Origin of the sequence: Natrinema gari JCM 14663 (assembly GCF_000337175.1) — an archaeon.
GTDB lineage: Archaea > Halobacteriota > Halobacteria > Halobacteriales > Natrialbaceae > Natrinema > Natrinema gari.
Genome location: NZ_AOIJ01000038.1, coordinates 1 through 110686, shown reverse-complemented (window position 1 = coordinate 110686; position 110686 = coordinate 1). Strand labels below are relative to the sequence as shown.

At 65.9% G+C, this 110686-nt stretch carries 117 protein-coding genes, 2 tRNA genes and 2 pseudogenes (1 of these 121 cut by a window edge); 67 read left to right on the top strand and 54 right to left on the bottom strand.

Features of this window, described 5'->3' with window-relative positions; translation table 11 throughout:
• From C486_RS05095 to C486_RS05080, 4 genes are all read right to left on the bottom strand, one after another.
• On the bottom strand, window positions 1–150 hold the 5' portion of the coding sequence (locus C486_RS05095; RefSeq protein ID WP_008453756.1) for a hypothetical protein. It extends 84 nt beyond the left edge of the window; 150 of the gene's 234 nt are visible here — the first part of the coding sequence; it begins with the start codon at window positions 148–150; the stop codon falls past the left edge of the window.
• A gap of 114 nt (window positions 151–264) precedes the next feature.
• Entirely contained in the window at window positions 265–1782 is a 1518-nt protein-coding gene (locus C486_RS05090) for a stage II sporulation protein M (protein ID WP_008453754.1), read from the bottom strand.
• Between the two features lie 146 nt (window positions 1783–1928).
• Window positions 1929–2276 (bottom strand): nuclear transport factor 2 family protein, encoded by a 348-nt coding sequence (locus tag C486_RS05085; RefSeq protein WP_008453752.1) that lies wholly within the window; start codon window positions 2274–2276, stop codon window positions 1929–1931.
• Window positions 2277–2320: 44 nt separating this feature from the next.
• Window positions 2321–3226, bottom strand: a complete 906-nt coding sequence (locus C486_RS05080) for a redoxin domain-containing protein (RefSeq protein WP_241432464.1) — start codon at window positions 3224–3226, stop codon at window positions 2321–2323.
• Between the two features lie 158 nt (window positions 3227–3384).
• On the opposite strand from C486_RS05080, the gene C486_RS05075 reads away from it, so the two are divergent.
• Window positions 3385–3894 (top strand): DUF367 family protein, encoded by a 510-nt coding sequence (locus C486_RS05075; protein ID WP_008453748.1) that lies wholly within the window; start codon window positions 3385–3387, stop codon window positions 3892–3894.
• Window positions 3895–3990: 96 nt separating this feature from the next.
• On the top strand, window positions 3991–4140 hold the full coding sequence (locus C486_RS05070) for a 50S ribosomal protein L40e (RefSeq protein WP_006185565.1): 150 nt from the start codon (window positions 3991–3993) through the stop codon (window positions 4138–4140).
• Between the two features lie 83 nt (window positions 4141–4223).
• On the opposite strand, the gene C486_RS05065 is transcribed toward C486_RS05070, so the two are convergent.
• Window positions 4224–5024 (bottom strand): bacteriorhodopsin, encoded by an 801-nt coding sequence (locus tag C486_RS05065; protein WP_083865997.1) that lies wholly within the window; start codon window positions 5022–5024, stop codon window positions 4224–4226.
• Between the two features lie 279 nt (window positions 5025–5303).
• Window positions 5304–6020, bottom strand: coding sequence for an MBL fold metallo-hydrolase (locus C486_RS05060; RefSeq protein ID WP_008453744.1), 717 nt, complete (start codon window positions 6018–6020; stop codon window positions 5304–5306).
• Window positions 6021–6227: 207 nt separating this feature from the next.
• Between C486_RS05060 and C486_RS05055 the strand changes: the two genes are divergently transcribed.
• The 5 genes from C486_RS05055 (at window position 6228) to C486_RS05035 (ending at window position 9061) form a co-directional block, all read left to right on the top strand.
• On the top strand, window positions 6228–6404 hold the full coding sequence (locus tag C486_RS05055) for a DUF5786 family protein (protein WP_006185562.1): 177 nt from the start codon (window positions 6228–6230) through the stop codon (window positions 6402–6404).
• A 3-nt stretch (window positions 6405–6407) separates the two neighbouring features.
• The gene (locus C486_RS05050) at window positions 6408–6980 is read left to right on the top strand and encodes an endonuclease dU (RefSeq protein ID WP_008453740.1); all 573 of its coding nucleotides are present in this window, start codon (window positions 6408–6410) and stop codon (window positions 6978–6980) included.
• Between the two features lie 148 nt (window positions 6981–7128).
• Complete coding sequence (locus C486_RS05045; protein WP_008453738.1) at window positions 7129–7725, top strand: uracil-DNA glycosylase; 597 nt, start codon at window positions 7129–7131, stop codon at window positions 7723–7725.
• A 103-nt stretch (window positions 7726–7828) separates the two neighbouring features.
• Window positions 7829–8491, top strand: a complete 663-nt coding sequence (gene hisH / locus C486_RS05040; RefSeq protein WP_008453736.1) for an imidazole glycerol phosphate synthase subunit HisH — start codon at window positions 7829–7831, stop codon at window positions 8489–8491.
• Between the two features lie 105 nt (window positions 8492–8596).
• Window positions 8597–9061: a hypothetical protein gene (locus tag C486_RS05035; protein WP_008453735.1), complete on the top strand. Its 465-nt coding sequence runs from the start codon at window positions 8597–8599 to the stop codon at window positions 9059–9061.
• A gap of 81 nt (window positions 9062–9142) precedes the next feature.
• Here C486_RS05035 and C486_RS05030 read toward each other — a convergent pair whose 3' ends face one another.
• The gene (locus tag C486_RS05030; RefSeq protein WP_008453733.1) at window positions 9143–9499 is read right to left on the bottom strand and encodes a hypothetical protein; all 357 of its coding nucleotides are present in this window, start codon (window positions 9497–9499) and stop codon (window positions 9143–9145) included.
• Window positions 9500–9616: 117 nt separating this feature from the next.
• Here C486_RS05030 and C486_RS05025 point away from each other — a divergent pair, with 117 nt between their 5' ends.
• Complete coding sequence (locus tag C486_RS05025; protein ID WP_008453730.1) at window positions 9617–10732, top strand: tRNA (guanine(26)-N(2))-dimethyltransferase; 1116 nt, start codon at window positions 9617–9619, stop codon at window positions 10730–10732.
• Between the two features lie 254 nt (window positions 10733–10986).
• Entirely contained in the window at window positions 10987–12300 is a 1314-nt protein-coding gene (locus tag C486_RS05020) for a YihY/virulence factor BrkB family protein (protein ID WP_008453729.1), read from the top strand.
• Window positions 12301–12507: 207 nt separating this feature from the next.
• Here C486_RS05020 and dcd read toward each other — a convergent pair whose 3' ends face one another.
• Window positions 12508–13110 (bottom strand): dCTP deaminase, encoded by a 603-nt coding sequence (dcd, locus tag C486_RS05015; protein ID WP_008453727.1) that lies wholly within the window; start codon window positions 13108–13110, stop codon window positions 12508–12510.
• Window positions 13111–13329: 219 nt separating this feature from the next.
• Here dcd and C486_RS05010 point away from each other — a divergent pair, with 219 nt between their 5' ends.
• Together C486_RS05010 and pth2 are read left to right on the top strand one after the other, a co-directional pair.
• Window positions 13330–14145, top strand: a complete 816-nt coding sequence (locus tag C486_RS05010; protein WP_008453725.1) for a hypothetical protein — start codon at window positions 13330–13332, stop codon at window positions 14143–14145.
• 59 nt (window positions 14146–14204) lie between these two features.
• Window positions 14205–14543: a peptidyl-tRNA hydrolase Pth2 gene (gene pth2 / locus C486_RS05005; protein WP_008453723.1), complete on the top strand. Its 339-nt coding sequence runs from the start codon at window positions 14205–14207 to the stop codon at window positions 14541–14543.
• 72 nt (window positions 14544–14615) lie between these two features.
• Here pth2 and C486_RS05000 read toward each other — a convergent pair whose 3' ends face one another.
• A complete protein-coding gene (locus tag C486_RS05000; protein ID WP_008453721.1) occupies window positions 14616–15596 on the bottom strand; it encodes a DMT family transporter in 981 nt (326 codons plus the stop codon).
• A gap of 237 nt (window positions 15597–15833) precedes the next feature.
• Between C486_RS05000 and C486_RS04995 the strand changes: the two genes are divergently transcribed.
• The gene (locus tag C486_RS04995; protein WP_008453719.1) at window positions 15834–16628 is read left to right on the top strand and encodes a helix-turn-helix transcriptional regulator; all 795 of its coding nucleotides are present in this window, start codon (window positions 15834–15836) and stop codon (window positions 16626–16628) included.
• A 30-nt stretch (window positions 16629–16658) separates the two neighbouring features.
• Here the strand turns inward: C486_RS04995 and C486_RS04990 are convergent, their stop codons facing one another.
• On the bottom strand, window positions 16659–18332 hold the full coding sequence (locus C486_RS04990; RefSeq protein ID WP_008453716.1) for a spermidine synthase: 1674 nt from the start codon (window positions 18330–18332) through the stop codon (window positions 16659–16661).
• A 235-nt stretch (window positions 18333–18567) separates the two neighbouring features.
• Here C486_RS04990 and C486_RS04985 point away from each other — a divergent pair, with 235 nt between their 5' ends.
• Window positions 18568–20526, top strand: coding sequence for a hypothetical protein (locus tag C486_RS04985; protein ID WP_008453714.1), 1959 nt, complete (start codon window positions 18568–18570; stop codon window positions 20524–20526).
• Between the two features lie 226 nt (window positions 20527–20752).
• On the opposite strand, the gene C486_RS04980 is transcribed toward C486_RS04985, so the two are convergent.
• The 3 genes from C486_RS04980 to C486_RS04970 all read right to left on the bottom strand — a co-directional run bounded on the left by C486_RS04980 (window position 20753) and on the right by C486_RS04970 (window position 23397).
• Complete coding sequence (locus C486_RS04980) at window positions 20753–21952, bottom strand: redox-regulated ATPase YchF (RefSeq protein ID WP_008453712.1); 1200 nt, start codon at window positions 21950–21952, stop codon at window positions 20753–20755.
• Between the two features lie 162 nt (window positions 21953–22114).
• On the bottom strand, window positions 22115–23101 hold the full coding sequence (locus C486_RS04975) for an ArsA family ATPase (protein ID WP_008453710.1): 987 nt from the start codon (window positions 23099–23101) through the stop codon (window positions 22115–22117).
• Window positions 23101–23397: a hypothetical protein gene (locus C486_RS04970; protein WP_008453708.1), complete on the bottom strand. Its 297-nt coding sequence runs from the start codon at window positions 23395–23397 to the stop codon at window positions 23101–23103. Before C486_RS04970 ends, C486_RS04975 begins: the two co-directional genes overlap by 1 nt.
• Window positions 23398–23470: 73 nt before the next feature.
• On the opposite strand from C486_RS04970, the gene C486_RS04965 reads away from it, so the two are divergent.
• Window positions 23471–24718: a CobW family GTP-binding protein gene (locus tag C486_RS04965; RefSeq protein ID WP_008453706.1), complete on the top strand. Its 1248-nt coding sequence runs from the start codon at window positions 23471–23473 to the stop codon at window positions 24716–24718.
• Between the two features lie 43 nt (window positions 24719–24761).
• Here C486_RS04965 and C486_RS22170 read toward each other — a convergent pair whose 3' ends face one another.
• On the bottom strand, window positions 24762–24929 hold the full coding sequence (locus tag C486_RS22170; protein WP_008453704.1) for a hypothetical protein: 168 nt from the start codon (window positions 24927–24929) through the stop codon (window positions 24762–24764).
• A gap of 288 nt (window positions 24930–25217) precedes the next feature.
• Between C486_RS22170 and C486_RS04960 the strand changes: the two genes are divergently transcribed.
• Window positions 25218–25454: a hypothetical protein gene (locus tag C486_RS04960; protein WP_008453701.1), complete on the top strand. Its 237-nt coding sequence runs from the start codon at window positions 25218–25220 to the stop codon at window positions 25452–25454.
• A 33-nt stretch (window positions 25455–25487) separates the two neighbouring features.
• Here C486_RS04960 and C486_RS04955 read toward each other — a convergent pair whose 3' ends face one another.
• Window positions 25488–25685 (bottom strand): hypothetical protein, encoded by a 198-nt coding sequence (locus tag C486_RS04955; protein WP_008453699.1) that lies wholly within the window; start codon window positions 25683–25685, stop codon window positions 25488–25490.
• Window positions 25686–25937: 252 nt separating this feature from the next.
• On the opposite strand from C486_RS04955, the gene C486_RS04950 reads away from it, so the two are divergent.
• The gene (locus C486_RS04950; protein ID WP_008453697.1) at window positions 25938–26546 is read left to right on the top strand and encodes a hypothetical protein; all 609 of its coding nucleotides are present in this window, start codon (window positions 25938–25940) and stop codon (window positions 26544–26546) included.
• A 67-nt stretch (window positions 26547–26613) separates the two neighbouring features.
• Here the strand turns inward: C486_RS04950 and C486_RS04945 are convergent, their stop codons facing one another.
• On the bottom strand, window positions 26614–28452 hold the full coding sequence (locus C486_RS04945) for a carbon starvation CstA family protein (protein ID WP_008453695.1): 1839 nt from the start codon (window positions 28450–28452) through the stop codon (window positions 26614–26616).
• A gap of 258 nt (window positions 28453–28710) precedes the next feature.
• Window positions 28711–29775 carry a pyridoxal-phosphate-dependent aminotransferase family protein gene (locus tag C486_RS04940; RefSeq protein WP_008453693.1) on the bottom strand — a complete coding sequence of 355 codons (1065 nt, stop codon included), beginning with the start codon at window positions 29773–29775 and terminating at the stop codon, window positions 28711–28713.
• Between the two features lie 294 nt (window positions 29776–30069).
• On the opposite strand from C486_RS04940, the gene C486_RS04935 reads away from it, so the two are divergent.
• The 4 genes from C486_RS04935 (at window position 30070) to C486_RS04920 (ending at window position 34807) form a co-directional block, all read left to right on the top strand.
• Entirely contained in the window at window positions 30070–31344 is a 1275-nt protein-coding gene (locus C486_RS04935) for a Single-stranded DNA binding protein (protein ID WP_008453691.1), read from the top strand.
• Complete coding sequence (locus tag C486_RS04930) at window positions 31341–33050, top strand: hypothetical protein (protein ID WP_008453689.1); 1710 nt, start codon at window positions 31341–31343, stop codon at window positions 33048–33050. Before C486_RS04935 ends, C486_RS04930 begins: the two co-directional genes overlap by 4 nt.
• 10 nt (window positions 33051–33060) lie before the next feature.
• Window positions 33061–33900 carry a metallophosphoesterase gene (locus C486_RS04925; RefSeq protein WP_008453686.1) on the top strand — a complete coding sequence of 280 codons (840 nt, stop codon included), beginning with the start codon at window positions 33061–33063 and terminating at the stop codon, window positions 33898–33900.
• 79 nt (window positions 33901–33979) lie between these two features.
• Window positions 33980–34807: a hypothetical protein gene (locus C486_RS04920; RefSeq protein WP_008453684.1), complete on the top strand. Its 828-nt coding sequence runs from the start codon at window positions 33980–33982 to the stop codon at window positions 34805–34807.
• Window positions 34808–34835: 28 nt separating this feature from the next.
• On the opposite strand, the gene C486_RS04915 is transcribed toward C486_RS04920, so the two are convergent.
• Window positions 34836–35138, bottom strand: coding sequence for a hypothetical protein (locus tag C486_RS04915; RefSeq protein ID WP_008453682.1), 303 nt, complete (start codon window positions 35136–35138; stop codon window positions 34836–34838).
• 166 nt (window positions 35139–35304) lie between these two features.
• Between C486_RS04915 and C486_RS04910 the strand changes: the two genes are divergently transcribed.
• On the top strand, window positions 35305–35535 hold the full coding sequence (locus tag C486_RS04910; protein WP_008453680.1) for a hypothetical protein: 231 nt from the start codon (window positions 35305–35307) through the stop codon (window positions 35533–35535).
• Here the strand turns inward: C486_RS04910 and C486_RS04905 are convergent.
• Window positions 35532–37109 (bottom strand): glutamine synthetase family protein, encoded by a 1578-nt coding sequence (locus tag C486_RS04905; protein WP_008453678.1) that lies wholly within the window; start codon window positions 37107–37109, stop codon window positions 35532–35534. The two genes, C486_RS04910 and C486_RS04905, sit on opposite strands and share 4 nt — an antisense overlap.
• 231 nt (window positions 37110–37340) lie before the next feature.
• Window positions 37341–37694 carry a hypothetical protein gene (locus C486_RS04900; RefSeq protein ID WP_008453677.1) on the bottom strand — a complete coding sequence of 118 codons (354 nt, stop codon included), beginning with the start codon at window positions 37692–37694 and terminating at the stop codon, window positions 37341–37343.
• 223 nt (window positions 37695–37917) lie between these two features.
• Between C486_RS04900 and C486_RS04895 the strand changes: the two genes are divergently transcribed.
• Window positions 37918–38268, top strand: coding sequence for a thioredoxin family protein (locus C486_RS04895; RefSeq protein WP_008453675.1), 351 nt, complete (start codon window positions 37918–37920; stop codon window positions 38266–38268).
• A gap of 279 nt (window positions 38269–38547) precedes the next feature.
• Here C486_RS04895 and C486_RS04890 read toward each other — a convergent pair whose 3' ends face one another.
• From C486_RS04890 to C486_RS04875, 4 genes are all read right to left on the bottom strand, one after another.
• Window positions 38548–38958 (bottom strand): hypothetical protein, encoded by a 411-nt coding sequence (locus C486_RS04890; RefSeq protein WP_008453673.1) that lies wholly within the window; start codon window positions 38956–38958, stop codon window positions 38548–38550.
• A 79-nt stretch (window positions 38959–39037) separates the two neighbouring features.
• On the bottom strand, window positions 39038–39472 hold the full coding sequence (locus C486_RS04885; RefSeq protein WP_008453672.1) for a hypothetical protein: 435 nt from the start codon (window positions 39470–39472) through the stop codon (window positions 39038–39040).
• 257 nt (window positions 39473–39729) lie between these two features.
• A complete protein-coding gene (locus C486_RS04880) occupies window positions 39730–39954 on the bottom strand; it encodes a hypothetical protein (protein ID WP_008453670.1) in 225 nt (74 codons plus the stop codon).
• A gap of 407 nt (window positions 39955–40361) precedes the next feature.
• On the bottom strand, window positions 40362–41315 hold the full coding sequence (locus C486_RS04875; protein ID WP_008453668.1) for a PGF-CTERM sorting domain-containing protein: 954 nt from the start codon (window positions 41313–41315) through the stop codon (window positions 40362–40364).
• 428 nt (window positions 41316–41743) lie between these two features.
• Between C486_RS04875 and C486_RS04870 the strand changes: the two genes are divergently transcribed.
• Complete coding sequence (locus C486_RS04870) at window positions 41744–42355, top strand: translation initiation factor IF-2 subunit beta (RefSeq protein ID WP_008453666.1); 612 nt, start codon at window positions 41744–41746, stop codon at window positions 42353–42355.
• Between the two features lie 60 nt (window positions 42356–42415).
• Here C486_RS04870 and C486_RS04865 read toward each other — a convergent pair whose 3' ends face one another.
• Window positions 42416–42850: a helix-turn-helix transcriptional regulator gene (locus C486_RS04865; RefSeq protein WP_008453664.1), complete on the bottom strand. Its 435-nt coding sequence runs from the start codon at window positions 42848–42850 to the stop codon at window positions 42416–42418.
• 189 nt (window positions 42851–43039) lie between these two features.
• Between C486_RS04865 and C486_RS04860 the strand changes: the two genes are divergently transcribed.
• The 11 genes from C486_RS04860 (at window position 43040) to C486_RS04805 (ending at window position 51483) form a co-directional block, all read left to right on the top strand.
• Window positions 43040–43687 carry an HAD family hydrolase gene (locus C486_RS04860; protein WP_049910162.1) on the top strand — a complete coding sequence of 216 codons (648 nt, stop codon included), beginning with the start codon at window positions 43040–43042 and terminating at the stop codon, window positions 43685–43687.
• 39 nt (window positions 43688–43726) lie between these two features.
• Window positions 43727–44728: an adenosylcobinamide-phosphate synthase CbiB gene (cbiB, locus tag C486_RS04855; RefSeq protein WP_008453661.1), complete on the top strand. Its 1002-nt coding sequence runs from the start codon at window positions 43727–43729 to the stop codon at window positions 44726–44728.
• Window positions 44725–45483 (top strand): adenosylcobinamide-GDP ribazoletransferase, encoded by a 759-nt coding sequence (gene cobS / locus C486_RS04850; RefSeq protein WP_008453659.1) that lies wholly within the window; start codon window positions 44725–44727, stop codon window positions 45481–45483. The genes cbiB and cobS overlap by 4 nt, the downstream gene beginning before the upstream one ends.
• Window positions 45483–46070, top strand: a complete 588-nt coding sequence (locus tag C486_RS04845) for a GTP--adenosylcobinamide-phosphateguanylyl transferase (RefSeq protein ID WP_008453657.1) — start codon at window positions 45483–45485, stop codon at window positions 46068–46070. The genes cobS and C486_RS04845 overlap by 1 nt, the downstream gene beginning before the upstream one ends.
• Before the next feature lies 1 nt (window position 46071).
• A complete protein-coding gene (gene cobT / locus C486_RS04840) occupies window positions 46072–47106 on the top strand; it encodes a nicotinate mononucleotide-dependent phosphoribosyltransferase CobT (RefSeq protein ID WP_008453655.1) in 1035 nt (344 codons plus the stop codon).
• Window positions 47096–48154: an aminotransferase class I/II-fold pyridoxal phosphate-dependent enzyme gene (locus C486_RS04835; protein WP_008453653.1), complete on the top strand. Its 1059-nt coding sequence runs from the start codon at window positions 47096–47098 to the stop codon at window positions 48152–48154. The genes cobT and C486_RS04835 overlap by 11 nt, the downstream gene beginning before the upstream one ends.
• Window positions 48151–48939, top strand: coding sequence for an adenosylcobinamide amidohydrolase (locus C486_RS04830; protein WP_008453651.1), 789 nt, complete (start codon window positions 48151–48153; stop codon window positions 48937–48939). Before C486_RS04835 ends, C486_RS04830 begins: the two co-directional genes overlap by 4 nt.
• A gap of 26 nt (window positions 48940–48965) precedes the next feature.
• Window positions 48966–49403 (top strand): hypothetical protein, encoded by a 438-nt coding sequence (locus C486_RS04825; protein ID WP_008453649.1) that lies wholly within the window; start codon window positions 48966–48968, stop codon window positions 49401–49403.
• Between the two features lie 256 nt (window positions 49404–49659).
• Window positions 49660–50421: a fumarylacetoacetate hydrolase family protein gene (locus tag C486_RS04815; protein WP_008453646.1), complete on the top strand. Its 762-nt coding sequence runs from the start codon at window positions 49660–49662 to the stop codon at window positions 50419–50421.
• Window positions 50422–50554: 133 nt separating this feature from the next.
• Entirely contained in the window at window positions 50555–51067 is a 513-nt protein-coding gene (locus tag C486_RS04810; RefSeq protein ID WP_008453644.1) for a YkgJ family cysteine cluster protein, read from the top strand.
• 131 nt (window positions 51068–51198) lie between these two features.
• The gene (locus tag C486_RS04805) at window positions 51199–51483 is read left to right on the top strand and encodes a translation initiation factor eIF-1A (RefSeq protein WP_081603348.1); all 285 of its coding nucleotides are present in this window, start codon (window positions 51199–51201) and stop codon (window positions 51481–51483) included.
• A gap of 126 nt (window positions 51484–51609) precedes the next feature.
• Here C486_RS04805 and C486_RS21580 read toward each other — a convergent pair whose 3' ends face one another.
• Together C486_RS21580 and C486_RS04795 are read right to left on the bottom strand one after the other, a co-directional pair.
• On the bottom strand, window positions 51610–51783 hold the full coding sequence (locus C486_RS21580) for a hypothetical protein (protein ID WP_169316572.1): 174 nt from the start codon (window positions 51781–51783) through the stop codon (window positions 51610–51612).
• Between the two features lie 277 nt (window positions 51784–52060).
• Window positions 52061–52759, bottom strand: a complete 699-nt coding sequence (locus tag C486_RS04795; RefSeq protein ID WP_008453636.1) for an SDR family NAD(P)-dependent oxidoreductase — start codon at window positions 52757–52759, stop codon at window positions 52061–52063.
• Window positions 52760–52919: 160 nt separating this feature from the next.
• Here C486_RS04795 and C486_RS04790 point away from each other — a divergent pair, with 160 nt between their 5' ends.
• The 4 genes from C486_RS04790 (at window position 52920) to C486_RS21575 (ending at window position 56644) form a co-directional block, all read left to right on the top strand.
• The gene (locus C486_RS04790; protein WP_008453634.1) at window positions 52920–54410 is read left to right on the top strand and encodes a phytoene desaturase family protein; all 1491 of its coding nucleotides are present in this window, start codon (window positions 52920–52922) and stop codon (window positions 54408–54410) included.
• A 108-nt stretch (window positions 54411–54518) separates the two neighbouring features.
• Entirely contained in the window at window positions 54519–55391 is an 873-nt protein-coding gene (locus C486_RS04785; RefSeq protein ID WP_049910174.1) for a prenyltransferase, read from the top strand.
• Window positions 55384–56400 (top strand): bisanhydrobacterioruberin hydratase, encoded by a 1017-nt coding sequence (gene cruF, locus C486_RS04780; protein ID WP_008453629.1) that lies wholly within the window; start codon window positions 55384–55386, stop codon window positions 56398–56400. Before C486_RS04785 ends, cruF begins: the two co-directional genes overlap by 8 nt.
• Before the next feature lie 82 nt (window positions 56401–56482).
• The gene (locus C486_RS21575; protein WP_008453627.1) at window positions 56483–56644 is read left to right on the top strand and encodes a hypothetical protein; all 162 of its coding nucleotides are present in this window, start codon (window positions 56483–56485) and stop codon (window positions 56642–56644) included.
• Window positions 56645–56676: 32 nt separating this feature from the next.
• Here C486_RS21575 and C486_RS21570 read toward each other — a convergent pair whose 3' ends face one another.
• From C486_RS21570 to C486_RS04770, 3 genes are all read right to left on the bottom strand, one after another.
• On the bottom strand, window positions 56677–56829 hold the full coding sequence (locus C486_RS21570) for a hypothetical protein (protein ID WP_008453625.1): 153 nt from the start codon (window positions 56827–56829) through the stop codon (window positions 56677–56679).
• Between the two features lie 69 nt (window positions 56830–56898).
• Window positions 56899–57852 carry a phytoene/squalene synthase family protein gene (locus C486_RS04775; protein WP_008453622.1) on the bottom strand — a complete coding sequence of 318 codons (954 nt, stop codon included), beginning with the start codon at window positions 57850–57852 and terminating at the stop codon, window positions 56899–56901.
• Between the two features lie 118 nt (window positions 57853–57970).
• Window positions 57971–59566 carry a bacterio-opsin activator domain-containing protein gene (locus C486_RS04770; protein WP_008453620.1) on the bottom strand — a complete coding sequence of 532 codons (1596 nt, stop codon included), beginning with the start codon at window positions 59564–59566 and terminating at the stop codon, window positions 57971–57973.
• A gap of 214 nt (window positions 59567–59780) precedes the next feature.
• Here C486_RS04770 and C486_RS21565 point away from each other — a divergent pair, with 214 nt between their 5' ends.
• From C486_RS21565 to C486_RS20020, 8 genes and pseudogenes are all read left to right on the top strand, one after another.
• Window positions 59781–59939: a hypothetical protein gene (locus tag C486_RS21565; RefSeq protein ID WP_008453618.1), complete on the top strand. Its 159-nt coding sequence runs from the start codon at window positions 59781–59783 to the stop codon at window positions 59937–59939.
• Window positions 59940–60045: 106 nt separating this feature from the next.
• A complete protein-coding gene (gene msrB, locus C486_RS04765) occupies window positions 60046–60444 on the top strand; it encodes a peptide-methionine (R)-S-oxide reductase MsrB (protein WP_008453616.1) in 399 nt (132 codons plus the stop codon).
• 98 nt (window positions 60445–60542) lie between these two features.
• Window positions 60543–60749 carry a DUF2196 domain-containing protein gene (locus C486_RS04760; protein WP_008453614.1) on the top strand — a complete coding sequence of 69 codons (207 nt, stop codon included), beginning with the start codon at window positions 60543–60545 and terminating at the stop codon, window positions 60747–60749.
• A 218-nt stretch (window positions 60750–60967) separates the two neighbouring features.
• Window positions 60968–61141 (top strand): DUF7556 family protein, encoded by a 174-nt coding sequence (locus tag C486_RS21560; RefSeq protein WP_008453613.1) that lies wholly within the window; start codon window positions 60968–60970, stop codon window positions 61139–61141.
• A 160-nt stretch (window positions 61142–61301) separates the two neighbouring features.
• Complete coding sequence (locus tag C486_RS04755) at window positions 61302–64298, top strand: bacterio-opsin activator domain-containing protein (RefSeq protein ID WP_008453611.1); 2997 nt, start codon at window positions 61302–61304, stop codon at window positions 64296–64298.
• A gap of 112 nt (window positions 64299–64410) precedes the next feature.
• Window positions 64411–64557, top strand: coding sequence for a rubrerythrin-like domain-containing protein (locus C486_RS20825; RefSeq protein ID WP_008453609.1), 147 nt, complete (start codon window positions 64411–64413; stop codon window positions 64555–64557).
• 2 nt (window positions 64558–64559) lie between these two features.
• A pseudogene (gdhB, locus tag C486_RS04750) lies at window positions 64560–65636 on the top strand (glutamate dehydrogenase GdhB); the annotation flags it as partial.
• Window positions 65637–65646: 10 nt separating this feature from the next.
• A pseudogene (locus C486_RS20020) lies at window positions 65647–66030 on the top strand (Glu/Leu/Phe/Val dehydrogenase); the annotation flags it as partial.
• Between the two features lie 36 nt (window positions 66031–66066).
• On the opposite strand, the gene C486_RS04745 reads toward C486_RS20020, so the two are convergent.
• The 3 genes from C486_RS04745 to C486_RS04735 form a co-directional block, all read right to left on the bottom strand.
• Entirely contained in the window at window positions 66067–66696 is a 630-nt protein-coding gene (locus tag C486_RS04745; RefSeq protein WP_008453607.1) for a phosphoribosyltransferase, read from the bottom strand.
• Window positions 66697–66835: 139 nt separating this feature from the next.
• Window positions 66836–67498: a class I SAM-dependent methyltransferase gene (locus C486_RS04740; RefSeq protein WP_008453605.1), complete on the bottom strand. Its 663-nt coding sequence runs from the start codon at window positions 67496–67498 to the stop codon at window positions 66836–66838.
• A gap of 110 nt (window positions 67499–67608) precedes the next feature.
• Window positions 67609–68604: a phosphate uptake regulator PhoU gene (locus C486_RS04735; protein ID WP_008453603.1), complete on the bottom strand. Its 996-nt coding sequence runs from the start codon at window positions 68602–68604 to the stop codon at window positions 67609–67611.
• 520 nt (window positions 68605–69124) lie between these two features.
• On the opposite strand from C486_RS04735, the gene C486_RS04730 reads away from it, so the two are divergent.
• From C486_RS04730 to phoU (C486_RS04675), 12 genes are all read left to right on the top strand, one after another.
• Entirely contained in the window at window positions 69125–70216 is a 1092-nt protein-coding gene (locus tag C486_RS04730) for a PstS family phosphate ABC transporter substrate-binding protein (protein ID WP_008453601.1), read from the top strand.
• 30 nt (window positions 70217–70246) lie between these two features.
• Window positions 70247–71323 (top strand): phosphate ABC transporter permease subunit PstC, encoded by a 1077-nt coding sequence (gene pstC, locus C486_RS04725; RefSeq protein ID WP_008453599.1) that lies wholly within the window; start codon window positions 70247–70249, stop codon window positions 71321–71323.
• Window positions 71320–72873 carry a phosphate ABC transporter permease PstA gene (gene pstA, locus C486_RS04720; RefSeq protein WP_008453597.1) on the top strand — a complete coding sequence of 518 codons (1554 nt, stop codon included), beginning with the start codon at window positions 71320–71322 and terminating at the stop codon, window positions 72871–72873. The genes pstC (C486_RS04725) and pstA (C486_RS04720) overlap by 4 nt, the downstream gene beginning before the upstream one ends.
• Window positions 72870–73802 (top strand): phosphate ABC transporter ATP-binding protein PstB, encoded by a 933-nt coding sequence (gene pstB, locus C486_RS04715; protein ID WP_008453595.1) that lies wholly within the window; start codon window positions 72870–72872, stop codon window positions 73800–73802. The genes pstA (C486_RS04720) and pstB (C486_RS04715) overlap by 4 nt, the downstream gene beginning before the upstream one ends.
• Window positions 73802–74521 carry a phosphate signaling complex protein PhoU gene (gene phoU / locus C486_RS04710; protein ID WP_008453594.1) on the top strand — a complete coding sequence of 240 codons (720 nt, stop codon included), beginning with the start codon at window positions 73802–73804 and terminating at the stop codon, window positions 74519–74521. Before pstB (C486_RS04715) ends, phoU (C486_RS04710) begins: the two co-directional genes overlap by 1 nt.
• 82 nt (window positions 74522–74603) lie before the next feature.
• On the top strand, window positions 74604–75626 hold the full coding sequence (locus C486_RS04705; RefSeq protein WP_008453593.1) for a PstS family phosphate ABC transporter substrate-binding protein: 1023 nt from the start codon (window positions 74604–74606) through the stop codon (window positions 75624–75626).
• 435 nt (window positions 75627–76061) lie between these two features.
• Window positions 76062–77036, top strand: coding sequence for a PstS family phosphate ABC transporter substrate-binding protein (locus tag C486_RS04700; RefSeq protein ID WP_014863757.1), 975 nt, complete (start codon window positions 76062–76064; stop codon window positions 77034–77036).
• A complete protein-coding gene (gene pstC, locus C486_RS04695; protein ID WP_008453590.1) occupies window positions 77033–77962 on the top strand; it encodes a phosphate ABC transporter permease subunit PstC in 930 nt (309 codons plus the stop codon). Before C486_RS04700 ends, pstC (C486_RS04695) begins: the two co-directional genes overlap by 4 nt.
• Window positions 77962–78849, top strand: a complete 888-nt coding sequence (gene pstA, locus C486_RS04690; RefSeq protein WP_008453589.1) for a phosphate ABC transporter permease PstA — start codon at window positions 77962–77964, stop codon at window positions 78847–78849. Before pstC (C486_RS04695) ends, pstA (C486_RS04690) begins: the two co-directional genes overlap by 1 nt.
• 2 nt (window positions 78850–78851) lie before the next feature.
• A complete protein-coding gene (gene pstB / locus C486_RS04685) occupies window positions 78852–79721 on the top strand; it encodes a phosphate ABC transporter ATP-binding protein PstB (RefSeq protein ID WP_049888181.1) in 870 nt (289 codons plus the stop codon).
• 162 nt (window positions 79722–79883) lie between these two features.
• Complete coding sequence (locus C486_RS04680; protein WP_049910173.1) at window positions 79884–80375, top strand: metal-dependent hydrolase; 492 nt, start codon at window positions 79884–79886, stop codon at window positions 80373–80375.
• A gap of 129 nt (window positions 80376–80504) precedes the next feature.
• The gene (gene phoU / locus C486_RS04675; protein WP_008453586.1) at window positions 80505–81176 is read left to right on the top strand and encodes a phosphate signaling complex protein PhoU; all 672 of its coding nucleotides are present in this window, start codon (window positions 80505–80507) and stop codon (window positions 81174–81176) included.
• 39 nt (window positions 81177–81215) lie between these two features.
• On the opposite strand, the gene C486_RS04670 is transcribed toward phoU (C486_RS04675), so the two are convergent.
• From C486_RS04670 to C486_RS04645, 6 genes are all read right to left on the bottom strand, one after another.
• Window positions 81216–81797, bottom strand: coding sequence for a plastocyanin/azurin family copper-binding protein (locus C486_RS04670; RefSeq protein WP_008453585.1), 582 nt, complete (start codon window positions 81795–81797; stop codon window positions 81216–81218).
• A 174-nt stretch (window positions 81798–81971) separates the two neighbouring features.
• Complete coding sequence (locus C486_RS04665; protein WP_008453584.1) at window positions 81972–82373, bottom strand: hypothetical protein; 402 nt, start codon at window positions 82371–82373, stop codon at window positions 81972–81974.
• Between the two features lies 1 nt (window position 82374).
• The gene (locus C486_RS04660) at window positions 82375–84048 is read right to left on the bottom strand and encodes an FAD-dependent monooxygenase (protein ID WP_008453583.1); all 1674 of its coding nucleotides are present in this window, start codon (window positions 84046–84048) and stop codon (window positions 82375–82377) included.
• On the bottom strand, window positions 84041–85630 hold the full coding sequence (locus C486_RS04655) for an electron transfer flavoprotein subunit alpha/FixB family protein (protein ID WP_008453582.1): 1590 nt from the start codon (window positions 85628–85630) through the stop codon (window positions 84041–84043). Before C486_RS04655 ends, C486_RS04660 begins: the two co-directional genes overlap by 8 nt.
• 1 nt (window position 85631) lies before the next feature.
• A complete protein-coding gene (locus C486_RS04650) occupies window positions 85632–86498 on the bottom strand; it encodes an electron transfer flavoprotein subunit beta/FixA family protein (RefSeq protein ID WP_008453581.1) in 867 nt (288 codons plus the stop codon).
• 259 nt (window positions 86499–86757) lie between these two features.
• The gene (locus C486_RS04645; protein WP_008453579.1) at window positions 86758–87615 is read right to left on the bottom strand and encodes a polymer-forming cytoskeletal protein; all 858 of its coding nucleotides are present in this window, start codon (window positions 87613–87615) and stop codon (window positions 86758–86760) included.
• Window positions 87616–87763: 148 nt separating this feature from the next.
• Between C486_RS04645 and C486_RS04640 the strand changes: the two genes are divergently transcribed.
• Window positions 87764–87961: a DUF5800 family protein gene (locus C486_RS04640; protein ID WP_008453578.1), complete on the top strand. Its 198-nt coding sequence runs from the start codon at window positions 87764–87766 to the stop codon at window positions 87959–87961.
• A gap of 50 nt (window positions 87962–88011) precedes the next feature.
• Here the strand turns inward: C486_RS04640 and C486_RS04635 are convergent, their stop codons facing one another.
• Together C486_RS04635 and C486_RS04630 are read right to left on the bottom strand one after the other, a co-directional pair.
• The gene (locus tag C486_RS04635) at window positions 88012–88575 is read right to left on the bottom strand and encodes a DUF420 domain-containing protein (protein ID WP_008453577.1); all 564 of its coding nucleotides are present in this window, start codon (window positions 88573–88575) and stop codon (window positions 88012–88014) included.
• 520 nt (window positions 88576–89095) lie between these two features.
• Window positions 89096–89180, bottom strand: a tRNA-Leu gene (locus C486_RS04630).
• A 237-nt stretch (window positions 89181–89417) separates the two neighbouring features.
• Here C486_RS04630 and C486_RS04625 point away from each other — a divergent pair.
• Window positions 89418–90110: a VTT domain-containing protein gene (locus C486_RS04625; protein ID WP_008453576.1), complete on the top strand. Its 693-nt coding sequence runs from the start codon at window positions 89418–89420 to the stop codon at window positions 90108–90110.
• Window positions 90111–90165: 55 nt separating this feature from the next.
• On the opposite strand, the gene C486_RS21555 is transcribed toward C486_RS04625, so the two are convergent.
• Window positions 90166–90342: an HVO_2523 family zinc finger protein gene (locus C486_RS21555; RefSeq protein WP_006186220.1), complete on the bottom strand. Its 177-nt coding sequence runs from the start codon at window positions 90340–90342 to the stop codon at window positions 90166–90168.
• Window positions 90343–90456: 114 nt separating this feature from the next.
• Window positions 90457–93579, bottom strand: coding sequence for an adenosylcobalamin-dependent ribonucleoside-diphosphate reductase (locus C486_RS04620; RefSeq protein WP_008453574.1), 3123 nt, complete (start codon window positions 93577–93579; stop codon window positions 90457–90459).
• A 415-nt stretch (window positions 93580–93994) separates the two neighbouring features.
• On the opposite strand from C486_RS04620, the gene C486_RS04615 reads away from it, so the two are divergent.
• Window positions 93995–94180: a hypothetical protein gene (locus C486_RS04615; RefSeq protein WP_008453573.1), complete on the top strand. Its 186-nt coding sequence runs from the start codon at window positions 93995–93997 to the stop codon at window positions 94178–94180.
• A gap of 103 nt (window positions 94181–94283) precedes the next feature.
• Here C486_RS04615 and trpG read toward each other — a convergent pair whose 3' ends face one another.
• Genes trpG through trpD form a run of 4 tightly spaced genes read right to left on the bottom strand, consistent with a single transcriptional unit; the run spans window position 94284 to window position 98282 of the window.
• Window positions 94284–94931: an anthranilate synthase component II gene (gene trpG, locus C486_RS04610; RefSeq protein WP_008453571.1), complete on the bottom strand. Its 648-nt coding sequence runs from the start codon at window positions 94929–94931 to the stop codon at window positions 94284–94286.
• Complete coding sequence (gene trpE / locus C486_RS04605) at window positions 94928–96592, bottom strand: anthranilate synthase component I (protein ID WP_049910172.1); 1665 nt, start codon at window positions 96590–96592, stop codon at window positions 94928–94930. Before trpE ends, trpG begins: the two co-directional genes overlap by 4 nt.
• A 26-nt stretch (window positions 96593–96618) precedes the next feature.
• On the bottom strand, window positions 96619–97269 hold the full coding sequence (locus C486_RS04600) for a phosphoribosylanthranilate isomerase (RefSeq protein WP_008453566.1): 651 nt from the start codon (window positions 97267–97269) through the stop codon (window positions 96619–96621).
• Window positions 97266–98282 (bottom strand): anthranilate phosphoribosyltransferase, encoded by a 1017-nt coding sequence (gene trpD / locus C486_RS04595; protein ID WP_008453565.1) that lies wholly within the window; start codon window positions 98280–98282, stop codon window positions 97266–97268. The genes C486_RS04600 and trpD overlap by 4 nt, the downstream gene beginning before the upstream one ends.
• Window positions 98283–98470: 188 nt before the next feature.
• Here trpD and C486_RS04590 point away from each other — a divergent pair.
• Window positions 98471–98545, top strand: a tRNA-Val gene (locus C486_RS04590).
• A 149-nt stretch (window positions 98546–98694) separates the two neighbouring features.
• On the opposite strand, the gene C486_RS04585 is transcribed toward C486_RS04590, so the two are convergent.
• The 5 genes from C486_RS04585 to C486_RS04565 all read right to left on the bottom strand — a co-directional run bounded on the left by C486_RS04585 (window position 98695) and on the right by C486_RS04565 (window position 102016).
• A complete protein-coding gene (locus tag C486_RS04585) occupies window positions 98695–98904 on the bottom strand; it encodes a hypothetical protein (protein WP_008453563.1) in 210 nt (69 codons plus the stop codon).
• A gap of 114 nt (window positions 98905–99018) precedes the next feature.
• On the bottom strand, window positions 99019–99708 hold the full coding sequence (locus C486_RS04580) for a hypothetical protein (RefSeq protein WP_008453561.1): 690 nt from the start codon (window positions 99706–99708) through the stop codon (window positions 99019–99021).
• Between the two features lie 236 nt (window positions 99709–99944).
• On the bottom strand, window positions 99945–100727 hold the full coding sequence (locus tag C486_RS04575) for a YihY/virulence factor BrkB family protein (protein WP_008453559.1): 783 nt from the start codon (window positions 100725–100727) through the stop codon (window positions 99945–99947).
• Between the two features lie 119 nt (window positions 100728–100846).
• Complete coding sequence (locus C486_RS04570; RefSeq protein WP_008453556.1) at window positions 100847–101590, bottom strand: CAP domain-containing protein; 744 nt, start codon at window positions 101588–101590, stop codon at window positions 100847–100849.
• A gap of 114 nt (window positions 101591–101704) precedes the next feature.
• Complete coding sequence (locus C486_RS04565) at window positions 101705–102016, bottom strand: lycopene cyclase domain-containing protein (protein ID WP_008453553.1); 312 nt, start codon at window positions 102014–102016, stop codon at window positions 101705–101707.
• Between the two features lie 105 nt (window positions 102017–102121).
• On the opposite strand from C486_RS04565, the gene C486_RS04560 reads away from it, so the two are divergent.
• Window positions 102122–103279 (top strand): CBS domain-containing protein, encoded by a 1158-nt coding sequence (locus C486_RS04560; RefSeq protein ID WP_008453551.1) that lies wholly within the window; start codon window positions 102122–102124, stop codon window positions 103277–103279.
• Window positions 103280–103480: 201 nt separating this feature from the next.
• On the opposite strand, the gene radB is transcribed toward C486_RS04560, so the two are convergent.
• Window positions 103481–104212: a DNA repair and recombination protein RadB gene (radB, locus tag C486_RS04555; RefSeq protein ID WP_008453550.1), complete on the bottom strand. Its 732-nt coding sequence runs from the start codon at window positions 104210–104212 to the stop codon at window positions 103481–103483.
• A gap of 96 nt (window positions 104213–104308) precedes the next feature.
• Between radB and C486_RS04550 the strand changes: the two genes are divergently transcribed.
• Entirely contained in the window at window positions 104309–105076 is a 768-nt protein-coding gene (locus C486_RS04550; RefSeq protein WP_049910170.1) for a hypothetical protein, read from the top strand.
• 148 nt (window positions 105077–105224) lie between these two features.
• On the opposite strand, the gene C486_RS04545 is transcribed toward C486_RS04550, so the two are convergent.
• Complete coding sequence (locus C486_RS04545; RefSeq protein ID WP_008453546.1) at window positions 105225–106742, bottom strand: hypothetical protein; 1518 nt, start codon at window positions 106740–106742, stop codon at window positions 105225–105227.
• Between the two features lie 737 nt (window positions 106743–107479).
• Between C486_RS04545 and C486_RS04540 the strand changes: the two genes are divergently transcribed.
• From C486_RS04540 to C486_RS04530, 3 genes are all read left to right on the top strand, one after another.
• The gene (locus C486_RS04540; RefSeq protein ID WP_008453545.1) at window positions 107480–107869 is read left to right on the top strand and encodes a hypothetical protein; all 390 of its coding nucleotides are present in this window, start codon (window positions 107480–107482) and stop codon (window positions 107867–107869) included.
• A 561-nt stretch (window positions 107870–108430) separates the two neighbouring features.
• The gene (locus tag C486_RS04535; RefSeq protein WP_008453542.1) at window positions 108431–109192 is read left to right on the top strand and encodes a hypothetical protein; all 762 of its coding nucleotides are present in this window, start codon (window positions 108431–108433) and stop codon (window positions 109190–109192) included.
• Between the two features lie 426 nt (window positions 109193–109618).
• Entirely contained in the window at window positions 109619–109807 is a 189-nt protein-coding gene (locus C486_RS04530; protein WP_008453540.1) for a hypothetical protein, read from the top strand.
• Window positions 109808–110686 lie beyond the last annotated feature (879 nt).

Below are 110686 nucleotides of genomic sequence, written 5' to 3'. Positions count from 1 at the left end.
GACGCGTCTGGAAAGCCCGACCGTCAGCAACAGTTCCGTGCCGCCGCTCAAGAGGAACGCGACGCCGAGCGCTGGCACCACGAGTGCGACCGTGAGGAGGAGTCGGCCGAGCAACGCGGTGCCGAGCCGCTCGAGAAGCGCTCGAAACACGGACGTGTGTCAGGCCGCCACGATCATAGTAGTGTCCCTCTCGTCCGTGTCGGCTCCGGGCCGTGGGCGATCCATCGAGATGGAACGGCCACAGCGCACCGCGTTGGAATCGGCTCAGAGGAACAGCCGATAGTAGTACGGGCTCACGAACCCCTCGATGACAGCCGCGATCGCCAGCAAAACGGCGACGCCGACGAGGACCCAGAACGCGCGCTCGAGCGCGTCCGCGAGGGCCGGGATCCCGACGTGACCCCGCCACGTCCGCCAGGCGGTGACGCCGACGGAAACCCCGAGCGCGCTGGCGATCAGGATCGCCGGAATCTCGATGACGCCGTGAGGGACGACGAATGCGGCGAGTTCAAGCGGCGCGACCTCGAGCCGGGCGGTGAACCCCAGGGCGACGCCGTTGAACAGCACCGAGACGATCGCCGGGACCGCAAGGGCGATGCCGGCGTAGGCCGTCGTGAGCGCGACCAGCCAGTTGTTGCCGAACAGTTCGATCGCCATCGCTGGCGGGAGCCACCCCTCGAGCCGGGCCGCGATCGACGTCTCGAACCCGCCGGCGACGGAGCCGGCGGTCGCCCAGCCGATCCAGAACCCGAGGACGCCGAGGGCGACGACGAGCGCATGGGTCCCGGGCGTCGTCCGAACGAACGTCGTCAGTTCGGCCCAGCCGCGGCGGAGTCCGGCTCGAAGCTGGCTGCGAAGCGAGCGTGCCGGTGGCTCCGGTGGCCGCAGTCGCTCCCGGTAGTCGCCGTAGACGGCCGTTTTCAACAGGTCTAGCGCCGGAAAGAGGAGCAACACGGAGAGCAGTGACTCGAGCGCGACGATGTCGACCAGCGAGAGCAGGCCGGCGATCGTCGCCAGGCCGACGACCGCCAGGAACGCCACGACGTAGTAGAAGATCGCCGCAACCGGCCGCGCCCGGACGAAGCCGCCGGCATGTCGGACCGCGTCGAAGACGCCCGCATCGTCGACGACGATCGCGACCGGGGCGAACGCGAACAGCGCCCGGACGGCGACGAGGAGGACGATCGCCACCAGACCCGCGAACAGCGCGACCAAAGCGGGGCCCACCTCCGATCCGGTCGCGAGCAACACCGCCCCGGCCAACAGCGCGGCCCCGATGCCGACGGCGACGAGCACGACGACCCAGCAGACCGCCTCGAGCACGAAGAGCCCGAGGAACCGCAGCCAGTATCGCCGGGCTCCCGCGAACCCGGCCACGAGCCCGCGGTCGCTTCGCAACCGTCCGTAACAGGCCGCGAGCTGTCCCGCAGCGACGGCGGCCGACAGCAGTGCGAACAGCACGATGCTTACGACGACCGTCATCGCAGCGAGGGCGAGAAGCGGCGGCGTCAGTATCTGGTCGAACAGCGGCTCGAGGCCGCTGGCCCACGCGTCGAACGCCTCGGGATCGGTCGGCGGTGGGTCCAGATCGGCCACTGCCGTCCGAACCGTGTCCAATCGACCGGTCGTCGCGAGATAGAGGATGGCGATCGCGATCGCGGCGAACGGAACGACGCGCACGATCCCGGTGATCGCGATCCCGAGGACGTACATCGGCAGGAGATCACTCGGGCGGCGACGGAAGACTGCGACGACGGCAGCGACGAAATCGGAAAGCGCCATACGGACCGTTGGGTCCCATATCAGTTAAATGAACGCTTCGTGTTCCCGGCCGAACTCGAGACTGACGCGGCTGGCGGGACTGGGTACCGACGACGCGGCGGGCACACCCCCGCTCGCGGACCGGCCGACCAACCGTTTGGCCTGCGTTACCGCGAATAGGTCTCGAGGTGGTCGATTTGCCCGTCCTTGATGTGGAAGAAGTCCGCGAATTCGAAGAGAACGGTGCCTTCCTCGACCACGCGGCCGCGGACGGCGACGCGATCGCCATCGACAACGATCGACTCGAGAGCGTGGTCCGTGTCCGGGTTCGGCCGCTGGTCGCGCATGAATGCGACGAACGCCTCGCGGTCCTCGAACGTCCGATCGGGACGGCGCTGGACGAACGCGGGCGAGAGCAGCTGTTCGAGGACGGCGTAGTCGTGGCTGTCGAGCGCGTCGTAGTACCGGCGGACGAGGTCGTGGCGGTCGGCGGTCGCGTTCGGGTCCGTGTCCATATCGGGCATTTCGTCGCCACAGATAAAAGCGTCCGACTCCCGGCTCAGGGGTCCGCCGTCCCGTCGGCATCGATTTCGGACAGGTCGTCGGGTGCAGGCGGTTCCACCCGGTCGACGGCGGCAGCGTGGGCGCGCTCGGCGTCGGTCCGGTAGTCGTCACCCGCGGCCTCGTCACCCTGTCCGTAGTGGTCCGCCGCCGTCGCGTACCACTTCGCCGCGTTGCGTCGGTCCGTCGCCTGTTCGTTCGCGCGTTCCGCGGCCCGACGCACCGCATCGTCGTCGGCGTACCGTCTGGCGGCGTCGAAGGCCTCGAGCGCGTCGGTGAGCGGGCCGACCGCATCGTCGAACGCGGCGGCCGCGGTCACCCAGTCCTCGGTCGCGAACGCCTCGCGTCCCCGTTCGTAGTCGTCGAGACCGTCCCGATAGTGCGTGGTCGCGATCCGGTAGCGTTCGACGGCCGCGTCGTCGTCCGAGACGGTCTCGATCGCCTCGCGGATCGCCTCGAGATCCGGCTGTTGGAGCGGGTCCGCGTCCGACCAGACGTACCGGATCGTTCGATCCCCGTCGAGGACGAACACGGACCGCCTGGCGAGGTCCGGATGGCCGCCGAACAGTTCGTCCTCGAGGACGCCGTAGGTCGCGGCGATCGAGCCGTCGCTGTCGGAGACGAGCGGAAAGCCGAGATCGTGCTGGGCCGCGAACGCTCGGTGGCTGAAGGCGGTGTCGGTCGAGACGCCGACGATCGAAACGTCGTTCTGGAGGCCGAACAGATCGAGGTCGCGAAGCGAACAGAGTTCCTCGGTACAGCTCGGGCTGAAGTCCGCCGGGTAGAAGAGCAACAAGACGACGCCGCTGTCGCCGATCAACTCCTCGAACGTGACCTCTCGAACCTCCCCGTCGATGGCCGCGGGACCGTCGAACGTCGGTGCGGTCTCCCCCGTCTCGAGCATGCTACTGGTTCGGAACACGAGCGGCATAGGTGCACCGATCGAACGAGAGCCGCTGTACAGCCGGGAGCCGTCGGCCACGGGCCACGATCCGATTCCGCTCCCGTCGGGAGCGGGCCGGTTCCACGACCCTTTTGGTTCGATGCCGCCTAGCTCCCCGCGTGGAGTGTCACGTCTACTACGAGGGCGACGACGACCCCAAGAAATGCACCGCGCGTCGCCTCGAGAAGTTCGACAAGGCGACCCTGTATCGATCGATGGGGCAGGTACCCTACGGGGTCGTCCTCAATCCCCACGCCGAGCAGGCGCTCTCGCCGGCCGATCTCGAGGCGGGACTGGGGACGCTGGTCGCCCTCGATTGCTCGTGGGAATCCGCCGAGGAGGCGTCGTTTCAAATGCGCGGGGTCCACCGGGCGCTCCCCTTTCTCGTCGCCGCGAACCCCATCAACTACGGCCGCCCGTTCCGGCTGACTACCGTCGAGGCGCTCGCGGGTGCCTGTTGTATCTTCGACGAGCGGGAGCGAGCCGCGGACTTGCTCGAGCCGTTCCGCTGGGGCGAGACCTTCCTGACGCTCAACGAGGAACCGCTGCGACGGTACAGCGAGTGTGCTGACTCGACCGATGTCGTGGCGGTCCAAGAGGAGTATCTGGCCGACGAGGACGCGGCGTAGCGCGGACGGCGGCGTCTCCGCGACCGACCGGCATCGGGACGTCCCGCGGGTCAGGCGGATCACAGCGATTAAATGCACCACGAGCAAAGGGCGAGTATGGCCAGTTTCGACGCAGCTGAGAAACGGATGCTCGAGAAGATGATCTGTATGCGCTGTAACGCTCGCAACTCCAAGCGAGCCACGCGCTGTCGCAAGTGCGGTTACAAGAAGCTTCGCCCTAAGGCGAAGGAAGCGCGCGCCGCGTAATCGGCCGATTCGGCCGGCTCGTTTTCGAGATCGTGTTTCCGTAGTGGCATCCAGGGTCTCGTTGATCGGGTCCGCGAGTGGGTTCAGTCCTCGAGAGGATCCCCGGCACCGACCGCGGCCGGATCGGTGGCCGACGCGACCGTGCGTTCGTTGTTAGCAACCCAGCGCAACAGCAGGGCCGCAAAGAGGTACTTCGCGCCGATGTCGAGAAGCGAGTAGCCCCACGAGGTGAGTCCGACCGAGTCGACGAGAACGAAGCCTTCGACGCCGAGCGCCCACACGATCGGATAGCCGAGCCAAAGGACCACCGTCAGCGCCCGCAGGGTACCGAATATCTCACTCGTGCCGGCAGCCTCGGCGTCCGTCGGCCACTTCGCGAGCAAGGCATAGAGGACGACGACGAAGAACGCGGTACTGACGAGGAAGAACGCCCACCGGAACGCGTACGACGAGGTGGTCAGTGCCGCCGCGAGACCGGTGACACACATCCCGATGTCGGCGGCGATGACGACGAACAGGTCAGCAGTATCGACCTCCGCCAGCCACCCGAGCGCCAACAGGATCAGCGGTGTCGACAGCGTCCACGTGAGATACCGTCCCCACTGGCTGAGCACGTCCTCGCCGGCCAGCGCGTGGCCAGGGGGCATCTCTATCGGACCAACCGTCAGTCCGGAGACCAGGCCCAGGTAACTCGATAGCGACACCAACGGGATCATGAGCGTCGCGCCGACGATCAGCCGCGCCCGATTCGCTCGGACGTTCCGAGCCAGGTACAGAAACAACAGGATCGAGAGTCCCGCCAGTGCGATGTTCACCCACAGCGACGAATGCAACAGCGTGTCGGTCCGGATCTGGGTCGCCACCTCGCTCCGTGTCGTCTGCATCGGACCCAGCGTCCGTGTCACGATCGCGGTCGGTCCGTCGACTCTCATACGTCCCACACACCGGCTGCTCGTGGTAAGTTCGTGACCACATAGTGGTAGATTATGATCGGCTTTTCGCGGTCCCTGCACCCGTTCGGCGTTCGCGGCCGGCGAACACCGACCCGTGCCCGCGACACCGGGTTCGCCCCCGCGCCCTACTCCGGTCTCGAGAGCAGCGGTCCGTCGCGACGGCTCTCGCGATCGATCCGACGACGGGAGAAACGTCGGCTTTCGACCCGGTTACTGGTCGGGGTACTTCGGCTCCCGTTTCTCCGCCCGCTCGAGCGCGGTTTGTACCACGTCACGCACGTCGCCGTGGAAGATGTCGCCGTGACCCGGATACATGTGCTCGACGCCGGCAGGCCGGGCTCGGTCGGCCCCCGACGCCGCGCTCGCATTCGCTTCTTGCGGGCGGTGCCCGTTCGAACGGCTCGAGGGGCCGCGTTCCTCGTGACTCCCGCCGTCGGGCATGCGCTCGAGCAGGTCCCGAATGCTCTCGATGAGTCGCTCGCGGGACTGGCCGGCCCTGTCGGTGCGACCGAAGCTGCCGTAGTCGAAGGCCCCGTCGTCGTGGACGACGACATCGCCGGAGAACAGCGCCGAGTCGGAGACGAACGAGACGTGGTCGTCGGCGTGACCCGGGGTGTAGACGGCCTCGAAGTCCGCGTCGCCGATCCGAACCGTGTCGCCGTCGTCGATCGCGTGGGTGCGAGCCGGGTGGTCGTCGTAGGCGTACACGTCCGGATCGAACGCGTCACGGACGGTCTCGAGGTGGGCGACGTGGTCGGCGTGTTGATGGGTCACGACCACGGCCTCGAGTTCGTCGGTGTGGGTGCGAATCTCGTCGACGATGCCGTCCATCGCCCCGGCGTCGACGAGCGTCGTCCGGTCGCCGACAACGAGAAAGGCATTGCAGGTGAACGTCTCCGCAGCCTCGGTGACGTGGTGGACTTCCATACGGGGACCGTAGAGAGCCGTCGGCAAAAACGGTCCCCTCGGCCGCGGGACGGCGACCTCGTCCCACGCATTATATGGCGGATATTTTATACGGGATCGGCGTCCCCACCGTTCCAGCGGCGCTCCCGAACGCGTTGGCTGGTTGGGGAACAGTAATAAACTGGTAACCGCGGAATTTTTCAATCGGAACACCGTAGGGAATACTGTATGGGATTCGGGAGCTACGACGAATCCGAGCAACAGGAAGTCGACGCTGATTTTGACGACGATGATGCGGTCAAGTCGGGAGAGAACAGCCACGACGGAACCATCGAATTCGAAAACGGTGCGTCGAGCGACGAATTGCTCGACCGTCTCAAGGAGATCAAAGACGAGAGCGACTGACGGATGAAAGCCGGGGTACGGGCGCTGGGCATCGCCGAATCGTACCGCGGCGATCACGATCGACCGCGGAGTACGCTCGCCGGTGCCGTCGTCCGTGCCGATCGGGTCTGTGACGGACTCGCGTACGGCACCTGTCGCGTCGGCGGCACCGACGGAACCGACACCGTCATCGGCCTCATCGACGACCTCGACCGTCCTGACGTCCGGTACGTCCTGCTCGGTGCGATCGCCCCCGCGTGGTACAACGTCCTCTCGCTTTCGCGCATTCGGGAGGCCGTCGACCGGCCGGTCATCGCCGTCACCTTCGAGGCCAGCGACGGCCTCGAGGCCGGCCTCCGAGACGCCTTTTCGGGACCCGAACTCGAGGACCGTCTCGGGACCTACCGAGCGCTGCCGGATCGGCGTGAACTGTCGGTCGACGGCGAGACCGTCTACGTCAGACACGTCGGCCTCGAAGCCGCCGACGCCGACGATGTCGTCCAGGCGTTTACGCCCGCCGGCGGCCGTCCCGAGCCGCTTCGGATCGCGCGGATGGCTGCTCGAGCGGCCGATTCGTACGTTCGAACGGTCGAATGAAACGCTCCGGTCGGTCGACCGAGAGCGGCGTGCGGTCGCCGCTCGGTCACCCACAGTCCGCCGAGCGGGGCCGAAAATGACAGTCGGTCGCTTCCGATCGGCGGTTGCGTCCCGAAAGACGTAGGAGGCGACCGCTTGAGCCATCTGTATGGGCACAATGGAGGACTGCTGTGTCACGGAGTGTACGCGCTGTCCGGCGCTCGTCGACTCGCGCAGCCGGATCGTCAACGGCGTCGGCCCCGAGGACGCCGATCTCTTGTTCGTCGGTGAAGGGCCCGGAGCCAACGAGGACGAGCACGGCGAGCCGTTCGTCGGTCGCAGCGGGTCCGTTCTCGACGACGCCCTCAGGACCGCCGGGCTCGACCGAAGCGATGTCCGTATTACCAACTGCGTTCGCTGTCGGCCCCCGGAGAACCGCGATCCGACAACCGACGAACTCGCGAACTGTCGGGGCTACCTCGAGCGGGAACTCGCCACGGTCGATCCGGACGTGATCGTCACGCTGGGGAAGGTGCCCAGCGAGCACCTGCTCGAGCGATCGGTCGCGGTAACCAAGGAGGCGGGCGATCTCGAGGAAGTCCGGATCGATGGCGCGCCGCGGCGACTCCTGATCTCCGTGCATCCGGCGGCGACGCTGTACGACCGGAGTCAGGCGGAAACCTTCGAGAACGCCTTGCAGCGCGCGGCCGAACTCGCGGGCGTTGCGGACAGCGAGGGCGGCCAGTCGCGCCTCGACGGCTTCTGATCGCGCCTCGCGAAACGAGGTGTGCGGATAGGGCGGGTATGGATCGGGTACTCTCAGTTGCCCGAAAGACAATTCACTTCAACGCGCCCCGTCGAGTACGCGTATGAGCACCGCTTCGTCTCCACAGGCGCAGTCCCTCGCCTCCGTCGTCGTCGTCGACTACGGCCTCGGGAACCTCCGCAGCGTCACGCGCGGTCTCGAGCGGGCGGGTGCCGACGTCGAGATCACCGACGACCCGGACGCATTCGCCACGGCGGATGGCGTTGTTCTCCCGGGCGTCGGCGCGTTCCGCGAGGGTGTCGAGAACGCCGACCCGCTCCGCGAGGACCTCCTCGAGGTGGCCGAGAGCGGGACCCCCCTGTTCGGGATCTGTCTCGGCATGCAGATGCTGCTTACGACCAGCGAAGAGGGCGACACGGACGGCGAGTCGGCCGTCCAGGGACTGGATCTGATCCCCGGAACGAACGTCCGGTTCGCCGAGGGACAGAAGGTCCCGCACATGGGCTGGAACGAGCTTCACGTCCAGCGCGAACACCCGCTTGTGGAGGGTGTAGACGGCAACTACGCCTACTTCGTCCACTCCTACTACGCGGCTCCGGACGACGAGCACGCGACGGTTGCGACGACGGACTACGGGCGTGAGTTCCCGTCGATCGTCGCGAACGAGGCCGGCACCGTCTTCGGGACGCAGTTCCACCCCGAGAAAAGCGGTGAGACGGGACTGCAGATCCTGCGGAACTTCGTCGAGATCTGCGCCGAATCGTAACGCGACGACGGTGACGACAGTCGGTCACCGGGACTCTCCCTCGTTCGTCCGCTCTGCGTTCCGTCGACCGGACCGTTTATTACGACTATCCTACACGTCTCGAATATGGTGTGGTCGGAACGACGGTGTAGTATCGGGTTCGGCGGGCTGCTCTTCGTCGTGTGTGGCTGGACGAGCTGGACCAGCTATCAGTCCACGGTCGACGCTCCTCCGACCATCACTCTCGTCGCCAGCGGGTGGATCGCGCTCGGAGCAACCGCCTTCATGATCGCGGGCCGCCGCGATCGGATCACCGTCGGCGACCGTCGACTCGAGTGGTGGCAGATCCAGGGCCTCGGATTTGCCTGTCTCGGGGCATCCGTACTGACTCCAGCGGCGACCGGAGTACACACATGGCTAAACCCGATCACCTGTGTTCTGCTAGCCGGTGCGTTCGGGGTATACGGTGCATTCCGGCTTCGATCCGAGCCGTCGGCGGACGATCCCGTCGAACTATCAGTGCGGCGGCTGTTGCGGGTTCTTATACAGTCGGTGATCACTGTCCTCGCCGTGCGTGCAGTGCCGTTCTGAGCCGGGGCCGATTCGGACCGTGGTTCCGTGGACGACTCCCGACGTTTCGAACGGAATCCGGACCGAACCGATCGCTGGACACTACAGCAGTTCGCGCACGTCGGAGTACCACATGTCGTGGTAATCGACGTGCCCGACCCGGCGAGCGATCGCGACGGCCAGCGAGTGCCAGCAGCGCTCGGTCGGATCGTCGGCATCCAGGTTGTACTCGCTGTCCTTGCAGGTACAGCCGCCGTCCTCGACGATGTACTCGTCATCGTAGCCGACGACGATCGTAAAATCACGATAGGACTTCACGCGGTTTTCGCCCACCGCTTCGATGGCCCGAACCCCGCGGTCACCGTGGATATCCGTGATCCGGCCGACGATCTCGGGCGTGAGTTCGCCGGCTTCCTCGAGAGTTGCTTGCCATCGCTCGACGGGGTTGGCCTTCGACACACCTGACACTGTGCATCGGACTGTAAAATCGGTTCGGTTGTCCATCGACTCTCCGCGCCGAGTCGGTCGGCCGCTCGAGACCACACCGTTTTTCGCCCGCTACCGACGAGACGAGGTATGCGCGTCACAGAGGGCGGGGTCGAACTCGAGGTCCCCGGCGAACAGACGGAGGGCATCGAGGAAGCGGTCTTCTACAACCCGCGACAGGAACTGAACCGGGATCTAACGATCGCGACGCTGCGGGCCTACCGCGAGCGTGAAGAGCGGGCCACGTCGTATCTGGACGCGATGACCGCAAGCGGCGTCCGCGGGGTCCGAGCCGCCGCCGACGGCTGGGACGTCACCTGCTGTGACGTCGACGAGGAGGCGGTCGATCTCGCGCGGGCGAACCTCGAACGAAACGACTGCGAGGGGCGGGTCGAACACCGCAACGTCACCGCCCTCATGCACGAGGAGCCGTTCGACGTGATCGATCTCGACCCCTACGGGACGCCGATGCCGTTCGCCGACGCCGCGTTCGCGAACTGTCGGGACCTGGTCTGTGTCACCGCGACCGACACCGCACCGATGTGTGGCGCACATTTCAACAGCGGCGTGCGCTCCTACTCCGCGGTACCCCGCAATACCGACTACCACGCCGAGATGGGCGTGCGGACCCTCATTTCGGCGCTGGCCCGCAGCGCGGCCCGGTTCGACGTCGGGATCGAGCCGCTCCTCACCCACGCGACCAGCCACTACGTGCGGACCTACCTCGAGCTGACCCACAAGCCCACGGCGGCCGACGCCGCGATCGACGAGTTAGGCCACCTCTATCACTGTGAAGACTGTCTCTACCGCGAGGCCGATCCCGGACTGATCGCCGACCCGCTCGAGACCTGCCCGCACTGCGGCGGGAATCGGATGCTCACCGCCGGTCCCGTCTGGCTCGGCCACGTACAGGACCCGACGTTCATCGGCACGGTTCGGGACGAAATCCCGTACACGTTCGATACCGCGCCAAAAGCTCGAGAGCTCTGTGACACGCTCGCGGCGGAGCTCGACGAACCGACGCACTACGACCAGCACAAACTCTGTCGGAACTGGGGGCTGCCCGCCAACGCGATGGACGAGTTCCTGGCCGACCTTCGCGATGCGGGCTACGCGGCGTCTCGAGCCCACTACGGGGGGACGACGTTCAAGACGGACGCGAGCGTCGGCGAAATCCGCGCGGCGACCGAAAACAACCTCGACTGATCGCGGTCAGTCTCCGTCGGCGGACGGGTGCCCGCCCCGCGGTCCGGCCAGCCAGATCTCGCTGTTTCGCTGTCGTTGTCGGATCGGTCTCCCACCAGCCCATCGTGGTTCCCGGTCGCGATGGCCGGCGGTTCACTGATCGAAAGGGACGATTACGGGCGGTCGCTCGGATCGAGTCGGAGACGCCGCGGCGAGCGCCACAGCGTAAGCCTCAGTTGTGGGCCTGTCCGACGGGACTACATATAGCGGCCCGCGTGGAAGCACTGCGCGTGCTCGACCCCAAACGGGGCGTGGCGGTAGCGGGAGCGGCGTTGCGGCTCGCTCGCAGCGAACAACTGACGCTGCTCGCGGCGGGCGTCGCGTTCTACGGGTTCATCTCGCTCGTGCCGCTCATGCTGCTTGCACTCGGCATCGCCGCATCGATCGGCGGCGAAGCGCTCGCGGCCCGGCTCACGGCGGCGGCCAGCGACGTGCTCACGCCGGCGGCTCAGGAACTGCTCGCGGAGACGCTCGTCGACGACACCGGTCGGCAGGGGGCGACCGTCGTCGGCGTTCTCGGGCTCCTGTGGGGCTCGAGTCGAGTCCTTCGCGGGCTCGATCGAGCCTTCTCGCGGGTGTACGGCACTGTGGGCGAAAAGTCGCTGCTCGACACTGTCTGGGACGCGACGATCGTGTTTATCGGTATCGCGCTGGGGCTCGTGGTCGTCGGGCTTCTCGAAGTCGCGATCCAGTTCCTGCCCGGATACGGCCTCTCGGTCGTCGGACAGCTGTTCGTCGTGCTCGGCCTGATCGCGACGTTTCTGCCGCTGTACGTCGTCTTTCCGGGTGCAAACGTCGGGCTCCGCGAGGCCGCCCCCGGAACGATCGTCGCCGCCATCGGCTGGTACACACTGAGCCGTAGTTTCTGGCTGTATACGGAGCTCGTGACCGGGTATGCGGTCTACGGCGCGCTCGGGGCCGTCTTTCTCGTCCTCATCTGGCTGTACGTCGGCGCGATCATCCTCGTTTTCGGTGCCGTCCTCAATGCAGTCCTCGTCACCCGTGAAGTGGATCGGCAGCTACAAAGTCCCGGACACCGACAGATTTCGACAGAAGCGATGACCGACGACGCTACGGGGGCCGACGAGGGAGCCACGGAGGACCGCGCGAGCGACCGTGCGACCGCGAGGAGCGCCAGCGCCCGGACGCGCGATCGCGCGGGCGACGCCGCGGCCCTCCGCGAGGAGATCGAGCGACTGCGCGACCGCGTGGACGCCTTCGAAGACGATGTCGAGGACCGAACCGTTCGAAGAGAGTCGCTCGAGGGCGACCTCAAACGCTACGTGCGCCGGCGGGTCCGCCGTGGCCACGCCCGTGACTGGGGGCCGTATCTCGTCTTGCTGTACGGGACGGCGATGTCGATCGCCGCGTTCTACTTCCTGAACGGCGGCTGGGCCATCCTCGCGCTGCTGGTCGTCTGGACGTCGACGCTCGGCGTCTACGTCCTGATGGTCCTGTTCGGGTTCGGCCTCTCCCTGCTGGGGATTCCCGGCCGGCTCCGAAACCTGGTCGGAGAGCGACGCTCCTGAGCCGACTCGGCCTCGATCGACCGGCGGCTCGCCCGGCCGCTTGGGTTCGGCAGCCGAACTCCGACCTCGAGCCGGACCCGATCCGAACGGTCCCGGTGAATCTCCTTATTGGTGTGCGGGGGCGGTCCGTTGGACGAACCGTCGACCCCGCTCCGTGTACGTCGCCAGGCGATGGTGGGTGCAGTTGTGGCGGCCGTCGGCACGTCGTCAGTCCTCGCGCTCGAGTTGGTCGCCGCCGAACTCGTCGTCGCTCTCGATGCGGGAGGCCTGCGGCCCGCTCTGGTCCTGATACTTCGACCCGCGCTCGCTGCCGTAGGGCCGTTCGGCCGCGGTCTTGAGTTCGGTGAAAGTGAGCTGCGAGATGCGCATGCCGGGCGTGAGCGCGACCGGCGCGGAGCCGAGGTTCGACAGCTCGAGGGTGATCTGGCCCCGGTAGCCGGGATCGCAGAGGCCGGCGGTGGCGTGGACGACGACGGCGAGCCGACCCAACGAGGAGCGACCCTCGACGTGGGCGATCAGGTCCGCCGGGATCTCGACGCGTTCGTGGGTCGTGCCTAGCACGAAGTCGCCGGGATGGAGGATAAAGTCGTCACCCTCCTCGACGACGGTTTCCGTGACGTACTCGTCGACCTCCCGTTCGGAGTTGGGATGGATACAGGGGATATTCGTCCGCTGAAACTCGAGGAATTCGCGGCCCAGCCGGAGGTCGACGCTCGCGGGCTGGATCTGGAGCTCCGGGTCGTCGAGGGGCTCGACGACGAGGTCGCCGGCTTCGAGGCGCTCGAGGATGTCCGCATCGGAGAGGATCATACCGAGTAGGAGCGATCACGGGGCCCTAAATTCCTCGGTCCGTGTTCGGACGGCGCGTCGGGCAGTCGGAACCCACCCCGCTCGCGGGATGTCGGTGGGTCCGGCGGTGTCACGGCCGATCGCGTCCGCTTGATCGACGCTGAAACCGCGTGTTATCGATCCGAATGTTTCTCTTGGGCGGCCTAATTCGTTATACCGTTGCATCGCCAAGTCAATCGCATGGTTGGGACGCAGGACCGATTTAACGGGGACACGCGGGTGTTGCACCAGCGCGCGGTCAGAATCCCGCTCCCCGACCGGGAAGCCGAGCGGGTCTTCCACGAGAACATGATGAACGTGGCGGTCGCCCGGGAGCGTAAAGCGGACCTGCTCGCTGATCCGACCGTGTCCGTGCTGGACGCGTACGAAGTCCAGAACGATCACATCGCCGAGAGTTTCAAGCGGCGGCTCCGACGGATCGTCGGTGACGACTACGAGGCAGTCGCGATGGCGTACAACCGTGGTGAACGGGACGACCGGATTGGTGCGCTCGCCGCGTACTACTTCGAGGGTGCCTGGCGGGCCCAACAGCAAGCGACCATTACGGACATGTTGTACGCCCCGTTGATTCTCCGCTATCCCGATAGTTTCACCACGAACATCCGGTTTGCCGGCGGCTACACGACGACGGAGTCGGTCCGCTACGAATCGCCGGCCCACTGCTCGGATGAACTCGACGACGAGCATAGCCAGACCTACTACGAAGAGAGCCAGTACTCCCAGAAGCAGGCGGCGGACTACCTCAGGGAAAGCGCCGCGATCATCCGCGAGGAGTTCCCCGACCCCGACGAAACGTCGTTCGAGGAGCGCAAGTACGGCGGCATCGTCTCGGCGAACGGCCGACGTGGCTCGGTCTTCTCGGCGATGCTCGAGCGGGTCGAGCCGGACCCCGATCGGTTTGCCGAGTCCATCAGCGAACCGACCCTCGTCGAAGCAGGCCCGGAGGCGCGACGGACGGAACGGACGTTCCGCCTCGAGAGCGACGTCATCCACTAATGGGTCCGAGCGCCGGCCGTATAGGTACGGCTAAAGGGCTCCCCGTTCTCGTCCCGGCCATGAAACAGGCCATCGTCGCCCGCACGGACATCGGCATGGGACAGGGAAAGCTCGCCGCACAGGTCGCCCACGCGTCGCTGTCCGCCTACGAGAAGGCTGACAGCCAACTGCAGCGCCAGTGGAAGCAAGGCGGCCAGAAGAAAGTCGTGTTGCAAGGCGAGAGCGAACGCCAACTGCACGAACTCTCCGAAATCGCGGATCGCGATGGGATACCGAACGCGATCATTCGTGATGCGGGCCACACCCAACTCGAGCCCGGGACCGTCACCGCGCTGGCCGTCGGACCGGCCGCGGACGACCGCGTCGACAGCGTGACCGGCGAACTATCGCTCTTCTAATCGGCACGGGGACGGTCCTCGGACGGCATAGCGACCGATGCGGGGACGAGACCCACGAACGAACGGGACGCGTTAGTCCGAGCGGTAGCCCCGTGGTTCCTCCCTGACCGGCGACTCCTCGTCGGCCAGGGACGCATCGGTGACGCCACCGGGAGACAGCGAGCGGATGTCGATCGATTTGCTCCCGAGCACCGCGAAGCCGGCGAAGATCGTCAGGAAGCCGGCGACCGCCAGCGCGTCGATCGTCTCGCCGAGCAGTGCCCAGCCGCCGAGCGTCGAGACGACGGGCACGACGTAGAAGATCAGGTTCGCACGGATCGCACCGGCCGCGTCGATGAGTCCGAAGTAGGCGATGTACGCGAGGACGCCCGCGAAGATGCTGACGTAGCCAAGCGCCAGAACCGCTTCGGTGGTCCACGTGATCGCGGCCGCCGACTCGCCGCCGGACCAGGCCAGCAGGTGACACAGCGCCGCGGCGAAGGGGAGTCCCCAGGCGACGCGGACCGTACTCGAGAGGTCGCTGTCGGCCCGTCGGATCAACACCGCGCCGAGCGCGGCGGCGATCGCGCCGACGAACAGGAGACCCTTGCCGACGGCACCGCCGAGCAGGTTCGCGGGATCGGGGCTGACGACGAGGCCGACGCCGAGCAGGCCAAGTCCCATGCCGGCCGCGCCGCGCGGGGAGAGGCGCTCGTCGGAAAGCAAGAGCGCGGCGAAGATCGGCGTCATGATGGGGTTGAGGCTGTACATGATCGAGGCGACGGCGCTGGTGACGTACTGCTGGCCGACGAACAACAGGGCGTTCGTCAGACCGATCGCGAGCACGCCGGTCGCGAGGACGGCCCCGATGTCACCGCGCGTCCGCGGGAGCAACTCCGAGCGGGACGTCGTCAGACCGACGTACGCCAGCATGACGACGGCCGCGACGTCGAACCGGAGGGCGACGAACAGCAGCGGCGGGAAGTACGCGAGGCCGGCCTTCGCGGCGACGAACGTGCCGCCGAAGAACAGACTCGAGAGGGCGAAGAAAAGGGCGGTACGGCGAGCGACCACTACGCCGTCACCCCCGTCGGAACCGTCCGCGTCGAGCCGATATCGGCCGACACGTGGATAGCGAAAATCATCGTACTCCTCCCTACGAGCGCCGGGTATATAGTTTCGTTCAGAAAATATTTCACGAGAAGAAACCGCGGCAACGCGGGAAAGCGTTGGCGTCCGCGATAGCGTTGCAGACCCTGCAATCGTTTCACGGTACGAAACCCGTTTATTACTGGGGGTCCGAGCGAGCGTATGGAATCTGCGCTCGAGGAGATCGAGTTCCTTGCGCTCTCGTTGAACCGCGTCGAGGTGCTGGGGCTGCTCGCGGCTGGGCGCTGTACGCGCACCGAGTTGGCGGACGCGACCGGGGCTTCGCAGGCGACCCTGGGACGGATCCTGAGTGACTTCGAGGCCCGATCGTGGATCAGACACGACGGCAGCGAGTACGTCGCGACCGCGACCGGCCGACTCGTCGCCGAGGGGTTTACCGATCTGCAGGAGATCCTCGAGACCGAGGCCAAACTTCGCGAGATCGTGGACTACCTGCCCACGCACGCGATGGACTTCGATCTCCGTCGGCTCTCGGACGCGACGATCACGGTCCCGAGCGCGACGCGCCCGAACGCGCCGCTCGGACGGCTGCTCGGCTTCCTCCGGGAGGCCGACGACGTCCGTGCGTTCTCTCACACGTTCAACGAGCAGGCGCTGCGGGTCGTCCGGGAGCGCGTCACCGCCGGCGACCAGCGCTTCACTGGCGTCTTCGGCCGGAGCGCGATCGAAGCGCTCGCCGACGAATCGGAGCTTCGACGGCAACTCGAGGCGCTGCTCGCGGCCGCGGACGCCGAGATCAGGGTCCGCGAAGAGGGCGTCCCGATCGCGATCATGATCGTCGACGGCGTCGTCTATCTCCTCTTGCGCGACGAGAACGGGGTCCTGCGGGCCTCCGTCGACACCGACGACGACGCGGTGCGGGCATGGGCCGAGGACTCACTGGATCACTACTGGCGCACGGCGACGCCACTCGAGCCGGAGACGCTGTCCGAGTGACCAGCGAGCGGCGGGACACCGCTCAAGGCGCTATGCGGGGACGGACCCGAGCGGTCCCGGCCCGGGGCCGCCCGATTCGAACTCGAGGGTCGGCGCAGGCCGCGCGCGGTCGGAGTGTTCCGGGGCGACGACACTCGACGCAGGGGCCGGCTTCGTCTCCTCTTTTCCGGTCCGTTCGATAACGTACTCCTGCCCGACCGTCGACGCCTGCAGGTTCTCGACGGGCGCGTGGTCCTCGGTCAGTACCGGGACATCGTCGGTCTTGGGCGGGTCCAGTGACGCGTCGATCTCGGTGCGCAGGTCGAGTCCGAGGTCCCGGCGCTCGTTTCGCTCGGCGAGGTCGGCCTCGGTGAAGTCGGTGTCAGCTTTCGTCGCGACCACTTCGATGTTCTGTACCGACCCCCAATCAGAGGTCCGGTAGCTGTACGTCGAGGCGAACGCCGCGTCGATCGTCTTGTACTGCGCGCGATAGAAGTCCGAGCCGACACCACTGGGCGCGGAGATGATGTTCGCGAGGAACACTCCATCATCGGTCAGCCGCTCCTCGGCCAGTTCCATGAAGCCGAGTTGGGTCAGGTGAACCGGGACCTGGTCCTTCTGGTAGGCGTCCAGCACGATCACGTCGTATTTTTTGTCGGTCTCTCGGAGGAACTGCCGGCCGTCTTTCGTGTGTACCGTCATGTTCTCGCCCTCCTCGAGACGGAAGTAGTCTTTGGCGGCCTGCGAGACCTCTGGGTCGAGTTCTGCGACGTCGACATCGACGTCGTACGTCCGTTCGTAGTCTTTCGGGCCGGTGTACCCGCCCCCGCCGATGAACAGGACGTTCTCGACGTCGTCGGGATCGTCGACCATCAACATGGGGATGTGGAAGTACCGCGTGTACTCGAAGACGTGTCGATCGGGGTCGTCGAGATCCATCGCGCTGTGGCGCGCACCGTCTAAGTACAGCGTCCGCTCGTCCCCGTTGTCGATGACCTCGAGTTCCTGATAGGCCGTCTGGGTCTGGTAGACGACGTCGCCGCGGTGGTCGAACGCGACCGGGCCGATACCGCCCGCGACGACGAGCAGCAGTGCGATGGCGACGCTCGCCGCCGCCGGTGTCGGGGCGAGAGCGGGAAGCGTCAGCGCGAGTGCGGTGCCGACGAGGACGAAGCCAAATAGGAGGCCGATCGCGTCGATCCCGAGCGCCGGAATCAGGAAGTACGTCGTCGCGCCCGCGCCGACGATGCTGCCGATCGTTCCGAGCGCGTAGACGTGGCCCGACGCCTCGCCGGTCCCCTCCTTGGCGGAGAGTTCGGCCGCGTACGGGCTGATAAATCCAAGCAGGTAGGTTGGCGGCCCGAAGAGGATGAGCACGGCGGGCAGCGAGGCGTACCGGGCCGGTAACGGCAGTGCGGACGCCGAGAGCAACAGTTGATCGCTCCCGTAGACGACGATCGCAACGTAGCCCGCGGTTCCGAGCATGAGCCAGCACATGCGTCGGTTCGACGCCGCTCCCGCGCGTTTGCCGCCCTGCCAGTAGCCGAGGCTCAACGCGGTGAGGAAGACGGTGATGATGCTGCCCCAGGTGTAGATGCTACTCCCGAACTGGGGGGCGATGATCCGACCCGCGAGAATCTCCAGTCCCATACTCGTGACCCCGGACACGAACACCGCGATATCGGGTTTGGTCGGCCGGTAGGCGACGGACTGCCCCACACTCATTATCGGACAGTAGTGAGCCGCCGCCGAGAACCTGTCGCCTCACTCCGTCGTCACCGCGACTCGCGTTGCCTTCCCCGCTGCACCGTCGAGCCACCGGTGGGGCGCGAGCAGAATCGAACCGAAATGCGGTCTGCAGGTTCTCTCGTCGCGACGTTCGAGTCGACCGACGGGAGTAGTTACCGAAGCAGAATGTGATGAAAATCTACTTGTGATGCCGGGAAGAAATCCGGCTCGTATGCCACAGTGTCCCCGCCGTACCCTCCTCGGCAGCATCGGCACGACGATGACCGTCGCACTGGCAGGAAACGCCGTCAGCGCGACGGACGGACGGTCCACCAGCGACGCCGACTCGCCGGCGTTCGACTCCCTCCTCGACTATTTCCCGGCCTCGGCCGAATCGGACTCGATGGCAGTTGTGACGAGGGATCTCGAGCAGCAGCGAAAAGCCAACGACCCCTATGGAGAAATATCGACGGGTAGTGGGTTTGGGATCGACCCCGAGTCGATCTCGAAGCAGGCGTTCGTCTACACGACCGACGACGATGAGTTCTCGATGCCGATCGCCGTCGTCACCGGCGACTTCGAACTCGAGGACGATGGCGACATTCGCGAGACCGACGGCGGCGTCGAGTACGAGCGCCGCGGAGACAACGAGATGGTCGCCGCCGTCACCGAGACGGTCGTCGTCGCCGCCGAAGACGACGAGCGGATCGGCGACGCGTTCGCGGCGAACGCGGGCGAGGCCCAGCAGCTGCTGAACGCCGAACCCCTGCTCGAGGAGGCGTTCGGCCTCTTCGACGGGGAGCATGCCGACTACATGGTCCAGATCGGCGAGGAATATCAGTTCCCCGACCTCACCGACGAGGCCGCCATCGAATACAAAGCCCGAGCAACGACCGTCCTCGATCCGGATACCCTCGAGATGAACATCGGCGTCGCCTTCGATGACGCCACGGAGGTCACCGACGAACTGGTCGATGCGCTCACGAGCGAGTTGCGCTACATGGCACTCTCCGGTGAGCCGACGGTCGAACAGGATGGGGCGCTCGTCACCATCACCGCCGAGCGCAATCTCGCCGCCGAACGGGAAGCCCACGACCACGAGAGCCCGGGCAGTCTCCGGCCCGAGGAGGACATCGATCTCGAGGACGACGAACTCGAGATCGAGATCGGACATGGCGAGCCGACCCCGGTCGAGGATCTCACGCTCGAGGTGGATGACGAGGAGTACGACCGCGAGATCTGGACCAACGGCCACAGCACCCTCGAAAAGGGAGATACGATCGTCATCGACATGGACGACGTCGAGCCGAACCTGTCGATCTCCCTCACCCACGACCACGCGGCCGGGAGCAGCACGAGCGGGACGTCGATCCTCTCTTGGTTCGAGTTCGGATACGACTACGACGTCGACACCGGAACGCTCACCGTCGAGTACGCGGACGAGTTCCCGCTCGAGGGCGAGCAGGTCTCCCTCGCCGTCTACGACGAACGACCGTGGTCTCATTCCCCTGACGAGGAGGTCGAGCCACGAACCACCGCTCAGCCGTGGTCCGGAACGATGCGTTCGGGCGACGAGACGACGCTCGAGGACATCCGCCCGGGTGACACCGTTCTCGTCTGTTGGGACGGAACGACAATCGAAGACAGTATCGCACAGTTCCGTGCCCGGCCGCCGGGGACCGTGGCCTTCGACTACGACTTCGAGCGCAAGACGCTCTCGGCGACGCTCGAACTCGAGGACGGCGAGCGACCGGCCGACGCGTACGAACTGCTGATCGACGACGAGCCGGCCGAGACGCAGTGGGCCGACGAGGCGGACACCGTCTCTTCGGGGGCGACGATCGAAGTCGACGACGTCGAGGTCGGGACGGACGTCACTGTCGTCTGGGGTGACGACGATGTCCGTGTTGACGGCACCACTCCGCAACCGCGGATCGAACTCGAGTTCGACGAGGACCAGGGTGCGATCGAACACGTCGGCGGCGATTCGGTCGCCGCGTCGAAGCTTACCCTCCAGGTCATAACCGAAGACGACTTCGGTGAGATCGACCTTGACGCGGAAATCGACGGTGAGTTCGAACAAGGCGATACCGTTTCCGTCGATGCCGATGCCGACGAGATCCGGCACGCGATGCTCTCGTACGACGGTATCAACAGTTCGATCGGTCACGTCGTTCCATCGCGGAAGTAACGATTCCCACCGTCGTCTCCGAGCAATCCGCGCCGCGTAACGCTGACCTGACTACGTCTGTCGTCGCACGCCGCCGACCGCAGCTCAGCCGGGTCGGCCGTCGGCAGGAGATGCGTGACGGCCCCGCTGCCGTCCGTCGTCGCCCCGAACAGGACGCTGGGTTCTTGTCCCGGACAGGTCTGGTCGAAACACGGACTGTCCCACGGGAAGCCACCCTGCCGGTCGCTCAGTTCGTCGTGATGATTTCGATCACGTCGCGAGACGCGACCTCGTAGTCCTTGCCCAGTTGGCGGTTCGTCCGGCAGTCGATCGCGTGGAGGAAGCCGTCGCCGATGTCGGAGTGGAGGCTGTAGGCGAAGTCCTCCGCGGTCGAGTTCGGCGGAATCAGATAACAATCCGGCAGCACCTCGCCCCGTTCGTTCCCCAGCCCGTTCGCGCCGCCCGGGAACACGGGCGTGACGCCGAGGACATCGAAAAGCGCCGTCTCGAGGGCCGCCTGGACGCCCGTCGCACCGAACTCCTCGAGGAAGTCCCGGATCCGCTCCAAGCCCTGTTCCTGCTCGCCGGAGACGTCGCCGACGATGTCGAAGTCCGGGTCACCCGGTCGATAGTCGACGACGCCGGCCTGATCGGCCGACTTCAGGGCCTTCTCGGCGTGGGCGCTGCAGGGAACGATCGTCAGGTGGTCGTAGTCGGGATCGGAGGTGATCTCCTCGAAGTTCGCCTGCGCTTCGGGCGTGTCCATCTTGTTCGCCGCGATGACCATCGGCTTGGTCTCCTTGCGGATCTCACGGGCGAGCTCGAGTTGGTCGTCCTCGTCCCACTCGTCGGGGTCGAAGCCGACGTCGACGCGTCGAATGAGCCGTTTGATCTCGTCTTCGTTCGTCTTGAACGCGCTCATCTGCTCGGCGAGTTCCGCCTCGATGGCGTCGTCCTCGGTGGTGTACCCCGTCTCGTATCGGTTGATCCCCTTCTCCAAGACGCCGAGATACCACTGGTCGAGTTCCTCCTCGAGAAATGCGATATCGTCCCGCGGGTCGTGTCCCTCGGTGGGTTCGCCCTCGGCGTCCGTTTCCCCGGAGAAGTCGACGACGTGGACGAGCACGTCGGTCTCGTTGAGATCGGAGAGGAACTGGTTGCCCAGCCCGTTGCCCTCGTGTGCGCCCGGGATCAATCCGGCTACGTCGACGAGTTTCGTCGGGACGAAGCGGGTTCCGTGGTCGCAGTAGCCGACGGTCGGCGTGCATTCCTCGTCGAACTCGGGTGCCGCACAGTCGACGCGGACGTAGGCCTCGCCCACGCTCGGGTCGATCGTCGTGAACGGGTAGGCCCCCTCGGGAACGTCGTTCATCGTCGCTGCGTTGAAAAAGGAGGACTTGCCGACGGAGGGTTTGCCGACGAGTCCGATCCGGTAACTCGTACTCATTATCCGTCGGTGGCGCGGCCCGCCTAAACGGGTTTCTGTCCGCGGGCGAAGTGGTATGCGTGGGCGTGGCACGTCCGCGTGGCCGGCGCGATCGAGCGTCGCAACTGAGAGTCAGTGTCCACCTGCTCGCACGATGGCGTCGTGGTCAGCGTGTCACTCGGGTCACTGTCCACTGGAGACGTGCGTCGGCGGCTCGGCGGCCGTCTCGATGTCGAGGTTGTCGGCGACATCGGACAGGAGATCGCCCGTGACCTCCGCACTCCGCCAGCCGATCTCGGCGACCAGTGGCGGGTCGAACTCCGATCGGATGGTCTCGAGACGGGCCGCTTCCGTCTCGACGCGGTCGCGGAGGTAGCGTGCGCCGCGGCCGTCCTCGTCGGGGTCGGGCGACGGCGTGAGTTTGTTGGCGACGAGACCGCGGACCGCGAGGTCTTCCTCCCGAAGGGTGGCGATCGCCCGTTCAGTCTCGTTCAACGAGAGTTCGTCCGGGTTCAAGACCAGGAAGAAGGCGGCGTCGTCGTGCAGCGCCGAACCGGCGAACTCGAAGAACTCCTTGCGCTCTTGCAGGCGCGCGAGGACCGGATCACCCGCCATCACGCGGCGCGGTTCGGTGTTCCCGACGGCGGCCTTCTCGAAGAGGTCGATGCTCGTTCGTCGCTTGTGGATCAGTCGGTCGATCCACCCCTCGAGCAGGTCGGGGAGACCGAGTAGTCGGAGCGTACTCCCCGTCGGCGAGGTATCGAAGACGACGCGGTCGTACGGCTCCGAGGTCCGCATTACGTCGACGAACCGGTCGAACAGCGCCGACTCGTAGGCCCCGGGGGTTCCGTGTGCCATCTCGAGTTGGCGGTTGATCTCGTTGACCATCGACGCCGACACCTGCTCGGAGAGGTCCTGTCGGAGCTCGTCTAGGTGGCGAGTGACCTCGTCTTCGGGATCGATCTCCACCGCGTCGAGTCCGTCGATCCCGTCGACCGATCGCGGGGAGTCGTCGAACGGCTGGTCGAACACGTCGGTGACGGAGTGGGCCGGGTCGGTCGAGACGACGAGGGTTCGCTGGCCGTCGCGCGCACAGCGGAGCGCGTACGCACACGAGACGGTCGTCTTGCCGACACCGCCCTTGCCGCCGAAGAAGACGAACGGCTCCATCAGAAGTGATACTGCTGGCCTTTCCGTTCGAGGTACGTTCCGCGGTCCCACAGCCGCCGCTCCCACGATTCAAACTCGTCTTCGAGGTAGGGGAGCAGTTCCGCGGTGTAGTAGGACACCGGCGACGGGATGCCGAACGCGTCCGGGAAACACGCCAGCACGAACGCGTCCTCGGTGTCTTCGGCTTCCTTCTCGATCTTCTCGTATGCCGGATGCGAGATCATGCCGTGATAGAGGCCCCGCAGCCACTCGTCGAGTCGCTCGCGAAACGCGTCGATCCGATCGGCCAGATCCATGGCAGTAACTGTGTATCGAACGCTAAAAACCCTCGTGGATCGCTTTCAAGGCGCTCCGATCCCAGTACTCGGTATGAAGACGGATACGGACGGGACGATCCCGGTGACGATCCTTTCGGGGAGCCTGGGTGCCGGCAAGACGACGCTGCTCAATCACCTGCTCTCGAGTGCCGACCGGACGCTGGCGGTGCTGGTCAACGACATGGGCGACGTCAACGTCGACGCCGAACTCGTCGCCGAGGGCTCGGAACTCGAAATCGATGACGGTGTCGCGGAACTCTCGAACGGCTGTATCTGCTGTGAACTGCAGGACGACCTCGAGACCGCCGTGGGCAGGCTGGCTCGGGATCGGTCGTTCGATCACCTCGTCGTCGAGTCGTCCGGGATCTCCGAGCCCGCGCCCGTAGCCCGGCTGTTCACCACCGAGTCCCGCGTCGCGGCGCTCTACGACGTCGATACGCTCGTGACCGTCCTCGATACGCCCGCGTTCCTCGACGCCTTCGCGGACGAGGAACGGCCGAAGCGGCGAGGGGACGAGGGCGACCGGCCGCTCTCGGATCTGCTCGTCGAACAGGTCGAGGTTTCGAACCTCGTCTTGCTCAACAAGGCCGATCTGTGTTCCGATGCCGAACTCGCGACGGCCGAGGACCTCGTTTCCGCGCTCCAGCCCGAGGCCGAGACGATCCCGACGGTGTTCTCGGCGGTCGATCCCGACCGCCTGCTCGGTGCCGACCTGTTCGGTTCCGGGCGCGTGACCGATCGGCCGGGCTGGCAGCGAGCGCTCGAGGCGGCCGACGAGCACGACCATAACGAGAGCGAGCACGGCGCTCACGACGGCCAGCGGGCCGAGACGGGGGAGCGCCACGATCATCACCACCCCGATGACGTGTACGGCGTCTCGTCGTTCGTCTACCGATCCCGCCGGCCGTTCCACCCGGAACGGTTCGCCTCCGTCCTCCGGACCCTGCCGCGATCGATCGTCCGCTCGAAGGGGACCGTCTGGCTCGCCGGCACCGAGATGCGACTCTCGATCGCTCAGGCTGGGCCATCGGTCAGGGCCACCGCACAGGGGCCCTGGATCGCGAGCCTGCCCGAGGTCGAACGCGACATGTATCGGTCGAACCGGCCCGACCTCGAGTGGCACGACGAGTACGGCGACCGGCGGACGGAACTCGTGGTCATCGGCACCGACTACGACGAGGGAGCGCTCCGGGCGGCACTCGAGGATGCACTCGTCACCGACGAGGAGTGGGCGACGGCGTTCGATGGCGGCCCGTTCCCCACGACGCAGGGTGTGGAAACCGTCATTCGGGAGCCCTGATCAGCACGCGCAGTCCCGGTCCGTCTGTTGCGGGGACGGTCGCCTAGCCGACGATGAGCGGAATCGCGAGCGCGACGAGGAGCGCCGCGAGAATCGGAATGAGTTGAAACAGCCGTTCGGCACGAACTGCGGACGGCACGGTACCGGCGCGGTCCGGCCGAAACGTCCACACTTGTCGATAGAACGCGACGACGGCGACGACGGTAAACACCGCCGCGGAGAGCGCGATCGCGCTCTCGAGGGGGAGTCCCAGTGCCTACCCGTACAGCGGCCCGAACGACAGGAGGAACATGAACGCGAGCCCGACGACTACGACAAACGGCACGGGGTCGATCCGCACGCCGTGACGGTTTCGGAGGTGCATACCGACCCGTCGCCGGCGAACGACAAAGAACGACACCGTGTGCCGTCACGGTCGTCCGCGGTTCCCGGCCCCGTCGGTGGACGCGCCGGGTCGAGACAGCGAACAGTATAAGTGGCGGTATCGACCTCTCCCTGTATGAGCGACGGTGACACTGATCGTGACGGTGCCGGGGACGGGTTCGAGGCGGGCGTCTCGTCCTCGCAGGGCGATCCCCGCGTGTTGATCGCGATGAACGCCGTGCTGTCGGCGCTGTTCGCGTGGGCGGTCGTCTGGGGCCTGTCGTTTCTGGACGTGCTCGAATTCGGGTTCGTCAACGTCGCGACGGCCGCGATACTGTTGTTCGCGATGACGTATCTCGTAACGATGTCGTGAACGCGATCGCGTCGCCTGCGGCCGGCGGCGCCCCTACTGGCCGTAAACGAGCCGCCGGCCGAGGTCGTCGAGTCGCTCGGTCACGCGTCCGGCCCAGGCACCCGGCGAGACCAGTCGGAGTTCGTCATCGTCGATCTCAATGGCAGCCTCACCGAACGGGTCCCGGCCCGCGTCGCCGTCGGCTCCCTCGTTTTCGTCGCCGGACGAGGCGACAGCGACGACCGTGGACATAGAACACCGGCCGCAGGCTTCGGCTCGCTTCCCACCCATGTGAATTCCTTGCACGATGGTTCGTCTCCGACGGCTAAAACTTACCGGCTGCCGGCGCGCGGCGGCGATCGGCGCGGTCTCGACCGCGGCTCACCGACGGTTATTTGATACCGCGACGGTAACCGGTGGTGTGAGTGTACGCGACATGGGCCGAGATCGCACGGAACCGTTGCCGAGTCGTGACCGACCGCCGTCACGCGCCACCGACGCACGATGAGCGACAACGCACGGCCAGCGGAACTGCCGGCGGAGATCCGCGAGGCGGTACCCGACTGGGACGACGAGTACCTCGATCGGGTGTCCGACCGATTGCTGTACAGCTACGACCTCGAGAAGGACCACCGCGTCGGCGGCGAGCGATGGGCTCTCTACGGGGAGATGCGCGTGCGCAACCAGAAACAGTTCTTCCATCCGGCAGTGAGTTATGCCGACCACGAGGCCGAGGAGTACCTCTTCGTTCGACGCGACTCCCGGCCGACGGTCGCGGAACTCGAGCGACTCGTCGCCCTCGGTCACGACCTCGCGGACGACCTGATCGTCGCCGACGAGGAACACTTCGGGACGGATGTGACGTTCGTCCTCGTCGCCGACGGGATACCCGACGCCGTTCGCGAGTTCGTTGCCGGGTTCCGCGACCGGACGTTACTGAAGTTCGGGTATCACGGCCACTACGAGATCAATCTCGTCGTCGTCGATCCCGAGTCCGAGGCGCATGTCGGCAGCGAGGCCGCCGATGTCGTGGAGGCGTTTACCCTCTGGGAGACCGTGAGCGAACCAGAGGAGGGACTGCTGTCGCGGTTCGCAAAGCGGTTCTGGCGGTAGGTGACGGTCGGCTCGGGTCACGGATACCGGTCAGCGGCCGACCGAAAACGGCGGCGGTCGGGAGCCGTTAGTCGTCGCCGGGGCCGGCAGCCGGCGTCTCGGGGCCACGACGGACGGTCCGGATGTTCCTGTAGCCCAGCCTGACGAGCGCGAGCGCCAGCCCGATGAGGATCAGTCCGAGGAGCATCTGTATCCCCGAAGAGAGCATGGCACCGACGGTTTCCGCGCCACCCTGAATCAGGTTTAGGTAGAGGTTCTCGTAGAACACCAGGATCGAGAGTCCGAGGATAGTGATCGTGACCATGATCGCCATCGGCACACCGGTGGAGACGAGCTGTTTGTTGTCGTCCCAGTTGGCGAGCCAGACGGTCGCGGTCAGCAGTGCAAGCGCCGCGAGCAACTGGTTCGCACCGCCGAACAGTTGCCAGAGGACGACCCACTGGCCGGAGACGACCAGCAGGTACGCGGGAACGATCTGGACGACCGGGTTGGTGTATCGGCCGCGAGCGATCGACCGGATGCTGAGGTTCAGTCCCGTGTCGGTCCGCCCCGCGGGCGTACCGACGATTTCTTCCATCATGTACCGCCCGAGGCGGACGGCCGTGTCGGTCGACGTCAGCAGGAAGCTACAGAGGACCAGCGCCATGAACACCTCGCCCACCGTCACGGGAACGCCGAGGCTCGTCAGGATCATGCCGCCGCCTTCGGCGAAGTTCGGCAGCGCAGCGCCGATGCCGCCTTCGGGATCGGCAAAACCAGCCACCGCGAGCGTCGAGAGCGCGACTGCCGCGAGGAGCCCTTCGCCGAGCATCCCGCCGTAACCGATCAGCCGGGCGTCGGTCTCGTTGTTGAGCTGTTTGGCGGTCGTCCCCGAGGAAACCAGCGAGTGGAAGCCGCTGATCGTCCCGCAGGCGATCGTAATGAACAAAAGCGGGAACAGCGGCGCTAATCCCGCGCCTTCGACGCCCCAGAACCCTTCGAACGCGCCGATGGAACTGTCGATGACGAGCGGGTCGGTCGACGTTCCGAGGAGCGTTCCGGCGATGATTGCCACGACCGCCCCGCCGACGCCGGTGTAGAGCAGGAACGACGAGAGGTAATCACGCGGTTGGAGCAACACCCACACGGGCAGTGCACTCGCGACCGCGGCATAGATCATGACGACGGGAATCCACCCCGCCGTATTACCACCGAGCGCCTCCGCTCCTGGTACCCACTCACCGGTACCGCCGAGCAGCACGATCGTCCCGGCCGGGTAGTCCCCGGCGAACAACGCCAACGGATACTGGAGCCCCACCCAGACGGCCGCGAAGACCCCTGCGACGAACAGCACCGTCCCGGGGAGAAACGGGCCGTTGAACTGGTAGAGGTAGACCCCGAACACCAGCGCCAGCCCGATGTAGAGCAGGGACGCCGTGACCACCTGCGGATACTCGTTGAAGACGATCCCCACGACTAGCGCGAACACTGCCACGACCAGCATGATCGTCAGGAACGCGAACCACAGCAGCATGTTCTTACCGCTCTCGCCGACGTACTCGCCGATCATGTACCCGATCGACTTCCCCTCGTGGCGGAGACTCCCCGACAGCGAAACGAAGTCGTGGACGGCCCCCATCAACGGGTTTCCGAGGGCGATCCACAGCAACGCGGGCACCCATCCCCAGATGGCACCCGCCGTGATCGGCCCCACGATCGGGGCCCCACCCGCGATACTCGAGTAGTGGTGGCCCAACAGAACCGACTTCTTCGAGGGAACGTACTCCTGTCCGTCCTCGTATTTGTGTGCCGGCGTTTCGGCGTCCGCGTCGAGTTCGACGAACCGCGTGAGATACCGCGAATACCCCACGTAACCGACGGTGAAGGTCACCAGTACTGCCGCGATAATCCAGATAATCCGTGTCATGCGATGTCCACACAAAACAGGGAGACCAGTGACCTTAATTGTTATTTGTCGTGATTGGCGGCACGCGCCGTCGCTTTTGATAGTCTGTCGACACGAGTAGCGCGTCGGAGGACGCGCCGAACGGGGAATAACGAACACGAGAACGCCTCGAGACGGTTTTTCGCACCCGTCGCTCGGATCGAAAACGGTGCGAACGCGAGCGCGGCGGCGGGCGGACCGGTCAGCGTGTGACTCGTGGAAAAACGAGTTGCCCGGCGGCTACAGGACGGCCTCGAGCGCGTCCATCGTCCGGTCGACGCGGTCGCGGCGGGCGTTGTGCCCCATGTGGCCGATCCGGAGTACGTCGTCCTCGAGGTCGCCGAGGCCGGTCGCGAGGACGAGGTCGTGCTCCTCGGCCAGCGTCCGTTGGAGGGTCGTCGCTCGACCGGGGACCTCGAGCGCCGTCACGGTCGGCGACGACTGCGCCTCGTCGGGATAGATCGACAGCCCGAGCCGGGCTGCCCGCTCGCGACACCGGGCCGCAACCGCCTCGTGGCGTTCGAAGACGTTCTCGAGCCCCTCCTCGAGCAGCAGGTCGATCGCGGTGTCGAGTCCGTACAGGTTCGAGACGAGGTGCGTGTAGGGGAACCACTCCTGGGCGGCGGCGTCGCGCCACGGCTCGAGGTCGGTGTAGAACCCGGCCGTCTCGAACGACTCGATTTTCCGCCAGGCGCGGTCGCTGACCGAGCAGACGGTTAGTCCCGGCGGCGCGCTGAAACACTTCTGTGACGCGCCCAGACAGACGTCGATCCGCTCGGTCGGGACCGGTACCCCGCCGAGCGAGGAGACCGCGTCGACGACGCTGATGACATCGTGGTCCGCGAGGACGTCGAGCACTGGCCCGATGTCGTTCAGGACGCCGGTCGGCGTCTCGCAATGGACCATCGTCGCCACGTCGAACGAGCTGTCGGCGAGTGCGGCTTCGACGGCCGTGCGATCGAGCGGGTCGCGCCACGGGACATCACAGACGACTGCGTCGCCGCCGTACAGCTCGACGAAATCGGCGAACCCCTCGCCGTAGCGCCCGTTCGCGATACAGAGCACCCGATCGCCCGGTTCGACCAGCGACGCGATGGCGGCCTCGAGCCCGAGGATCCCTTCGCCGCCGAGGATCGCGATCTCGTCGCCGCCGTAGAGCGCCTCGAGTTTGCCCGTGAGGTCGCGATAGAAGTCGACGAACGCGGGTTCGACGTCGGGGTTGGGTGTCGGTTCGCTCATCCGTTCGCGGACGGCAGTCGGCACTGCCGTCGGACCGGGCGTCATGCGCAGTCGATCGTCGGTCATACGGCTGGTACCGGGCCGTTCGGGCATAAAGCTACTCGAGGGGGGGGGGCGGTTCTCGAACGCGTTTTTCGGTTCCGGTTCGAAGCATGCCCCGTTGTGACTGCTGTGGGCGGCGTGACGGGGTGGCGCTGTCCGGGCGAGCCAGTGTGAACCCGAGCGGGTCGGCGAGTCGGACGGAGCGTGCGATTCGGAGCGGCCTGCCGTCGATGGCCGACGGGTCGAGCCGCCAGCCGACGTGTTCACTTCCACCCTCCTGCGGGAACGTTTTTTAAGCCCCAACGCGAAAGGCAAGTGATGGAACTCGACGATCATGCCGAGGATCTCGCCTCCGACCTCGGTGTTGACAAAGAGGAGGTCATAGACGACCTGCAGAACCTCGTGGAGTACAGCGTCCCGGTCGATGAGGCCAAACAGAGCCTCCGACGGAAGTACGGCGACGGGTCCAGCGGCGGTGGCGGTGTGCCGTCAGCGAAGGACATCGCCGAGATCACGCCCGATGACGGCAACGTCACCGTCACGGGCGTCGTCCTGACGGCGGGCGAGCGATCGATCCGGTATCAGGGCTCCGACCACGTCATCGTCGAAGGCCGACTGGCCGACGAGACCGGCGTCATCGACTACACCGCGTGGGAGGACTTCGGCCTCGAGCCCGGCGACACGATCACCGCGGGCAACGCGGGCGTCCGCGAGTGGGACGGCGACCCCGAACTCAACCTCGGCGAGAGCACCTCGCTGTCGTTCGAGGATGACGAACTCGCGGTCCCCTACGAGGTCGGCGGCGACGCACGCCTGGCTGACCTCGAGACCGGCGATCGAGCGGTCACGATCGAGGTCACCGTCCTCGAGTGCGAGCGCAAGACGATCGACGGTCGCGACGGCGAAACGGACATCCTGAGCGGTGTCGTCGGCGACGAGAGCGGGCGGCTCCCCTTTACGAACTGGGAGCCGGCTCCCGAGATCGAGGACGGCGGCACGGTTCGCATCGAGAACGCCTACGTTCAGGAGTTCCGTGGCGTTCCCGAGGTTAACATCTCGGAGTTCTCGACAGTCACCGCGCTCGACCGGGCGATCGACGTGGGCAGCAACACGTCGACGATGGCGATCGGCGACGCCGTCGCCACCGGCGGCATCTACGACGTCGAAATCGTCGGGAACCTGCTTGCGGTCCGTGACGGCTCCGGGCTCATTCAGCGCTGTCCGGAGTGTTACCGCGTCATCCAGAAGGGACAGTGCCGAACCCACGGCGATGTCGACGGGATCGACGATCTCCGCGTCAAGGCGATCCTCGATGACGGCACCGGAACCGTCACCGTCGTCCTCGACGACGAACTCACCGAACGGGTCTACGACGGCACGCTCGAGGACGCCTTAGCGCAGGCTCGTGAAGCGATGGATCAATCGGTCGTCGCGGATCGAATCCGCGAGCGCATCGTCGGCCGCGAGTACCGCGTGCGCGGTCACCTCTCGGTCGACGAGTACGGCGCGAACCTCGACGCCGAGCGCTTCGCGGAGAGCGACGACGATCCGGTCGCCCGTGCGACGGCCGTCCTCGAGGAGGTGGACGCATGAGCGCGACCGGCAACGGTGACGACGAGATTCCAGGCCGCGAGATCGCGTACCGGCTCTTCGCGGCCGAGTACGACGACGCCTCGCTTTCCTACGCCGAGAGCGACGAGGAACGGGCACCAAACTACGTGATCACGCCCACCGGCGCACGGCTCAACCGCGTCTTCGTCGTCGGGACTCTCACCGAAGTCACGTCGGTCAACGACGAGATGGTCCGCGCCCGGGTAGTCGATCCGACCGGCGCGTTCGTCGTCTACGCCGGCCAGTACCAGCCCGACGAACTGGCGTTCTTAGAACAGACCGAGCCGCCCGCGTTCGTCGCGGTGACGGGCAAAGCCCGAACCTTCCAGCCCGACGACTCGGACCAGATCTACACCTCGATCCGCCCCGAAAGCATCGCGGCGGTCGACGCCGACACCCGGGACCGTTGGGTCGTCAGCGCGGCCGAACGGACGATCGACCGCGTCGGTACCTACGCCGGGGCCGCCGAACTCGCGGCACGCGCGGACCTCCGAGACGGGGACGGGGAGGCGATGACCGACGCCCTGCTCGAGGCCGGCGTCAACGCCGGTCTGGCGGCGGGGATTCCGCTCGCACAGGACCACTACGGAACGACGCCGTCGTACCTCGCGGCACTCCGGAACTGTGCGCTCGAGGCCTGCGAAGTCGTCGCGGGCGATCGCGATCAGGTGAGCGGGCTCGAGATCGCACCGGACGCGACGAGTCCCGAGTTCGACGCGACGGTCGCGTCGCTCGCCGATCTCGACGGCGTCGATACCGAGTCGCTCGGGGCTGCCGCCGCCGAGCCCGGGGCCGACGCCGACTCGGCGCCGACTGAACCGGTCGCGGCCGGCGAGGGCGGCGCGGCGACCGACCCCGAGGATGCGCACTCGGGCTCCGCAGCCGGAACAGCGACCGGCGACGGGACCGACACTGCTGCGGTCGACGTCGGATCCGAGGCCGACCCCGATGCGATCGAGCCCGACGAGGCGGACGCGAGCGGTGCCGACGAGCCGGCCGTCACCGACGCGACCGACGAGCCGGAGACCGCTGCCGGCACGACCGAAACGACGGGCGACGAGCCAGCGGCCGACTCCGACCCGGTCGGTGACGAGGCGACCGCCGACGACGCCCCCGAGGCTGCGCCCACAGCGACGACCAATGCCGGCGGTGCAGCCAACGATGTCGCCGAGTCGGCGTCCGACGACGGCGACGACGAACTCGGCGATTTTGACGCCGGTGACGTCGACGACAGCATGTACGAGATGGACGAAGAGGAACGCGAACAACTCGAGGAGGAGTTCGGTGCGGAGTTCACGACCGGCACCGAGGTCGAGGACCCCGGCGAGGCGGATATCGACGTTCCCGAACCGGAGGATGGCGACGGCGACGACCCGGCGGCCGAGCCGAGTCCGGACGCGGACTCGTCCGGACTCGAGACCGAAGGCGAGCCCGCGTCGGAACCGGATGCCAGCGACGACGCCGACGACGCCGAAACCGAGGCGACCGCCGACATCGATCTCGAGGCGGAGGTCGTCGAGACGATGGCGGAACTCGACGACGGCGACGGTGCCAAGCGAACGGCGGTGATCGAGCGGGTCGCCGCTGACACCGGGGCCGACGCCGACGACATCGAGAACGCCATCCAGGACGCGCTGATGGGCGGCCAGTGTTACGAGCCCGACGACGAGACGCTGAAAGCGATCTGATCGGGCGACGATGCGAGACGACCCCCGACGAGCCGCGGCCGGATCGGCGTCGCCGCCGACTCGCGTCGAGCCCGTGCCGGGCGAGCCGGCCGCGACCGCCGCGATCGGGCCGGAGCGTGCCCTGCTCGTGGCCGACTATCACGCCGGCTACGAGTCCGGGCTGCGATACGAGCGCGGCGTCGACGTTCCCAGCCGGGCCCCCGACCGCCGCGAGCGACTCTCGGCGCTGCTCGAGCGGACCGACCCCGACCGAGTGGTCGTGCTCGGCGACCTCATGCACTCGATCGGCGACCCGGGCGGGGCCGAGCGCGGCGAACTCGAGGTGCTGTTCGAGTCGTTCCCGAGCGACCTCGCGGTCACCGTCGTCAAGGGCAACCACGACGGCCGGATCGAGACATGGCTCGGCGAGAGCCCCGACATCGATGCGACGGTCGAAGTCGTCGACGGTGCTGGCGTCGCCCTCGGCGCTGTCGGCGTCTGTCACGGCCACACCTGGCCCTCGCGGGCCGTCCTCGAGAGCGACGCGATCTGTCTGGGCCACGAACACCCCTGCGTGCGACTCGAGGACACGGTCGGCGGCAGCCGCGTCGAACGTGCGTGGCTTCGAGGGCGGCTCGACCCGGCTCCGTTCCGCGACCGGCCCGAATACGAGGGCGTGTCGTGGCTCGAGCGTGCCGACGAATCACCGCCGGCGGTGATCGTTGTCCCCGCGTTCAACGAACTGGTCGGCGGGACGTGGATCAACGTCGCCGGGCAGTCGTTCCTCTCGCCGTTCCTGCCCGCGGGGCTGGCCGACGGCGAGGCGTACCTGCTCGACGGGACTCGGCTCGGTCCCTACGAGTCGGTCTGATTCGACGGCGGGATCACTACGGTCCGATCGAAACTGTTCAATTGAAAAATATTTTTACGGAGTAGGTCGAACGGGAGACATGTCCCTCCGGAAGCCATCGGCTGCGTTCTTCTCGGTCGTCCTCGGCGGATACGTCGGGGCACTCACGCTGTGTGCAACGAGCCGCGTCCTCGGCGCGGCGTACACGTCGCTGTGGCCCGTCGCGATCGGTGCGTGTGCCGGGCTGTTCGCGGCCGGCCAGTGCTACATGCAGCCCACGCCCGCAACGACGCTCGTCCGAACGCGGTTGGACGCCCTCCTGGGCGCGGTGATCGTCGTCGGCGTCTTCGCCGTCCCGGTCCTCATGGCACTTGGCGTTCGCGGCCTTGAGCCGTGGCTCCGCGAGTGGTTCGTGGAGTTCCTCGTCTTCAGTCTCGGCGGCGCAGTCGTCTATCTCGTCACGATCAATCGCCATGTCACTGCGCTCCGCGAACGGGAATCAGTGCTAGCCGAGTGGAATGCCCGGCCGGACGCCCGCTATCGGCGACTGCTCCGCGCGGGCTTGCTCGTTCTCGGCTGCAGCTGCCTCGTCGTCGGGTTCGCACTCATCTTCGTCCTCGAGCCGGGCATCAATCCGCTGCCCGCGTTCGGCGGTGCCATGATCGGACAGGCGATCACCGCCGGCCGACCCCGAACCTACACGCTATTCGAAAGCGGACTGTGCGTCCGCCGGTCGAAGACGATCAACTACCAGTTCATCCCTCGATCGCGGGTACGGGCGGTCGATCTCACTGCCGACCGTCTCGAGGTGAGACGCGGGCTTCCGTGGCCGTTCCCGATCCGATGTGCCACGGCGACGATGGCGCACCCGGACCGGGTCACGGACGCGCTCGAACGGGTCCTCGAGTCCGCATCAGCGGCCGACTAACGACGCCGCCGTCGCGCGGGACCGTCGCCTACCGTCGGACCGTCTCCGATCTGATCTCGTCGCCTTCGCGCCACTGATAGTAGTAGTACGTGGCACCGGCGATCTCGGTCATCGAGACGCTCGCCCGCTCGGGGACGCCGTCGGGCGACGGGACCGGCTCGCCGTCGTCTGGGGAGGGTGCGTCTTCCCCCTCTTTCCACGCCGCCAGTTTTTCGAGGTACTCGCTCGCCGCACGGAGCGCCGCGGGTTCCCGGGTGGCGAGTTCGTCGAGTGCCTCGTGGCCAACGCGGTCTAGCTCCGGCGGGGGGCTCGGTCGCTCGTCCGCGGTCATACTCGCTGCTGGGAACTGCCGGCCCCTAAAACTCGCTGTTCCGCTCGAGTCGGGCTTCGGGCCCTCACAGGAATGCGGTATCATGGGCCATATCAGGTCCTAGTATCCATTGGTATCCAACTTACGTGTGGATTTATATACACGAACGAGGTGGCTATTGCTGACAATGAATTCACAAGCGCACCGTCCCGCGACGCAGCTCGAGCCGGTTCCCGACGACCTCGAATCGGCCCGTGCAAAGCTGGTGTACATCTATCTCGATGTTACCGAGGGTGCGACGGTCGACGAACTGGGAGACATACTGGCGATGAAGAAGATCAACGTCCTGAGCGTCCTGCGTTCGCTCTCGAGCGCTGGCCACGTGGAACGGACCGGCTCGGTGTACGTCGCGAACTAACCCGACGGCAGTGCCGGCAGCGAGAGCCGGATCGTCGTTCGAAGGTCCCTCAGAAGGTTTCGAGGTAGCGGTCGAGTTCCCACTGGGAGACGTCGACGAGGTAGTCCTGGAACTCCTGTTGTTTGGCTTCGATGAACTTCGGCGCGACGTGGTCNTTCCCACTGGGAGACGTCGACGAGGTAGTCCTGGAACTCCTGTTGTTTGGCTTCGATGAACTTCGGCGCGACGTGGTCGCCCAGCGCGTTGTAGATGACCTCGTCAGCTTCGAGCGCGTCGACGGCCTCGCCGAGGTTCGACGGCAGCGTGTCGATGCCGTACTCCTCGCGCTTCTGTTCGTCGAACTCGTAGATGTTCTCCCGGACCGGGTCCGGACACTCGAGGTCGTTTTCGATCCCCTCAAGTCCGGCGTGGATCATGACCGCTAGGGCGAGGTAGGGGTTACAGGACGGGTCCGGCGAGCGCAGTTCGACGCGTGACGCTGCAGGGACGCGAGCAGCCGGTTTGCGGATCAACGCCGAGCGGTTGCGATCGGACCAGGCAACGTAGACGGGTGCCTCGTAGCCGGGTACCAGCCGCTTGTAGCTGTTGACCGTCGGGTTCGCGATCGCCGTGATCGCCGGCGCGTGCTCNACGTAGACGGGTGCCTCGTAGCCGGGTACCAGCCGCTTGTAGCTGTTGACCGTCGGGTTCGCGATCGCCGTGATCGCCGGCGCGTGCTCGAGGATACCGGCGATGAAGGCATGTGCGGTCGCCGAGAGATCGAACTCGTCGTCCGCGTCGTGGAAGGCGTTCTCGCCGTCCTCGGTGAACAGCGAGAGGTGGGTATGCATCCCCGAACCGTTGATGCGCGGGATCGGCTTGGGCATGAACGTCGCGTGCTGGTCGTGTTGGGCGGCGATGGCGCGGACGACCGTTCGGAACGTCCCGACGTTGTCGGCCGTCGTCAGCGCGTCGTCGTATTCGAAGTTGATCTCGTGTTGGCCCTCGGCGACCTCGTGGTGACTGGCCTCGACCTCGAAGCCCATCTCCTCGAGTCCGTAGATGATGTCCCGGCGAACGTCGCTCGCGAGATCTTTCGGCGCGAGATCGAAGTAACCGCCGTGGTCTCCCGTTTCGGTCGTGGCGCGGCCGTCGTCGTCCTCCTCGAACAGGAAGAATTCCGGTTCGGGCGCGGCGTTGACCGTATAGCCCATCTCGTCGGCGCGCTCGAGGGCGTTCTTGAGCACGCGGCGCGGATCGCCCTCGAAGGGCTCGCCGGTCGAGGTATCGATGACGTCACAGATCATCCGGGCGGACGCCCCGTCCTCGCGGTTCTGCCATGGCAGTACCGCGAACGTATCGGGGTCGGGCTTGAGGCGCATGTCCGACTCCTGAATGCGAACGAAGCCTTCGATCGAGGAGCCGTCGAAGTAGATGCCCTCGGTGAACGCTTTCTCAGCCTGCCGGGCCGGCACGGAGACGTTCTTCACAGTTCCAAGAATGTCGGTGAATTGCAGCCGAAGGAAGTCGATTGCTTCCGCCTCGATTTCGTCCAGTACCTCCTCTTCCGCAGCGGTTAGGTTCCCGTTCGTCATCTTCTACTCGACTACGCAAACGGATTCCACTATTAAAGCTCTACTGTTGTTGGCGAATATCCGCAAATATCCTCAAGAGTGTTCAAATGTATTTTACCATCCGGCATCTGCGATCGAGAACTGATATCAGACGAAAATCGGCAGCGAAAGTGAAAGCGCGTTTCGGAAGCTCCGGAGTTACCGTCAGTGATTGTACCGACAGTCGGGCACCGATGCCGTTCGACGAATCGGCTACGGGTCGGGGTATCCACGGATACCGGCTGTCGCTCCGACGCCGACGAACGCGGCCAGACTCGAGCACCCCAAGTCGACGCTTGCCCGCCAGACCATCGCCGACGCGTGGACCGTTCGCTGCCACGCCGCCAGCGGTCCCGTCGCTGCCCGGTCGCGTGACGACTCGGTCGACCGCGGTCGCTTCGTGAGCGTCGTCTCACACTCGGGACAGACGTACGCGACGCACCGATCGCGGGGCTCCACCAGCCAGTCGCCGTCGACCGGACTCGAGTGGGCACACGCCCAGCAGAACAGCGTCGCTTTCCGCTGGGTCGGCAGACCGTCGTCGCGGTCAGTTGCGGGTCGAGTCATCGAGCGTGGGTACAGAATCCAGCTATAAAGTCACACTCCGTGCCCCCGTCACACAATACAGCCGTCCGATGAATCCGCGATGCGAGACCGTCATTCAAATCGGAACGTCCGAGACGGGCCCGTGATTCGGATTCCCCGAGCACGAGGCCGGGTTGACGAGCGGGACGGGCTTGCGGCCCGTGTGTCCGTCAGGGGTTTCTATCGCGGACACGTAGCCGTTCCTATGGCCGTGCCCAGCAAACCGAGTCGATTCGAGACCGGCGACGAACTCGACGAGTTCGTGGCGAGCCACGATATCGCGCTCGTGGAATTCTACACCAGCGGCTGTGCGCTGTGTCAGGCGATGGAGCCGGCCCTGGGCAACGTCGCCCGGGCGACCGATATCGCGATCGGAATGGTCAATCCCGGCGACGACATCGACCTCGTCGACCGGTTCGACATTCGGTCGGTCCCGACGCTGCTCCTGTTCGAGGACGGAGCGGAGACCGCACGGCTGGCGGAGGGCTTCCAGGGCGGCGACGCGGTGACCGACTTCCTCGAACGCCACGTTCCGAACGCCGTCGACGCCGACTGAGGCGGAGAGCGCGACACGCCGATCGAGCGTCCACGTCCAGAGTATCGCTCGCCCGTATTCCTCCGCGCTGTTCGAGGCGGTGTCGCGTCGCGCTCGAGGGCGATGTCGCCGGGTCCGTGAGCGCATGGTCGCCTGTCGCGGGGGCGCGACGAGAGCCGTCGGCTGAACGTAAACCGACGCACTGCTCGGCGATGACAACGTCACCGCGCGGACACCGGGCTCCGGTGTGGACAGCGGCCCGAACGACGAGCGTCGACCGCCCGCCCCGATCCCGGAACGCTACTCGTCGGGCTCGAGGTCGCTCGGATCGAGGTCGCCCGCGAGGTACCGCTCGCCCGCCTCGCTGAGTTCGTAGATCCCGGCCATGTGACGCTTCAGGAGGCCGTATTTGGCCAGTTCCCGACAGCGGTAGGCCGCGAACTTCCCCGGACAGATTCCCTCCTCTTCGAACTGGCGCGGCTCGAAGATGTCCTCCGACTGCATGGCCTCGAGAATGCGCCCGTCAGCGGCGTCCATCCACTTGGCGTCGATTTCCGATCCGGCGTCGGCATAGATCGGGGCTCCAGCCTTCGTTTCGACGGCGTGTCCCCCTTCAGTGTGGCTGTGTGCCTCCGTTTTGACCGTGACGTCGGTGTCTGCCTCGACACCGGTGTCGCTCTCCGCGTCGGCGTCGGGTGTGTGGTCGTCCATGTGGTGGTGTTCGGTCCCCGTCCGGGAGTATGTTTACGTCTCGACTCGGCCGGAGCGTCCGGCGCGCTCGTCCAGTCGACTACGACCGCGATCGATCCGGCGTGCCGTAATCGACGTGGACGTTCGGGGTCGTCGCCGGCGTCCGGCCGGTGATCCCGCGATCGACGAACGTTACGTCGGTCAAGTCGCCGCTGAATCGGACCGTTACCGTGCCGTTCTCGACCGTTCCCTCGACTGTCGTCCCCGACAAGAGGGTCACGTCGGCCGTGCCGTCCTCACCGACCGGTTCGATCTCGCCGTCGACGGTGAGTTCGACGCTCGAGGGCACCCCCTGTCCGATGATCGTCAGCGTGTTCGGGAGGGCAGCCACACCGCCAGCAGCCGCTCCCGCCCGCGTCGCTGCGATCGTCGCCGTCGCGGTCGATTCGGTGCTAAACGGTGACGCGTCTTCGGTCTCGCCGTCGGCTGTATCGGCTCCGGTATCGGGAGCCGTTGTCGCTTTCTCGCGTGCCATATGGTGGGTAGAGTCGGGTATGACAGTATAAGCCTTCTCACTGAACCAACGGTTCGATTCGGTGAAATATAACCTCTCGAGCGGAACGTCGGCGAAATTTTGACCCATCCCGGATTGCTCTCCCATCGAACGAGGGGCATCGACGACTCGCGTGTCGGTTACGATTCCAAGGCATTCATCCGGTCTGCTGTCCCGATTGCCCGGCGAACCGACGACTCGGCCGTGGGCTCGGTGGACCGGACTGACAGTCAGCCGTCTCAGTCGTCCTCGAGGAGGCCGAGTTCGGTGGCGACCAGATCCGCGATCCGGTCGGCGACGTCGGGATCGACCTCGGCGACGTCGTCGCCGTCGTGGAGTTGGTCGTTGTGTCGTTCGACGGCGTCGGCAACGTCCGAGAGGGGGACGCGGGACGTCGTTTCACAGTCAGGACAGACGACTGGAACGCGCGGCCCATCCCCGTCCGACTCGCTTGTGTTCGTCATTTGTCGGGTATCTCGCGCCGATCGATAAAACCTGATTGATTCGGACGACGGACGGACCCGTGTAGCCGTTCGGTCCGCGTATCGGTGGTACTATATGATAGCATACAGCACACGTTCGCGGAAATCTTCCGTCCGTTTTCGCCGCTTTCCCCGTAAATTGGCCAGCAGTATTATTGTGGTTCGAGCGAACAGTCAGGTAGACGGGGGGTACGACAGTCTGTCGGTGGGGAAGTCCACCCGATCCGTCCGCCCCGTCATGACGTGCGAGGAGCTCCATGGTTCCCGGCTACATCCGTAGCCGTTCCCTGTCTTTCGGACCGAGTCAGTCTCCGCCGAGTGATAACGCCGTCGTGGCGGTCGTCGCCGGGCCAGGTTCGGAGCCGGATCGATACCGTCGCCGGACCGGCTTATCCGCGGGTGCGATGGCGAGCGATGGCGGCGACCGACAGCGCGATAAGGGCCGCGAGCGCGCCGAACCCGGGCATCGAACCCCCGTCCTCGGTATCGTCGCTGTCGGGTTCCTGATCAGTCTCGTTCGTGGAGTCGCTCGAGTCGGTCCCGACCGATCCGGACGGGCTTGCGGAGCCGCCCGGCGCTGCATTGAGCTGTAGGATGACACTGACCTGTCCGTGAGTGGCCCCCGGTTCGTAGGTCCAGCTGCCACCGACTTCCTCGTAGGATTCCGCGGCGGCGACCGGATCGATATCCGAGTCCCAGCCGTCGCCTTCGGGGACCTGTTGTATGTACCCCACGACGTCGATCTTGTCGGCGTGCTCGCCGCTGATCTCCGCTTCGCCGTACTCGATGGTCGCGTCTTCGGGCTGCCCGTGTAGCTCGATACAGTGGGAATCCAGGTAGCCGTCGCCCTGGGACATCTCCGGGCTCGTTCCGAACTCATCGCCGTCGAGCGGCCGGTCGTAGTGGTCGGTCATGGGGAACTTGACGGTCATCGGATTCGCCTTGGAGTGCCAGCTCGTTACGTCGTTCGTCGGAATCGTAACGGACGTGTTCGGGACCGACTCGCCGACGACGGGGTCGCCGTTTTCGTTGAGCAGCGTGACACAGATCTTTCCGGAGCCCTCGCCGAGGTACGGGCTCCGATACTCGTCTCGCGGGTTCTCGTAGCTGATCCAGCTGCCGTCTTCCGCTGCCGCTTCGAAGTAGGGATCGCCCGGTTCGGGCGTGGGCTCGACGTATTCCGCTTCCGAGACGGACCCGTTCGACTCCGGATCGGCGGGGCTCGCGGACGCTCCGGCACCCGTCGCGACGAGACTGCCGATCACCGCCAGCCCGAGCGCGAGCGCGAGCAGCTTCCGACAGCCGTTCGGGAGCGGACGACGTGAGCCACGTGCGCCGGACATGGTCACGCTTCCGCCCCCATTACGATACCGAGTGGTTCCATCGGACAACTGTGCTGCGACGATGACTGTCGTGTAAGCGTACTAGTCATCGATCCGAGGTACCGGCTGTCCCGTCCTATATATGAGCAGCGTACCCGCGAAGTAGCAGGTCGTTACGCGGAGTAGGCAGTCGTTTGGGCGATCGGTCCGAATCGAAACGAGGTGCTCTGCAGTCATCCTCCCGGCTCGGCGTCGACTCGAGCCGACCGACAGGGCCGACGAGACGAAGTCGCCGGGGAGCGTCTTCGATCGACTGGCCGGCGAGTGCGGCGGCACGGACGACCGCCGGGCCGGCGGTTCGATGGTCGCCGGTTCCCGCCCGAACGCCGTGCTGTCGGGCGGATTGTGATAGCAGAACGGATTTACGTTCGGGTCACCTGTTTTCGCGTATGGATTACGAATCGAGTCTCGACCGAGCGATGGAAGACGTCCCCGATATCGGGGGCGACGAACAGCGACTGCAGATCCCCGACCCGCAGCCACAGAAAGACGGCGCGTTCACGCGAGTGACGAACCTCGACGAGATCGCTGACGTCCTCTCGCGGGAGACCGAACATCTCCATCGGTTCATCCAGCGCGAACTGGGGACCAGCGGCAAACTCGAGGACGGCCGCGGGCGGTACAACGGGACCTTCTCACAGACGGACCTCGACGCGGCGATCGACGCCTACGTCGACGAGTACGTCCTCTGTTCGGAGTGTGGCCTGCCGGACACCCGCCTCGTCCGCGAGGACCGAACGCCGATGCTGCGCTGTGACGCCTGCGGTGCGTTCCGCCCCGTCACCAAGCGCTCGACCAGCAGCCAGCAGCAACAACAGCAAGACGCCGTCGAGGAGGGACAGACCTACACGGTCGAGATCACCGGCACCGGCCGCAAGGGCGACGGCGTCGCCGAGAAGGGCAGTTACACGATCTTCGTCCCCGGTGCCGAGGAGGGCGATGTCGTGGACATCTACATCAAGAACATCTCGGGCAACCTGGCGTTCGCCCGCCTCGACTGATCACGGTCGATTCGTGTGGCGCGGCGGACGACTCGCGGCGGAACCACGGCGACGCGGGCGTCAACGCGCTGCCTCGGGGATCGCATCCGGCAGACAGACCACTTTCTCCCGACCGAGCCGATAGCGGTCGATGACGTCGCGCTCCTCGAGCTCCGAGAGGAGGCGACTGAGCGTGGCGTGTGCCCAGCCGTAGCGCTCGGCGAACCGTCGTTGTTTGATCCGGCCGCCGTGTTCGATGAGGACGGCACGAACGTACTCCTCGGGCGTGAGACCGTACTCGAGGAGTTCGCTCTTGTTCGTGGGACCGCTGTCGGGATCGACGAGGTCGCCCGTGAGCGACCGGTCCTCGTCCGACCCCGTCGGCGACGCGTCACCGGGTAGACCAGTGGCCGAGCGAGCCACTGCGACCACGAAACGGTCCGAACGAGCCACACACTGCGCGTGGTAGTCGATCGCCGACCTCTCGGTGCGTCGGTTCGCGTCGCTCGAGTCCATCGGAGCGACGCGGGTCGGAACCGGTCGTTTGACAGCAGTTACGAGCCGGGAACCGCCCGCACTCCGTCGTCCGTCCATTGTATTCCGGTCTGATAGCCATGTGTACAAAGGAGTATTCCCAAAAACGTTTACCCGACCCCCAACCCGGATACCGCGAAATTAAAGGTAGGTTGTGCTAGTCACACTAGTGTGGGAGTATCGTTCGATCTCTTCGGAACGCTGGTGACCGCCGACCGGCCGGACGATCCGGCCGACGCCGTCGCGACGGAACTCGCAAAGCGAGACGTCGCGGTCCCCGACGACTGGGCCGCGGCCTACGCGGAGCCACACGTCGACGCACCGGACGGCGCGGAGGTGCCGCTTCCGGCTCACGTCTCGCACGCGCTCGCGAGTCGCGGCGTGGACGCCGAACACAACGCGGCCAGACGGGCCGTCGTCGCAGCGTTCGACCCGACCGTCGAGACGAGACCCGGCGCGCTCGAGGCGGTCGACGCCGCCCGAAAGCGGGGGCCGGTGGCGATCTGTTCGAACTGCAGCGTCCCGGAACTGGTCGGGCGCACGCTCGTCAGATCGGCGTTCGAGCGCGACGATTTCGACGCGATCGTCACGAGCGTCGGCTGTGGCTGGCGCAAACCGGCCCCCGAAATCTTCGACCGGACCGCCGCCGAACTCGGCGTCCCCACCGCCGACCTCGTCCACGTCGGCGACGATCCTCGGACCGACGGCGGGATCGAGGCCGCGGGCGGCACGGCGGTGCTACTCGAGGACCTGGCGCTCGCGGACGTGCCGGCGCGACTGGCAGCGTCGACGCCCGACGAACACAGCAGTAATGACTGAGCGGTCCCATTCGGACGACAGTATGGAGGCGAAGGCGGCGTGTTGAGGACGCTCGCGGTCGTCGGACTGGCGTTCAGTCTCGATCTGTTGCTCGGCGAACTGCCGACTGCAGTGCATCCGGTCGCGTGGTTCGGCCGCCTCGTCGGCGCGGTCGATCGGCCGTGGAGCGATGACGAGCGCCACCAGTGCCTCGCCGGCGTCGCGATTGCCGTGCTCGCGCCGCTCGGTCCCGCCGCCGTCGTCGGCGGGGGAGTCCTCGCGGCGGGTTCGATCGGACCGATAGCCGGCGGTATCGCTGCCGCAGTCGCCCTCTTCCTGACGACCAGTCTGCGGTCGCTGCTCGAGTTGACCGAGGACGTCGTCGGGGCGACGGCCGACGACCTCGAGCGGGCCCGCGACCGGGTCCGCGGATTGGTCGGTCGAGAGACCGCGGCGCTCTCGGCCGGCGCGCTTCGCAGCGCGGCCGTCGAGAGCACGGCCGAGAACCTCGCGGACGGGCTGGTCGCGACCCTGATACCGTTCGCGATACTCGCGCCGATCTCGCTTCCGGCCGCGGCGGCCGCCGCCGCGTGGGTCAAGGGGGTCAACACGCTCGACTCGATGCTTGGCTACCCCTCGAAACCGATCGGCACCGCGAGCGCGCGGCTGGATGACGTCGTCATGTATCTGCCCGCCCGACTCGCCGCCGGGGCGATCGCCGTCGCTGCGGTCGATCCGGTTGCGATCGTGCGCGCCCGACGGTGGGCGCGCGCGCCGCCGTCGCCCAACTCCGGGTGGCCGATGGCGACGCTCGCCTGCGCCCTCGGCGTTCGCCTCGAGAAAGCGGACAGCTACGTCCTCAATCCCGATGCCGACCTCCCGACGCTGGCCGAGGGCGAGCGGGCCGTCAGCCTCGTCGGGCGAGCGGCCGTCGTCTCGATCCTCGTTGCCATCGTGCTGGCGATTGCCGTGCCGGAGCTTGCAGGTGGCTTCGAGACGTACTGGCAGTCGATGACCGCCTCGAGCACGGGTTCGATCACGGGGGTGCGAGCGGGACCGTGATCGGCCGCTGGATCGGTGCCGTTCGCGGCGCGCTCGGCTTTCTGACGCGGCTGCCGGTCGGGCACCGCGACGGCAATTGGGACGCGTTCCGCGCGACGCCGGCCGCGTTCCCCGTCGTGGGTCTCGTGGCGGGATCGCTGGCGGCGATCCCGCTGCTCGCTGCTGATACGCTGATCGCGCCGACCGTCGCACTGGGCTACCTGCTTTCGGTCTACGCCGTGACGGGAATCCACCACCTCGACGGGATCGCCGACGTGGGCGATGCGCTGGTCGTCCACGGCGACGTCGAGCGTCGCCGCGAGGTGCTGACGGACACGACGACCGGCGTCGGCGCGTTACTCGCCGTAGCGCTCACCGTCACCGCGCTGGCACTGGGCGGGCTCGGACTGGCCGGCCTCCCCGTCCGAACGGCGGTCGGCATCGCGATCGGGGCCGAAGTGGGGACGAAACTCGGGATGGCCGCGATGGCCTGCTTCGGGCGTGCCGCCTACGAGGGAATGGGCGAGCAGTTCACCGACGTGAGCACTGCCGGGTCGTTTGTCGCGCCCGCGACGATCGTCCTCGCGGCAGCCGTGGTCGGCTGGCCTCACCCGGGTGTGATCGCCCTTTCCGGTGCCGTCGCCGGCATCGGGCTCCCGTGGTACTGGGCGGCTCGCTCGCTGGGGGGGCTCAATGGCGATATCTTCGGCGCAGCCAACGAGATCGGCCGCATCGCTGGCGTTCACGTGGGGGTGATCGCGTGGACGCTCTCGTGATGTGCGGCGGGAAAGGCACCCGCCTCGAGAGCCCCCACGAGAAGCCCCTGCACCCGATCGACGGGACCGCGATGATCGACCGCGTCCTTGCGGCGCTCGAGGGGAGCCGGATCGAGACGATCGCCGCCGCCGTCTCGCCGAACGCACCGGCGACGCGGTCCCACCTCGAGGAGCACGACGGCGTCGCGACGGTCGAGACGGCCGGCGAGGGCTACGTGACCGATCTGCTGACCGTCCTCGAGCGGCCCGAACTGTCGCCGCCGCTCCTGACCGTCGCCGCGGACCTGCCGCTGCTCGAGGCGGCGGTCGTCGACCGGATACTCGCGGCCCACGGCGACGCCGAGGCCTCGCGCACGGTCTGCGTTCCCGTGGCGCTCAAACGGCGGCTCGGCGTCAGCATCGAGACGCGACTCGAGGCCGACGACCACCTCGCGCCGACCGGGGTTAACGTGGTCGGCACCACGGACGAATCCACGACGATGACCGACGTATACGACGATCCACGACTTGCGGTGAACGTGAACCGACGCGAAGACGCCCGTCTCGCAGCCGACATGCTGCGCGACCGCACTGCGGAGGAGCGCTGAGATGCGCGTCATCTTGCCCGCCGGAACGACCGAGACCGCGCTGATCGACGGCATCAGCGCCGCCGGGGCCGCACCGGAACTGATGGAACACACGCCCTCGGCGGACGTCGAAATCGTCGAACACGGCGCGCCGATCATGTCGCCGGTGACGCCCGTGAGCCCGAACGGCTGTCCGACGCCGGCTGCCGTGACCCGTGCGGTCAGAGAGGTCGTCGGCTTCGACGTGTCGGTGATCGACGCGGGGCTCACGCAGTCGACGGCCGCGCCGACGGTCGACCTCGGCGGCGGCCCCGGGAACGACGTTCGCGAAGCGGTCGCCGTGCCCGACGCGGACGCGACCTTCGACCGGGCGTTCGACTACGGCGCGAGTTTGCCGGACGACGAACTGCTGCTCGGCGAGACGGTTCCCGGCGGGACGACGACCGCACTGGGCGTCCTGACCGCGCTCGGCGAGCCGGCCGGCGTCTCCTCGTCGCTCCCGGAGAACCCGATCGAGCGCAAACGGCGCGTCGTCGACGAGGCGCTGGCCGCGAGCGACCTCGAGCCGGGCGACTGCGAGGGGACGCCGCTCGCGGCGATCGAAGCGGTCGGTGATCCGGTCCAGCCAGCAGTCGCCGGAATCGCGGCCGGTGCGCTCGAGTCCGGCACCGCGGTGACGCTCGCCGGTGGCACCCAGATGCTCGCCGTTGCCGCCGTGGTACGCCACGCGGGGATCGACGCGCCGCTGTCGATCGCGACGACCTCGTTCGTGGCCGACGAACAGGGCGATCGGCTCGCCGACGCCTGCGAGCGGTTCGACTGCGACCTGACCGTCACCGATCCCGGCTTCGACGAGCGCGACCACGTCGCGATGGACCGCTACTGCGCCGGCGAGGCCAAGGAGGGCGTCGGCATGGGCGGCGCGCTCTCGCTCGTCCCCGACGGCGAGATGGACGCGGTCAGGGATCGGCTCGAGACGGTCTGTCGACGGCTCGGAATCGAGGCCGAGGACGGCGCGGACACTGCCGAGCCGACGGAGGGCGGTCGTGGACCCTGACGCCATTCGAGCCGGGAACCGAGTGCCCCACGGCGGCGAGACCGACCGCGACCTGCTGGACTTCTCGGCCAATACGAACCCCAGAACCCCCGCGGGCGTCGGCGACGCGTACGCGGCCGCTCTCGAGGAGTCCCGGCGCTACCCGGACGACGGCTATCCGGCCTTTCGCGCCGCCGCCGCCGACTTCGTCGGCTGCGAGCCGGAGCGAGTGGTTCCAACCCCCGGCGGACTGGCCGCGATCCGGCTTGCGATGGAGACCGCCCTCGAGCCGGGCGACGAGGCGCTCGTCCCGTACCCCAGTTTCGGGGAGTACGCCCGCGAAGTCGAATTACAGGGAGCGACGCCGCGGTTCGTTCGCTACGACGACCTGACCGCACTCGGCCCGACCGCCCTCGAGCCGTGTGCGCTTGCCGTGTGCTGTACGCCGAACAACCCGACCGGCGACGCGATCGAGCCGGACGCGCTCGCGTCGTTCGCCGCCCGCTGTGCGGCCGCCGAAACGACGCTGCTCGTCGACGAAGCGTTCCTGGGGTTTACCGATCACCGGTCGATGGCGACCCTGGATCGCGAGCACGTCGTCGTCGCGCGCTCGCTGACCAAACTGTTCGGGTTGCCGGGGCTTCGGGCCGGCTTCGCCGTCGCAACCGGCGACCGGCGGGAGACGCTCGCAACGGCTCGCCGCACGTGGTCGCTCGGGACGCCGGCTGCTCGGGTCGGCACACACTGCCTGCGACGGGCGGGGTTCGTCCGCGAAACGCGCGCCCGCGTCGCCAGCGAGCGCGAGCGGGTTCGCGAGGCGCTCGAGGGACGGTTCGATGTCCACGACTCGGACGCACCGTACCTCCTCTGTGACGTCGGCGACCGGGACGTGGCGACGGTGATCGACGACGCGCGTGCGGCCGGCGTCGCGATCCGCGACGCGACGACGTTCCGGACGCTCGATTCTCACGTCCGCGTCGCGGTCAAGGATCGAACGGCCAACGATCGACTGCTCACCGCGCTGGGCGTTCGCGAGCGCACGGACGACGATCCGGAAACGGAGCGATGACGGACCCGGACTACGATGCGGTTCGGCGGGCGGGCGTGCTTCGCGTTCGCCGACCGGCTACCGAATGGCTCTCGACCGGCTGGAACGGCGGCCGCCGGACGGCCGACTGCGCGTACAACCTCTCGGTCCCGGAGGGCTGGGAACGGACGGCACTCGGGCCCTACATCGATGACCGCCTCGAGCGGGCGGAATTCGAGACGACCGCCGGGGACGCGGCCAGCCCGGCGTTGCTGACCGGCGTCGACATCGCGGACGCTCGCGGCGCTCGGTGTGGGTCCGTGACTGTCTACGCGACAGCCGGCATCTCGAATCCCGCCGCGTTACCGATGGAGCCGACTCCCGCCGACCGGGCGGCGTCGACTGCGGTCGAAGACGACGATGCGGAGTCCGGACAGGGGCGTGGGACCGTCAACCTCATCGTCGGAACGACGCGTGCGCTCGCCTCGGGCGCGCTCGAGAACCTGATCGCGGTCGCGGCGGAGGCGAAGGCGGCGACGCTGCTCGCCGAGGCCGGTGTCCCGGGAACGACGACGGACGCGATCATCGTCGGCCACGACCCGTCGGGGTCGCCGGCGGCGTTTTCGGGCAGCGGCACCGATGTCGGCGCAGCAGTGCGTGCCTGCGTCCGAGAGGCCGTCCGGGCGTCGCTTCGCGCCCACTACGCGACCGCCGACGCGGAGCTGCCGACAGCGGTCGACGATGCGACGTACGGCGTTTCGACTGCCCGTCGCGCCGACGTGTTTCAGCCGGCGCTCGCCAGCGACCGCTCCCAACCCGACAGTTAATCCGTTGCGAGTCCAAGCGTCGGCCGATGGTCGAGGACGACCCGTCAGCCGAAGCCGACGATCCGTCAGCCATTCGATCGGTCGCGCTCTCGCCGGAGGATGTCGTCGACGCCTACGTCTACGGGCGGGAAAACCCGGGGGAGGCCGTCCTCCGGGTCACGCCACCGTTTCACGGCCGGATGCGGGCCCGGCTCCACGTCTACCGCGTCGACGACGCTGAACTAACCGGCGCGGTGCACTTTTCGCCCGCGACCGTCATCACGGACGATGTCCTCGCAGCGTACCCGGACCTCGAGTCGGCGCTGGCGGCGACCGACGAGCCGGCCGCGGACGACCGGCTCCGCGAGCGCCACGCCGACGCCGTCGCGGAGTGGCGAACGCGAGCACGCGACGCGATCGTCGAGTCGATCGCGCTCGAGACCGACGACGGAACACACCGCGTCGACCTCAAGACGCTCGGCTAGCGAGGTCGCGAGCATGGCGGACGGTACCGAGCCACGATGGGAATCCGCAGCGACAGCGCCGACCGGTGGATAGCACGCGTCTCCGCGTTGCCGGGATCGACGAGTGCGGCCGATCGAACGTCGATAGCGACGCCGTCTCGTCGAGCACCGCGGCGGCCGAACGGCTCTGCTGCTTGCGGCGTGAGGCCCGGGTCGGCCGGAGCCGGGACGCCGGCAAACCGATACCACTAATCACCCGGCTGCGAGACCCCCGCTAATGAAACTCGCGCGGATCGCAACGGAGGACGGCCCGGTCGCGGGACGGTACGAGGACGGTGTCGTCCACGCGGACGACGGCGTCTACGAGGTCGGCACGGACGCCGACTTCCTGCCGCCCTGCGAGCCCTCGGCACTGTACTGTGTCGGCCGGAACTTCGCGACGACGCTCGACCAGATGGCGTACGAACGACCCGACGAACCCGACTTCTTCATCAAGCCGCCCGCGTCGCTCGTCGGCCACCGGGACCCGGTTCCCTCGCCCAGTTTCAGCGACGAGGTGACCTATGCCGGCGAACTCGCGGCCGTCATCGACGAATCCTGCCGGAACCTCTCCGAGGACGCGGTGTCCGAAGTCGTCCGCGGCTACACGATCCTGAACGATCTGGACGCGCTCGACCAGAACGGCCGAACGGCCCGCAAGGCGTTCGACGCGTCCGGCCCGCTCGGGCCGTGGATCGAAACCGCCGTCGACCCCATGGGGATCGACATGTACACCGACGTGGCGGGCGAGCGCCGGCAGGAGGCCACGACCGAACGCATGCTGTTCGATCCCGACGAGATCATCGCGTTTCTCTCCCGCCGCTTTACCTTCCGCCCCGGCGACGTGATTTCCTTCGGCAGTCCCGCCAACCCTGGGCTCGTCGAACCCGGTGATACCGTCGAAATCACCTACGAAGGCGTCGGCACGCTCCGGAACACGATCGTCGACTCGAGTGAGCGGGACACCATCGCCCTCGAGCGAGGGACGGGGCGCGCATAACAGCGACGGCGGACTCGTGTCACAGTCCCGTCTGCTCCACTGTCGGGTGGACGTTCGGGAGAGCGTCGTCGGTGGCGCTCCCTCAAAGGACGGGTAGAAAGGCACTTGGGGCCGACTCGCCTCCCCTCTAGTCGTGAGCGCTGACGCTACGCGACGCGTCGAGGTGTACCCCGACCGCGAGGTCGTCGTCGAGTTCGATCCCAATCTCACCTTCGAGTGCGTCGACGACTGTACGTGGTGTTGTCACCACGGCGTGCTCCTCTACGATCGGGACCTCCTCGAGTTAGCCCAGCGGGCGAACCTTGCGGAGACGACGACCGACTTCCGCGGCGAGAAGTTCGTCACTCGAGAGGCGAAAGACCACGAGGACCACGTCGCCGAGGACGGCCACGCGTGTGCCTTTCTGCGCGAGGATGGCCTCTGTTCGCTGCACTTAGACGCGGACTGGAAACCCACCCGGTGTTCGGTCTTTCCGCTCGCCGTCTGGCTCGAGGACGGCGACCTCCACGTCGACATCCGCGACTCGGCCCACGATCACTGCGAGGGGCTGAACGTCAGCGAGCGGTCGGTCATCGACAACCTCGAGGCCTTTCTGCCCGAACTGCTGTGGGACCTCGAGAATCCCGATTCGGACCGCGAACTATAGACCGGTAGCGATCCGTCGATCGGCGACAAACGGCAGCCGAGATAACTAGTTACTATATTGACATACAATACTATGCTGTGGGATACCACGACTTTCCAAGCGTTTAAACGTCTGCCGCACATAGTTAAGTTGTGACAGAAGACTCCGGGCGACGGAACCTCCGTATGCCCAACAGCGATGAAGTATTCGCCGTCGTAACCGAACACCTCGGGGGTAACCACGTTCGCCTCCGCTGTGAGGACGGCGAGGAGCGACTCGGCCGCATCCCGGGTCGCATGAAATACCGGACCTGGATCGAGCAAGACGATATCGTCGTCGCCGAACCGTGGGACTGGCAAGACGAGAAGGCCACCATCGAGTGGCGCTATACCGGCCAGGACGCGGATCAACTGCGTCGCGAAGGCCACATCGATTGATCCTCGGTAGCGGTTCCGATAACTACTAGATTTCTCCCACCGATAGGCCGCCCGTAGCGGTTGCGCTAGCGCTCGTATTCGGTACCTCGCCGAGATGAGGGTGACAGGCCAGAAAAACGAGACGTGTTAGCAGAAGTACTCCCAGTAGGTATGGTCACGTGAGCACGTGATCGTAGTGTGTTCGCCAAACGCCGCGATCGATTGCCGCACTTTCACCTCCGTCTCCCCGTCGGGAAGCGGGACGCTCGCGTTCTCCCCACAGTGCGGACAGGCGACTGCTTTCGTTGCAACTTCGTTCATGTTCATCATCCATGTTACCACACGACATAAGAGCGCATAACCGTTGTCGTCACTCTCGCCGATGCGAGACGGTGCGTACGCGAGCGTTCGCCTCGTTGTGCGTCCGAAGAACCGGTCAAATCGACTGTCTCGAACCGCGAGCGGCCATTACTCTCGACGGTCGGTCCGCACGCTGCTACCCATCTCGGCGTCGCGCTCCGCCCAGGTCCGGGACTGCAGTCGAAACGACTCGAGACACGCGGGGATTCGACTACCGCAGCAACCGCGTTCTCGAGCGTTATCGCGTCGCTTGCTTCCACTCGCGCAGTCCGACGATCGCCCCGTCGACGGCCGTTGGCTCCGCCTCGGTCGCCGCCCAGACGAACATCGGGGCGACGGCATCCGGATCGCGACCGTTGTTGCCCGACAGTTCCGTCGCGACGACCCCCGGGTCCAGACAGCCCACGACGTAGTCGGTGTCAGCGGCGAAGCCGCGAGTCACCGCCTCCGCCGTCGCCTTCGAAATCGCGTAGGAGCCGTAGCCTGCCGTCCCGTCTCGAGCGACCGCGCCCGTCGGCACGAGCACTCGCGCGCCGTCGTTTAGGTGCGGCAGTGACTCGCGGATCGTCGCGTACACGCCGCGTCCGTTCGTCCGCCAGTGGTCGTCGAACGCGGAATACGATTCGTCGTCGGTCGGCGTTGCTCCGGCCTCGCCGTGATATACGCCCGCCGCGGGAACGACGACATCGATACCGGCCGCCTCGCCCGCCCGCGAGGCGATCTCCGTCAGCCGCTCTACGTCGTACTCGTCGCGAACGTCGGTTCTGAGCCCCGCCGCGGTGGTCCCCGCGTCTTCGAGCGCGTCGACGGTCGCGTCGACGTCGTCCGCATCTCGAGCCCCGACGACGACGGTCGCACCGGCCGCACCGAACGCCTCGGCGACGGCAGCACCGATACCGCGTGTTCCGCCGGTCACGACGACTGTCTGGCCGTCCATACGCACCGTACGGGCGCGATCCACAGGAACCTACCGGACGGGGGACCGTCCCCCGGGCACGAGACGAACTCGACGCCGCCCGCCGCGCCGTCGACCGATCGGATCCCCTATCTATGTATGAGACACGTTTAACAGCGGTCCGATACTCACGTACGACTACATGCAATCGCTGGCCGGTGAGTCGGTCGTCGTGATCGGGAGCGGGATCGGTGGGCTCTCGACGGCCTGTTACCTCGCCGACGCGGGTGCCGACGTTCGGGTCATCGAGAAGAACGAACAGCTCGGTGGCCGAGCGAGCCGCCTCGAGAAAGACGGCTTCACGTTCGACATGGGTCCCTCGTGGTATCTGATGCCCGATGTCTTCGAGCGCTTCTTCGCCGATTTCGACCGGACGCCGGGCGACTACTACGATCTCGAACATCTCGATCCCCACTACCGGATCTTCTTCAAGGACGGCGATCGGGTGGACATCACGCCCGACTTAGAGCGCACGAAAGCCGTCTTCGAGGAGTACGAGTCGGGTGCGGGTGAGGCCCTCGAGCGCTACCTCGAGAAGTCACAGGAGAACTACGAGGTCGGAATGAAACACTTCGTCTACGAGGACCGCGAGCGCCTGCGGGACTACCTCGATCTCGACGTGGCGCGACAGGCGCGGGGCCTCTCGCTGCTTGGCTCGATGCAGGGGCACGTGGCGGGCTACTTCGACCATCCGAAGCTCCAGCAGATCATGCAGTACACGCTGGTATTTCTCGGCGGCTCGCCGACAAACACGCCGGCGCTCTACAACCTGATGAGCCACGTCGATTTCAACCTTGGCGTCTGGTACCCCGACGGCGGGATCGGCGCGGTCATCGACGGCATCGCCGAACTGGGCGCGGAACTCGGCGTCGAGTACGACACCGATCGCCCGGCGACTGAGATCAAAGGCCGCACGGGCGGGTTCGAGGTCGAAACACCGGCTGGCCCCCTGCAGTCGGATCTCGTCGTGAGCAACGCCGACTACGCCCACACCGAACAGGAACTGCTGACCCCCGAACGGCGCGGCCACGACGCCGACTACTGGGACGACCGGACCTACGCGCCCTCCGCGTTCCTCCTCTATCTCGGCGTCGAGGGCGATGTCGACGACCTCGCCCACCACACGCTCGTGCTGCCGACCGACTGGCAGGACCACTTCGACCAGATCTTCGAGGACCCCCAGTGGCCGGACGACCCCGCCTACTACCTGTGTGTCCCCTCCAGGACCGACGACGACGTCGCCCCCGAGGGCCACAGCGCCCTGTTCGTCCTCGTGCCCATCGCGCCCGGTCTCGAGGACACACCCGCAATCCGCGACGAGTATCGGGACGTGATCCTCGACGATATCGCCGAAAACACGGGGACGGACCTCCGGGACCGGATCGTCCTCGAGGAGCGGTTCTCCGTCGCGGACTTCGCGGGCCGGTACAACAGCTACGGCGGGACGGCACTGGGGTTGGCCCACACCCTCCGCCAGACGGCCCTCTTCCGCCCGCCACACCGGTCGGCGGAAGTCGACGGACTCTACTTCGTGGGCGGCGATACCACACCCGGAATCGGCGTCCCGATGTGTCTCATCAGCGGCGACCTGACGGCGGAGAAAGTGCTCGAGGACCACGGACTCGAGGGCTGACCGTGCCGGAACCGCGAGGGATGGATCGAGACGAGCAACTGACCGACCCGCTTCCAGAACCGAAATGACTGTCCGCATCCGAGCGCCCGCGTGCTCGAGACGCCAGCGATGAGGAGGGAGCCGACGGCGGAAAGCGAAGGCAGCGTCGGCGAACAGCTGTCGTACCTGCTGACGCTCTCGCGGCCGCGGTTCTGGCTCTATCTGGCCGGGCCGGTCCTCGTCGGAGTCGCCTACGCCGCGGGGTCGGTCGAGGACCTGGTCACGCCGGCGACGGCCGTCCTGTTCGCGTACTTCCTCCTCCCGGCGAACGTCTTCCTCTATGGAATCAACGATATCTACGACCGGGAGATCGACGCGGCGAATCCGAAAAAGGACGATCGGGAGGCGCGCTATCGGGGACAGCGATCCGTTCCCGTCGCTGTCGCCCTCTGTGCGGCCCTGCCGCTGCTGTTCGCGCCGCTGCTTGCGGCGGCCGCGATCCCGTGGCTCGTCGCCTTTCTCGCCCTCGGTGCGGCCTACAGCGCCCCACCGGCCCGATTCAAGACGACGCCGGTGCTGGATTCGGTCTCCAACGGACTCTACATCACGCCGGGCGTGGCTGCGTACGCCGCCGTCGCCGGCTCTCAGCCGCCCGTGCTGACGATCGCTGGCGGCTGGCTGTGGGCCATGGGAATGCATACGTTCTCGGCGATCCCCGATATCGAGCCCGATCGCGAAACCGGGACCCGGACGACGGCGACGATGCTCGGGGAACGACGGACCTACGCCTACTGCGGCGCGTGCTGGCTGGCGAGTGCGATCGCCTTCGGCGCACTCGACGGGCGACTTGGCGCACTCATGCTCGTGTATCCGGGGCTCATCGCCGCAATCGCGACCGCGAGTGTCGCCGTCGATCGGGCCTACTGGTGGTTCCCGGCGATCAACACCGTCGTCGGCGCGCTCCTGACCATGGGCGGCCTCTGGAGGCTCCTCTATGGATAACGGCGAGTCGGCGGGCCCGCCATCGCGTCCGAACGCAGGCCCGGACGGCGAGACAGGGCCGGCGGAGGACGGCGATTCGAAACGGCGCACTCACGAGCGGGATGCGGCGAGCACGGACGGCCGCGGACGCGAGGACGACGCGTCGACGGCGAGAGGGACCAGCGAGACGGCACGGGAGACGGGACAGCGGCGACTCGAGGCGCTCGTCCGGGAGAACCGGTTTACCGTCGCAGTGGTCTTCCCGGTCGTCGGCGCGGTGACGCTGGTCGGCAGCGCCGAAGGGATGCTTCCGGCACCGCTCGCGTACAATCCGCTGTTGATCCTGTTCGGAACGCTGGTGATGCGGTCGCCGCTGGTCGTCGCCTTGCTGCCGACGATCGATCGACGGGCGGTCGCGTTCCTCGGCGTGTTGACGGGCTACACCTACGCCATCGAACTCGTCGGCGTCCGGACGGGCTGGCCCTACGGGACGTTCGAGTACGGAATTCGGCTCGGGCCGATGCTGGGCGGCGACGTGCCCCTGGCCCTGCCGCTGTTTTTCGTCCCGCTGGTGCTCAACGCCACCCTGCTGACGTTGCTGGTGCTTCGCGACCGAGCCGCGCGCGTCGGTCCCCGATTGCTCGCGGCGATCGCCGCCATCGTCGCGGTCGATCTGGTCCTCGACCCCGGGGCCGTCGCCATCGGGTTTTGGGAGTACGTTCCGCCGGGCGGCTACTACGGCGTTCCCCGCTCGAACTACTGGGGGTGGCTCCTCTCGGGGACCGTCGCTGTCGTCCTCGTCGATCGCGCGTTCGATCGTGCGGTCCTGCTCGAGCGGGTCCGGACCTGCGAGTTCGCACTCGACGATCTGGTGAGTTTCGTCCTGTTGTGGGGTGCGATCAACGTGCTCTACGGCAACTGGCTGGCGGCCGGCGTCGCCGGCCTGTTCTGTCTCGGACTGTTCCGGACCGACCGCTACGACCTCGCGATGCTTTCGACGGCGCTTCCCGAGCGGGGGCGCGGTCGATAACTGACGGCAGTTCGGTCCCCCAGGACGACCGGTGCGAACATGCCGGCACGTCACTTTTGCTCGTGACCGCCCTGTCATTGCTATGGCAACGCGTAACTCGATCGAGTGCCCAGTCTGTCGGGAGCCCCCGGCCCCGAACCAGCAACTCGAGGAGCACCTGTATACCACGCACACGAAACGAAAACTCGCGAAGTTCATCGTCGCGGAAACGACCGTGCAAACGAACGAAGACGTTTCCGAGTAGCGACCTGCGGTGAACACTCGCGGCCGGTCCGCTCAGACGAACAGGCTCGAGATGGCGTCGCGGAACACGAACAAGAGGATCGCTGCAGCGACGATCAGCGCGAGCCAGACACCGAGTCCGATCGCGGTCGTACGGCCCATCTGCCGTTCTTGATCGACGATATCGGAGTTCGCCTCTGTGGGCATACACCGAGCTTCGAACGCGATGGCTACGAAAGTCGGGCCACTATATCGTGGGCTTTGATAAACCGCCGGTCAGGATCGTGTCGGCACGCCGTCTCCGTGTTCCGGGTGTCGATGGTCGTGGTCGGCCGTCGGCACCGCCGAGACTCGCTCGAACACGGCTTCGGGGTCCCGATTCCAGTGCCAGTGCCAGCGCGTCTTCGCCAGACACCACAGCTTCCGGGCCGTCGACAGCGACGGCTCCCGCGAGAGCACGTCGTACCCCTGATTGCGGATGACGGTGTGGTGTTCCGCGTAGAGAACCGCCGCCAACAGGACCGGGAGCTGACAGTCCTCGGGCAGGTATCTGATCCCGGCGACGCCCTCGCGATAGAGTTCCTCCGTCCGCTTGAGTTCGGCGGCCATCGCCCCCGCGAACGACTCGGAGTACTCGAGTCGCTCGATCTGTGCCGGATCGACCCCGTGGTTCCGAAGCGTCTCCTGTGGCAGGTAGATCCGGTCGCGTTCGCGAATATCCTCGCGGACATCCCGCAGGAAGTTCGTCATCTGGAACGCTTCGCCGAGTGTGACGGCGTGGGGGATCGCGACGTCCTCGGCGTCGGGTTCCATGATCGCGGTCATCATCACGCCGACCGACGCGGCCGACCCACGCATGTAGGACTCGAGGTCCGCGTAGGTCTCGTACCGGCTGGTCTCGATGTCCGTCGCCATCGCGTCGATGAACGTGTTGATTTCCTCGTCGTCGATCCCGTACCGCTCTCTGAGCTCCCCGAACGCCTCGAGCACCGGGTCGTCGGGCGCTTGCTCACCGACCGCCTGCGCCCGGAGCGACTCGAGTTGTGCCCGCTGTGTCGCCGGATCGGCGTCGTCGGCGTCGTCGACCACTTCGTCGGCGATGCGGAAGAACGCATAGAGGACGTGGGTCGCATGTCGCACTCGCTCGGGGAGAAACCGCGTCGCGAGATAGAACGTCCTCCCGGTTCGCTTCTGTATCGCCTTGCTTGCATCGATGTGTTCCTGTTGCATTCTCTGTCCCGTAGATCCTGCCGACGGTGATCGGATGTCTCCACTACGACAGATGTATATAAAATAACCCCCCCTCACTATGTTCAGCTGGGCCGGGAACGGTCCGCCGACTGCGGCCTCACTCGAGGAGTTCGTCGAGCAACTTCCGCTGGGCGGTTCGCAGGTGTTGGTGAAACGTCGATCGCGAAATGCCCATCGACTCGGCTAACTCCTCGCCGGACACGTCGCGAGGCCACTCGAAGTAGTTCGCATAGTAGGCCTTCCGGAGCGCCGTGAGCTGGCGGTCGGTCAGCGACGACTCGAGGCGCGTCGTGATGCTCTCTCGGGTGGGCGTCGGCTCGGTGGTCTCGTGGTAGCTGACGAGTTCGACGCGCTCGTAGCGACGCTCGAGCAGGTCGTACGCCGAGCGAGCGGAGCGGCCGTCCGGAAGTTCGACGGTGAGGTCGGCGACCGTATCGGTGACCGTCAGCTCCCGAATCACCGCGCCGTGCTCGCTCAGGGCCGTCACCAGTCCGTCGTCGGTGGTGATCTCGAGGATGGTCCGCCCGTCGGTTTGCGAGAGGATCGTCACGTCGCCGCCGGCCGGAGACACGTCGGGAACGTCTTCGGGGGCGATCGCCCGGTCGGCATGGAGGGAGAGGTGCGGCGTTCCGTCCCCGTCGTAGGTCACGCCGCGGTAGCTGATCGCGGCCTCGAGCGTCGCCGACAGCGCCGTGACGAACAGCGACGGGTCCTCGATGGCGACCTCGACCGAGACGACGGTCTCGGTCGTGAGCATGCGCCTGACTTCGAGGGCATTCATCGCGGTCGCGATCGTTCCGGCGAGCGACTCGAGCACGAGGAGTTCCCGGTCGTCGAAGGCGTCGGCCTCCGCGGCGAAAACGACGAGGACGCCGTAGGTGAGGTCACCGTACGAAAGCGGCAAGGCGGTGACCGATCGGACGACATCGCCGGCCCCGGTCGGCCACCACCGGTCGGCGTCCGCGGCCGACTCGAGGTCCTGGATGACCGCTGCCTCGTCGTCCACGAACGCCCGAACGGCCGGGTGCTCCTCGTCGGTCCCGATGACGAGTTCGTCGTCCTCAAGGGGAACGTCCCCGCGACTGGCCCACTCGTGAGGTGAGAGCCGCTGTGCCGTGATATCCGTGCGACCGATCCAGGCGAGGACGTAGGGGTCCGTCTCGGCGAGACACGCACAGACTTCGTGTTCGATCTCCGCTCTGGTCTCCGCGCCGACGGCGGCGTCGGTGACGTTCCGGACGAGTCCGTCGACGCGCTCGAGAACGTGTTCCAGTGCTTCCCGTTCGTCGCGTACTTGACGGGCGTTCTCCTCGGCGGCGATCTCGGCCAGTTTCCGCTCGGTGATCTCGAGATGAACGAGCGAGACCAGTCGCTGGCCGTCGTCGGTAAAGGGATTGACACGCATCATGAACCAGCGTTTCTCGTCCGCCGAGTGACACGGGTACTCCATCTCGAAGGAGTCGCGCTCGCCCGCGAGCACGGCCTCGATTCCCGCGGTCGCCCGCCGGGCGTGTTCGTCGTCCGCAGTCGCGGCGGTCGCGACGTAATCCGCGCCGACGTGGTCGTCGGGGTCCGGACCGAAGTCGCGCCAGGATCGATTCGTCAGGAGGATTTCACCCTCGTCGTCAATGACAGCGACGGTGACGGGGAGCGTCTCGAGCGCCGCTGCGGCGAGTTCCTGCCGGGGAACCATCGCTCGGACGTACGGTCTGCTGTGGCTTAACACGAGTGGCACAACGGGTGGCGCGGTATGACCGAGTCGCCACGTCCTCGCCCACCCCTGTGCATCGATGGCACGCCCGCGACCGATACCTCCCGTAGTGAGCGGTGCCACGACCCGTTGGGACTCGTGACGCTCGTTGCCGGCTGAACAAACGATTATGTAACCCGACAGCATACGTCGAGACATGGGAAGCCAGATGACACACGAACGGTCACGGTGTCGAAACTGCGGCTTCGAAGCGCCCGGTGGGGACGACGAGTGGCGGCGGATCGAGGTCCCGAAACTGGGCCGGATGACCCAGTGTCCCGACTGCGAGAGCACGGATATCATCACTAGCCGGTGACTGCAACGCCCGGGCACCGACATCGGCACGACCGTTGCCGGTCGACGCCGCCGGAACCGGCGACCGCGCAGACAGACTCTTGAGTGTCTCTCCCCTACGAGCGTCCATGAGCGACGAGTCAGATCACGTCCCGACGAGCGACGAGGAGTGGCGCGAACGATTGAGCGACGAGGAGTATCGCATCCTCCGCGAAGCAGGCACCGAGACGCCGTTCAGCGGCGAGTACGTCGATCACAAGGCGGACGGCTCCTACGCCTGCGCCGGCTGCGGGGCCGAACTGTTCGATTCGGAGACTAAGTTCGACTCCGGTTGTGGCTGGCCGAGTTTCTACGACGCCGACGACGATCGGATCGAAACCCGAACCGACACCAGCCACGGCATGCGCCGCACCGAAGTCATCTGTGCGAACTGTGGCGGCCATCTCGGTCACGTCTTCGAGGACGGCCCCGAGCCGACCGGCAAGCGATACTGCATCAACTCCGTCGCCCTCGAGTTCGACGAGTAACGCCGGCGTTCGGAGCGGGGGCCCGCGACGGGGGACGCTCGGCCGCGCTAGCGAGTGCAGGCACCACGGTTTTGAAGAACCCCGGCTCACCTCCAGTCATGGCCGCCGAACGACCGACCGCCGAGGAACTCCGGCAGGGAATGACCGTCGAGATCGTCCAGGAGGATGCGGACCCCCATTCCGAGGACACGGAACCGATCATCGGCGAGATCGGCGTGGTTTACGGTGACGAACCCGAGGGACCTCACGTGAAACTGAAAAGCGGCGTCGTCGGTCACGTTCGCTCGATCGCTCCCGACGAGTAGCCCGCTCGAACGCACCGATCCGAAAACGAAACGGGACCGGTTACGAGCGCTCGATCGAAATCCGCCCGAGTCGATCGGCAGCACACACTCGTCGAACGCCGATCGCCACCGACACGTGGTTTAGAAAATATAGAAATATGTCGGTTAAGGTTTAATATCTAATCACATATTCGGGGCGTATCGATACATTCATAGCCGAGAGAGTATTATTCCCGAGTATGGTGCCCGAAGCAGAGTCGATCGGAAGCCGATCGAGTGATACAGCCGATGTCGTCGCGGCGGTCGACGAGATCGACGGGACTCCGCACCTCGTTATCGCCGATATCGCACGGGACGAGCGCTGGATCGCCATGACCGAAACCGACGTGGCCGCGCTCGACGAGTGGCGGTAATCGCTTCGGAACCGTGCTGACCGCTCCCCGCGCTTTCCTTCTGCCATCGTAACCACGGTCGCGGACGATACCGCGACTGCTCGTCATCGCGGACACGCAGTACCGCTCGAGCGCGACCGGACCGATGGGTTCTATCCGCAGGCGGTCCTATCGGGGACGAATGGCTTCCGCACGCCCGCTCGACGACGCCCGGCTCCTCGTCGTCGCACCGCCCGATCGGAGAGCCGCCGGCCTGCCGGACGCGCTGGCGGCCGAGACGCGCGACGTGACCGCAGTCTCGACCGCGGCCGCTGCGCTCGAGCACCTCGAGCACCACCCCGTCGACTGTCTCCTGACTGCCCATTCCCTGCCGGCGGCAACGATGACCGGGCTCGACCTTCTCGAGACGGTTCGCGAGCGCGAGCCGGATCTCCCGGTCGTGCTCGCCCCGGTCGACGGTGACGAGTCGCTCGCCAGCGCGGCGATCGCCGCGGATGTCACGGCGTACGTGCCGTGCGACGACTCCGGCGCTGAGTCGATCGCGGACTGCCGCGCGGCGATCGAGCGGGCGCTATCGACGGGCCGCGAGCGACGCCGCCGACGGGAGCGCGCGCGGCGGTTCGACGCGATCTTCGAGGCCCCCGAGACCTACTCGTGGGTGCTCGAGACGGACGGCACCGTTCGACGGACCAGCGAGTCCGCGCTCGAGGCGATCGACGCGGCCGCGAGCGACGTTCATGGCCGGCCGTTACGGGACCTGCCCTGGTGGCGGTGTACCGCCGACGGGGGTGCCGCGATCGGGGACGCGATCGAACGGGCGGCGGCCGGCGAGGTCGCACACCGCGAACTGACGCGGGTCCGCGCCGACGGCGCTGGGTCCGCCGATCCGGACGTGACCGCCCCGTCGAGCGAGGATGCAGACGCGACCGAGACCCACACGTTCGAGGTAACCGTCCGGCCGATCCGGGACGAGTCCGGCGATGTCGTCTCGCTGCTCGCGCGGGCGACCGACATCACCGACCGCGCCCGCCTCGAGCGGGAGTTACGCGAGTCCGAGGAACTCCACCGGGTGACACTCAACAACATGACGGATACCGTCCTCATCACCGACGACGACGGCGCGTTCACCTACGTCTGTCCGAACGTTCACTTCATTTTCGGCTACTCGGACGACGAGATCCACGAACTCGGGACGATCGACGAGTTGCTCGGACCCGATCTCTTCGACCGTGAGGCCCTCGAGCGGGAGGGCGTGCTCACGAACATCGAATGTACGACGACCGATCGGGCGGGTCGTGAGCACACGCTGCTGGTCAACGTCCGCGAGGTCTCGATTCAGGGCGGGACGACCCTCTACAGCTGTCGGGACGTGACGAAGCGAAAGCGCCGCGAGGAGGCGCTGACGGCGCTCCACCGAACCGCTCGCGAGTTGCTGTACGCCGAAACCGATCGCGAGATCGCCGCCCTCGCCGTCGACGACGCGATGGACATCCTCGACTGCGAGGCGAGTGCCGTGTACCTGTTCGAGACGGACGAAAACGTGTTACAACCCGCCGCATCCTCCTCGGGAATGGAGCGCTTACACGGTCCGACCCGCGACCACCGTGCGGCGACCGACAGCATCCCGGGACACGTCTTCGTCGACGGCGAGCGCCGGTTCTTCGTCGATGTCCACGACTCCCCGCTCCTCTCGAATCCCGGGACGGACCTGCGAAGCGCCGCGTACGTCCCGCTCGGCGATCACGGTGTCTTCGTCGCCGGCTCGACGGAGGCGGACGCGTTCGACGACGTGTCTCGAGAACTGACCGACCTGTTAGCGGCGACCGCCGAAGCCGCACTCGATCGGGTCGAGCGTGAGCGGACGCTTCGCGAACGAGATCGGGAGCTCGAGCGCCGGAATCGGCAACTCACTCGCCTCAACGACGTCAACGAGATCATCAGGGACCTCGATCAGGCGCTGGTTCGCGCGGAGACCCGCGAGGAGATCGACCGCGCCGTCTGCGATCGACTCACGGCCGCCGACCGGTTCTCGTTCGCGTGGATCGGTCGAGCCGACGTCGGCGGCGACCGCCTCGAGTCGCGCGCTCACGGTGGCTCGGCGGAGGGGGCGGCGTATCTCGACGCCGTCTCGCTCTCGCTCACCGACGCGAGCGAACCTGCCGTCAGGACGGCGACGGACCGATCGGTGACCGTCGTCCCGAACGTCGCCGACGGACTCCGCGACGAGCCGTGGCGATCGGCGGCGCTCGCCCGGGAGTACCAGTCCGCGGTGAGCGTCCCGCTGGCCTACGACGAGTTTTCGTACGGGGCATTGACCGTCTACACCGATCGGCCGGACGCGGTCGACGACATGCTCCGTGCCGTCCTCGCGGAACTCGGGGAGACGATCGCCTCGGCGATCGCCGCCGTCGAGCGCAAACGCGCACTGGTCGCCGACGCACGGACACGACTCGAGTTCGACGTGGCCGACGACTCGCTCGTCTTCGCCCGACTCGCCCGCCGGGTCGACTGCGTGCTCTCCTTCGACGGCGGCATTCGCCACCACAAGCACGGGACGACGGTGTTCGCGACTGTCGAGGGTGCGTCGCCGGACGCCGTCGTGACCGCGGCCGACGCACTCGTCGGCGTCGAGCGCGCACAGGTCGTCAGCACCGGCGGAGCCAGCCAGGGGAGCGTCGACGGGGCGGCCGACGACGCTAGCGACGGTGACGACCTCGGCGGGACGGTCCGCTTGGACCTCTCGCGGCCAGTCCTCGCCCAACAATTCGCGGATCACGGAGTGGTGGTGCGGAGCATCGAAGCGACCGCCTCGAGCACTCGGATCGTCGTCGACGTGCCGCGATCCGCCGACGCGAGAGGGAGCGCCGATCTCGTCTCGACGGCGTTTTCCGATGTCGAACTGCGCTCCAAACGGACCGTCGAGCGGACGGCACCACGGGACTTCCGGTCGGAACTGCGCGAACGACTGACCGACCGCCAGTTCGAGGTGGTTCAGCTCGCGTACTACGGCGGCTACTTCGAGTCACCGCGCGAGAATTCGGGGGAAGACATCGCCGAGACGCTCGATATTTCGCCGGCTGCGTTCTACCGCCATATCCGGACCGTCCAGCGGACGCTCTTCGATGTCGTGTTCGACGAGATCGGCGTCCCGGCAACGGCGTCGACAGGGGTTGAATAATGAACGGGACGTTCTCGGTGCCGCTAGTTATCTGACGGATAGGCTCATCCTAATATCCCTAGTATTCCTAAGTGCGCAATCACTGCGAGCACGACCGCTCGCTGTCTCTCCAATGAACCAGAAAGACGCGGAACGCGATCCGCAGACGGAATCGACCTACGAATGCTTCGATTGTGGAACCGTCGTCCGTGCGACAGCGCCGGACGCCTGTCCCGACTGCGGTGCCGAGATGCGGAATCGACGCACACCGATCGAATAATCATGGCCTCTCAGCACCGTTCGACGACGACACGGGAAGCGACGGCCGCGTCGGAGACCGCACTCGAGACCGCGCGGCGACAGCTCGACCGCGTCGCCGCACAGCTAGACGTCGACGACGCCGTCATCGAACGCCTCTCGCACCCGAGGGCGGTCCACGAGGTGACGGTGCCCCTCGAGCGCGACGACGGCAGCGTGGAGGTCTTTACCGGCTACAGGGCCCAGCACGACAGCGTCCGCGGGCCCTACAAGGGCGGGCTCAGATACCATCCCGACGTGACCCGCGACGAGTGCGTCGGCCTCTCGATGTGGATGACCTGGAAGTGCGCGGTGATGGACCTCCCCTTCGGCGGCGCGAAAGGCGGGGTCGTCGTCGATCCGAAGTCGTTGAGCGACGACGAGACCGAACGGCTCACGCGGCGGTTCGCACAGGAGATCCGCGACGTGATCGGACCGAACACGGACATCCCGGCCCCCGACATGGGGACCGATCCGCAGACGATGGCCTGGCTGATGGACGCCTACAGCATGCAGGAGGGGGAGACGATCCCCGGCGTCGTCACGGGCAAGCCGCCGGTCATCGGCGGCTCCTACGGCCGCGAGGAAGCGCCGGGCCGGAGCGTCGCCATCGTTACCCGGGAGTCCTGTGACTACTACGACTACCCGCTCGCCGAGACGACCGTCGCTGTCCAGGGCTTCGGAAGCGTCGGCGCGAACGCTGCCCGCCTGCTCGAGGAGTGGGGCGCGACGATCGTGGCGGTCAGCGACGTCAACGGCGGGGTCTACGATCCCGACGGGATCGACGTCTCGGCGATCCCCTCCCACGACGAGGAGCCCGAAGCGGTCACGCGGTTCGCGACCGAACTCGACGCGGGCGACGACGTGTCCCGCCTCTCGAATAGCGACCTCCTCGAACTCGATGTCGACGTTCTCGTTCCCGCGGCCGTCGGTAACGTCATTACTGCGGACAACGCCGACGCGATCGCCGCCGACATCGTCGTCGAGGGCGCGAACGGCCCAACAACCTTCGCCGCTGACACCATTCTCGAGGAACGTGGCGTGCACGTGATCCCGGACCTGTCTCTTATANCTCGTTCCCGCGGCCGTCGGTAACGTCATTACTGCGGACAACGCCGACGCGATCGCCGCCGACATCGTCGTCGAGGGCGCGAACGGCCCGACGACCTTCGCCGCCGACACCATTCTCGAGGAACGTGGCGTGCACGTGATTCCGGACATCCTCGCGAACGCGGGCGGCGTCACCGTCTCCTACTTCGAGTGGCTCCAGGACATCAATCGCCGCCAGTGGTCCAAAGAGCGGGTCAACGAGGAACTCGAAGCCGAGATGAAGACGGCCTGGAACGCGCTCAAGGACGACGTCGAACGCCGGAACGTGACGTGGCGCGACGCCGCGTACGCGGTCGCGCTCGACCGCATCGGTGACTCCCACGAGACGCGCGGGCTCTGGCCGTAAGGGTGCGTCGGCTCCCGGGGCCGGCGAAGACACGACTCAGGGGTCTCGGTCGAGGTACTCGAGGGCCTCCTCGTCGCTCACCTGGTCGAAGGTCCGGTAGAACTGGCCGACGGCACGGAAGTCCGCGGGCGTCTGCAGGGCGATCACCGCGTCGGCCTCCCGCTCGAGGGCGTCGATCGCCCGCGGTGAGCCCACTGGCACGGCCAGACCGACCCAGTCGGCTTCGGCCCCCCGGACCTGGCGGAGGCAGGCCGTCGCGGTCGCGCCGGTCGCGACGCCGTCGTCGACGAGCAGGACTCGCTCGCCTCGACGGTCCGGCACGCCGCCCGATTCGCGGTAGCGGTCCGCCTTCTCACGCGCGTTCTCGGCTTCCGCCGCCCGGACCTCCGCGAGGTACTCCTCGGAGGGGTCCAGCCGATCGATCAGGTCGTCGTTGTACCAGACGCTGCCGTCGCTGGCGACCGCGCCGAGTGCTAGCTCCGGGTTCTGCGGTGCCCCCATCTTGCGCGCGACGACGACGTCGAGGTCGGCGTCGAGCGCGTCGGCGACGGGCCGCGCGACGGGCAGGGCTCCGCGGGGAATCCCGAGGACGACATCGACCACGAGGTCGCGGGACTCGAGTTCCGCTGCGAGGCGGTCGCCCGCGTCGGTTCTGTCATCGAACATGGTTCCGTCCGAGCGTACGACGGCGGGACACTATGTGTTTGCGTCGCACACGCCGGGCGGATACGGTCCGACCCGGAACACGCCCGCCCAACAACTGCACAGTGGGCCCGGAACGCGGCCCCGCCGACCGCTGCGAACCTTACGGGTCCCGCCGGCGTCGAAGCCGCCCGCGAACGATCGGCGTCACCGGAAACACCCCGGCGTCGACCCGCTCCATCTCGAGGACATCGAACGCGTCGTGTCCGACGAACCGCTCGACCGTCTCGCGGGTCAACTGGCACCCGCCCGCGGCGCGTTCCCAGATCGGATTCAGTCGCTCTTGTGCCCGCGCGTGCCAGCCGTCGTTGCGGACGTGCTCGAGGAATCGCAGTTCGCCGCCGGGTGTCAGAACGCGGGCGACCTCCTCGAGCGCCGCGTCGGGGTCACCGATGGTACAGAAGACCAGACTTGAGAGCACGGCCTCGAAGGCGTCGTCGACGTAGGGCAACGACTCAGCGCGAGCGTCCCTGAGAGAGAGCTGGAGGTCGGTTCCCGCCGCCTCGCGGGCGGCCCGGCGTCGCATGTGTGGATCCGGTTCGATCGCGTGGTACTCGAGGTCGTCGCCGGCGTCGGCCGCGTAAGGTATCATCGCGCCGGTTCCCGCACCGATCTCGAGAGCGCGTCCGGAGAGGTCGGCCGCGAGATACTCGCGGTGGGGGCCGATCAGAAACCGATCCGGCACGAGCCGATCGTACAGCGCGGCGAACGCGGGGTGGGAGATCGTCCGCTCGCCCGCGCCACACCGTGGGGTACTGTCTGCCATCGTGTCACCAACCCAACTGACGGTGACCCGTGTGAAACCCGTTTCCCCGTCAACGCTCGAGCACCCGACACGCGACGTCGGGACGGTCCCGATCGTCGAGCCGAGCGGTCTCAGGGCCGGGGTGCGGCCTTCTGCAGCGCCGTTTCGGCGATGTTCCCGCCGTAGTCGGCGCTTCGGGACAGCGAGTCGACGATCAACCCCAGCGACTGGGCCTGAACCGGCTCGAGGTCCCGGAGCATGTCGTCGATCTGCCGGGTGTGTTCGTCGATCTCGAGGACGGCCTCGCGGGCGTCGTGCCCGAGACGGTTCGCCTCCGCGGTCTCGTCGGCAAACAGCGCGTCCATCGACTTCTCGAGGACCGTCGAAGCATCGACTTGTAGTTCCTCGAGCCCTCTGGCGACGGGCTCCGGGATCGCGTCGAGTTTGAGCGCGATGTTGCTGATCTTGGCGGCGTGGTCGGCAACGCGCTCGAGTTGGCGGGCGCTCGAGTGGTAGTCGAAACAGTCCTCCCGGGGGACGCCGAGTTCCTCGGCGGCGCGCGGCGAGCGCAGCGTCGCGCGGAAGATCCGCGAGACGACCAGCCAGAGCCGGTCGACATCGTCGTCGCGCTCGATCACGTCGTGGGCGATATCGTCGTCGTTCTCGATCAGCGCCCGGACGGCGTCCTCGAGCATCGACTGGGCGATCAGGCGCATGCGGGTGACGGCGTTGACGATCGACAGCTCCGAGGAGTCGAGCAGATCCTGAATGACCACGCTGTCGGTCGTCTCCTCGAGCACCTCGACACCGACCAATCCCTGCGTTGCATCGCGGATCGCCCGCCGTTGATCCGTCGTGATCCGGCCCGCCTCGAGTCGAATCAGATCGAAGCCGCTGACGTACATCGTCATCACGGCTCGAGTCAGGCGCTCGCCCTCGAGACTCGAGATGTCGAGGCTCCCCTCTTGGCGTTCGGTGTCACTCTTGGGCGTCAACAAGAGCGCGTCGTCCTCGGGATAGAACTCGACGGTCGTTCCGGCGCTGACGTCGTTGTCGGTCGCCCACGTCTTCGGGAGCGACACGGTGTAGGTCGACCCGCCAGTTACCTGGACCTTGCGCGTCTCCATAAACTGGCTTTCGACCGCGCAATGATAAATCTACATGGATCTATAGAGTGGTGTCCGAACATCGGTAGATCAGCGCTTACAGGGCGTTTTGGATCGATCACCGAATAGAGTAATACGTTCTGCCACTGTTAGTTCGGGAGGGAGAAATAGAAGTATATAGTTACAGTGGCGTTCGGGTATCTCCGAGTGAGGGGTGCTACCCCCGCCAGTTGACAAGCGTCTAGACTGGCAGCGAGATCGTCTCATGGCACCGAATCAGCGGTGACGGGCGCCGGCTGCGGGCACCTACGACAAGTACTCGCTGTAACTGCCGAGGCCGATGCCGCGGGTATCGAAATGAAACGAGATCATCGACACTCGCCGCTGGCTCGTTCGAACCGGCGTGCAGCATCGACCGACGATACCGCGTTCCGACACCGCTTCTATCGTCGAAATAGGACTATATAGGAATATGTGTTCACTGACCAGTATATATGGTTCATAGCATCCCTTTTTTATACCATCACGAATCAACCACGTGATGGCAGACAACCAGTTCGGACGCGACGCCGTATCGAGACGGAAATTCATCGCTGCGGCCGGTATCACCGGTACCGTAGCAGCAGCCGGTTGCCTGGGGAGCACTGGAGAGAGTAGTGGCAGCGGACCGCTGACCGCGGACGGCTCCTCGACGGTCTATCCGATCACGTCCGACGCGGCGTCTTACTGGAACTCTAACCACCCCGCTGACGACGGCGAGTACTGGGGCTCCAACGATGAAGGCACCGCGCCCGGCTACGGTCAGATCGACAACCCCGACAACAAGAACCTCGCTGACTACTGGGCAGGACTCTACGGCTTCGAGGCCAAGGACGGCGCCGCGCCGCCGTTCTCGGTCAACGTCGGTCTGAGCCACTCCGGAACTGGCATCGAGAAGGTCGCCAACGAGCAGGTCGACATCGGTGACGCCAGTTCGAGCGTCGCCGACGAGCTCCCCGACGCCAGCCAAGGAGAGCTCGACAAGTACACCGACCACGTCGTCGCGCGCGACGGCCAGCCCGTCGTCGTGAGCAGGGAAATCTGGGACGCCGGCGTCGAGAAGCTGACCGGCGATCAGGTTCGCGGGATCTACACCGGCGAGATCACGAACTGGTCCGAGATCTCCAGCTACAACGGCCCCGACAAGGAGATTCAGGCGGTCGGCCGCGCGGTCGGCTCCGGTACGGACACGGCGTTCCGCGCCAACATGCTCGGTGACCCCGAGGCCGAGATGTCCGTCGACATCCGAAAGGGACAGAACCAGCAGGTCCAGACGACGGTCGCGGACTCTGACAATGCTATCGCGTACATGGCGCTCGCGTTCGTGGACATGGACCGCGTTCCCGCGATCTCGCTCGAACTCGATGGGACGACCTACACGCTCGGCGAGAACCTCGGCTCGAAGGACTACCCGCTCTCCCGTGAACTCCACTGCTACACCTACGAGGGCACCAGCGAAAAGGAAGCGGCGTTCATCAACATGCTGCTGAGCGAGTTCGGCCAGCGACACTTCGTCCAGCCGAACAACTACTTCATGCTTCCGCCCGAGGAACGCGAAGAGCAGCGCTCGAAGCTCCCCGAGCAGTCGAACTAACGCGCGTCGCCGTTCAACCACTGTTATCATATGTCAACGACAGAACTACACGAACAATTGAAGGACCGCCTCGGAGTCGAGTCGGCCGACGACAGCGTCGTAACGCTGGGAGCAGTGGGAGCGCTGTGTCTACTCGGATCGGCCGTCGCGTTCCTGATCGGGTCCCCGTTCACGGCGTTGCCCCTCGCCGGGTTCCTGTTCACCGTCGGGTACGGACTGTGGAACCATCAGGCGACGACAGCGAAAGCACTGACCTTCCTCGCGACGATTGCGACGGGAGCGATCCTCGCGTTGATCACCGTCTACCTTATCATCGAGGCGTTCCCGGCGATACGGGAGATGGGCCTTGCGATGTTCACCAAGACATCCGGGCGGATGTGGATAACCCGCGGCGAGGAAGTGTACTCGCTCGTCCCGATGATGTGGGGTACGCTCGTCACAACGGTGCTGGCGATGCTGATTGCCGGTCCCCTCGGCGTCGCAGGTGCGCTGTTCATCAGCGAAATCGCGCCCGACGCCGTCCGCGAGATCGTCAAGCCCGCTGTCGAGACGCTCGCGGGCATTCCCTCGATCGTCTACGGCTTCATCGGCTTCACCATCCTGAACGACTACATGATGGAGAACCTCGACCTCCCCTCGTCGGGTAGCCTCGTCATCGTGGGGCTGGTCGTCGGGCTGATGGCGCTGCCGACCGTGGTCTCCGTCGCCGAGGACGCGATCTCCAGCGTCCCCGAGTCGATGAAGAGCGGATCGCTCGCGCTGGGGACGACTGACTGGCAGACGATCAAGAACATCACGCTTCCAGCGGCGTTCTCGGGCGTCTCCGCCGCCGTGTTGCTCGGCGTCGGCCGCGCCATCGGCGAGACGATGGCGGCGACGGTGATTCTGGGCCACGCCCAGGTCCTGCCGGAGCCGCTGTACGACGTCTTCGGCAACACCGAGACGCTGACAAGCCTCATCGCGAGCCAGTACGGCGTCGCAAGCAGTACGCACATGAGCGCACTGTTCGCGGCCGGTGTCGTGCTGTTCGTCACCGTCACCGTGCTGTCGATCGCGTCGCAGTACATCGAACGTCGCATGCAGATACAGCTACAGGGAGACACATGAGCGAGCAGACCGCAACTCGAACGGCCGCACCGGCCGTCGACCTGTTCGACCGCATCGCGCTTGGCGTCGTCGGTCTCTCGATCGTGACGTTCCTGCTCGGCTGGACGACGCTGTTCGAGCGCACGGGGACGGACACCGCCGTGGCGGGACTATCGCTGTTTACGCTGTTCGGCGCGGTGTTCCTGCTCGCCGGGATCGGGCTGCTCGTTTCCGGAATCGCGTCGTACGTCGGTGCCTTCGAGACGACGGCCGATCGGTACACCGGCATCGGCACCGGCCTCGGGCTCGGCATCGTCGGCTTCGCGGTCGGCGGGCTGGCGACAACGATCTTGTTCGGCGTCGGCGCGACCGGTAGCGTCCTCGTGGGGCTCGTCGTCGGGCTCGTCGTGACGTCAGGCGTCGCCGTCCTCCCGGAAGATCTGGGGACGACGTTCCCCGTCGGGCTACTCGGACTGGCCTGGGGCGGACTGCTCGTCACGGGGGCCGTCGACGCTGGCTGGTTCTGGAACCCTCCGTCACTGGACGCGACGTTCCACGCGCCGATCGTCGTACCGCTCGCGACGATCGCGCTCAGTCTGCTCATCGCCTGGAGCGGCGCTATCGTCGCGGAAGGCTTCGGCAGTCAGGGCCGCCAGAACGGCGCCTACCTGCTGATCGGGCTGAACGCCTTCGGCATGATCGCCGTGCTGCTGTTGCTGATACTCTTCGTCGTCCAAAAGGGGCTGCCGAAGCTCCTCGAGGGCGCACAGTTCGGTCCGGGACTGGGCATCTCGGTCCCGTTCCTCACGAAGGGCGTCATGCTGGGCCAGCAGTACAACGGCATTTTCCCGGCCATCGTCGGCACGATCTGGCTCGTGATCGGTGCGGTGTTGCTGGCGGTCCCGATCGGGATCGGAGCCGCCGTGTTCCTCACCGAATACGCCGAGCAGGGCCGGTTTACCGCGATCATCGAGACCACCACCAACGCGCTCTGGAGCACGCCCAGCATCGTCTACGGCCTTTTTGGCTACGCGTTTCTCGTCCCGCGCTTTGGCAACAGCAACTCGCTGCTCGCTGGGATGTTCGTGCTCGGGTTTATGCTTCTGCCATTGGTCGTGATCACGAGCCGTGAGTCGATCAAGAGCGTCCCCGACGAATACCGGGACGCCAGCGCCGCTCTCGGCGTCAATCAGTGGCAGACGATCCGGAGCGTCGTGCTGCCAGCCGCGATGCCTGGCGTCGTCACCGGCGTGATCCTCGGTGTTGGCCGGATCGCCGGGGAGACGGCGCCCATCCTGCTAGTTACCAGCGGTCAGCCGTTCCCCGCTCGCGCGCCGAGCATTCTCGGGTCGTTCCGGTTCGTCGCGACGCCGCCGTTCGTCCAGAACGAGGCGTTGCTACAGGCCTCGAGCGCGCTCCCCTACCAGCTGTACGCCGTCATCACCGCCGGCGTCGGCCAGGAGGAGGCGTTCGGATGGGGGACCGCCCTCGTACTGCTGCTGGTGGTGCTTGGCTTCTACGCCATCGGCATCGCCTCGCGGATCTACTTCAGGAGGAAGCTACACCAATGAGCGACCAGACAGTGACACAGACCAACGAGGAACAGCAATCGAACGACAGCACGGAACAGCGATCGAACAGCCTTACGGTCGATGTCGAGACCGACGAGCGACTCGTCGACTCGTGGACCGACTACGAGTTCGAGGACGAGGCCGCGATCACGGTCGAGGACCTCGACGTCTACTACGGCGACGACCACGCCATCGACAGCATCTCGATGGAGATCCCCGAGCGGAGCGTGACGGCCCTGATCGGCCCGAGCGGCTGCGGGAAGTCGACGTTCCTCCGGTGTCTCAACCGGATGAACGACCGAATCGACAGCGCCCGGGTCGAGGGGACCGTCGAGGTCGACGGCGAGAACATCTACGAGGGAGACACCGACCTGGTGCAACTCCGAAAGCGGGTCGGGATGGTCTTTCAGAGTCCGAACCCGTTTCCGAAGTCGATCCGCGAGAACGTCTCCTACGGACCGCGCAAGCACGGCGACGTGAACGTCGGCCTCCTCGGTCGTTTGCTCGGGAACGACGACCGCGAAGTCGAGCGGGAGATCGTCGAGCGCTCGCTCGAGCAGGCCGCCCTGTGGGACGAGGTATCGGGCCGCCTCGACGACAACGCGCTCGGACTCTCCGGCGGTCAGCAACAACGCCTTTGCATCGCGCGCTGTCTCGCCGTCGACCCCGACGTAATCCTCATGGACGAACCCGCGAGCGCGCTGGACCCCGTCGCGACCGCCAAGATCGAAGATCTGATCGAACAGCTCGCCGAGGAGTACACCGTCGTGGTCGTCACCCACAACATGCAACAGGCCGCGCGGATCAGCGACCAGACCGCCGTCTTCCTCACTGGTGGCCAGCTCGTCGAGTACGACGACACCGACAAGATATTCGAGAACCCGGAGAGCGACCGGGTCGAGGACTACGTCACCGGCAAGTTCGGGTGATGACCCGCGAGGACTACCGACAGCGCCTCGACCGACTCCGCGAGACGGTCGTCGCGATGGGTAATCTCGTCCGCGAACAGCTCGCCGACGGCTGCTCGGCGCTGTTTACCGGCGATCAGGACCTCGCAAACGATGTCATCGCGCGGGACCGAACCGTCAACGACTGTTATCTCGAGATCGAACGGGAGTGTCTCGACCTGCTGGCGCTCTACCAGCCCGTCGCCGGCGACCTCCGGACCGTCGTCGCCGCGTTCAAGATCGTCACCGACCTCGAGCGGGTAGGCGATCTGGCGACGAATCTGGCCGAGTACACGCTCGACACGACCGGTTCGGACCCGACGCTCCCGGACGTAGACTTCGAGCGGATCGCCGCGTTGGCACTCGAGCAACTCGAGGCCGCGGTCGAGGCGTTCTTCGACGAGGAACCGACAGCCTGTCGAGGGGTCGCCGACCGCGACGAAGAACTTGATCGGCGCTGTGAGGCGGTGGCCGAGCGCGTCGGCCGGCGGCTCATCGAGTTACGCCTCAATGCCGACGGGAGCGTCGGGAACCGATCGCTCGGAACCGGGGCCGACCGTCGCTCCGTTGGCCCACTGCTCGCGGACGTCTCGCGAACCCTCGTGATCGTCCGCGACATCGAACGCGTCGGCGATCACGCGGTCAACGTCGCCGCTCGAACGCTGTACGCACTCGAGAACGACGCGTCGCTGCTCGCCTGACGCTCTCGTATCTATATATCTATTGATTGATATACATGGCACATAGCATCCTATTTTTGTCCGCTTTGGGCTCGTTCAGGTGATGCGATCTACGCAGCTCGGACGGTTTCGTGGGGGGATATCGCGACGGACGTTCATCGCGGCGACCGGTGGCACCGGACTGACCGGGCTCGCCGGCTGTCTCGGGGACGATACCGACGGGGCCGACGAGACGGGAACGGCCGAGTCGGACGACACCGACGGCGAGACTCTCTCGGGCGAGGTCACGGTCACCGGCTCGAGTACGGTCTATCCGATCTCGAAGGAGATGGCCGATCGGTTCATGGCAGCCCATCCCGACGTCACCGTTCGGGTGGAACCGACCGGCAGCGGCGGCGGGTTCGAGGGACACTTCTGTCCGGGCGAATCCGACATCAACGGTGCCTCGCGACCGATCACGTCGGCCGAGACCGACCACTGTGGTGAAAACGGCGTGACGCCGCTCGAGTTGCAGATCGCGGGCGACGCGCTCACGATGGCTATCAGTACGGAAAACACGTGGGCCGACTGCCTGTCGTTCGCCGAACTGGCCCGGATCTGGAGCGAGAACGGTGCCGAGACGTGGGCCGACCTCGATCCCGACTGGCCTGCCGAACCGTTCGAACGCTACGGCCCGGATACGACGTCGGGAACCTACGACTGGTTCACCGAGACCGTCGTCAGCAGCGCCGGCCCCCATCGATCCGACTACGTCAGCACCGAAGACGACGAGACGATCGTGCAGGGCCTCGAGGAGAGCCCGTACGCGATCGGCTACTTCGGCTACTCCTACTACGCACGGAACGCCGACCGTATCGATGCGCTGCGGGTCAAACGCGGCCCCGACGATTCGTGTGCCGAACCGAGCCTCGGGGCGGCCCGCGACGGCACGTATCCGATGGCTCGACCGCTGTTTATCTACCCCTCCGAGGAGGCGCTGGCTCGCGAACCGGTCGCCGAGTTCGTCCGCTTCTATCTCGAGAACGCCACCGCCGACTGGATCGCCGACGACATCGGCTACGTCCCCTCGAGCGACGACCAGTCCGAGACGAACCTGGAGCGTCTCGAAGCGATCGTCGACGACTAGTCACTGTGGTACCGGATTCGTCGGCTGTGGTGCGATTCGATTAGCCAAGGGTCGACGGTTCGCCGACGCTCGCCAACGCCGGAGCCGCCGTCCTGTTTTTCCGATCGCGTATCCGCGGGCGCGGTACTCATCCCTGGTCGTCCGGCTCTCGACTCGAGGTCGACACCGTTGGCCTCCCGTGACTGCCCGCCATGTCTCGATCGGTTTTCGGCCCCGCTCGTCTATATATGCCATATTGTATTCATCCGAATAGCGGGCGAACTGTATTTCCGACAGGCATCGCTAGGTTGGTGGGGGACAACCATTGTCATATGTATGCGTTCGATACACCGCTCCTGGTGCTGGGCCGGTCCCCATCGGACGATCGCATCAGTACATAGCTCTATATAGCTATCATAGTAGTCTACTTACCTACTCTGTGACTTCGATTCGGTGATGTCGAGAGATTCCACGGCGTCTTTGCCGGCCGGACTCGGTCGGCGTGATTTTCTCGCCGCGGCAAGTGTTGGCCTCTCCGGCGGGTTGGCCGGTTGCACCGGCCTTTTCGCCGCTGAGGGCAACAACGTAAACATCGCGGGGAGCAGTACCGTCTTCCCCGTGACCGAGGCGATCGCTTCCTCGTTTTCCGAGGCGAATCCCACCATCAACCTCTCGCTGAGTAAGACCGGAACCGGCGGTGGGTTCGGGAACTTCTTCTGTGCGGGACGGACCGACATTAACAACGCGAGTCGGGCGATCGCCGACGCCGAGATCGAACAGTGCGGGAACAACGATGTCACGCCGGTAGAGTTTCAGGTCGCGACCGACGCGCTGACGGTCGTCGCCAACCCCAACGCCGACTGGGTCGACTGTCTCACCGTCGAACAGCTCCGGGAGATCTGGCGCGCCGACGGTGCGACCCACTGGAGCGATATCAACGAGGAGTGGCCCGACGAACCGTTCGAACTGTACGGGGCCGCGACGACCTCGGGGACGTTCGACTACTTCAACGAGGCCATCATCGGCGAGGAGGCAAACCACCGCAGCGATTACCACGCGACCGAGCGCGACCGAACGATCGTTCAGGGGGTACAAGGCTCGGAGTACGCGATGGGCTACTTCGGCTTCTCGTACTACAGCGAGAACCCGGACTCGATCAAGGCGATCTCCGTCGACGACGGCGACGGCTGTGTCGAGCCGTCGATCGAGACGGCGATGAACGGCGAATACACGCCCCTCTCGCGACCCCTGTTCATCTACGTCGCCAAGGAGTCACTCGAGAAGGCGGCCGTCCGTAACTTCGTCCGGTTCTACATGAAGCGGGCCGCGACGGACCTGGTCTCGGAAGTCGGCTATGTACCGCTCGCCGAGGACAAACGCGACGAGAACCTCGAGACACTCGAGACCACGATCGAGGAGGTGACGGCATGAGCCAGCCGGACTTCTCCCACGACGGGATCCGCACGGCGCGGGGCACCGCGTTCCGCTATCTCTTCATGCTGTGTGCGCTCCTGTCGATCCTGACGACCGTCGCGATCATTCTGACGCTGCTCGTCGACGCGGTCGACTTCTTCGCGCAGGTTTCGCTCGTCGACTTCCTCACCGGCACGCGCTGGAGTCCGACGAACGAGCCGATCGCCTTCGGCGTCCTCCCGCTGATCTCGGGGACGCTGGTCATCACGATCGGGTCGGCGATGGTCGCGCTCCCGATCGGACTGCTAACCGCCATCTATCTCAGCGAGTACGCCTCCGACCGACGGCGGGCGTACCTCAAACCGGCGCTCGAGGTACTCGCCGGCGTCCCGACGGTCGTCTACGGCTACTTCGCGCTGGTCTACGTCACGCCGGCGATCGACGCGATCCTGCCGGTCGATCTCTCGACGTTCAACGCGCTGTCGGCCTCGATCATGGTCGGCATCATGATCATCCCGATGGTGTCCTCGATCAGCGAGGACGCGATGAGCGCCGTCCCGGACTCGCTGCGCCAGGCCAGTTACGGGCTCGGCGCGACGAAGTTCACCGTCTCGACGTCGGTCGTCGTACCGGCGGCGCTGTCGGGGATCTTCTCCTCCTTTATCCTCGCGCTCTCGCGGGCGATCGGCGAGACGATGATCGTCGCCATCGCCGCGGGCCAGACGCCTCGGATGATCGACCTGACCGATCCGGCGGGGATGTTCCTCGATTCGATCCAGCCGATGACCTCCGCGATGGTCCAGATCGGCACCGGCGACATCGTCGGGCAGGGCCCGGCGTACAAGAGTCTCTTCGCGGTCGGGCTGACCCTGTTCGTCATCACCTTCGTCATGAACCTGATCAGTGAACTCGTCGCGTCGCGGTACCGGGAGGTGTATCGCTGATGGCGGCCGACACCGGAGAGACGCCCGCCGACGGCTTCGGGCGCGTCAGTCGGACGAAAGACGTCGTATTCCGCCTGCTCGCGCTCGCGGCGACGCTGATCGGCATCGTGTCGCTCGCGGCGTTGCTGTTGAACGTCGCCGTCGACGCCGTCGGCTGGCTCGACTGGCAGTTCCTCACGAACCCGCCACACCCCAACCCCTACGAGGCCGGGTTCCTGCCCGCGCTCGTCGGCTCGATCGCGATCATGCTGATGATCGCGCTCGTCACCTTCCCGCTCGGCGTCGGTGCCGCGGTCTACCTCGAGGAGTACGCCAACGACGGCTACCTCACGCGATTCATCCAGCTTAATATCGCGAACCTCGCGGGGGTCCCCTCGGTCGTCTACGGCCTGTTGGGGCTGGGCCTGTTCGTGGGCTTGTTCAACATCGGCTACGGGAACGTACTGGCGGCCGCGTTTACCATCGCCTTGCTCATCCTGCCGATCGTGATCATCTCCGCACAGGAGGCGATTCGGGCCGTCCCCGACTCCCAGCGACAGGCGTCGTACGGGATGGGCGCGACGAAGTGGCAGACGATCCGCAACGTCGTCTTGCCCCGCGCGATGCCCGGCATCATGACCGGGACGATCCTCGCACTCGGCCGCGCGATCGGCGAGACGGCACCGCTGATCATGATCGCCGCGCCGACGACGGTCTTCGGGCTGCCCAATAGCTTCTTCAGCAAAGTCAGCGCCATGCCGCTCCAGATCTACAACTGGGCGTCATATCCCCAGACGGAGTTCCAGTACGGCGTCGTCGCTGCCGGCGTCGTCACGCTACTCGTCGTCTTGCTTACGATCAACTCGATCGCGATCGTCATCCGGAACCGGTATCAACAGCGCACCTGACAATGACTAACGAACAGATGACTTCCTCGGAAACGGAACCGACCGACGACCAGACCGCCCCGACGCCGGGCACCGACGGCCTCGCCGATACCGCCGATTCCGGCGGGGAAACGACGTTCGACCGAACGCTACTCGAGGCACGGGACCTGAGCGTCTACTACGGCGAGGAGCGGGCGCTCGCCGACGTGGATATCGAAATTCCCGAAAAGCAGGTCACGGCGGTCATCGGCCCGTCGGGCTGTGGGAAATCCACGTTCCTCCGGTGTATCAACCGGATGAACGATCTCGTCGACAGCGCTCGTGTCGAGGGCGAACTGTGCTTCGACGGGAAGAACGTCTACGACGACGACGTCGATCCCGTCGCCCTACGCCGGAAGATCGGGATGGTCTTCCAGTCGCCGAACCCGTTCCCCAAGTCGATCCGCGACAACGTCGCCTACGGACTCAAAGTCCAGGGGAAACAGGAAAACGTCGACGAGAAAGTACACACCGCCCTCGAGCGAGCGGCGCTGCTCGACGAGGTCGAAGACCAACTGGACTCGAGCGGGCTGGACCTCTCGGGTGGGCAACAACAACGCCTCTGTATCGCCCGGGCGATCGCGCCGGACCCGGACGTGATCCTGATGGACGAACCGGCCTCGGCGCTGGATCCGGTCGCGACCTCGAAAATCGAGGACTTGATCGAGGACTTGGCCGAGGAGTACACGGTCGTTATCGTCACCCACAACATGCAACAGGCGGCCCGCATCTCGGATAAGACAGCGGTCTTCCTGACCGGCGGCGAACTCGTCGAGTTCGACGATACCGACAAAATCTTCGAGAACCCCGAGCACGACCGCGTCGAGGACTACATCACCGGTAAGTTCGGATAACCGGCTCGTCGCGTGCCGTCCGGTCGCGGTTTCGACCGAGTCATCGTCGCGTCGCACCCGTGCGGGAGTGGGAGTCTCCCGACCGAGACCCTCTGGCGGGCGACTAATTGTATCTGGCTGACCATGCCGCTTATTATCGGGTATCGCATGGTCTCGAAAACCATGGTCGCCACCGGGGTTCACATCCTGCTCAGTCTGGCACTGATTTTGGTTCTCCGTCGGCCGGGACGACCCGAGCCATACCTCGTCGGGGCGCTCGCCGCCGCCGTCCCCGATAGCGACACGTTCGTGTTTCGGCCGCTGGTCAACAGCGGCTACGTCGAGGGTGTTCTGTGGAGCCATCGGGGACTGACACACTCGCTGCTCGGTGGGATCGTCGTGGTCGCCCTCCTCTCGTCCGTCGGCCCGTGGCGACCCGCTGCCATCGGATTCGGTTCCCACGTCGGCTTCGATTTCCTATCCGGCGGCGTCCGACTGCTTGCTCCCCTCGATCGAACGCTGTACGGACTTTCGTTCGATTGGCTACTCCTGAACGCGCTGACATCGGCGGTCGCTGTAACCGTCATTCTCGGCGGCTTGCTCGGCAGGAAATACGGCCTCGAGACCCGAACCGGGTCATATACGGCGAAGCCGATACTCGAGTGGTTCCGATAACCAAACGCCCTCCGTCGGTGGAACCGCCAATCGGGACTGTCGGAGACGACGAGCACGGGGCCCGTGGGGACGGCGATAGAGGCGGTATCGCACGCAGTCTTTATGGCGGATGGGCAGGTTGCAACCAATATGGCCAGACAATCCTACCAGGAAAAGCTCACGGAACTCCGTGAGGACGTCCTCTACATGAGCGAGGTCGTCATGGAACGGCTTCGAATGGGCATGGACGCCCTCGAGCAGAAAGACGAAGCTCTCGCCCGCGAAGTGATCGAGGGTGACGGCGAGATCAACCGGATGTATCTCGATCTCGAACAGGACTGCATCGACCTGCTCGCGCTGCAGCAGCCGGTTGCGAGCGACCTGCGGTTCATCGCCGCCTCGTTCAAGATCATCACCGACCTCGAGCGGATCGCTGACCTGGCGACCAACCTCGGCGAGTACACGATGGACGCCAAGCGGGATCTGTTCCCCGATGTCGACGTCCAGGAGATGGGCGAGTTGACCCTCGACATGCTCGAGGACGCGATGCTCGCCTACGACACCGAGGATACCGACAGCTGTCGCGAACTCGCCGCCCGCGACGACGAACTCGACCAGTTCGCCGAACGGGCCAGCGAGATCGTCGTCCGAGACCTCATCGAGCGCGAACTCGCCTCGACGGAGGAGGTTGAACAGATTCTACAGGACGTGTCGCGGCTCCTGTTGACGATCCGTGACTTGGAACGCGTCGGCGATCACACCGTCAACATCGCCGCGCGGACCCTGTACATGGTCGAGAACGACGACGAACTCATCTACTGAGGAAGTCGGGGACGGTGCCCCACCGGACACCGAACGGTCTCACTCGCTCGTTTCGTTGCCGCTTTCGTTCCCGTCGGACTCGTTGCCGCTAGTCTCGTTCCCGCTGGTTTCGTTGCCGGCGGTTTCGTTCCCGCCGGTCTCGTTGCCGCCACCACCGCCGGTGCCGCTCGCGATCTCCAGATCGCCGCGCATCTGGGCCTCGTGGGGCTGACAGACGTACTGGTACATCTCGCTGCTCGCCGTAATGTCGAGCATCTGACTGTCGTCCGGCTCGGTCACCACTTCGGTCGAGAGATCGCCGATCACTTCGTCGTTTTCGTCCCTGATTTCCATGTTGTGTGGCTGCCCGTTGCCTTCTGTCCAGCCGATCGTGTAGCTTTCGCCGTCCTGTAGGATGAGCGTCGGGTTCTCTTCGCCCTCGATAGCGGACGGGGCAAGGCCTTCCCAGTGGCTGGTCTGACCGCTGAACTCGATCGTCGTGTCGGGTTCGATCTCGTACCCGTCGCCGCCGCCGTTGCCGTTACCGCCGCCGTTGCCGTTACCGTTCCCATTGCCGTTGCCACCACCGCCACAGCCTGCGACGAACGCCGTCGACGCCGCAACACCGGTCAGCTGAAGCATTCGCCGTCGGGATAACCGATCGTCTCGTGCCATCGAGTTGACTTTGCGCTCAACGGGAATAGTCGAATACCCGTCTACTGCGTGGGAGTCAAGTACGGGGCGGTTTGAGGCAGCCTCTCGACGGGTTCGGATTCCGATTGGCGTCGCGTCGCTCAGGAGAACAGGGAGTGGTCGTCAGTCGGCGGTTGTCCCCCGATGTCGCTCCGGAACGCGGGTCAGCAACTGGGCCGTATCGACGACGTTGCGCGTCTCGAGCAGGAGTTCGGCCGCCTCGCGGACCGTAAACTCGGCCTCAAGGGCCACGCCGTGACAGCGCGCATAACACTCGAGCCAGCGGTTCATCGCGTCCTCGAGTGCGGCGAGTTCGGATCGCGTGAACGGGACCATGCGACCGCCGGTCCGGGCCTCGACGTAGAGCCAGATGGCCGGCCCAGCACCCTCGCGAAGATAGATCTCGGCGTTGTCGGAGCCCGGGTCCGTGTCCGTCGAATCGTCGGGGCCGCGGTCGTCGAACGCCGCCCGCTCGCGCTCGGCGCGGCGGGCGAGTGCGGCGATGCGAGGGCCGTACCGGCTCATTCTACCCCTCGCGATACTCGACGCCTTTGCCGCCGCGGGGATGTTCCCACTCGGTGTCGGCGACGATCGCACAGGTCCCACACTCGACGCAGGGCTGGGTGTCGAGACTGACCAGCGTTTCCTCGGTCCCGTTGGTCGTGACCGCCTCCGAGCGGTAGCAGCCGCCGCCGAAATCCCGCGCACTGACCGGGCAGGCGGTGACCGCCGCGCCGCTGGCCGCGGCCGACTCGTCTCTGAGTTCGATGTGGGGATTGCCGACGTCAGTATCGTAGGTGAGGTCGCCGATGCGCTCCTCGAGCGTCGGCGGTTCGATGTCGCTTTCCCAGTGGATGGTCTTGCCGTGTTCCTCGGCGATCAGCGTCGGCAGGGAGATGTAGCCGGTTTTCGTATCCGGCAGCATCGATACCAGAAACGGCGAGTTGTACGCTCGCTGGAGCAGGCGGTCCGCGATCGGGTTCCCGACCGCGAGCGAGCCGATCGGCGACGCGAGCACTCGCTCGACGGCGTTGGTCACGGTGTCGCGCTCGCCGACGGTTCGGGCGAGATCGTACCGGCGGGGCCGGAGTTTGGCCATCGTGCCGGAGTCCTCGAGCAGTGTGGTGTATCGCCGCCCGGCGGCCGCCGGGTCGGCGGTGCCGCGGGTGATAGCGAAGGCGTCGGCCGCGAGCGCGCCGGCGGTGACGGCGTGGTTCATCCCCTTGATAATCGGTCCCTGGGCCTGCATCTGACCGGCGGCGTCGCCGACGAGGACGAGGCGGTCGCGGTAGGGCCGGCGGTGGGCGACCTTCTTCGAGTCGGGAACGAGCTTCGCCGCGTACTCGCGCTCGTGATACTCGTTTTTGAACCAGCCGGCGAGCAGCGGGTGGGTCAGCAGGGCGTCGAGCAGTTCGTGGGGTTCGGCCGATTGCTCGACGAGACTGTCGAGGTGAAAGACGGTCCCGATAGACAGCGAGTCCGCGTTGGTATAGAGGAACCCGCCGCCGCGGACATCTTCGAAGAGGTCCCCCGAGAACAGGTGGGCGGCCCCCTCCTCGGGGCCGATGTCGAACCGGTCATCGATCGCGTCGGGAGCCATGTCCACGACGGCCTTGACCCCCTGGAACCACTCCTCGGGCTCCGCCCAGTCCATCAGTCCGGCGTCGCGGGCGAGTTCGGAGTTGACGCCGTCGGCCGCGACGATCAGGTCAGCCTCGATCGGCTCGAGTTCGTCACAGGTGACGCCGACGATCTCGCCGTGGTCGCGGAGCAAGCCGTTCACCCGCACGTTCGTCAGAACGCCGCCGCCGGTCGCGCTCGTCTTCTCGTGGACCCGCGTCTCGAGCCAGGAGTCCATGTCACGTCGGAGCACGGAATCACACCAGTCAGTGTCGTGCTCGTGGAGATCAGTCAGGTCGTAGGTCTTGACCGAGTTCCCGGCCACGTTGTGGATGTAGTAGTCCGTGACGGGACGTTCGGTCGCCGCCTCCCGGAAGCCGTCGAAGAGGTCGTCGAGCGTATACGGCGCGGATTCCTCGGCGTAAACCAATCCGCCGGAGACGTTCTTCGAGCCCGCTTCGGGGCCCCGCTCCAGGACGAGCGTTTCGACGCCGTGATCGGCGAGCCGCGCGGCCGCCGCGGCCCCGCCGGGTCCACAACCGACGACGACGGCCTCGTAGTGTTCGTGGTCGTCAGTCATCGCCCTCACCCCCGTCGGCGACGGCCTCGGGCTCGAGGGCCGTCTCGCCCGCTTCGATCGCCTCGGTCAGCCGCGGTAGGACCTCGAAGAGATCCCCGTGGATGAAGTAATCGCTGAAGTCCCTGATACGGGCGTCGGGATCGGTGTTGATCGCGATGATCGTGTCCGACTCGTCCATGCCGACCTTGTGCTGGACCGCGCCGGAGACGCCGGCGGCGATGTAGACGTCCGGCGCGACGACCTGGCCGGTCTCGCCGATCTGTCGTTCCTCCTTCGAGTACGCCTCGACGTGCCCCTCGAACTGATAGGAGGAGGTGACGATCCCCCGCGTGATGCCGAGGGCGGCGTCCTCGAACGCGTCCACGAGGTCGAGACCCAGTTCCATCCCCTCGGTCGGGGCGTCGGCGATCCCGCGGCCGAGACAGACGATCACGTCGTGCCCCGTGAGGTCGATGCCGGCCTCGAGGCGGTCGTGTTCGGCGATTCCGACCCGGAACCAGTCGTCGGCCAGTTCCATGTCGTGTTCGACGACCAGCCCGTCGCGGTCGGCGTCCGGCTCCATCGGGTCGAAGCTGCCCGGGATGACCGAACACCCCTGCGGGTGGAAGTCTCGGTTCGGGTTGTCGAGACAGAGGATCGTCGAGTACTCGAACCCGGAGAAGTCGGGTCGCTTCATGTGCAGCACCTTCTCGACGGTCTTCTTGACGCCCGGTTCACCGGTCTTGACCGGGTTGGAAACGTCGCTTTCCTCGATGAACAGGTCCGAACAGTCCGAGGCGAGCCCGGAGTCGAGTTCGGCCTGCACCTTCGCCGAGAGATCGCGGCCGTTGTTCGTCGCCGGGAACAGGATATAGCGCGGCTCGTCGTACTCGCGCCAGTCGGTGCTCTCGACGGTCCCCTCTCCCCGAGCCATGTGGGCCGCGATCTCGGTGTAGGGTTTGTGCAGGAACCGCTCGAGGCGCTCGTCCTCGTGATAGACCGCGACATCGGCTCCGGAGGCAATGCACTCCTCGGCGAGGGCCTCGCAGTCGTCGCCCATCAGGAACGCGACGACCGCCTCCTGATCGCCGTAGTCCGCCTCGAACTGATCCATCAGGTCACGGCCTTTGCCCAGCATCTCCCGCGAGACGTCGAGCAACTCCCCGCCCTGCGTCTCACAGAAGATCCACATGTCCGCGTAGTCGCCGTCCTCGAGCGCCCGGACGTGTTGCTTGTCACGGGTGGGGTGGGAGAGGACGTCGTCCTCCCCCGGGTCTTCCCCGTCTTCCTCGCCCGGCTCGGTCTCCGCGTCGTCGGCTTCGGCGTCGTCCCCGTCCGTGCGCTCGGCGTCATCGTCCACGTCAGCTTTCGTCTCCTCGTCTTCGCCTTCGGGTTCGGTGTCCCCTTCGACGGCGTCGCTCTCGGCGTCCGATGCGGGAGCGATCTCCTCGAGCTTCCGGTGGATCGCCTCGCGAGCCGTCGCCCGGTCCTGACCGGCCCGCTCCGCCTCGAGCACCGACTGCAGTTCGTCCGCGTCGTCGATCGTCTCGAGTGCCGCAGTCAGTTCGTCGACCGTGTGGTCGTCCGGATCGATCGCTGTCATTTCAATCACCCGCCCCCGCGGCGAAGGGATGCATCTCCTCGAGTACGTCGCCCATATCGTCCTCGTCGGGATCGATCATCGTCGCCTCGCGTTCGGACGGGGCCTTCGGGATCGGATCGACCGACGAGACGATCGTCGGCGAGCCGTCGAGTCCGATGTAGTCGGGGTCGAGGTTCAGATCGGCGTGATCCCACGTCGTCAGGTGGGCGTCGTGATTCGCCGCGCGCTCCTCGGTTTCGGCCCGGAGTCGCTTGTGCGTCAGCCGGTGGGAGGCCGTCCGATAGGTCGGCTCGAACTCGGGATCGGTGACGACGAAACAAGGCAGGGGCGCTTCGACCGTCTCGACCTCGTCGATATCGCCCTCTACGAGTCGTTTCGCACGAAGAGTCCGCTCGTCCGGGTCGATATCGAGGGCGATGACGTGCGTGACGATCGGCCACTCCATCGCCCAGCACGTCTGCGGGCCGGTCTGCCCCGTCTCGCCGTCCGCCGTCTTGAACCCCGCAAAGACGAGGTCGATGTCGGCGACTTCCTCCTGGTACGTCTCGAGGCCGGCGCTCAACGTGATCGCCGTCGCCCACGTGTCGGAGGCGGCGAGTTCACGGTCCGAAAGCAGGTAGCTGTCGTCGGTGTAGACCGACGCCATCGCCTCTTGTAGGACCTCGCCGTACCCTGGCGGCCCCATGCTCATGCCGCTGACGTGGCCACCGTGGCGGACCGTCGTTTGGAGCGCGGCCTGCAGCGCGACCTCGTCGTTCGGATTCATCACTGTCGGCGTCTTCCCCCGCTCCAGATGACCGTCCTCGTCGAACGAGACGGCCCCCTCGGAGAAGTCCGGGACGCCTTTGGTCAGAACGATTGATCGCATGACTCCTCCCGTGGGTGTATGTCTATATTTAGCATGCCTGTCGCCCCCTATCAGATTATCAGTATTAAGAATAGGGGTCAAAATCGCCGATACATGGCGACGGTCATCGTGACTGCCGTGTTCGGTTCGGAAAGAACGATACCGACTGCGTCGTCACAGCGTCGCCTCTCGGCGGAGCCGGTGCAGGCTCGAGAGCCACGAAACGAGCGGCTCAAGGCGCTGTGTCGAGAGAGTCGGTCGGCGTCGTAATCAAACCGCGTTACTCGCGCTCGCGTTCGGTCGTCCGCATCGTGATCTCGCCGTCCGCCCGGATCGTGCCGTCGACCTCCGCGTCGGGGCCGAGCTCGAGGTCCGCACAGGAGACGTCACCGAGGACGCGGGCATCGTGGTCGATGACGACATCGCCGTTGCGGGTCGTCACGTCGCCGTGGATACGGGTGGTTTCTCCCACGGAGACATCGCCGCGCGCCCGGAGACTCCCGAAGATGTTGCAATCCGCACCGATATCGATCGTCTCGGCACGGACGTTCCCGTGGAGTCGACAGTCATCGCCGATCGTCGCGGGCGTCGAGACGCGCCAGGCGTCGTCGCCGACGGTCGCGTTCCGGGGGATGACCAGCGGCTCCGTGTCGGGGTCGCCGTCCTCCTCGTCGACGATTTCGGAAACGAGCCGCTGGGCAGCATCTTCCTCGCCGAGCAAGAGGAGGTGTTTGAGGTAAACGAACAGGAAGACGATCGTCGGCATCGGGTTCCGGATGACGATCCAGCCGTTGGCTTCGAACCCGTCCTCGATCTCGACGTCGTCGCCGATGTCGAGGTCCCCGGCGACTTTCAGTCGGCCGCCGATGTGGACGCGTTCGCCGATGTACGCGTCCTCGCCGACCAGGACGGTCTCGGCAACGTCACACCACATGTCGAGCCGACAGTCGCCCTCGGCCTCGATCCCGCCGCCGAACTCGGCCGATTCGCCGGCCAGCACGTTCCGACCGCGAACGCCGAACTCGACGCTCGAGCGCCCGCCGACGAGGACATCCCCGTCGGTAACGAGGTCGCGTTCCTGGGCTTCCGTGCCGTCGGGGACGACGAGTTCGTCGAGCGGATCCCTGCTGAAGGCCACACTCGGGCTCAAAGGGAGTACCGCCTAATAAACCTCGCGCGTCGTCAGTCGTCCGTCGGACGCCCGTCCGTCGCCGTCGGCGCTCGCATCGCATCAGTCATCGATCACAGTCGCCTCGCTTTTAGTATCCCACTGCGTACGTCCGACCATGACAACGCTCGCATTCGACGACGAGGGCGTCGACGTCGTCTACGAAGGCACCGAGTTCCGCCTCGAGCAGGCCCTCATCGAGGACGCGACCGACAAGTCCTACTACGACGTGACCGACCACGAGGTCCTCCAGATCGTCGCCGAACAGCCGAATCTCCAGGGAGAACCCCGACGGATCGGTGACATCCTCGACTGAGCCGCCCTGCGGGAGCCGAGACGGTCGCCGTCGGGGTTCGGGCGACCGGCTCAGTAGACGACGTGCAGGAGGCCGAAGACGACGATCCCGAGCGAAAAGGAAAGCAGCCACAGCGTCGCCGCGACGCGGCCGACGCGGGCGTGGCTCGTTTCGGGTAGCTCCGCGATCGGGCGGGAGAGCACGAGCAAGAGCACGTAGTAGAGCAGGGGAATACAGACGATCGCGAGGAGGATATGGATCGCCAGCAGCGGCAGGTAGACGAACTGATAGACCGGGTCGGGCCCGTGGAACGGCTGCGGGCCGCCGGTCACGGTCAGCCGGTAGAGATAGAGGGCGAGGAAGGCCACGAACAGCCCGAACGAGGTGACCATCGCGACGCGGTGGCGTTCGATATCGTCGCGCCGGATCGCCCGCCAGCCGAGCGTAATCGTGCCGATCGCAGCCGCGCTGAGCACGGCGTTAACGAGCGGGATCGTCTCGATAACCCACGCCGGAGCCGCCGGCACGCTCGTGGAGGGGATCCGTCCCCCTGCAGCAGCGAAGACGACCGCTAGCGAGACGACGCTCAAGACGGCAGTGAGGAGACGCACGCGCTCTCGAGGGACGTATTCCATGGCTGTTCGTTCGAGCGGAACGGGAAAGGGGTTACCGTCTCTGACCGACTGCCGATAGCAATCGAGTGAAACCGCTCCCTAACCGCAACGGCTGACGGATTATTGTTATCCTAAGATCATATGGGAGTTCTATTCGCTGCCGGCTGACGAAGCCACCGTTCGGCGCTACGTCGACGACCGCTGGCTTCCGTATCACCGCGAACTCGAGGCAATCGTCGACGCCCACGCCCTCGCCGACACAGGCGCTATGGACCTCGTTGCGGCGGAAGTCGAGTTCCGACTCGAGCGCCTCGAGATGGGAGAACATCGAGCGTTTATCGCCGTCGGATGATGAGGCCTGTCGACAGCTCGTAAACCGTCCGTTTGGGGTATCCTAATCGGCAATCACAGCAACTCGATAGCGTGTACCGATCGACAGGGCTATCGCTCGTCGGTGTAGTTCTGAAAGGATTATGCGTGGGTGATGTCCTCGGAGGGAGATCACCTGCATCGAAGTGGTGGACATTGTCCACCGATGCGATGCGTGGGACCGGATTCGAACCGGCGGACCCCTACGGGACAGCGCCCTCAACGCTGCGCCGTTGGCCTGGCTTGGCTACCCACGCTCGCGGTCTCTGTCTGCACTCATTCGTATCCAGTGTGATTATAAAAGCCCTTTCCTTTAGGTCGGCGACTGCGGCCGGCTCCCACGGGAACCGGACCCGCGAGTGCCCGTCACTCCCGTCGCTCGTCCGCCGGTGGGCGACGGACGCTGTCCCGTCGACGCTCCGTCGGCCCGTCCGAGCGGCCGCCGCTTCGCGAGAGACACAAAGGTTTCAATACTCGAGGGGAATCGTCGGCTGATGTCGCTGTGGTCGGTTCGAACGCGTGCGCTCATTGGGGCGATCGTGGCCAGCGGCGCGGTCGCCGCGGGCGCGCTCGTCTCGCCGTCGACGATCATCGGGACCGTCGATGCCGTTGCGGCGGACCCGGTCCTGTTCGGCCTCCTCGTCGCCGGCCTCTACCTCGTGCGCCCCCTCCTCGCGTGGCCGACGACGCCGCTCGCGGTCGTCGTCGGCTACGGCGTCGGCGTCCCCGTCGGCGTCCCCATCGCGCTCTGTGGCGTCGTGGTGACCGTCTTCCCTGTCTTCGTCGCGGCGCGCTGGCTGGCCGCCGGCGCGGCCGGCGAGGACGCCGACATGGCCCTCCTCGAGCGAGCCGGCGCGGCCGTCGCGCGCTATTACGAGACGGCGGGCCCGCTGCGCGGCGTCACCGCCTCCCGGTTGGCACCGATTCCCTCTGACGTCGCGACGTGTGCCGCGGCGGTCAGCGGCGTCGGGTATCGCCAGTTAGTGCTCGGGACGGTGATCGGCGAACTCCCGTGGACGATCGCCGCGGTCGTCGTCGGTGCCTCGGCGGCGACGGTCACCGCGGGCGGGCTCGAGGAAGTCGGCGTGACGCTCTCGCTTGCCTGTGCCGCCGCTGCCGTCCTCCTCCTTGCCGGGCCCGCGTACCGCCGGATTCGAACGGCGAGCCGGTCGCCGACGGACGGCTAACGACGCCGCGTACTCGTCACCGCCAGCCGCTCGGACGGGACTCGAGAGCGGGCGCTCAGCGGAAGGGATCGCTGCAATCGATGATGACCCCGTGCTGGGGACAGACGTACTTGCAGTGGCGCTTGTACATCGCCGCATCGCAGTGTGGACAGCGCGGGCCGGCGGCCGTCCGGTCGCTCGAGCCGTCCGTCTCGACGCCACCGTCCGCTCCCCGCCCGCCGTCGGCAGTCATACGACGGCGTTCGCGGCGACCGATGCTAAGTGTGGCGTCTCAACGAGTCGTCGCATGCGACCCGAACGAAAACACGAACGAGAAACACGGCGTCAAAACGGCCTCAGTCAGCGCTCAGCACTCGCTCCAGCCACAGGATTCGCACGTCTTGCAGCCTTCGGAGAAGTACAGCGTCATCGAGCCACAGTCCGGGCACTCCGGCGACTCGCCGGCGTCGATGAGGTCCTGGGTCGTGTCGTCGGCGTCCGCGGGCGCACCGCCCTGCGTGGCGGCCGCGCCGCCGTCGGTCTGGGGCCCGTCGTAGTCGGCGATTTCGGCGTCAGCCGACTCCTCGAGCGTCTGCTGTTTCGGGTACGGTTTGTCGATCTCGCCGTCAAGGTAGCGGCGCATCGCGGTGCCGATGGCGTCCGGGATGGACTGGATCTGTTCGCCCTTGTCCCAGGCGACTTTCGGCGACCGGGTTCCGCAGAGCTCGTCGACGATCTCCTCGGGATCGACGCCCGAGCGCAGCGAGGTCGAGATGACCTTCGCCAGCGCCTCGGTAAAGGAGTTCGTAAAGCCACCCGAGTGGCCGATGTTCGCGAACAGTTCGAACGGCTGGCCGGTCTCGGGGTCCTCATTGATCGTCACGTAGATCTTCCCGTAGCCGGTGTCGATGCGCTGGCTGACACCCTGTAAGGCGTCCGGCCGCTCGCGCTTTTCGGTGAAGTCGATCTCGACCGGCTGGCGATCGTCGTCGGCCAGCGAGCCGACGTCCGCGTCGAGAACGTCCCCGACTTCGTCGCTCTCGAGGAAGGCCTCGAGACCGCCGAAGATCTCGTCGATCTGCTCGACTAAGGCCTGTGCGGCCTCGGTTTCGTCGGCGAAGTCGGCGTTGTCCGCGCGGGTCGTCAGCACTTGCTTGCTGCGGGTGCCGTCGCGGTAGTAGGTGACGCCCTTGCCGCCGTGTTCGTAGATGTACTCGAACACGTCTTTGGCGTCCGCGAGCGTAGAGTCGTTTGGCGCGTTGACCGTCTTCGAGATCGCGGAATCGACACCTTCCTGACAGGCGACCTGGATGCCGGCGTGCTCTTTGGCCGAGAGATCGCCGGTCGTGACGAACAGTTCGCCGATGGCGTCGGGCACCGTCGACAGCCCCTCGACCCCGTCGAACTGGTTGGTCGCCATCTGCTCTTTGGCCTCTTCCTTGACCGCGTCGACGTCGATGTCGTTGTCCTCGAGAACGCGGAGGAAGTAGTCGTCGAACTCGACTAACATCTCGTCGCCCTGGACGTCGTCGGAGACGTTCTTGTAGTAGGCGACGTTGTAGATCGGCTCACAGCCGCCGGTAGTGTTGCCGACCATCGAGGTCGTGCCGGTCGGCGCGATGGTGGTCGTGTTGTGGTTCCGGATGGCGAATCCGTCCGCCCAGTCGTCGGCATCGAGACCCGTTTGCTTCTCGAACCACTCGCGGTACTCGGTCGGGTTCGCGTACTTGGACTTGTCCCACTCGTCGAAGCTGCCCCGTTCTTCGGCGAGTTCGTGGGAGGTCCACTTCGAGGTGTGGTTGATGTGGCGCATCAGCTGGCGCGCGACCTCGTTTGAGGTCTCGCTGCCGTACTCCATGCCGAGCTGGATGTACAGCTGTGCCAGTCCCATGATCCCTAGGCCGATCTTGCGCATCTCCCGGACCTTCTGCTCGATCTTCTCGACCGGGAAGTCGCTCATCGTGACGACGTTCTCCAAAAAGCGCGTGCCCATCTCGATGCGGCGGTCGAACTCCTCGAAGTCGATCGCCTCCTCGAGGAAGGCGTCGACGGCGGCCTCGAGCGACTCGTACTCGTCGCCGTGGTCGTCGTACCAGACGCGCCAGTCGGGGGCCTCCAGATCCGCAAGCGTCGAGAGGTTGATATGTCCGAGGTTACAGGCCTCGTACTCCTCGAGGGGCTGCTCGCCGCAGGGGTTGGTCGCGAGGATGCGGTGGTCGGGGTGTTTCTCGACGTCGAAGGAGTGCTGTTTGTTGACGCGCTCGAGGTAGATCACGCCGGGTTCGCCGTTCTCGTGGGCACCCTCGACGATGTCGTCCCAGAGTTCCTCGGCCGGGATCGACAGTTCCGCGCCGACCTCGACGTGGTCGCCGAGGCCGAACATCTCGTAGAGTTCTTTCGTCTCCGCCGTGGCGATATGGGGCTCGCCCGTTCGGGGATTGGTGAACGTGAACTCCTCGCCGTTCTTGACGGCGTCCATGAAGTCGTCGGTGATGCCGACGGAGATGTTGAAGTTCGAGAGGTGGCCCTCGACGGCGTTTCGGAGGTGCTTGGGGACTCGGCCCTCGTCGTCGATGAGTTCGCGAGCCTCAGCCAGAGCCTCCTGGAAGGAGGTGTGCGTGTAGTCGTCGGGGTCGTTCAGGCGCAGCGTCTCGGCCAGCGAGACGTCCTTGTTCTTGGCGTGGATGAACTGGATGACGTCGGGATGGGAGACGCGCATGACGCCCATCTGTGCGCCGCGTCGCGCGCCGCCCTGGGCAATCGTCTCGCACATCTGGTCGTACGTGCGCATGAACGTGATCGGACCACTGGCGATGCCGCCGGTCGAGCCGACCGCGTCGCCGTAGGGTCGGAGCCGCCAGAACGCATAGCCCATGCCGCCGCCGCTCTGGAAGACCTGTGCGGCCTCCTTGGCGGTCTGATGGATGTCGTCGATGTCGTCCTCAGGGGAGTCGACGAAACACGCCGAGAGCTGCTGGAGTTCGTCGCCGGCGTTCATCAGGGTCGGCGAGTTCGGCATGAAGTCCAGATTCTCCATCATGCCCTGGAACTCGTCGGCGACCGACTCGACGTGGTCGCGAATCTCGTCGGGGAGTTCGGGGACGACGGTGTCGTAGGCGAACTTGTTGACGTTGTAGATAGACAGCGTGGTTTCGGCGTCGCCTTCGGTGGTGGTGCCCGCGCCGAACACTTCGGCGGCGAGTTCGTCCCGTCGCGGGTGGTCGGGCTTGAGCTGGTCGGGCGTGACCGTGATTTCGCGGTCACGGTTTTTGGCTTCGTAGACGGCTTCAGCCAGCGCGATGTTCTTGCCGACGCGGTCGAAGAGATCTTCCTGGTCCTCGATGAGATCGCCGTCGGCGTTCTTGCGGAGATAGCGGGCCGGTAGAATGTTGTGATAGGCGTTGGCGGTCAATCGCTCCTCGAGAGTCTCCCCATCGGAGCGTTTGATCGGGAGAGTGAGATCCGCCGCGGAAAGTTCGGCATCGCTCATGTGTGGGCCACCCCGGCGCTATACCGCTTCCGCGCGTCGATTCTGGCGTGAGTCGGATTCCGTGCGCACATCATTCGTGACGAAGGTTCGGTATTCATGCATCCATCATAAAACGTGGTGTTGTTGTCCTACTTTTCTTGTAGTAGTACAAATGTGGTTTCAGAGATATCTCTATAACCTATCGTGATCCACTCTCCCACGACCGCCGAAACGGCCGCCTGTGTGGTCAACAATAGCTACGTCGCGGACCGTCTTAACGATTTTCAGACCGGACTGAAAGTGACTGTAACCGACGAGATGGGGTCGCAGTCCCGTGATTTTTTCTTTCGCCAATGGGTTCTCGAGAGTCAGTCGTCGCTGCGGATCAGTCACGATATCCAGAAAGGTTACGTCCCTGGGGCGTGGCCACTGGCGTATGTTCGATGCACTAACGTCGGCACCACCGATCCTGCTGGTGTTGGCCCTACTTGCCGCCTTCGCGGTCGCCGTCATCGCGCTCCGAATCGCGATCAAACTCGCCGTTCGAGTCGGTATCGTCGCCGCAGTCGTCCTCGCGGCCCTCTATGCGGTCGGGCAACTCGAGTTGCTCCCCGGCGTCTAACGAGACCGGCGCGGCTGGTGACCGATTTCCGGCGCGGGGGACGACGCCGCGCCGGACCCACTGCTTTTCTCCCCGTCTCGAGGACGACCCGAAGAGGGTCGCGTCAGACCCGCGCGAGGAAGTTCTCGATCACGTCGTGGCCGTTGGCCGTGAGGACGCTCTCGGGATGGAACTGTACGCACTCGAGGGGGAACGACTCGTGGCGGACGCCCATGACGAGCGTCTCGTCCCCGTGTTCGGCAGTCGCCGAAATCGTGAAACAATCCGGCACTGCAGTCGCGACGAGCGAGTGATAGCGGCCCGCCCGAAAGCCCTGCTCGAGGCCCGCGAAGACCCCCTCGCCGTCGTGGTCGACCGCGGAGGCCTTCCCGTGGATCGGGGCCGGCGCGCGGCCGACGGTCCCGCCGTACTCGTAGACGGCGGCCTCGAGGCCGAGGCAGATTCCGAGCGTCGGTAGCTCGGGCGAGAGGGTCCGCAGTACGTCCATGGTCACGCCGACATCGCGGTCGTTCTTCGGGTGGCCAGGGCCGGGACTGATGACGATCGCGTCGGGATCGACGGCGCGGATGTCCGCGAGCGACGCGGTGTTTTTCAACACCACGGTCTCGGTGCCGGCCTGCTGACTGACGTACTCGACGAGGTTGTACGTGAACGAATCGTAGTTGTCGACGAACAGCACTGTGATCGGGTCCGCGTCGCTGTGCTCATCCGCCGCCGCGTCCGTGTCGCGATCGGGCCTCGCAGTGCTCATCGGCTCACCTCTGCCGTCGCGTCGGTGTCGTCGTCCGCCGTCTGCTCCGCGGCCGGACGTTCGATCTTCTCGAGAGCCGCAAGGACGCCACCCATCTTCTGTTCGGTCTCCTCGTACTCCGCGGTGGGGTCGCTGTCCGCGACCAGTCCCGCGCCGGCCTGGACCGTGATCCGATCCCGTGAGCCGTCGTCCTCAACGGTTGCAGTCCGGATGACGATCGCGAAATCCGTATCGCCGGTCCACGAGTAGTAGCCCACGCCACCACCGTAGAGCCCCCGCGGGTCGGACTCCAGGTCGTCGATGATCTCCATCGCCCGGATCTTGGGAGCTCCCGAGAGCGTTCCCGCGGGGAAGGCGGCTCGAGTCGCGTCGAACCCGTCCGAGTCGTCGGCCACCGTCCCGGTCACGGTCGACTCGATGTGCTGGACGTGGCTGTACTTGAGGACGTTCATGAACTCGTCGACGTGGACCGATCCCGGCTCCGAAACACGGCGCACGTCGTTGCGCGCGAGATCGACCAGCATCGTGTGTTCGGCGCGTTCCTTCCCGTCGGCCAGCATCTCACCCGCCAGTCGACGGTCCTCGACGGGACTCGAGCCCCGATCACAGGTGCCCGCGATCGGGTTCGACATGACTTCACGGCCGCGCACCGAGATCAGGGTCTCGGGGCTGGCCCCGACGACGGTGAGATCGTCGTGGTCGAGCAGGTACATGTACGGCGACGGGTTCACGTCCCGCATCGCCTCGTAGAAGCCCATGGGATCGATGTCGCCGTAGAGCTCTCGCGTTCTAGAGATGACGCCCTGGTAGATATCCCCATCGAGGACGTGTTCTTTCGCCCGCCGGACGCTCTCCTCGTATTCCGCTTTCGGTCCGGCACGCTCGCCTTCGCGGGTGAAGCCGTTGGTCCGGGGCTCGTCGGCCTCGCGCAGCGTCGCCGCGACAGCGGCGGCTTCCGTTTCGAGCGCGTCGTACACGTCGTCCGGGTCGTCGTCAGCCTCGATGACCGGCGTACAGACCAGCGAGACTGTCCCATCGCGCTCGTCGAAGGTGAGCGTCTTCGTCGTCAGCAGGAACTGCGCGTCGGGGAACCGCGAGTCGGGCCGCTCACAGCCGACTTCCTCGAGCCAGAGGTCGTAGACGGCGTCGTAGGCGAGGAAGCCGACGAGTCCGCCGTCCAGATGCTGGCGGTCGTGGTCGGGCGCGTTCTCGAGGCGGACGTCCGGCATCGCGGCTCGAAGCGCGTCGACGGTGTCGCCCTCGGCGTCCGTCCGAATCGACTCGAGGGGCGCGTCGTCGGACAGTGCGTCGACGGTGGCCGTGCCGGATTCGACCGTCACGACGGCCTCGGGATCGTACCCGACGTAGGAGTATCGCGCGTGCCGTTCGGCCCCCGCAGCGCTGGGTCGGAACGCCCCATCCGGATCGCTCGAGGCGGTCTTCTCCGCGCTCTCGAGCAGGAAGGCGTACGGCGACCGCTCGCGATCGGTCGCCTCGGAGCGACCGGTGAGCGCGGCGTAGGCGGCCAGCGGTGTCGTCTCGATCCCGAGCGTCGCGACGGCGTGGACGACGACGGGTCGATCCGTCCGGTCCGCGCTCGTGCCCGCGTAGTCGCGGAAGGTTTCGCGATCGATGTCGAACGCGGGCCGGTCGGCCGGCATCGAGACGGAGTCGTGTCCGGTCACGGTTACGGCTCCGCCGGTCTGCGGGCGTTTTTGGCGCGATCGACGAACGTTCGGACGGCCTCGGCGTCTTTGACCCCGCCACGTTTTTCCACGCCGCTCGCGACGTCGACCGCGAACGGATCGACCGTGCGGACCGCATCGTCGACGTTGTCGGGCGTCAAGCCGCCCGCGAGGATCAGCGGCGACTCGAGGTCGGCGGCAGCCAGCCGGGTCCGGTCCCAGTCGTGGGTCCGCCCGGTGCCGCCACCCCCGTCCTCGCCCGGCGTGTCGACGATGAGGCCGTCGACGATGTCGTCGTAGGCCGCCGCGGTCGCCGCGTCGTCGGCGTCGACCGCGAGCAGAAGGTCCGCCTCGAGGGTCGCGCGCAGGGACGCGAGGTCGCCGGTCCGGATGTCGCTGTGGATCTGAATCGCGTCGGGTTCGATCGTCTCGACCAGTTCGATCGCTTCCTCGGGGCCGGCCGGCATCGTCACGAGGACGCTCGTCACGAACGGCGGGGTGGCCGCTGCGAGCGCCGCAGCCCGTTCGATCGAGACCTCACGGGGCGTGTCGACCGAAACATCACAGATGATCCCGACCGCGTCCGCGCCCGCCTCGATCGCGGCCTCGAGATCGGCGTCGCTGGTCAGACCGCAGATCTTGACCCGCGTCATTGTCCCCCCGCCCGTGCCGTCGCGCCGCGGAGTCGCTCGAGTTTGCGGGCCGCCGCGCCGGAGTCGATCGCCTCCCGGGCCACGTCGACGCCGGCCTCGAGCGAGTCGGCCTCGCCGGCGACGTAGATCGCCGCGCCGGCGTTCGCGAGGATGACTTCGCGTTTCGCGCCGGTCACGTCACCCGCGACGATGCCGCGCATGTCCTCAGCGTTGTCCGCCGGCGAGCCGCCGGCAATGGCCGTAATGTCGTGTTCCTCGAGCCCGAGATCGGCCGGCTCGAGCGCGTATTCCTCGACGGAATCGCTGTCGACCTCCGCAACGACCGTCTCGCCGTGAATTGCGATCTCATCGGTTCCTGAACCGTGGACGACCAGCGCGCGCTCGATGGCCATGCGAGCGAGGGCGTCCGCGAGCACGGGGACGAGGGCCGGGTCGTAGACGCCGACGACCTGTGCATCCGCCCCGGCGGGGTTCGTGAGCGGCCCGAGGACGTTGAAGACCGTCCGCATGCCCAGTTCCTTGCGCGGGCCGATGACCGCCTTCATCGCCGGGTGGAACACCGGCGCGAGCATGAAACCGATGCCATCGTCCTCGATGGCGTCCTCGACGGCCGGCGGTTCAGCTTCGACGTTCACGCCGACTTCCGCTAAGACGTCCGCGCTGCCCGACGAGGAGGACACGGAGTAGTTGCCGTGCTTGGCGACCGGGACGCCCGCACCGGCCGCGACGATCGCGCTCGTCGTCGAGACGTTGATCGTATCGTACTCGTCACCGCCGGTGCCACAGGTATCGACTAACGGCTCCCGGTCGGGCGAGATCGTTCTGGCCGCGTCGCGCATCCCTTCAGCAAAGCCCGCGATCTCGGCTTCCGTTTCCCCTTTCGCGCGCAGCGCCGCCAGCAACGCGCCGATCTGTGCCTCCGTCGCACCCTCGAAAACGGCCGCCGAGGCCGCTCGAGCGTCCGATTGCGTGAGATCCGCCCCGTCCGTGACTCGTTCGACGTATTCCTTCATAGTGCACACCAATGTACGTAGTTGTCTTGTAATGCCCAAATCAGTACATCATCTTAAGCGTATCGACCGGGTGCGTGGTTCCGACTCCCGTACGGCGGCCGATTCGAAACCTTCAACTGGTGTGGGGAGCAACGAACGAGTGCAGTCAGAAAGCGTGGCGACGCAGGCCACGGATGAAAGCCAAACCAGGGTTGGTGGTCTAGTCTGGTTACGACACCTCCTTGACATGGAGGAGGCCGGCAGTTCAAATCTGCTCCAACCCACTTCTTCCGAACTAACGCGACGAACGGAGCGGTGCGTTCGTTTTTAGCGCTCGTCCCCGATTCTCCGCCCGCGAGCGAGTGCGTGAGTCACGAGAGCGGGTACGGACGGGTTCGAATGGGGGCCAGCCCTGCTGTGATCCCGATCGGTGTTACTCGTGATTGAAGAGACTCCCGAAGACGAGAAGCACCGCAGTGACCAGGACGAGGACGAGGACGAGTTCCGAGAGGACTTGTACCATCCACGGTCCGACGTTGCCGAGCCGAATGAACCCGGCCGCGAGCACCACGATATTCGTCCCGAGAAGCAGGTTCGTCGTTTTCCGACGCTCGGCCCACTCACGTGTGTCGTCCGATGACATTGCGACTTAGTGTTCAATGTAGTCTCATCACTGTTCCGATGGACAGGACCCCGCCGTCGGATCGGTCCCGCGGACTCGAGCGGCGCGAGCCGGGACAGCGTCCGCATCGGCCAGTTATCTCGAGAAGAGTCGCGCGAGCCGACCGAACAGTCCGGGACTCTCGTCCTCGTCGTTCGTCTCGGTGTCCGCGTCCCGGTCGACCGAGCCGGCGAGCGGGCCAGCATCGTCGGGCACCGCTGTCTCGGTCTCGGTCCCGCCGCGGTGGCTCGTCTCGAGGTCGTCCATCGACAGGTCGACGTCGTCGATCTCGGGCGTCGATGCCCGCCCGTCGCCGGCTTCGGATGCGCGGACGTCCGCCCCGGTGACCGTTCCCTCTTCGACGCGAGCGGCGAGGTCCTCGAGCGAGGCGTCGTCGGGGAGCGACGACGCGGCCGCGTCGACCGTCGCGGCGTCGGTGGCGTTCGAGCCCTCGTCCGACCCACCGTCGGCGGGGTCCGCTTCGGCGGTCGGCTCCGGCGTCGAGTGGTCGCTGTCGTCGCTCGTCGGCTCGTCGGCCGTGGGCGTCCCGTCTTCGTCGGCCACGGTGGTGACGGACTCGCTCGAGACGCTCGTCGTGACGGCCGCGTCGGCCGACGCCGCCGATTCCGACGGCGTCGAATCCAGCGACTCGAGGATGTCGTCGACGCTCTCCTCGGAGACGACGCGCTGGGGACCGCCGCCGGGTTCGGAGCTGCCCGTCGAATCGGTCTCGTCGGCCGCGCCGGCGTCGTCGGTCGCGGTGGAGGTCGATTGCTCGTCGCTCATCGTGATGGTCTGTCGCTGCTGGGGACATAATCCTTCCCCCAGGGCACGGCGGTACTGTTCAGCGGAGAGGAAACTGGCAGAAACTCCGTGGGTCTCTCTGCTAGAAATCAGCCACCTCAGCGGGATCGTGACGAGGTGGCCGTCGCTCAACGGCTGAAACCGAGCCTTGACGATAGCCGCCAGAATTCAGTTCCACACCTCGAGCGGAGCGAGACGGCGTCGTCCCCGAGGCCGCGTTAATCGGCGAGCGGCGGTTGGACGCGGACGACGTTGAGGACGGCACCGACGAGAATGATGATGCCGGCGAAGTACAGCCAGGTGACGAACAGGAGGACGGCCCCGACGGCCCCGTAAGCCTCGTACTGGGCGGCGTTCGACGCGTACAGCTGAAATCCGAACTGGAGGATCGTCCAGCCGACGGCCGCGAAGAGCGCGCCCGGGAGCACCTCGCGGAGGGTGACCGGGATCGGCGGGAGGACGTAGTAGATCGGAAGGAAGACGAAGACGAGCCCCGCCAGTAACGCGACCCAGCCGAGCAGGTCGACGAACGGTACGGTCTCGGGGACGAACTGGAGGGCCGCGCCGATCCCGATCATGAGAGCGAGTGCGACTGCACCGGCGACGATCACGGTGAGCCCGTCCCTGATCTGATCGACGAGGGTGTCCTCGGCGATCTCGTCGTAGACTTTATCGAACGCGAGGCTCAGGCCGCGAAAAACCTTGAGCGCGCCCCAGGTAGCGACGAGGAACGCGACGACGGTCGCCTCGGCACGGCCCGATTCGGTCGTCAATGCGTTGGTGACTAACTGTTCGCCCGACGCCGGGAGGACATCACCGGCGGCGGTGATCAGCCGCTGGGCTGCTTGCTCGCCGCCGATCACCGATCCGACCACGAGCGCGAGCAAGACGAGCGGGATCAGCGAGACGAACGCGTAGTAGGCGAAGCCAGCGGCGAGAAAACTGAGATCGCGGTCGCTCGCCGTCCGATAGATCGCGGTGAGTGTCTCCGGAACCTCCATACGGACCGTACGACGGTCGGGTCTAATAACGTGTACGTGGTTCGCCGTGCCGACAGCCGGTCACCTGTCACGTTGTCGCCGTCTCCGGAACCGCTCGAGGCGGTGTGTCCGACCGCCGGTCACCATTCGCGACAGAAGTTCTGGCCCGCGTAGACGGAGCCGTCCTCGGCGATGTAGACGCCGACGCCAGCGCGATCCCAGCGGGGCGTCTCGCCCGCTTCGAGGATCGCGTGCCGGTGATCCGTGGAGTTCATCCACTGATCGACCAGCCCGTTCGCGAGGGCTTCGGCGGTCTGATAGCGGACGACATCGTTGCTGTCGGGTCGCTGGACGCGCCGATCGACCCACGTCATGGCGATATTCTCGCCGTACCCGCGGCAGTAGCTGTCGACGTCCTCGAACCGGTCGTAGGGTCCTTCGCCGTCGGGGTTCGTATGTTCGAAGTACTCGTCGGAGGCCATATCGTACGCGTGGGCGCGGGCGACTGATGCGACCGTCCCGTCCCACTCGAGAGGGGGAAGATCGTGCTCGGCCCGGCGCTCGTTGATTTCGGCGTGGACGAAGTCCTCGACGGTGGGGGATCTGATCGTCTCGATATCGGTCTCGTAACTCGAGTTCCCGGGGTCGTCCGGGTCGGTCACCGCGGGGGTGCGTTCGCCGGCCGGCGGCGGCTCGGAACTGGGCGAGGGGCCGTCCTCGAATCCGAGGCCGTTGATGAGGGTGGGCGCGAACAGCGCTGTTCCGAGCGCGAGCGAGCAGACGAGGGCGACGGCGACGAGAATCGTCGCGACGCCCCGAAGCAGCGCACGGTCAGTGCGCTCCGCCGTATCGGGTGCCGTCGCCGTGGACCGCGGACCGTCCATTAGTTTACGTATCGGTCCCCCGGTACAAGACAGTCACGATCTCTTACATGTCGTGAGACGGTGTGTCCACATGACGAGACGAGCAGGCCCCGTCGGGAACGGAAAACGGGCCGCTCAGCAGTTCGCGGCTCCGTCACCGAAGATCGTCTCGTGAATCCCGATGACGAGTCCGGGGACGACTGCCATGAACAGGTGTTCCTCGAGCGGGATGCCGGCGATGTCGATTCCCGTCCGGAGTTTGATATCGAAGACGCCCACGGCAAGGGTATACCGGTCCCAGACGTAGGCGATCGGGTAGAGCGCGAGGACGGTCACCGCCGCCTTTCGAAGCGCGTTCGCGCGACGCAACAGGAGGGCGGCGACGGTACCCCAGACTACCTCCGTGAGGAGGTAGGTGTAGCGACCGAAGACGCTGATATCGAGCATCGGCCGCCGATTCAACGGCTAGTACAAAAACCCCCTGGGTGATCCCCCATCGATAAAACGGGCAGTACCTTAAATACCTCTGCGACAGTAGCTATCCCTAGAAGGATGAATATCGCTGATATCGCCACCACGGAGTTCATCGAAGTCGACGTCGGCACACGCATGGGGAAGGTCCGTTCGATGTTTGAGAACGGCAACCCCAAGGGAATTATCGTCACCGACGACGGGGAGTACGAGGGCGTCATCAGCGAGCGGGAGATCCTCCAATCCCACGTCGAGGACGACGCCAAGGTCGCGGCACTCACCAAACCGAGTCGAAGCACGCCGTCGCCCAAGGTCGACCGGCAGGAAGACGTCAGAGAGACCGCGCGCGTGCTCGTCGAGAGCAACGCCAAGGTCGCGCCGGTCTTCGAGAACGGCGACCTCTGGGGCGTCATCACCAACGACGCCATTCTCAAGGCGGTCTTGGAGAACCTCGATACGCTGACCGTCGCGGACATCTACACCGCCGATCCGGTCACGCTCACCGAGGACGACGGGGTCGGGAAGGCGATCAACCACCTGCGCGAGTACGGCGTCTCCCGGCTGCCGATCATGAACGAAAACGGCTACCTCTCCGGGGTCGTGACGACCCACGACATCGCCGACTTCGTCATCCGGGAGAACCACACGACGACGACCGGCGATCGGGTCGGCGACACCCAGCGCCTGCTCGACGTGCCGATCTACGACATCATGACGAGTCCCGTCGAGACGACGACGGTCGACGCGACCGCCAAGGAAGCCGTCGAGACGATGCTCGAGAACGATTTCGCGGGGCTGATGGTCACGCCGGCGGACGACGACCGCGTCGTCACCGGCGTCATCACCAAGACGGACGTCCTGCGCGCGCTGACGTTCACCGAGGAGGAACACATGGACGTTCAGATCACGAACATCTCGATGCTCGATACCATCACTCGAGAGTCGATCGTCCAGAGCATCGAAGACGTCGCGGACAAGTACGCCGACATGCAGGTGATGCACGCTCACGTCCGCTTCCACGAGCACAACGAGAAGCTCCGTGGGACGCCGCTCGTGCAGTGTCAGATCCGCCTGCGGACGAACAAGGATCAGGTCGCCGGCACCGGTGAAGGCTACGGCGCGGAGAACTCGTTCCGGGTCGCGCTCGACAAACTCGAGCGCAACGTCTTGGAACTCAAAGGCGTCACCAGCGACGAGGAGTACCGCGGCCAGCTCCTGCGGAAGCTCAACCAGATCTAAGTCGGTACCACCGCGTGCGAACTCGCGGCTCCCCCAGGTTGCGTCTTTTTTGCAGCGACGATCCAAAACCCGAGTCGGAGCGACTGGGGGCCGGTAGGTCGTCGCACTCGCCGATCAGTTCCGGAACGGGGACGAATTGCGATTGCGATCCGACCGCGAATCGCGGCGAGCGAACGCGGTCGAGACATCTCGAACCGCGTGTCAGCCCCGTCGCGTGTCGTCTCCGCCTTCGAGTCCGGTCTCGGTGATCCGGAACTGCGCCGACTCCCCGGCGGGCTTCGAGCGGTGTTTCTCCAGCGTCGCGCGTCGCTTCCCGCCGCGGAAGCGCTCGAGCCGGACGACTGTTCCGGTCCAGTGTTCTAAGGTGTTGCCGCCGAGTCCCTTGGTGCGATCCGAGTCGGGATCGGCGAAGACCTGATTGGTCAGGACGACCGCGAGATCGTGTTTGCGGGCCAGGGAGAGCAAATGCGTCACCTGTCGGGTGACGCTCCGGAGCGCCTCGCCCTCGTCACCGTCTGCGGTGCGCTCGAGACGGTAGAAGCCGGTCGCGCTGTCCACCACGATCAGGTCCGCGCGCTCGGCGAACTCCTCGGCGTCGCGGACGGCTTCGGCCTGTTCCTCGAAGTCCAGTACGTCCTCGATGACGATTCGCGAGGCGACGGCCTCGATATCGTCCGGCTCGGCCCCGTCCCGCGACGATCGGCCGGTGGTGGCCTCGAGCAACTGCTGGAAGCGGTCGACGGACACCCCCTCGGTATCGATATAGACCGCGGTCCCGCCCTCGACGGCCGTTTCCACGGCCGCCGACAGCGCGAGGTTCGTCTTCCCGGCGGCCGGCGGGCCGTACAACTGCGTGACGGTGCCGCGTTCGAACCCCCCACCGAGCAACTCGTCGATCGGGCCACAGCCGGTCGGAATCGCCTCGTCGATCACGGTCCGAGTTGGGATGGGATGCGCAAAAAGGCCCCGGAACGGGCGGCCGCTCGCGGTTCGGGTACGTTTATTCCTCACCGGAGCCAAGTCCGATTCGTGATCGTCGTCGCTACGACGGACTTCGAGGTATACCACGGGGTCGTCAACGAACTCCGCGACCGCGGAACGACGTTTACGACTATCGAACCCGATGCGGCGCTTCCCGAGCAGGCAACCGTCGTCGTCACCGACGCCGACAACGCCGACGCCTTCGCGGACGTCCCGACGATCGTCGCCGACCCCGACGACCCTCGACGGACGGTCGACCGGGCGCTGGCGGCGGTTCGCGGCAACGGCGGCCGGACGGTCATCGGCGTCGATCCGGGAAAGAAACCCGGGATCGCCGTCCTGACCGGCGAGACCATCGTCGCGACGTTTCAGGTCCCCCTCGGCGACGCGGTCGACGTGATCCAACGCGAGGCCGCCGAGGCCCCGTCGCCCGTCGTCCGGATCGGCGACGGCTCCCGCCTCGAGAGCGCGAAACTAGTCAACGAACTCGATACCGTGCAGGTCGAACTCGTCGACGAGACGGGGACGACCCCCTATCTCGGCACGGGTGCGCGGGGGATGGGCGACGTGCTGGCGGCGGTCAACATCGCCCGACTCGAGGGCGAGGTCGTCGACGCACGCGAAATCGAACCGACGGCGGGTGAACTGCAGGTCATCAAGGACCGCTCGCGGGAGCGAAGCGAACACAACCGGGCGATCGACGAGGTGCTCGCTCGGCGTGTCGCCGCCGGCGACCTGACGGTCGACGAAGCCCTCGCCGAACATCGAGACGACGGGGACGGATCGGCGACACCGGACGACCAGGACGAGTCGTAGTCGGGTCCCTACCGGCATCGTGGCCGCACTCACGTCCGTCGGGAACGATGAGACGCACCGCTCCGGTGGCTTCGTGGTGGCGTCGAAAGAAGCGAAAGTTGTCGGTCACTGCGGCCGAACATCGGCCGTGTGACGAACTATGATACCGTTACGCGCCGGCCCAGACGTTCGTCGAGGCGACGGACGTGAGCTGGACGTTCTCGTTTTCCTGAAGGCTGATCTGTGAGCTCCCGGCACTGCCGCCGTCTTCGGCGACCGCGACGGCGGTGTGTTGCTCGTTGATGTTCTCCTGTGTGATGAGTTGGCTCTGCTCGATCGCCGCGCTCGCGGTCTGCTCGGCGTCGTTCGTCTGGTTCGCGGAACCGGCGTAGTCGTACGACGTGCCGGGGTTGTCCTCGCCCGCGTTGCCGTCGACCGTCACGGTCGTACTCGAGGTCCGGGTAACGTCGTCGGTGACGTAGCCGGGGCTCGCGTAGACGTTGATGGCGTCGGCGTAGCCGACCTGTGCGTTGTAGTTTTGCTGGTAGGCGAGCTGAATCGCGGTGGATTCGCTACCGTTCTGTGCGATGGCCAGTGCGGTGTTTTGCAGGTTGATGTTTCGCTGTTCGACCCCCTGTTGCTGGGCGACGCCAGCAGTCGCGACCTGTTCGCCGTCGATCCCGTCTTTCTTGTCTTCCTTGTCCGGTTCGCTGACTTCGGTCTCGGTCGAGAGGATGTCACCGCTGACATCGCCCGCGGTCGCGACGTTCATTCCGGTGGCCGTCGCCATCAGGTTCGAGGCGTCGGCGCTCCCGATCTGTTCGTTAAGGTTGCTCTGGTCGGTGAACTGGATCGCCGTGGCGGTACTGTTCTCGCCGATAGCGATGGCGACTGCACCGCCCTGTTCATTGACGTTCTCCTGAACGACGTCCTGAGACTGCTCGAGCAGCGCGTCAGCGTCCTGTCCTGTACTCGAGCCAGCGCCGTGGTCGCCCGACTTGTCCTTCTTGTGCCCGACCTTGCCGTCACCGAGGTAGACGTTCGAGGCGTTGGCCATCCCCTCCTGGAGGTTCTCGTTTCGCTGGTAGGACTGCTGGAGGGCGGTCGCGTCGCTGTCGTTCATCGCGAAGGCGAAGGCGGTACTCTGGTTGTTGTAGTTGACCTGCCCGACCGTCTGGGACTGGGCGACGCCGGCAACCGCTTCCTGTGTGATCGTCTTGTCGTCGCCCTTCTTGTCCTTGATCCCCCAGCCATCGAACTGTTGGTCGCCGCCGTTGCCGATAATGATGTTGACGTCGCCGACGTTCTCGAACTGGGTTGTCGCGGTCTCGACGCCACCGCTCTCGGTGACCGCCTCGCCGCTCTGGACGTTGTCGTTCTCCTGGTTCGCTTCCTGGATGGCGGTTGCCTCGCCGCCGTCGATCGCGATCGACACCGCAGAGCCTTGCTCGTTGATGTTGACCTGATCGACGTCCTGGTATTGAACGATCTCGGTGTCGGCATTACTCGAGTCGTCCGCGTGCTCGTTGACGTACTCTTCGAGCGACTGCTCGCTCAAATCGGCTCCGAACACGAGATAGAGTTCCTCACCCTGCTCGAGTGCGTGTACCGTTCCGGCATTCAACTCACCCTCTCCGCCTGCGGTCGCAGCCGGCACGCCGGCCGCGACCATCGACAGGGCGATCATACAGGACAGAAAGAGTGTCGTAGCTCGTGAGCGTCTCGTTGTAGTGGTTGTCATTGATCGTGTGATCTGTATCGTGATGGTCTTTCGTTTCTGAGTCTCCGCGATGCAAATCATCCTATCCGCATGAGTCCCTTTGTTATCGACAGGTTGGCAGCAGTATGAAGCGGCCTTCGAATCCATAGGCCGCTGCTTATCCGCGGAAATCGGTGGCTTCTCGAGCGGATACCGGACTATGGTTCCGCAACCAAAATCGTCTTCACGCAGTCACAGGCCGTCGTGGCAGCGCCGAAGCAAACCGACGCGAACGCTCACGATTCGCGGACCGTTTCGGCCGCCGAAGTCGAATATTAGCGCATCGTGGTCGCGTGCCGATCGTTTCACAGGGGCACTGGAGAGACTGAGGCGGTCGAACGCGACGGATCGAAGACGCACGCGGTAGCGTCCTCGAAACGAGGGCAAGTACTCAACTGCCGGCCGCTGAACGATCCGCCCGAACGCTAGCCTCACCAATCAGGTGCTCTAATGCCGCTATTCGGCCCGAAACCGTTTGCCGGGTTCAAATGGGTCCCTGTGATGAGTAGCGACCGGGCAACGCGCCATATCGGAACGCTACCGGGAGGAGGCAGCTTAGTTGCGACCAGCAACAGCGCCGCCAGACGACGAGGCACCTCCGCTATGGATGCGCTCCGGTGTGGTCAGACGCGTGGTGCCCGACTGACACGGTGACCGAATCCACTATGAAACGCGCACTCACGCTCACACTGACGGTAGCATTGATCGGCGGCCTCGCTTTCATGGGGCTCGCCGGAACAGCAGCGGCACAGCCGCAGATCAACCCAGACGTTAATTCCTCCGTGGATATCGATCAGGACTCGAGCGCGACGACTACGATAAACAACGATCAGAGTAACAGCAACTCACAGACCCAGCTCGCATCATCGTACGCCAGTTCGGACACGAGCTACGCGAAGACCGTTGCGTACCAGAGCCAAGACGTCGACCAGAACAACGTCAACGTCGTTGACGACGTGTACACGATCTCCGCGAACCAGGCCAACGACAACGACGCCAATTCGACCGGGATCGACACCGACGTCGACATCGACTTCGACGAACTGCCCCTGTAAAGAGAGCAGCCTCAGTCAGCAACGGCGTCCGTTTTTATTTTTAGCGGCGAGTAGATAGGCTACTCGTTGTATTCGTGCGTTGTGCGTAGTCGTACAGTGCGAAGACACGATCCTCCACGAGCGGACATCTACTCCATCTCTCAGAGCGGTTCACGCAATGGCTGACTATCGTATTCCCTGTCTGCAGCAAGGATCTGCAACTCGGCAGCATATCGACGGGCGAGGTGCGTACACACGTCTGTGTCACTCGTCGGCCTGTATCCGACTCACCGAATCGGTGATGATGCGTTGACAATCCATATTGGCTACTAAAAAGCAGCTACTGGCAGTAGTTTCGGAGAACGCTCGAGCAGGACGATGTAGGGCAGAAGTATGGTTCTGAACGGTATTCAGCCTTCATATGGAACACTGCGGTCGCTATCGAACAGGTGACGCATCGTGAGACGGGCATTCGCGGTAACAGAGCAGAGGAATCGGTGAAGTGATCGAACCGATCCGTGTCCGATCGACGAGCCCGCGTGTACACGGTGCGCTCGCCTGGACGAATACAGAAACCAAACTATGAGACGAACATCCACAGTACTACTGACGCTCGCGTTAATTGGAAGCCTGGCGGTCATGGGCTTTGCAGGGACGGCAGCTGCAGGTGGTGAGGATCACCACGACGACAAACCGACCGGTGATCTGGGAATCGCAGGCGTGAACATCGAGCAGGGGCAAGACGTCTCGCAGGCGAACCAGATCGAGCAGAACGCGCTCCAGTTCGCCGATCAGAACGCGACCGGGGTCGACATTGACTTCGGCGATATAAACGGCGATGATGGCGACAATGGCGATAATGGCAACGGGGCGCTGTTCCAAGGAGAGGTCACAAACTGTGAGTATCCTGACGGTCCGGCGATTAGCAACATCCAGTTCTACGATACGGATGGTAACCTCCTCGTGAAATTCGAATGGACTGGGACCTCGTTCGAACCAGAAGGTGGCGACGCTATGGGAGTCACGATTACCGATGTCGAGTTCAAAGAACCCAACGAACCAAACCTCGTCCGTTGGACATCTGAAGAGCCAATCTCGGAGGTTGTAGTCAAAGCTGGCACAACCGAATGTGACTTCCCGGGTGACACGTCCGCTGAGAGCATGTCCAACAACGGCAATTCCAACGACGACGGTACTACTGATGGTACCTCCATCGAAGGTTCCGTTGGTAACCAGATGCTCAATCAGACACTGGAGCAGTCGGTCGACGCGTCCAACAATAACGGGCAGACCGCCACCGGGTCCGCATTCAGCGGCAAGCTGGCCGCACTCATCGCCGGCTGAGACGGTCGCTCTCCGAACGGTTCCACGCTCGCTTTTTTATGCGCTGTAGTCGAGTCGACCACGCGACCGTATCGACCACGTGACCGGCCCGACTCGAGGCTGAGTGACGGCGACGCCGGAGTTCGTGCTCGCGTTCACGAGAGTCGCATCGAGCCCCGCCGCTCGAGGCGGCATCATTATGGGTTGTTAACAGTAGATATAAGTTCCAACCCATCAAACTGAAAACTGGAAGCTGGTCTCCAGCGACACGGGGGCTGTATCGAAATGCCCCGGGTGCTGTGACCACCCGAGACTCGCTTCCAAACCCGCGAGGGTTTCGAAGCATGATTACGTTAATTCTACCGGGATATAAACGTCCCGCACGACGCCGGAATCGCCCGACGCGATCAGTGTCGACGCCGCTCTCGATCGGGAGGTGCGATCGCGATGTGTAGCGAGGAGACGCGGGATGGCGACGGCCGAGTGGCCGACTCGGCGCTGCTCTCGTGTCCCAGTTGCGGGCAGCCCATTACTGCGCTGACATCGACCGGTCCCCACACCGGCGTCGTCAGGCCCTGTGGCTGTTCGGTCGCGCCCGGGCTGGTCCACCGCGAGACCGACCGCAGCGACGAGTAACCCGGGGCTCGGCGCTCGAGCCCCGGCGGTCAGCCGGCCGGTCGGCGTCGCGAGTCGAACGCACGACCACACCACACCCTGCTGTCGACACCACCACTTCGTCGACGCCACGTGGCGTCGACACCACTCCGCCGCCACGATCGTTCGGCCGGCCGGCTCGCAAACGGGCCTCGAGTCCAGTCCGATCCGAGCGGCGCACTGTCTGCCACGGCAGACCAGCAGTGCACCGCGTGAACGATATTCCAGTGTCTCGAGCGCGGTGGTCGACTGAGACTGACGGGAACGACGCGTCTACCTCTCGTGGCAGGGGGTGCCCACGTTCTCCCCAGCCGATTCGCTCGCTCCTGTCGCTCGCTCATCTACTGTCAGAGTACGCTCTGTCTTCCCCGGGCAGTCGATAGCGCGCGCCACCGCATGCCAGTCCCCAGCCGAGTGAGTCGTAGCCCACCTGCCCGAAGCGATTCGGTGACATCGAGACCACGACCCGGAGCGATAGTGGCCCCATCCGGGCCGCCGGGAGACTCGAGACGGTCTCCCACCGACCGGTCGCGGCCGTCGGTAGGCACACCACGAACCCAGTACGCCACCGGATCGATCCGGTAGTAGACCGGCCGCTGAAACGGAAGGTCGTCGTTAGGGACGCTCGGCAGGACATCAGCGTGTGGATCGCCGCGATCGACCGGCGGGTCCCAATGGCGACGGCGAGACGACGAGTTGCGTCTCGAGCCCTCGCTTCGAATCGGTCGAAAACCGTGATCACGGCGGCCGTCGCCGGGGGTACGTGTTCGGTCAGCCGAGACCCATCCGACTGGCAAGCGGCCAACGCGCTCTCCGTGTTCCTGAATTATGACATTCGTGATATGATCGGTAAAGCTGATA

What these genes read in the sequence shown, in the direction of transcription:
- C486_RS05090 (WP_008453754.1), bottom strand. Translation starts at nt 1,782, where the DNA reads ATGGCGCTTTCCGATTTCGTCGCTGCCGTCGTCGCAGTCTTCCGTCGC.
- C486_RS05085 (WP_008453752.1), bottom strand. Translation starts at nt 2,276, where the DNA reads ATGGACACGGACCCGAACGCGACCGCCGACCGCCACGACCTCGTCCGC.
- C486_RS05080 (WP_241432464.1), bottom strand. Translation starts at nt 3,226, where the DNA reads ATGCTCGAGACGGGGGAGACCGCACCGACGTTCGACGGTCCCGCGGCC.
- C486_RS05070 (WP_006185565.1), top strand. Translation starts at nt 3,991, where the DNA reads ATGGCCAGTTTCGACGCAGCTGAGAAACGGATGCTCGAGAAGATGATC.
- C486_RS05065 (WP_083865997.1), bottom strand. Translation starts at nt 5,024, where the DNA reads ATGCAGACGACACGGAGCGAGGTGGCGACCCAGATCCGGACCGACACG.
- C486_RS05060 (WP_008453744.1), bottom strand. Translation starts at nt 6,020, where the DNA reads ATGGAAGTCCACCACGTCACCGAGGCTGCGGAGACGTTCACCTGCAAT.
- C486_RS05055 (WP_006185562.1), top strand. Translation starts at nt 6,228, where the DNA reads ATGGGATTCGGGAGCTACGACGAATCCGAGCAACAGGAAGTCGACGCT.
- C486_RS05050 (WP_008453740.1), top strand. Translation starts at nt 6,408, where the DNA reads ATGAAAGCCGGGGTACGGGCGCTGGGCATCGCCGAATCGTACCGCGGC.
- C486_RS05045 (WP_008453738.1), top strand. Translation starts at nt 7,129, where the DNA reads ATGGGCACAATGGAGGACTGCTGTGTCACGGAGTGTACGCGCTGTCCG.
- hisH (WP_008453736.1), top strand. Translation starts at nt 7,829, where the DNA reads ATGAGCACCGCTTCGTCTCCACAGGCGCAGTCCCTCGCCTCCGTCGTC.
- C486_RS05035 (WP_008453735.1), top strand. Translation starts at nt 8,597, where the DNA reads ATGGTGTGGTCGGAACGACGGTGTAGTATCGGGTTCGGCGGGCTGCTC.
- C486_RS05025 (WP_008453730.1), top strand. Translation starts at nt 9,617, where the DNA reads ATGCGCGTCACAGAGGGCGGGGTCGAACTCGAGGTCCCCGGCGAACAG.
- dcd (WP_008453727.1), bottom strand. Translation starts at nt 13,110, where the DNA reads ATGATCCTCTCCGATGCGGACATCCTCGAGCGCCTCGAAGCCGGCGAC.
- C486_RS05010 (WP_008453725.1), top strand. Translation starts at nt 13,330, where the DNA reads ATGGTTGGGACGCAGGACCGATTTAACGGGGACACGCGGGTGTTGCAC.
- pth2 (WP_008453723.1), top strand. Translation starts at nt 14,205, where the DNA reads ATGAAACAGGCCATCGTCGCCCGCACGGACATCGGCATGGGACAGGGA.
- C486_RS04995 (WP_008453719.1), top strand. Translation starts at nt 15,834, where the DNA reads ATGGAATCTGCGCTCGAGGAGATCGAGTTCCTTGCGCTCTCGTTGAAC.
- C486_RS04990 (WP_008453716.1), bottom strand. Translation starts at nt 18,332, where the DNA reads ATGAGTGTGGGGCAGTCCGTCGCCTACCGGCCGACCAAACCCGATATC.
- C486_RS04985 (WP_008453714.1), top strand. Translation starts at nt 18,568, where the DNA reads ATGCCACAGTGTCCCCGCCGTACCCTCCTCGGCAGCATCGGCACGACG.
- C486_RS04980 (WP_008453712.1), bottom strand. Translation starts at nt 21,952, where the DNA reads ATGAGTACGAGTTACCGGATCGGACTCGTCGGCAAACCCTCCGTCGGC.
- C486_RS04975 (WP_008453710.1), bottom strand. Translation starts at nt 23,101, where the DNA reads ATGGAGCCGTTCGTCTTCTTCGGCGGCAAGGGCGGTGTCGGCAAGACG.
- C486_RS04970 (WP_008453708.1), bottom strand. Translation starts at nt 23,397, where the DNA reads ATGGATCTGGCCGATCGGATCGACGCGTTTCGCGAGCGACTCGACGAG.
- C486_RS04965 (WP_008453706.1), top strand. Translation starts at nt 23,471, where the DNA reads ATGAAGACGGATACGGACGGGACGATCCCGGTGACGATCCTTTCGGGG.
- C486_RS04960 (WP_008453701.1), top strand. Translation starts at nt 25,218, where the DNA reads ATGAGCGACGGTGACACTGATCGTGACGGTGCCGGGGACGGGTTCGAG.
- C486_RS04955 (WP_008453699.1), bottom strand. Translation starts at nt 25,685, where the DNA reads ATGTCCACGGTCGTCGCTGTCGCCTCGTCCGGCGACGAAAACGAGGGA.
- C486_RS04950 (WP_008453697.1), top strand. Translation starts at nt 25,938, where the DNA reads ATGAGCGACAACGCACGGCCAGCGGAACTGCCGGCGGAGATCCGCGAG.
- C486_RS04945 (WP_008453695.1), bottom strand. Translation starts at nt 28,452, where the DNA reads ATGACACGGATTATCTGGATTATCGCGGCAGTACTGGTGACCTTCACC.
- C486_RS04940 (WP_008453693.1), bottom strand. Translation starts at nt 29,775, where the DNA reads ATGACCGACGATCGACTGCGCATGACGCCCGGTCCGACGGCAGTGCCG.
- C486_RS04935 (WP_008453691.1), top strand. Translation starts at nt 30,070, where the DNA reads ATGGAACTCGACGATCATGCCGAGGATCTCGCCTCCGACCTCGGTGTT.
- C486_RS04930 (WP_008453689.1), top strand. Translation starts at nt 31,341, where the DNA reads ATGAGCGCGACCGGCAACGGTGACGACGAGATTCCAGGCCGCGAGATC.
- C486_RS04925 (WP_008453686.1), top strand. Translation starts at nt 33,061, where the DNA reads ATGCGAGACGACCCCCGACGAGCCGCGGCCGGATCGGCGTCGCCGCCG.
- C486_RS04920 (WP_008453684.1), top strand. Translation starts at nt 33,980, where the DNA reads ATGTCCCTCCGGAAGCCATCGGCTGCGTTCTTCTCGGTCGTCCTCGGC.
- C486_RS04915 (WP_008453682.1), bottom strand. Translation starts at nt 35,138, where the DNA reads ATGACCGCGGACGAGCGACCGAGCCCCCCGCCGGAGCTAGACCGCGTT.
- C486_RS04910 (WP_008453680.1), top strand. Translation starts at nt 35,305, where the DNA reads ATGAATTCACAAGCGCACCGTCCCGCGACGCAGCTCGAGCCGGTTCCC.
- C486_RS04900 (WP_008453677.1), bottom strand. Translation starts at nt 37,694, where the DNA reads ATGACTCGACCCGCAACTGACCGCGACGACGGTCTGCCGACCCAGCGG.
- C486_RS04895 (WP_008453675.1), top strand. Translation starts at nt 37,918, where the DNA reads ATGGCCGTGCCCAGCAAACCGAGTCGATTCGAGACCGGCGACGAACTC.
- C486_RS04890 (WP_008453673.1), bottom strand. Translation starts at nt 38,958, where the DNA reads ATGGACGACCACACACCCGACGCCGACGCGGAGAGCGACACCGGTGTC.
- C486_RS04885 (WP_008453672.1), bottom strand. Translation starts at nt 39,472, where the DNA reads ATGGCACGCGAGAAAGCGACAACGGCTCCCGATACCGGAGCCGATACA.
- C486_RS04880 (WP_008453670.1), bottom strand. Translation starts at nt 39,954, where the DNA reads ATGACGAACACAAGCGAGTCGGACGGGGATGGGCCGCGCGTTCCAGTC.
- C486_RS04875 (WP_008453668.1), bottom strand. Translation starts at nt 41,315, where the DNA reads ATGTCCGGCGCACGTGGCTCACGTCGTCCGCTCCCGAACGGCTGTCGG.
- C486_RS04870 (WP_008453666.1), top strand. Translation starts at nt 41,744, where the DNA reads ATGGATTACGAATCGAGTCTCGACCGAGCGATGGAAGACGTCCCCGAT.
- C486_RS04865 (WP_008453664.1), bottom strand. Translation starts at nt 42,850, where the DNA reads ATGGACTCGAGCGACGCGAACCGACGCACCGAGAGGTCGGCGATCGAC.
- C486_RS04845 (WP_008453657.1), top strand. Translation starts at nt 45,483, where the DNA reads ATGTGCGGCGGGAAAGGCACCCGCCTCGAGAGCCCCCACGAGAAGCCC.
- cobT (WP_008453655.1), top strand. Translation starts at nt 46,072, where the DNA reads ATGCGCGTCATCTTGCCCGCCGGAACGACCGAGACCGCGCTGATCGAC.
- C486_RS04830 (WP_008453651.1), top strand. Translation starts at nt 48,151, where the DNA reads ATGACGGACCCGGACTACGATGCGGTTCGGCGGGCGGGCGTGCTTCGC.
- C486_RS04825 (WP_008453649.1), top strand. Translation starts at nt 48,966, where the DNA reads ATGGTCGAGGACGACCCGTCAGCCGAAGCCGACGATCCGTCAGCCATT.
- C486_RS04815 (WP_008453646.1), top strand. Translation starts at nt 49,660, where the DNA reads ATGAAACTCGCGCGGATCGCAACGGAGGACGGCCCGGTCGCGGGACGG.
- C486_RS21580 (WP_169316572.1), bottom strand. Translation starts at nt 51,783, where the DNA reads ATGAACGAAGTTGCAACGAAAGCAGTCGCCTGTCCGCACTGTGGGGAG.
- C486_RS04795 (WP_008453636.1), bottom strand. Translation starts at nt 52,759, where the DNA reads ATGGACGGCCAGACAGTCGTCGTGACCGGCGGAACACGCGGTATCGGT.
- C486_RS04790 (WP_008453634.1), top strand. Translation starts at nt 52,920, where the DNA reads ATGCAATCGCTGGCCGGTGAGTCGGTCGTCGTGATCGGGAGCGGGATC.
- C486_RS04785 (WP_049910174.1), top strand. Translation starts at nt 54,519, where the DNA reads ATGAGGAGGGAGCCGACGGCGGAAAGCGAAGGCAGCGTCGGCGAACAG.
- cruF (WP_008453629.1), top strand. Translation starts at nt 55,384, where the DNA reads ATGGATAACGGCGAGTCGGCGGGCCCGCCATCGCGTCCGAACGCAGGC.
- C486_RS21575 (WP_008453627.1), top strand. Translation starts at nt 56,483, where the DNA reads ATGGCAACGCGTAACTCGATCGAGTGCCCAGTCTGTCGGGAGCCCCCG.
- C486_RS21570 (WP_008453625.1), bottom strand. Translation starts at nt 56,829, where the DNA reads ATGCCCACAGAGGCGAACTCCGATATCGTCGATCAAGAACGGCAGATG.
- C486_RS04775 (WP_008453622.1), bottom strand. Translation starts at nt 57,852, where the DNA reads ATGCAACAGGAACACATCGATGCAAGCAAGGCGATACAGAAGCGAACC.
- C486_RS04770 (WP_008453620.1), bottom strand. Translation starts at nt 59,566, where the DNA reads ATGGTTCCCCGGCAGGAACTCGCCGCAGCGGCGCTCGAGACGCTCCCC.
- C486_RS21565 (WP_008453618.1), top strand. Translation starts at nt 59,781, where the DNA reads ATGGGAAGCCAGATGACACACGAACGGTCACGGTGTCGAAACTGCGGC.
- msrB (WP_008453616.1), top strand. Translation starts at nt 60,046, where the DNA reads ATGAGCGACGAGTCAGATCACGTCCCGACGAGCGACGAGGAGTGGCGC.
- C486_RS04760 (WP_008453614.1), top strand. Translation starts at nt 60,543, where the DNA reads ATGGCCGCCGAACGACCGACCGCCGAGGAACTCCGGCAGGGAATGACC.
- C486_RS21560 (WP_008453613.1), top strand. Translation starts at nt 60,968, where the DNA reads ATGGTGCCCGAAGCAGAGTCGATCGGAAGCCGATCGAGTGATACAGCC.
- C486_RS04755 (WP_008453611.1), top strand. Translation starts at nt 61,302, where the DNA reads ATGGCTTCCGCACGCCCGCTCGACGACGCCCGGCTCCTCGTCGTCGCA.
- C486_RS20825 (WP_008453609.1), top strand. Translation starts at nt 64,411, where the DNA reads ATGAACCAGAAAGACGCGGAACGCGATCCGCAGACGGAATCGACCTAC.
- C486_RS04745 (WP_008453607.1), bottom strand. Translation starts at nt 66,696, where the DNA reads ATGTTCGATGACAGAACCGACGCGGGCGACCGCCTCGCAGCGGAACTC.
- C486_RS04740 (WP_008453605.1), bottom strand. Translation starts at nt 67,498, where the DNA reads ATGGCAGACAGTACCCCACGGTGTGGCGCGGGCGAGCGGACGATCTCC.
- C486_RS04735 (WP_008453603.1), bottom strand. Translation starts at nt 68,604, where the DNA reads ATGGAGACGCGCAAGGTCCAGGTAACTGGCGGGTCGACCTACACCGTG.
- C486_RS04730 (WP_008453601.1), top strand. Translation starts at nt 69,125, where the DNA reads ATGGCAGACAACCAGTTCGGACGCGACGCCGTATCGAGACGGAAATTC.
- pstC (WP_008453599.1), top strand. Translation starts at nt 70,247, where the DNA reads ATGTCAACGACAGAACTACACGAACAATTGAAGGACCGCCTCGGAGTC.
- pstA (WP_008453597.1), top strand. Translation starts at nt 71,320, where the DNA reads ATGAGCGAGCAGACCGCAACTCGAACGGCCGCACCGGCCGTCGACCTG.
- pstB (WP_008453595.1), top strand. Translation starts at nt 72,870, where the DNA reads ATGAGCGACCAGACAGTGACACAGACCAACGAGGAACAGCAATCGAAC.
- phoU (WP_008453594.1), top strand. Translation starts at nt 73,802, where the DNA reads ATGACCCGCGAGGACTACCGACAGCGCCTCGACCGACTCCGCGAGACG.
- C486_RS04705 (WP_008453593.1), top strand. Translation starts at nt 74,604, where the DNA reads ATGCGATCTACGCAGCTCGGACGGTTTCGTGGGGGGATATCGCGACGG.
- C486_RS04700 (WP_014863757.1), top strand. Translation starts at nt 76,062, where the DNA reads ATGTCGAGAGATTCCACGGCGTCTTTGCCGGCCGGACTCGGTCGGCGT.
- pstC (WP_008453590.1), top strand. Translation starts at nt 77,033, where the DNA reads ATGAGCCAGCCGGACTTCTCCCACGACGGGATCCGCACGGCGCGGGGC.
- pstA (WP_008453589.1), top strand. Translation starts at nt 77,962, where the DNA reads ATGGCGGCCGACACCGGAGAGACGCCCGCCGACGGCTTCGGGCGCGTC.
- pstB (WP_049888181.1), top strand. Translation starts at nt 78,852, where the DNA reads ATGACTAACGAACAGATGACTTCCTCGGAAACGGAACCGACCGACGAC.
- C486_RS04680 (WP_049910173.1), top strand. Translation starts at nt 79,884, where the DNA reads ATGGTCGCCACCGGGGTTCACATCCTGCTCAGTCTGGCACTGATTTTG.
- phoU (WP_008453586.1), top strand. Translation starts at nt 80,505, where the DNA reads ATGGCCAGACAATCCTACCAGGAAAAGCTCACGGAACTCCGTGAGGAC.
- C486_RS04670 (WP_008453585.1), bottom strand. Translation starts at nt 81,797, where the DNA reads ATGCTTCAGCTGACCGGTGTTGCGGCGTCGACGGCGTTCGTCGCAGGC.
- C486_RS04665 (WP_008453584.1), bottom strand. Translation starts at nt 82,373, where the DNA reads ATGAGCCGGTACGGCCCTCGCATCGCCGCACTCGCCCGCCGCGCCGAG.
- C486_RS04660 (WP_008453583.1), bottom strand. Translation starts at nt 84,048, where the DNA reads ATGACTGACGACCACGAACACTACGAGGCCGTCGTCGTCGGTTGTGGA.
- C486_RS04655 (WP_008453582.1), bottom strand. Translation starts at nt 85,630, where the DNA reads ATGACAGCGATCGATCCGGACGACCACACGGTCGACGAACTGACTGCG.
- C486_RS04650 (WP_008453581.1), bottom strand. Translation starts at nt 86,498, where the DNA reads ATGCGATCAATCGTTCTGACCAAAGGCGTCCCGGACTTCTCCGAGGGG.
- C486_RS04640 (WP_008453578.1), top strand. Translation starts at nt 87,764, where the DNA reads ATGACAACGCTCGCATTCGACGACGAGGGCGTCGACGTCGTCTACGAA.
- C486_RS04635 (WP_008453577.1), bottom strand. Translation starts at nt 88,575, where the DNA reads ATGGAATACGTCCCTCGAGAGCGCGTGCGTCTCCTCACTGCCGTCTTG.
- C486_RS04625 (WP_008453576.1), top strand. Translation starts at nt 89,418, where the DNA reads ATGTCGCTGTGGTCGGTTCGAACGCGTGCGCTCATTGGGGCGATCGTG.
- C486_RS21555 (WP_006186220.1), bottom strand. Translation starts at nt 90,342, where the DNA reads ATGACTGCCGACGGCGGGCGGGGAGCGGACGGTGGCGTCGAGACGGAC.
- C486_RS04620 (WP_008453574.1), bottom strand. Translation starts at nt 93,579, where the DNA reads ATGAGCGATGCCGAACTTTCCGCGGCGGATCTCACTCTCCCGATCAAA.
- C486_RS04615 (WP_008453573.1), top strand. Translation starts at nt 93,995, where the DNA reads ATGTTCGATGCACTAACGTCGGCACCACCGATCCTGCTGGTGTTGGCC.
- trpG (WP_008453571.1), bottom strand. Translation starts at nt 94,931, where the DNA reads ATGAGCACTGCGAGGCCCGATCGCGACACGGACGCGGCGGCGGATGAG.
- trpE (WP_049910172.1), bottom strand. Translation starts at nt 96,592, where the DNA reads ATGCCGGCCGACCGGCCCGCGTTCGACATCGATCGCGAAACCTTCCGC.
- C486_RS04600 (WP_008453566.1), bottom strand. Translation starts at nt 97,269, where the DNA reads ATGACGCGGGTCAAGATCTGCGGTCTGACCAGCGACGCCGATCTCGAG.
- trpD (WP_008453565.1), bottom strand. Translation starts at nt 98,282, where the DNA reads ATGAAGGAATACGTCGAACGAGTCACGGACGGGGCGGATCTCACGCAA.
- C486_RS04585 (WP_008453563.1), bottom strand. Translation starts at nt 98,904, where the DNA reads ATGTCATCGGACGACACACGTGAGTGGGCCGAGCGTCGGAAAACGACG.
- C486_RS04580 (WP_008453561.1), bottom strand. Translation starts at nt 99,708, where the DNA reads ATGAGCGACGAGCAATCGACCTCCACCGCGACCGACGACGCCGGCGCG.
- C486_RS04575 (WP_008453559.1), bottom strand. Translation starts at nt 100,727, where the DNA reads ATGGAGGTTCCGGAGACACTCACCGCGATCTATCGGACGGCGAGCGAC.
- C486_RS04570 (WP_008453556.1), bottom strand. Translation starts at nt 101,590, where the DNA reads ATGGACGGTCCGCGGTCCACGGCGACGGCACCCGATACGGCGGAGCGC.
- C486_RS04565 (WP_008453553.1), bottom strand. Translation starts at nt 102,016, where the DNA reads ATGCTCGATATCAGCGTCTTCGGTCGCTACACCTACCTCCTCACGGAG.
- C486_RS04560 (WP_008453551.1), top strand. Translation starts at nt 102,122, where the DNA reads ATGAATATCGCTGATATCGCCACCACGGAGTTCATCGAAGTCGACGTC.
- C486_RS04545 (WP_008453546.1), bottom strand. Translation starts at nt 106,742, where the DNA reads ATGATCGCCCTGTCGATGGTCGCGGCCGGCGTGCCGGCTGCGACCGCA.
- C486_RS04540 (WP_008453545.1), top strand. Translation starts at nt 107,480, where the DNA reads ATGAAACGCGCACTCACGCTCACACTGACGGTAGCATTGATCGGCGGC.
- C486_RS04535 (WP_008453542.1), top strand. Translation starts at nt 108,431, where the DNA reads ATGAGACGAACATCCACAGTACTACTGACGCTCGCGTTAATTGGAAGC.
- C486_RS04530 (WP_008453540.1), top strand. Translation starts at nt 109,619, where the DNA reads ATGTGTAGCGAGGAGACGCGGGATGGCGACGGCCGAGTGGCCGACTCG.